General features: G+C 61.7%; 105 protein-coding genes, 2 tRNA genes and 1 pseudogene (2 of these 108 running past the window's edge). 67 read left to right on the forward strand and 41 right to left on the reverse strand.

The features are described 5' to 3' along the window. From pip to CLU91_RS17315, 3 genes are all read left to right on the forward strand, one after another. Positions 1-344, forward strand: the final stretch of a protein-coding gene (gene pip, locus CLU91_RS17305; RefSeq protein ID WP_100875148.1) for a prolyl aminopeptidase. 613 nt of this gene lie to the left of the window's left edge; only the last 344 of its 957 coding nucleotides appear in the window; its start codon lies off the left edge, out of view; its stop codon occupies positions 342-344. 112 nt (positions 345-456) lie between these two features. Next, positions 457-897: a DUF2721 domain-containing protein gene (locus CLU91_RS17310; RefSeq protein ID WP_100875149.1), complete on the forward strand. Its 441-nt coding sequence runs from the start codon at positions 457-459 to the stop codon at positions 895-897. Between the two features lie 41 nt (positions 898-938). Beyond that, on the forward strand, positions 939-1394 hold the full coding sequence (locus CLU91_RS17315) for a hypothetical protein (protein WP_100875150.1): 456 nt from the start codon (positions 939-941) through the stop codon (positions 1392-1394). Here the strand turns inward: CLU91_RS17315 and CLU91_RS17320 are convergent, their stop codons facing one another. Next, positions 1395-1976 carry an SRPBCC family protein gene (locus CLU91_RS17320; protein ID WP_232730784.1) on the reverse strand — a complete coding sequence of 194 codons (582 nt, stop codon included), beginning with the start codon at positions 1974-1976 and terminating at the stop codon, positions 1395-1397. 159 nt (positions 1977-2135) lie between these two features. Between CLU91_RS17320 and CLU91_RS17325 the strand changes: the two genes are divergently transcribed. After that, entirely contained in the window at positions 2136-4181 is a 2046-nt protein-coding gene (locus CLU91_RS17325; protein ID WP_100875151.1) for an NADPH-dependent 2,4-dienoyl-CoA reductase, read from the forward strand. 79 nt (positions 4182-4260) lie between these two features. Here CLU91_RS17325 and ybaL read toward each other — a convergent pair whose 3' ends face one another. The 3 genes from ybaL to CLU91_RS17340 all read right to left on the reverse strand — a co-directional run bounded on the left by ybaL (position 4261) and on the right by CLU91_RS17340 (position 8927). After that, entirely contained in the window at positions 4261-5970 is a 1710-nt protein-coding gene (gene ybaL, locus CLU91_RS17330; RefSeq protein WP_100875152.1) for a YbaL family putative K(+) efflux transporter, read from the reverse strand. Positions 5971-6181: 211 nt separating this feature from the next. Next, on the reverse strand, positions 6182-7303 hold the full coding sequence (locus tag CLU91_RS17335; RefSeq protein WP_100875153.1) for a beta-ketoacyl-ACP synthase III: 1122 nt from the start codon (positions 7301-7303) through the stop codon (positions 6182-6184). Positions 7304-7484: 181 nt separating this feature from the next. Continuing rightward, entirely contained in the window at positions 7485-8927 is a 1443-nt protein-coding gene (locus CLU91_RS17340; RefSeq protein WP_100875154.1) for a S41 family peptidase, read from the reverse strand. Between the two features lie 499 nt (positions 8928-9426). Here CLU91_RS17340 and CLU91_RS17345 point away from each other — a divergent pair, with 499 nt between their 5' ends. Together CLU91_RS17345 and CLU91_RS17350 are read left to right on the forward strand one after the other, a co-directional pair. Next, on the forward strand, positions 9427-11502 hold the full coding sequence (locus tag CLU91_RS17345; RefSeq protein ID WP_100875155.1) for a M13 family metallopeptidase: 2076 nt from the start codon (positions 9427-9429) through the stop codon (positions 11500-11502). 188 nt (positions 11503-11690) lie between these two features. Next, the gene (locus tag CLU91_RS17350; protein WP_100875156.1) at positions 11691-13766 is read left to right on the forward strand and encodes a M13 family metallopeptidase; all 2076 of its coding nucleotides are present in this window, start codon (positions 11691-11693) and stop codon (positions 13764-13766) included. 138 nt (positions 13767-13904) lie between these two features. Here the strand turns inward: CLU91_RS17350 and CLU91_RS17355 are convergent, their stop codons facing one another. Then, positions 13905-14465 carry a c-type cytochrome gene (locus CLU91_RS17355; RefSeq protein WP_100875157.1) on the reverse strand — a complete coding sequence of 187 codons (561 nt, stop codon included), beginning with the start codon at positions 14463-14465 and terminating at the stop codon, positions 13905-13907. A 200-nt stretch (positions 14466-14665) separates the two neighbouring features. On the opposite strand from CLU91_RS17355, the gene CLU91_RS17360 reads away from it, so the two are divergent. Next, positions 14666-14741: transfer RNA gene (locus tag CLU91_RS17360), tRNA-Arg, on the forward strand. A 975-nt stretch (positions 14742-15716) separates the two neighbouring features. On the opposite strand, the gene CLU91_RS17365 is transcribed toward CLU91_RS17360, so the two are convergent. The 5 genes from CLU91_RS17365 to CLU91_RS27925 all read right to left on the reverse strand — a co-directional run bounded on the left by CLU91_RS17365 (position 15717) and on the right by CLU91_RS27925 (position 18976). Beyond that, on the reverse strand, positions 15717-16430 hold the full coding sequence (locus CLU91_RS17365) for a hypothetical protein (RefSeq protein ID WP_157814719.1): 714 nt from the start codon (positions 16428-16430) through the stop codon (positions 15717-15719). Between the two features lie 203 nt (positions 16431-16633). After that, positions 16634-17683, reverse strand: a complete 1050-nt coding sequence (locus CLU91_RS17370; protein ID WP_100875159.1) for a M50 family metallopeptidase — start codon at positions 17681-17683, stop codon at positions 16634-16636. Next, positions 17667-18575, reverse strand: coding sequence for a hypothetical protein (locus tag CLU91_RS17375; RefSeq protein WP_157814720.1), 909 nt, complete (start codon positions 18573-18575; stop codon positions 17667-17669). The genes CLU91_RS17370 and CLU91_RS17375 overlap by 17 nt, the downstream gene beginning before the upstream one ends. A 78-nt stretch (positions 18576-18653) precedes the next feature. Then, positions 18654-18791 (reverse strand): hypothetical protein, encoded by a 138-nt coding sequence (locus tag CLU91_RS27920; protein ID WP_157814721.1) that lies wholly within the window; start codon positions 18789-18791, stop codon positions 18654-18656. Between the two features lie 29 nt (positions 18792-18820). Further along, positions 18821-18976 carry a hypothetical protein gene (locus tag CLU91_RS27925; protein ID WP_157814722.1) on the reverse strand — a complete coding sequence of 52 codons (156 nt, stop codon included), beginning with the start codon at positions 18974-18976 and terminating at the stop codon, positions 18821-18823. Between the two features lie 1036 nt (positions 18977-20012). Between CLU91_RS27925 and CLU91_RS17380 the strand changes: the two genes are divergently transcribed. The 17 genes from CLU91_RS17380 (at position 20013) to CLU91_RS17460 (ending at position 42688) form a co-directional block, all read left to right on the forward strand. After that, on the forward strand, positions 20013-22670 hold the full coding sequence (locus CLU91_RS17380; protein WP_100875161.1) for a TonB-dependent receptor: 2658 nt from the start codon (positions 20013-20015) through the stop codon (positions 22668-22670). 108 nt (positions 22671-22778) lie between these two features. Continuing rightward, entirely contained in the window at positions 22779-24131 is a 1353-nt protein-coding gene (locus CLU91_RS17385) for an MFS transporter (RefSeq protein ID WP_099401175.1), read from the forward strand. Between the two features lie 24 nt (positions 24132-24155). Further along, the gene (locus CLU91_RS17390) at positions 24156-25103 is read left to right on the forward strand and encodes a glycoside hydrolase family 43 protein (RefSeq protein WP_100875162.1); all 948 of its coding nucleotides are present in this window, start codon (positions 24156-24158) and stop codon (positions 25101-25103) included. A 17-nt stretch (positions 25104-25120) separates the two neighbouring features. Then, the gene (locus tag CLU91_RS17395) at positions 25121-26191 is read left to right on the forward strand and encodes an aldose epimerase family protein (RefSeq protein ID WP_100875163.1); all 1071 of its coding nucleotides are present in this window, start codon (positions 25121-25123) and stop codon (positions 26189-26191) included. Positions 26192-26448: 257 nt separating this feature from the next. After that, entirely contained in the window at positions 26449-28191 is a 1743-nt protein-coding gene (locus CLU91_RS17400; RefSeq protein ID WP_100875164.1) for an IlvD/Edd family dehydratase, read from the forward strand. A gap of 12 nt (positions 28192-28203) precedes the next feature. Continuing rightward, positions 28204-29196, forward strand: a complete 993-nt coding sequence (araD1, locus tag CLU91_RS17405; RefSeq protein WP_100875165.1) for an AraD1 family protein — start codon at positions 28204-28206, stop codon at positions 29194-29196. Further along, positions 29193-30770 carry an aldehyde dehydrogenase (NADP(+)) gene (locus tag CLU91_RS17410; protein WP_100875166.1) on the forward strand — a complete coding sequence of 526 codons (1578 nt, stop codon included), beginning with the start codon at positions 29193-29195 and terminating at the stop codon, positions 30768-30770. Before araD1 ends, CLU91_RS17410 begins: the two co-directional genes overlap by 4 nt. Positions 30771-30804: 34 nt before the next feature. Continuing rightward, positions 30805-31572 (forward strand): SDR family NAD(P)-dependent oxidoreductase, encoded by a 768-nt coding sequence (locus tag CLU91_RS17415; protein WP_100875167.1) that lies wholly within the window; start codon positions 30805-30807, stop codon positions 31570-31572. Between the two features lie 155 nt (positions 31573-31727). Then, positions 31728-33272, forward strand: a complete 1545-nt coding sequence (locus CLU91_RS17420; RefSeq protein ID WP_100875168.1) for an alpha-N-arabinofuranosidase — start codon at positions 31728-31730, stop codon at positions 33270-33272. A 94-nt stretch (positions 33273-33366) separates the two neighbouring features. After that, positions 33367-34911 (forward strand): glycoside hydrolase family 43 protein, encoded by a 1545-nt coding sequence (locus CLU91_RS17425; RefSeq protein ID WP_198521352.1) that lies wholly within the window; start codon positions 33367-33369, stop codon positions 34909-34911. Between the two features lie 16 nt (positions 34912-34927). Next, positions 34928-35962 (forward strand): arabinan endo-1,5-alpha-L-arabinosidase, encoded by a 1035-nt coding sequence (locus CLU91_RS17430; protein ID WP_100875170.1) that lies wholly within the window; start codon positions 34928-34930, stop codon positions 35960-35962. A 160-nt stretch (positions 35963-36122) separates the two neighbouring features. Further along, positions 36123-37085, forward strand: coding sequence for an ABC transporter substrate-binding protein (locus CLU91_RS17435; protein ID WP_100875171.1), 963 nt, complete (start codon positions 36123-36125; stop codon positions 37083-37085). A 9-nt stretch (positions 37086-37094) separates the two neighbouring features. After that, complete coding sequence (locus tag CLU91_RS17440; RefSeq protein ID WP_232730785.1) at positions 37095-38636, forward strand: sugar ABC transporter ATP-binding protein; 1542 nt, start codon at positions 37095-37097, stop codon at positions 38634-38636. Beyond that, positions 38633-39703, forward strand: a complete 1071-nt coding sequence (locus CLU91_RS17445) for an ABC transporter permease (protein WP_100875172.1) — start codon at positions 38633-38635, stop codon at positions 39701-39703. The genes CLU91_RS17440 and CLU91_RS17445 overlap by 4 nt, the downstream gene beginning before the upstream one ends. Further along, on the forward strand, positions 39700-40674 hold the full coding sequence (yjfF, locus tag CLU91_RS17450) for a galactofuranose ABC transporter, permease protein YjfF (protein ID WP_100875173.1): 975 nt from the start codon (positions 39700-39702) through the stop codon (positions 40672-40674). The genes CLU91_RS17445 and yjfF overlap by 4 nt, the downstream gene beginning before the upstream one ends. A 4-nt stretch (positions 40675-40678) precedes the next feature. After that, on the forward strand, positions 40679-41653 hold the full coding sequence (locus CLU91_RS17455) for a glycoside hydrolase family 43 protein (protein WP_100875174.1): 975 nt from the start codon (positions 40679-40681) through the stop codon (positions 41651-41653). Positions 41654-41746: 93 nt separating this feature from the next. After that, on the forward strand, positions 41747-42688 hold the full coding sequence (locus CLU91_RS17460; protein ID WP_035823672.1) for a LysR family transcriptional regulator: 942 nt from the start codon (positions 41747-41749) through the stop codon (positions 42686-42688). Positions 42689-42750: 62 nt separating this feature from the next. Here CLU91_RS17460 and CLU91_RS17465 read toward each other — a convergent pair whose 3' ends face one another. The 4 genes from CLU91_RS17465 to CLU91_RS17480 all read right to left on the reverse strand — a co-directional run bounded on the left by CLU91_RS17465 (position 42751) and on the right by CLU91_RS17480 (position 47146). Then, positions 42751-44016: a DUF6445 family protein gene (locus tag CLU91_RS17465; RefSeq protein ID WP_100875175.1), complete on the reverse strand. Its 1266-nt coding sequence runs from the start codon at positions 44014-44016 to the stop codon at positions 42751-42753. 46 nt (positions 44017-44062) lie between these two features. Next, positions 44063-44794 (reverse strand): hypothetical protein, encoded by a 732-nt coding sequence (locus CLU91_RS17470; RefSeq protein WP_100875176.1) that lies wholly within the window; start codon positions 44792-44794, stop codon positions 44063-44065. 47 nt (positions 44795-44841) lie between these two features. Further along, positions 44842-45663 carry a hypothetical protein gene (locus CLU91_RS17475; RefSeq protein WP_100875177.1) on the reverse strand — a complete coding sequence of 274 codons (822 nt, stop codon included), beginning with the start codon at positions 45661-45663 and terminating at the stop codon, positions 44842-44844. Positions 45664-45748: 85 nt separating this feature from the next. Beyond that, positions 45749-47146: a caspase family protein gene (locus CLU91_RS17480; protein ID WP_100875178.1), complete on the reverse strand. Its 1398-nt coding sequence runs from the start codon at positions 47144-47146 to the stop codon at positions 45749-45751. Between the two features lie 72 nt (positions 47147-47218). Here CLU91_RS17480 and CLU91_RS17485 point away from each other — a divergent pair, with 72 nt between their 5' ends. The 13 genes from CLU91_RS17485 to CLU91_RS17545 all read left to right on the forward strand — a co-directional run bounded on the left by CLU91_RS17485 (position 47219) and on the right by CLU91_RS17545 (position 60437). Continuing rightward, positions 47219-48097, forward strand: a complete 879-nt coding sequence (locus CLU91_RS17485; RefSeq protein WP_157814723.1) for a hypothetical protein — start codon at positions 47219-47221, stop codon at positions 48095-48097. Next, positions 48094-49131, forward strand: coding sequence for a hypothetical protein (locus tag CLU91_RS17490; RefSeq protein ID WP_100875180.1), 1038 nt, complete (start codon positions 48094-48096; stop codon positions 49129-49131). Before CLU91_RS17485 ends, CLU91_RS17490 begins: the two co-directional genes overlap by 4 nt. Positions 49132-49158: 27 nt before the next feature. Continuing rightward, on the forward strand, positions 49159-50022 hold the full coding sequence (locus tag CLU91_RS17495) for a hypothetical protein (protein WP_157814724.1): 864 nt from the start codon (positions 49159-49161) through the stop codon (positions 50020-50022). A gap of 1 nt (position 50023) precedes the next feature. Continuing rightward, positions 50024-51664 carry a hypothetical protein gene (locus tag CLU91_RS17500; RefSeq protein WP_232730786.1) on the forward strand — a complete coding sequence of 547 codons (1641 nt, stop codon included), beginning with the start codon at positions 50024-50026 and terminating at the stop codon, positions 51662-51664. After that, positions 51639-52550, forward strand: a complete 912-nt coding sequence (locus CLU91_RS17505) for a glycerophosphodiester phosphodiesterase (RefSeq protein ID WP_100875182.1) — start codon at positions 51639-51641, stop codon at positions 52548-52550. The genes CLU91_RS17500 and CLU91_RS17505 overlap by 26 nt, the downstream gene beginning before the upstream one ends. Positions 52551-52574: 24 nt before the next feature. After that, entirely contained in the window at positions 52575-53162 is a 588-nt protein-coding gene (locus CLU91_RS17510; RefSeq protein ID WP_100875183.1) for a hypothetical protein, read from the forward strand. Between the two features lie 125 nt (positions 53163-53287). Then, complete coding sequence (locus CLU91_RS17515) at positions 53288-54313, forward strand: LacI family DNA-binding transcriptional regulator (protein ID WP_100875184.1); 1026 nt, start codon at positions 53288-53290, stop codon at positions 54311-54313. Continuing rightward, complete coding sequence (locus CLU91_RS17520; protein WP_100875185.1) at positions 54313-55800, forward strand: sugar ABC transporter ATP-binding protein; 1488 nt, start codon at positions 54313-54315, stop codon at positions 55798-55800. The genes CLU91_RS17515 and CLU91_RS17520 overlap by 1 nt, the downstream gene beginning before the upstream one ends. Beyond that, positions 55781-56788 carry an ABC transporter permease gene (locus tag CLU91_RS17525; RefSeq protein ID WP_100875186.1) on the forward strand — a complete coding sequence of 336 codons (1008 nt, stop codon included), beginning with the start codon at positions 55781-55783 and terminating at the stop codon, positions 56786-56788. Before CLU91_RS17520 ends, CLU91_RS17525 begins: the two co-directional genes overlap by 20 nt. A gap of 61 nt (positions 56789-56849) precedes the next feature. After that, complete coding sequence (locus CLU91_RS17530) at positions 56850-57812, forward strand: substrate-binding domain-containing protein (protein WP_100875187.1); 963 nt, start codon at positions 56850-56852, stop codon at positions 57810-57812. 93 nt (positions 57813-57905) lie between these two features. Beyond that, complete coding sequence (locus tag CLU91_RS17535; RefSeq protein ID WP_100875188.1) at positions 57906-58958, forward strand: sugar phosphate isomerase/epimerase family protein; 1053 nt, start codon at positions 57906-57908, stop codon at positions 58956-58958. Positions 58959-58967: 9 nt separating this feature from the next. Beyond that, entirely contained in the window at positions 58968-60119 is a 1152-nt protein-coding gene (locus tag CLU91_RS17540; RefSeq protein WP_232730787.1) for a Gfo/Idh/MocA family protein, read from the forward strand. Positions 60120-60128: 9 nt separating this feature from the next. Next, the gene (locus tag CLU91_RS17545; protein ID WP_100875190.1) at positions 60129-60437 is read left to right on the forward strand and encodes a 2Fe-2S iron-sulfur cluster-binding protein; all 309 of its coding nucleotides are present in this window, start codon (positions 60129-60131) and stop codon (positions 60435-60437) included. 1 nt (position 60438) lies between these two features. On the opposite strand, the gene CLU91_RS17550 is transcribed toward CLU91_RS17545, so the two are convergent. Further along, a complete protein-coding gene (locus CLU91_RS17550) occupies positions 60439-60750 on the reverse strand; it encodes a hypothetical protein (RefSeq protein ID WP_035823702.1) in 312 nt (103 codons plus the stop codon). A gap of 92 nt (positions 60751-60842) precedes the next feature. Between CLU91_RS17550 and CLU91_RS17555 the strand changes: the two genes are divergently transcribed. Both CLU91_RS17555 and CLU91_RS17560 read left to right on the forward strand, forming a co-directional pair. Then, positions 60843-61112, forward strand: coding sequence for a MoaD/ThiS family protein (locus CLU91_RS17555; protein WP_100875191.1), 270 nt, complete (start codon positions 60843-60845; stop codon positions 61110-61112). A 1-nt stretch (position 61113) separates the two neighbouring features. After that, positions 61114-62211, forward strand: coding sequence for a WD40/YVTN/BNR-like repeat-containing protein (locus tag CLU91_RS17560; protein WP_100875192.1), 1098 nt, complete (start codon positions 61114-61116; stop codon positions 62209-62211). On the opposite strand, the gene CLU91_RS17565 is transcribed toward CLU91_RS17560, so the two are convergent. Further along, complete coding sequence (locus CLU91_RS17565) at positions 62184-62807, reverse strand: TetR/AcrR family transcriptional regulator (protein ID WP_099761035.1); 624 nt, start codon at positions 62805-62807, stop codon at positions 62184-62186. The two genes, CLU91_RS17560 and CLU91_RS17565, sit on opposite strands and share 28 nt — an antisense overlap. Positions 62808-62958: 151 nt before the next feature. Here CLU91_RS17565 and CLU91_RS17570 point away from each other — a divergent pair, with 151 nt between their 5' ends. Then, positions 62959-64002 (forward strand): MBL fold metallo-hydrolase, encoded by a 1044-nt coding sequence (locus CLU91_RS17570; protein WP_100876788.1) that lies wholly within the window; start codon positions 62959-62961, stop codon positions 64000-64002. Positions 64003-64009: 7 nt separating this feature from the next. On the opposite strand, the gene CLU91_RS17575 is transcribed toward CLU91_RS17570, so the two are convergent. Further along, complete coding sequence (locus CLU91_RS17575; RefSeq protein ID WP_157814725.1) at positions 64010-64342, reverse strand: hypothetical protein; 333 nt, start codon at positions 64340-64342, stop codon at positions 64010-64012. 438 nt (positions 64343-64780) lie between these two features. On the opposite strand from CLU91_RS17575, the gene CLU91_RS17580 reads away from it, so the two are divergent. Beyond that, the gene (locus tag CLU91_RS17580; RefSeq protein ID WP_100875194.1) at positions 64781-65803 is read left to right on the forward strand and encodes a substrate-binding domain-containing protein; all 1023 of its coding nucleotides are present in this window, start codon (positions 64781-64783) and stop codon (positions 65801-65803) included. 26 nt (positions 65804-65829) lie between these two features. On the opposite strand, the gene CLU91_RS17585 is transcribed toward CLU91_RS17580, so the two are convergent. The 4 genes from CLU91_RS17585 to CLU91_RS17600 all read right to left on the reverse strand — a co-directional run bounded on the left by CLU91_RS17585 (position 65830) and on the right by CLU91_RS17600 (position 72989). After that, complete coding sequence (locus CLU91_RS17585; protein ID WP_100875195.1) at positions 65830-66810, reverse strand: hypothetical protein; 981 nt, start codon at positions 66808-66810, stop codon at positions 65830-65832. A 194-nt stretch (positions 66811-67004) separates the two neighbouring features. After that, on the reverse strand, positions 67005-70601 hold the full coding sequence (locus CLU91_RS17590; protein WP_100875196.1) for an indolepyruvate ferredoxin oxidoreductase family protein: 3597 nt from the start codon (positions 70599-70601) through the stop codon (positions 67005-67007). Positions 70602-70843: 242 nt separating this feature from the next. Further along, positions 70844-71986, reverse strand: a complete 1143-nt coding sequence (locus CLU91_RS17595; RefSeq protein ID WP_157814726.1) for a hypothetical protein — start codon at positions 71984-71986, stop codon at positions 70844-70846. Between the two features lie 73 nt (positions 71987-72059). After that, on the reverse strand, positions 72060-72989 hold the full coding sequence (locus CLU91_RS17600; RefSeq protein WP_100875198.1) for a LysR substrate-binding domain-containing protein: 930 nt from the start codon (positions 72987-72989) through the stop codon (positions 72060-72062). Between the two features lie 148 nt (positions 72990-73137). Here CLU91_RS17600 and CLU91_RS17605 point away from each other — a divergent pair, with 148 nt between their 5' ends. Beyond that, positions 73138-74367: an HD-GYP domain-containing protein gene (locus CLU91_RS17605; RefSeq protein ID WP_100875199.1), complete on the forward strand. Its 1230-nt coding sequence runs from the start codon at positions 73138-73140 to the stop codon at positions 74365-74367. Here the strand turns inward: CLU91_RS17605 and CLU91_RS17610 are convergent. Next, the gene (locus tag CLU91_RS17610) at positions 74364-75410 is read right to left on the reverse strand and encodes a GGDEF domain-containing protein (RefSeq protein WP_100875200.1); all 1047 of its coding nucleotides are present in this window, start codon (positions 75408-75410) and stop codon (positions 74364-74366) included. The genes CLU91_RS17605 and CLU91_RS17610 overlap by 4 nt on opposite strands. A 481-nt stretch (positions 75411-75891) precedes the next feature. On the opposite strand from CLU91_RS17610, the gene CLU91_RS17615 reads away from it, so the two are divergent. The 14 genes from CLU91_RS17615 to CLU91_RS17680 all read left to right on the forward strand — a co-directional run bounded on the left by CLU91_RS17615 (position 75892) and on the right by CLU91_RS17680 (position 88908). Continuing rightward, entirely contained in the window at positions 75892-76074 is a 183-nt protein-coding gene (locus CLU91_RS17615; RefSeq protein WP_100876789.1) for a Flp family type IVb pilin, read from the forward strand. Between the two features lie 53 nt (positions 76075-76127). Continuing rightward, positions 76128-76661: an A24 family peptidase gene (locus CLU91_RS17620; RefSeq protein ID WP_100875201.1), complete on the forward strand. Its 534-nt coding sequence runs from the start codon at positions 76128-76130 to the stop codon at positions 76659-76661. Between the two features lie 93 nt (positions 76662-76754). Continuing rightward, positions 76755-78128, forward strand: coding sequence for an ATPase (locus CLU91_RS17625; RefSeq protein WP_100875202.1), 1374 nt, complete (start codon positions 76755-76757; stop codon positions 78126-78128). Continuing rightward, positions 78125-78985: a Flp pilus assembly protein CpaB gene (gene cpaB, locus CLU91_RS17630; RefSeq protein ID WP_100875203.1), complete on the forward strand. Its 861-nt coding sequence runs from the start codon at positions 78125-78127 to the stop codon at positions 78983-78985. Before CLU91_RS17625 ends, cpaB begins: the two co-directional genes overlap by 4 nt. An 18-nt stretch (positions 78986-79003) precedes the next feature. After that, positions 79004-80440: a type II and III secretion system protein family protein gene (locus CLU91_RS17635; protein WP_100875204.1), complete on the forward strand. Its 1437-nt coding sequence runs from the start codon at positions 79004-79006 to the stop codon at positions 80438-80440. Between the two features lie 16 nt (positions 80441-80456). Then, on the forward strand, positions 80457-80759 hold the full coding sequence (locus CLU91_RS17640; protein WP_100875205.1) for a hypothetical protein: 303 nt from the start codon (positions 80457-80459) through the stop codon (positions 80757-80759). Beyond that, positions 80749-82188, forward strand: a complete 1440-nt coding sequence (locus CLU91_RS17645) for a pilus assembly protein TadG-related protein (RefSeq protein WP_100875206.1) — start codon at positions 80749-80751, stop codon at positions 82186-82188. The genes CLU91_RS17640 and CLU91_RS17645 overlap by 11 nt, the downstream gene beginning before the upstream one ends. Continuing rightward, positions 82185-82673, forward strand: coding sequence for a TadE/TadG family type IV pilus assembly protein (locus CLU91_RS17650; RefSeq protein ID WP_100875207.1), 489 nt, complete (start codon positions 82185-82187; stop codon positions 82671-82673). Before CLU91_RS17645 ends, CLU91_RS17650 begins: the two co-directional genes overlap by 4 nt. After that, positions 82663-83271 (forward strand): TadE/TadG family type IV pilus assembly protein, encoded by a 609-nt coding sequence (locus CLU91_RS17655; RefSeq protein ID WP_100875208.1) that lies wholly within the window; start codon positions 82663-82665, stop codon positions 83269-83271. Before CLU91_RS17650 ends, CLU91_RS17655 begins: the two co-directional genes overlap by 11 nt. 56 nt (positions 83272-83327) lie before the next feature. Then, on the forward strand, positions 83328-84497 hold the full coding sequence (locus CLU91_RS17660) for an AAA family ATPase (RefSeq protein ID WP_099761020.1): 1170 nt from the start codon (positions 83328-83330) through the stop codon (positions 84495-84497). A 50-nt stretch (positions 84498-84547) separates the two neighbouring features. After that, positions 84548-85894, forward strand: coding sequence for a CpaF family protein (locus CLU91_RS17665; protein WP_100876790.1), 1347 nt, complete (start codon positions 84548-84550; stop codon positions 85892-85894). A gap of 8 nt (positions 85895-85902) precedes the next feature. Beyond that, positions 85903-86880: a type II secretion system F family protein gene (locus tag CLU91_RS17670; protein WP_100875209.1), complete on the forward strand. Its 978-nt coding sequence runs from the start codon at positions 85903-85905 to the stop codon at positions 86878-86880. A gap of 13 nt (positions 86881-86893) precedes the next feature. Continuing rightward, the gene (locus CLU91_RS17675; protein ID WP_100875210.1) at positions 86894-87832 is read left to right on the forward strand and encodes a type II secretion system F family protein; all 939 of its coding nucleotides are present in this window, start codon (positions 86894-86896) and stop codon (positions 87830-87832) included. A gap of 11 nt (positions 87833-87843) precedes the next feature. Further along, complete coding sequence (locus CLU91_RS17680; protein ID WP_100875211.1) at positions 87844-88908, forward strand: LytR C-terminal domain-containing protein; 1065 nt, start codon at positions 87844-87846, stop codon at positions 88906-88908. A gap of 54 nt (positions 88909-88962) precedes the next feature. Here the strand turns inward: CLU91_RS17680 and CLU91_RS17685 are convergent, their stop codons facing one another. Together CLU91_RS17685 and CLU91_RS17690 are read right to left on the reverse strand one after the other, a co-directional pair. Next, the gene (locus CLU91_RS17685; RefSeq protein ID WP_100875212.1) at positions 88963-89961 is read right to left on the reverse strand and encodes an EDSAP-1 family PEP-CTERM protein; all 999 of its coding nucleotides are present in this window, start codon (positions 89959-89961) and stop codon (positions 88963-88965) included. Positions 89962-90173: 212 nt separating this feature from the next. After that, entirely contained in the window at positions 90174-90548 is a 375-nt protein-coding gene (locus tag CLU91_RS17690; protein WP_071079861.1) for a hypothetical protein, read from the reverse strand. A 160-nt stretch (positions 90549-90708) separates the two neighbouring features. On the opposite strand from CLU91_RS17690, the gene CLU91_RS17695 reads away from it, so the two are divergent. Beyond that, positions 90709-91020, forward strand: coding sequence for a hypothetical protein (locus tag CLU91_RS17695; RefSeq protein ID WP_100875213.1), 312 nt, complete (start codon positions 90709-90711; stop codon positions 91018-91020). A gap of 14 nt (positions 91021-91034) precedes the next feature. On the opposite strand, the gene CLU91_RS17700 is transcribed toward CLU91_RS17695, so the two are convergent. The 12 genes and pseudogenes from CLU91_RS17700 to petA form a co-directional block, all read right to left on the reverse strand. Then, positions 91035-91241, reverse strand: a complete 207-nt coding sequence (locus CLU91_RS17700) for a dodecin (protein WP_034753599.1) — start codon at positions 91239-91241, stop codon at positions 91035-91037. A 148-nt stretch (positions 91242-91389) separates the two neighbouring features. Continuing rightward, on the reverse strand, positions 91390-92598 hold the full coding sequence (locus CLU91_RS17705; protein WP_100875214.1) for a hypothetical protein: 1209 nt from the start codon (positions 92596-92598) through the stop codon (positions 91390-91392). 15 nt (positions 92599-92613) lie between these two features. Further along, positions 92614-94494, reverse strand: coding sequence for a methyl-accepting chemotaxis protein (locus CLU91_RS17710; RefSeq protein WP_100875215.1), 1881 nt, complete (start codon positions 94492-94494; stop codon positions 92614-92616). A gap of 467 nt (positions 94495-94961) precedes the next feature. Next, positions 94962-96308, reverse strand: a complete 1347-nt coding sequence (locus CLU91_RS17715; RefSeq protein WP_100875216.1) for a type II toxin-antitoxin system HipA family toxin — start codon at positions 96306-96308, stop codon at positions 94962-94964. A gap of 2 nt (positions 96309-96310) precedes the next feature. Then, positions 96311-96574, reverse strand: coding sequence for a helix-turn-helix domain-containing protein (locus tag CLU91_RS17720; protein WP_100875217.1), 264 nt, complete (start codon positions 96572-96574; stop codon positions 96311-96313). Between the two features lie 175 nt (positions 96575-96749). Next, a pseudogene (locus tag CLU91_RS17725) lies at positions 96750-96875 on the reverse strand (transposase); the annotation flags it as partial. Between the two features lie 426 nt (positions 96876-97301). Beyond that, positions 97302-97377, reverse strand: a tRNA-Thr gene (locus tag CLU91_RS17735). Between the two features lie 26 nt (positions 97378-97403). Beyond that, entirely contained in the window at positions 97404-97916 is a 513-nt protein-coding gene (locus CLU91_RS17740; protein WP_100875218.1) for a ClpXP protease specificity-enhancing factor, read from the reverse strand. Between the two features lie 120 nt (positions 97917-98036). Next, on the reverse strand, positions 98037-98648 hold the full coding sequence (locus tag CLU91_RS17745) for a glutathione S-transferase N-terminal domain-containing protein (RefSeq protein WP_010394154.1): 612 nt from the start codon (positions 98646-98648) through the stop codon (positions 98037-98039). A 120-nt stretch (positions 98649-98768) separates the two neighbouring features. Further along, entirely contained in the window at positions 98769-99533 is a 765-nt protein-coding gene (locus CLU91_RS17750) for a cytochrome c1 (RefSeq protein ID WP_070223750.1), read from the reverse strand. Between the two features lie 36 nt (positions 99534-99569). Beyond that, positions 99570-100982, reverse strand: coding sequence for a cytochrome b (locus CLU91_RS17755; RefSeq protein ID WP_100875219.1), 1413 nt, complete (start codon positions 100980-100982; stop codon positions 99570-99572). 2 nt (positions 100983-100984) lie between these two features. Then, positions 100985-101593: a ubiquinol-cytochrome c reductase iron-sulfur subunit gene (gene petA / locus CLU91_RS17760; protein WP_099761011.1), complete on the reverse strand. Its 609-nt coding sequence runs from the start codon at positions 101591-101593 to the stop codon at positions 100985-100987. Positions 101594-102004: 411 nt separating this feature from the next. Here petA and mscL point away from each other — a divergent pair, with 411 nt between their 5' ends. Genes mscL through CLU91_RS17780 form a run of 4 tightly spaced genes read left to right on the forward strand, consistent with a single transcriptional unit; the run spans position 102005 to position 104725 of the window. Then, the gene (mscL, locus tag CLU91_RS17765; RefSeq protein WP_100875220.1) at positions 102005-102454 is read left to right on the forward strand and encodes a large conductance mechanosensitive channel protein MscL; all 450 of its coding nucleotides are present in this window, start codon (positions 102005-102007) and stop codon (positions 102452-102454) included. Between the two features lie 39 nt (positions 102455-102493). Further along, complete coding sequence (locus CLU91_RS17770; RefSeq protein ID WP_100875221.1) at positions 102494-103651, forward strand: Do family serine endopeptidase; 1158 nt, start codon at positions 102494-102496, stop codon at positions 103649-103651. Positions 103652-103672: 21 nt separating this feature from the next. Then, positions 103673-104365 (forward strand): DUF2461 domain-containing protein, encoded by a 693-nt coding sequence (locus CLU91_RS17775; RefSeq protein ID WP_100875222.1) that lies wholly within the window; start codon positions 103673-103675, stop codon positions 104363-104365. Between the two features lie 15 nt (positions 104366-104380). Beyond that, on the forward strand, positions 104381-104725 hold the full coding sequence (locus CLU91_RS17780) for a hypothetical protein (protein ID WP_232730788.1): 345 nt from the start codon (positions 104381-104383) through the stop codon (positions 104723-104725). Between the two features lie 13 nt (positions 104726-104738). Here CLU91_RS17780 and CLU91_RS17785 read toward each other — a convergent pair whose 3' ends face one another. From CLU91_RS17785 to CLU91_RS17805, 5 genes are all read right to left on the reverse strand, one after another. Continuing rightward, positions 104739-105791: an NAD(P)H-dependent glycerol-3-phosphate dehydrogenase gene (locus CLU91_RS17785; protein ID WP_100875223.1), complete on the reverse strand. Its 1053-nt coding sequence runs from the start codon at positions 105789-105791 to the stop codon at positions 104739-104741. Between the two features lie 36 nt (positions 105792-105827). Then, the gene (locus CLU91_RS17790) at positions 105828-106289 is read right to left on the reverse strand and encodes an SH3 domain-containing protein (protein ID WP_100875224.1); all 462 of its coding nucleotides are present in this window, start codon (positions 106287-106289) and stop codon (positions 105828-105830) included. 83 nt (positions 106290-106372) lie between these two features. Further along, positions 106373-106849, reverse strand: a complete 477-nt coding sequence (gene secB / locus CLU91_RS17795) for a protein-export chaperone SecB (protein WP_076565035.1) — start codon at positions 106847-106849, stop codon at positions 106373-106375. A gap of 160 nt (positions 106850-107009) precedes the next feature. Continuing rightward, positions 107010-107276 carry a glutaredoxin 3 gene (gene grxC / locus CLU91_RS17800; protein WP_034783579.1) on the reverse strand — a complete coding sequence of 89 codons (267 nt, stop codon included), beginning with the start codon at positions 107274-107276 and terminating at the stop codon, positions 107010-107012. A gap of 25 nt (positions 107277-107301) precedes the next feature. Next, on the reverse strand, positions 107302-107718 hold the full coding sequence (locus CLU91_RS17805; RefSeq protein ID WP_071079850.1) for a rhodanese-like domain-containing protein: 417 nt from the start codon (positions 107716-107718) through the stop codon (positions 107302-107304). 106 nt (positions 107719-107824) lie between these two features. On the opposite strand from CLU91_RS17805, the gene gpmA reads away from it, so the two are divergent. The 6 genes from gpmA to gspH all read left to right on the forward strand — a co-directional run. After that, positions 107825-108571, forward strand: coding sequence for a 2,3-diphosphoglycerate-dependent phosphoglycerate mutase (gene gpmA / locus CLU91_RS17810; RefSeq protein ID WP_035823826.1), 747 nt, complete (start codon positions 107825-107827; stop codon positions 108569-108571). Between the two features lie 76 nt (positions 108572-108647). Next, a complete protein-coding gene (locus CLU91_RS17815; protein ID WP_100875225.1) occupies positions 108648-110108 on the forward strand; it encodes a murein hydrolase activator EnvC family protein in 1461 nt (486 codons plus the stop codon). Positions 110109-110142: 34 nt separating this feature from the next. After that, positions 110143-111636, forward strand: a complete 1494-nt coding sequence (locus CLU91_RS17820; protein WP_100875226.1) for a S41 family peptidase — start codon at positions 110143-110145, stop codon at positions 111634-111636. Between the two features lie 8 nt (positions 111637-111644). Continuing rightward, positions 111645-112406: a HesA/MoeB/ThiF family protein gene (locus tag CLU91_RS17825; protein ID WP_100875227.1), complete on the forward strand. Its 762-nt coding sequence runs from the start codon at positions 111645-111647 to the stop codon at positions 112404-112406. A 93-nt stretch (positions 112407-112499) separates the two neighbouring features. Next, the gene (gspG, locus tag CLU91_RS17830) at positions 112500-112952 is read left to right on the forward strand and encodes a type II secretion system major pseudopilin GspG (RefSeq protein WP_100875228.1); all 453 of its coding nucleotides are present in this window, start codon (positions 112500-112502) and stop codon (positions 112950-112952) included. A 12-nt stretch (positions 112953-112964) separates the two neighbouring features. Beyond that, positions 112965-113236: the 5' portion of a type II secretion system minor pseudopilin GspH gene (gspH, locus tag CLU91_RS17835; RefSeq protein ID WP_100875229.1), read on the forward strand. It continues 223 nt past the right edge of the window; only the first 272 of its 495 coding nucleotides appear in the window; its start codon is at positions 112965-112967; the stop codon falls past the right edge of the window.

Genomic DNA, 113236 nt, shown 5'->3' on the forward strand with positions numbered 1-113236 from the left:
GGCGCCGCGTGTACCTGATGCCGCAGCCGGAAGACGCGCCGAACGATGCGCTCGACCTTGGCGTGGGCAGGCTCGAATCGCATTACATGGCCAACCTGGGCTTTTTCGAGGAAGACCAGCTGATCCGCAACATGGGGCGCATCGCGCACTTGCCGGCCGTCATCGTGCAGGGACGCTACGACGCCATCTGCCCGCCGCTGTCGGCCTACCGTTTGCAGCAGGCCTGGCCCGGTTCCCAGCTGGAGATGATACCGGACGCGGGCCATGGCGCGCTGGAGCACGGCATCGCTTCGGCGCTGGTGCGCGCCACCGAGCGCTTCGTGCCGGGGCGCGGCTTCGCATGACATTACAACATGCCGGTTGGCAAAGCGGCCAGCCGGCGTGCGCCACCTGCTACACTACGGCCTGTGCTGGCACCAGGGTCGGGCGCCGGTGTGAACCCACGACTTTTTATCCATGAACATACAGATCGGCGACATCGGCCATATCATTCAGCTGGCGATTGCGCCGGTTTTCCTGCTGACCGGCATCGGCACCATGCTGGTGGTGCTGACCAATCGCCTGGGCCGCATCATCGATCGCACGCGCGTGCTGGAAGACCGGCTCGACATCGGTTACAACGATTTCTATATGGATGAGCTAGATACGCTCTATACGCGTACCCATCTGATTAATTACTCGATTTCGCTGAGCACGGCCTGCGGTTTCTTCGTCTGCGTCATCATCGCCATGCTGTTTTTGGGCGATATTCTGAACCTGACCCTCGATAAATACATCGCGGCCTTCTTTGTGCTGGCCGTGATTTGCCTGATCGGCTGTTTTATTTATTTACTGCGCGAAATTCACCTGGCCGCCAAAGCCCAGCGCATCCGGCGCCATATCCGCCCGCCCCATTAAGCGCGCGCCGGTTTACCCTACTATTGAAGAACGAGTCAAGCATGCACGATTACAAACGTCCCCCCACCCTGCACCGCTACGGCCAGCGCAGCGAACTCGAGCTGGCGCTGAGCCTGGGCCAGTTCCGCCTGATGCCAGCGGGCAATTGTTTGACCCTGAGCTTTTCGCAAGTGTGGGACAAGCACCTGTTCGACCTGTTTGCCCCGGCCGACGCCTGTTTGATCATCCATAACACGGAAGAATTCGGCGAACGCCTGCACCGCGCCGTGCAGCGCACCCTGCCCAGCTGGGCAGGCATCGATGGCCTGGTCGAGTATGGCCAGCGCGCGGCCCTGGGCGCCGCCTTCACCAAGACGCGCGCCGAAGCGCCCGAGCAGGAATGGCTGTTCGCCTGGCGCTCGATGCAGCCGCAAGCGAGCCTGAACCCCGTCACGGTAAAACTGGGCAGCCTGGAAAACTTCGCGGAAATCCGCGACCGCGACACGTATCTGGCGTAGTTAGCCCGCTTTGTCGGCGTGCTGGCTGTCGATGCGGGCTAAGACGGCTGCCATCATGCGCTCGATATCGCCGCGTATCATGGTCGTGCCCAGCATGCCGGGCACATAGAAGCCCGGCATCAGCCGGCTGGAAAAGACGATGCGCGTGCCGCCCGTCTCGGGTACGGGAAACAGATTCCAGCGTGCTTCGTAATGCCGCATGTCGCCCGAGATCAGGGCGATGTCGATGGAGGTCAACGGCGTCTCCGTGGCCCGCACCACGAGGTGGATGGCGTGGTTCATGAACAGGAAGCGCGCCATGCCCTGCTGCTCGATGATGATTTCATTGCCGTTGCGCGACAGCACGCGGCAGGAACTGAGGTCGGGCACGAATTCGCTCATGCGCTCGTACGTGGTCAGGGTCTTCCACACGGACGCCGGCGGCGCCTGCACGCTGCCGCTGGCATCGACTTCATACATGCGCTGCCCGTCGACCTCGATGCGCTTGACGTCGACCTTCAGCTTGTCCAGGCGCTGTGCCTGTGCCAGCGCGGTCGCGGGGACGGCGCACAGCATCAGCAGGCAGAGGAAGAGTCGCGTCATGCACCTAGCCTACGGGAAACTAGCGCGCGGCACAAGCTGTACCCATCGCCAGCGGGCGCGCGCGGCGATTTAGAACTCCCGGTCTAGAGAAAGTCGCTGCGGCGATCGGCAATGCTTGCTACCGTACGGCCTGCAACCACTTCTACCGGACCGATCACCATGACTGCCTATCCACATCTGCTGGCCCCGCTCGACCTGGGTTTTACCTCCTTGCGCAACCGCGTCATCATGGGGTCCATGCATACGGGCCTGGAAGACCGGTTCTATCATTATGGCAAGCTGGCCGCGTTCTACCGCGAACGGGCGCGCGGCGGCGTGGGGCTGATCGTCACGGGCGGCATCTCGCCGAACCGCCAGGGCTGGCTGCTGCCATTCGGCGGCACCCTCAATTTCCTCGGCGACGTGCCGAACCACCGCAAGGTGACGCGCGCCGTGCACGAAGAGGGCGGCAAGATCGTCATGCAGATCCTGCATGCGGGCCGCTATGGCTATCAGCCCTTCGTCGTGTCGGCATCGGCAAAAAAATCGCCGATCTCCCCGTTCCGCCCCCGTCCCTTAAGCGAGCGCGGCATCGAGCGCACCATCTGCGACTACGTGCGCTGCGCGCGCCTGGCGCAAAAGGCGGGCTATGACGGCATCGAAGTGATGGGCAGCGAAGGATATTTGTTGAACCAGTTCCTGTGCGCGCGCACGAATCTGCGCCAGGACCGCTGGGGCGGCACGATCGAGAACCGCATGCGCCTGCCCGTGGAGATCGTGCGCCGCATCCGCGCCGCCGTCGGCCCCAACTTCATCATCATGTACCGCCACTCGCTGCTCGACCTGGTCGAGGGCGGCAATACCTGGGATGACGTGGTGACGGTGGCCAAGGCGCTGGAACAGGCGGGCGTGACCATTCTCAATACCGGCTTCGGCTGGCATGAGGCCCGGGTGCCCACCATCGTCACCTCGGTGCCGCGCGCCGCCTTTGCCAGCGTGGCGGGCCGGCTGCGCCGCGAAGTCACCATTCCCGTGGTGGCGTCGAACCGCATCAACATGCCGCACGAAGCGAACGCCATCCTGGAACGGGGCGACTGCGACCTCGTGTCGATGGCGCGCCCCTTCCTGGCCGACCCTGATTTTGTCGCCAAGGCCGCCTCGGGCCGCGCCGACGAAATCAACACCTGCATCGGCTGCAACCAGGCCTGCCTGGACCACACCTTTGCCAACAAGCGCGCCAGCTGCCTGGTCAACCCGCGCGCCTGCCATGAAACGGAACTTGTTTACGCGAAAAAGGCCGTGCCGCGCCGGGTGGCCGTCGTCGGCGCCGGGCCGGCGGGCTTGTCCGCCGCCTGCGTGGCCGCCGAATGCGGGCACGAGGTGACCCTGTTCGACAGCAGCGACAGCGTGGGCGGCCAGTTCAAGGTGGCGATGCAGATACCGGGCAAGGAAGAATTCACGGAAACCATCCGCTATTTTGCGCGTCGGCTGGCGCTGCTGGACGTCAAGCTGCGCCTGGGCCAGCGCGTGACGCGCGAGCAATTGCTGGCCGGCGGCTATGACGACGTCATCGTCGCTACCGGCATCAAGGTGCGCCTGCCGGCCATTCCCGGCATCGACCACCCGAAAGTGCTGTCGTATCTGGATGTGCTGCAAGCCAAGAAGCCGGTGGGCGCGCGCGTGGCCATCATCGGCGCGGGCGGCATCGGCTTCGACGTGGGCGAGTATTTGCTGCACGACCCGGCGCACCCGCTGCCGCAATCCGTGGCGACGTGGGCGGGCGAGTGGGGCGTGGACTTGAATGCGGCCACCGGTGGCGGCCTGGTGCCGCCCGCAGCCCCCCATCCCGTGCGGCAAATCTTCCTGTTGCAGCGCAAGACCTCGAAAGTGGGTGCGGGGCTGGGCAAGACGTCGGGCTGGGTGCACCGCGCGGCGCTGGCGAGAAACGGCGTGGCCATGCTGGCCGGCGTGAGCTACGACAAGATCGACGCGCAGGGCTTGCACATCACCGTGGGCGGCGAGCAGCGCCTGCTGGCGGTGGACAACGTGGTCATCTGCGCGGGCCAGGACAGCTTGACGGAACTCATGCCGGAAACGGACAAGGATGGCAAGCCCCTGCAGGCGGGCGGCCCGCGCTTCCACAAGATAGGCGGCGCCGCGCTGGCGGCGGAACTCGACGCCAAGCGGGCGATACGGGAAGGGGCGGAGCTGGCGGCGAGTTTATAACCCGGAGAAAAACTGGGGTCGGACCCTCAGGGTCCGACCCCGGCATTTGCATGGGCTGGAGGTTCGGCATCAAAGAACCTTAATGGCCATGCCCCTTCTTCGCCGTCTCAAAACTCTGCAGCACGTGTTCGGCCATGCCATTGGCCAGCTCGTGCTCGCCGATAAACACCTTGCCCGCGTTTTCCGCGCGCAGCAATTCCGCCTCTTCCTCGCTGTGCGTGCGCACCACCGTCAGGATGGCGGGGTTCAGCGCGCGCGCCGTCTCGATCATGGCGCGTACGTGGAAGGTATCGGGCGTGGCGATGACGAGCATGGTGGCGTGCGTGATGTGCGCCTGGATCAATACGGCCGGTTCGCCCGCATTGCCGGCCACGGCCGGAATGCCCTGCTTGCGCAGCTGGTCGACGATTTCGCGGTTTTCCTCGGCGACGACAAAATGAATGCCGCGTTCCATCAGGGCGGCGGCGATGCGCCGGCCCACGCGGCCATAGCCGACCAGCACGATCTGGCCCGACAGTTTTTCCTGCGGCACCGTCATCGGCAGCTCGGCCAGCGGGTCGGTGGTGCGTTCGAACTTGCGCGCAAAATCGCTGTTGTTCATCACGCGCAGCAGCGGCTTGGCCATGCTGAACACGAGCGGGTTGAGGGCAATCGACAAAATGGCGCCGGCCAGGATCAGGCTTTGCCCTTCCTGCGGCATCAGGCCCAGGGACAGGCCCAGCGCGGCCAGGATGAACGAGAATTCACCGATCTGCGCCAGGCTGGCCGAGACGATGATGGCCGTTTTTGGCGGATAGCGCAGGGCCATCACCAGCAAAAAGGCGGCAATCGACTTGCCGAAGATAATGATGGCGCACACGGCCAGCACTTGCAGGGGCTTGTCGATGAGGATGTTCGGTTCGAACAGCATGCCGACGGAAACGAAGAACAGCACGGCAAACGCGTCGCGCAGGGGCAGGGACTCTTCCGCGGCGCGGTGGCTCAGTTCGGATTCGCGCAGCACCATGCCGGCAAAAAAGGCGCCCAGTGCGAACGACACGCCGAACAGTTTGGTAGAAGCGTAGGCGATGCCGACGGCGGCGGCGATCACGCACAGGGTAAACAGCTCACGCGAACCGGTGCGCGCCACTTGCCACAAAATCCATGGGAACAGCTTGCGGCCCACCACCAGCATGAAGACGATGAAACCGGCCACTTGTCCCAGGGTCACGGCCAGGGTTTGCCACAGGCTGGTGGCCTCGGCATCCGGCGCGACCTTGCCACCGAGCACACCGGCGAACGCCGGCAGCAGCACGAGCACCAGCACGGTGACGAGGTCTTCCACCACCAGCCAGCCGACGGCGATGCGGCCATTGAGCGAGTCGAGGATGCCCCGCTCTTCCAGCGCGCGCAGCAGCACCACGGTACTGGCCACGGACAGGGCCAGGCCAAAGACCAGCCCGCCACCGAGGGTCCAGCCCCACCAGTGGGCCAGGCCCATGCCCATCGCCGTGGCGACGCCGATCTGCAGGATGGCGCCGGGCAGCGCAATCTTGCGCACGTCCCACAAGTCTTCGATGGAAAAGTGCAGGCCGACACCGAACATCATCAGCATCACCCCGATTTCCGCCAATTGTCCCGCTATTTCCGCATCCGCCACAAAACCGGGCGTGGCCGGTCCGATGATGATGCCGGCGGCCAGATAGCCGACCAGTGCCGGCAGTTTCAGGCGCGCGGCGATGAAGCCGAAGATGAGGCCGAACCCGAGGGCGGCGGCGATGGTGGTGATCAGGCTAATGTCATGGGGCATGCGTGTGGGGTTCCTTATGGGGGACGTGCGGGTAGAAAAAGATGTTGCTCAGCGACCAAGTATAAACGCATCAAAGCCCCTGCCGGAAAATTTCCTGCGGCTTTATGACAAAAAACCTGTGCTATATCTTCGTCCAGGTGGCCACGAACGCATGTTATCCACCTCGAACATCGCCTAATTCAAGGAATCAAACGATGTTACACCCATGCGCTCAGAGCTTGCGCACGACCACGCAGCCGATGGAATAGCCGGCGCCGAACGAGCAGATGACGCCCGTGCTGCCCGCCGCCATGTCATCCTGATATTTGTGGAAGGCGATGATGGAACCGGCCGACGAGGTGTTGGCGTAGGTGTCGAGGATCACGGGCGCTTCGTTGGCCTCGGCATCGCGGCCCAGGATCAGGCGCGCGATCAGCAAATTCATGTTCAGGTTGGCCTGGTGCAGCCAGTAGCGGGAGACTTGCGCCACTTCCACGCCGGCCTTGGCGAGGGTCGCCTTGATCATTTCGGCGGCCATCGGGCACACTTCCTTGAAGACCTTGCGGCCTTGCTGGCGGAACAGTTTATCCGCCTGGCCCACGCCGGACTCGTCAAAACGGTTGAGGAAGCCGAAATTGTTGCGGATGGCATTCGAGAAGCGCGTTTTGAGTTCCGTGCCGATGATCTCGAACTGGTGCTGCGACACGGCCGTGTCCTTGGCTTCGACGATGATGGCGGTGCAGGCGTCGCCGAAAATGAAATGGCTGTCGCGGTCGCGCCAGTTCAGGTGGCCGCTGGTGATTTCGGGATTCAACACCAGCACGGCGCGCGCCTGGCCGCTTTGCACGGCGGCCACGGCTTGCTGGATGCCGAAGGTGGCCGACGAGCACGCCACGTTCATGTCAAAACCATAACCGTCGATGCCGAGCGCATCCTGCACCTCCACGGCCATGGCCGGGTAGGCGCGCTGCATGTTGCTGCAAGCGACCAGTACCATGTCGATATCGGCCGGCGTGCGGCCGGCGCGGGCCAGCGCGTCGTGCGCGGCGGCCACGGCCATTTCCGCCTGCAAGGACAGTTCGTCATCGCCCCGCTCCGCGATGCGCGAGACCATGCGTGCCGGGTCGAGAATGCCTTCTTTTTCCATCACGAAGCGCGACTTGATGCCGGACGCCTTTTCGATGAAGGCCACGCTCGACAGATCCAGCGCCGTCACCGTGCCCGCGGCGATCGCGTCAGCGTTGTCGGCATTGAATTTTTCCGCGTAGGCATTGAAGCAGGTGACCAGCTCTTCGTTGGAGATCGAAAATGGCGGCGTGTACAGTCCGGTACCGCTGATGACGACTTGTTTCATGGTTAAACTTTCAAATTTGGCAATCGACGTGGCGCCGATAAGTGAAGCAAATTTTACACAAACGGGCTCGACTGTAGAGAGTTTCGTGTTGCGGGGCAGGGCGATGTGTGGCGGAAGATTGATTTTTGTCGCGTGGACGTGCTGGGTGGGGTCAGACCTGGCGGGTCTGACCCCAAATTGCTTACTTCTTCTGTTCTTTCTTGACGTCGGCTTGCACCACCACCGGTTCGGCCTTGGCCAGTTGCACCGGCAAGCCCTTCAGGTGATTCAGCGCCTGGTGCAATTGAAAATCGTCCTTGCTGCCAAATTCCAGCGGCTTGCGGGTCTTTTCCAGCGCGATGAGGCGCAATTGCTCTTCCATCTCGTCGTTGACGGGGGCCGCCTTGGTGCTTTCCTTGTCGCGGTCGTTGCTCAGGTGCTTGGTCAGGTCCGCTTCGCGAATGCGCAAGCCGTTGAGGCCGTCGCCGTCCGCATTTTCATCGACCAGCAGGTCGGGCACGATGCCCTTGGCCTGGATCGAGCGGCCATTCGGCGTGTAGTAGCGGGCCGTCGTCAGCTTGACGGCCGTGTCGGCCGTCAATTGACGGATGGTTTGCACGGAACCCTTGCCGAAGGTTTGCGTGCCGATGATGGTGGCGCGCTGGTAATCCTGCAGGGCGCCGGCGACGATTTCCGAGGCCGAAGCCGAGCCCGTGTTGACGAGCACCACCAGCGGCACTTTCTTGATGGCGGCCGGCAATTTCGCCAGCGCGTCGCCTTCCGAGCGGAAGCTATAGTATTCGGCGCGGCCGTAGAACACCTGTTTTGAATCGGGCAACTGGCCGTTGGTCGAGACGATGGCAGCGTCCTTCGGCAGGAAGGCGGCCGAGACGCCGATGGCGCCCTGCAGCACGCCGCCCGGATCGTTGCGCAGGTCCAGCACCATGCCCTTGATGTGCGGGTCCTGTTTGTACAGCGCCGTGATCTGTGCTGCCATGTCGTCGACGGTCGGTTCCTGGAATTGCGACACGCGCAGCCAGGCGTAGCCGGGCTCGACCATCTTCGCCTTCACGCTTTTCTGGTGGATTTCCTCGCGCGTGATGGTGAAGGCCAGCGGCTGTGGTTCATCCTTGCGGGCAATCGTCAGCGACACCTTGGTGCCCGGTTCGCCGCGCATGCGCTTGACGTTGTCGTCGAGGCTGACGCCCTTCACGGGCTGGCCATCGAGGCGGGTAATCAAGTCGCCGGCCTTGATGCCGGCGCGGTAGGCGGGCGAGTCCTCGATGGGCGAGACGATCTTGATGTAGCCGTCTTCGCTGAGGCCAATTTCAATGCCCAGGCCGACGAACTTGCCTTCGGAGCCTTCGCGCAGTTCGGCGTAGGCTTTCTTGTCGAGGTAGGCGGAATGGGGGTCGAGCGAGGCGACCATGCCGGAAATGGCGTCTTCCAGCAGTTTCTTGTCTTCGACGGGTTCGACGTAATCGGACTTGATCAGGCCAAACACATCGGCCAGCTGGCGCAACTCTTCCAGTGGCAGGGGCGGCTCGACGTTTTTTTGCGCCATGGCGGAAAATTGCAGCGACACGGCGACGCCGGCCACCACGCCCAGGCCGATCAAGCCGGTATTTTTGAGTTTGCCCATCATTGCACCTTTGCAGCTAGCGTGTCTTGCACAAGCGCCAGTCCCCGTGGAGCGGCGCTTTGTTGAAAGTATAGACCTGAATCTCTGCCGGCGTGGGCCGGCCGTGGAAAAAGCGTGCCTGGAGCCAGTCTACGCGCGAAAACGGGGCTGCCAGCTTGCCATATGTTGCAGTTTTGTATGCGATGTATGGTGAGTCTTGAGGGGAGTAAGCATTTGTAAGAGTCGAAAAAAAGCATGTGCGGCGGCCCTATAGTGGACTCGCATTCTCGACCCGAAGTGGTTTTGCCTGCGTCTGCGGACGCAGGTTTTTTTTTATCCGGAGCCAGCATGATATTGCATGGGAGGCGCGGGCGTGAGCATGGGCAACTGAGGGGCGATTCCGGGGGCAAGGATGGCCAAATGGCATGCTCGCGTGCTACATTCCTGCAGCGCCTGGCGCGGTGGGCTATCCGCCCGCAGCTATCTGCCCGGTCTTTTTTGACATGCCCCATAAGGACAATCCGTGAATCGCTATCTCTTGAGCAGTCTGACCCTGACCCTGTTGGCTGCGTTTGCCCATGCCGCCGAACCCGTATCCGCCGCTGCCGCCCCGACCGTAGCTCCCAGCGTCGCACCTGCCGCCGCTGGCGTCGTTTCCGGCATCGACGTGCAGTACATCGACCCTGCCGTGCGCGTGCAGGACGACTTTTTCACCCATTTGAATGGCAAGTGGCTGGCCACGGCCGAGATTCCTGCCGACAAGTCGAGCTGGGGTTCGTTCGCCAAGCTGCGCGATGACACGACGCCGCAATTGCGCGGCATTATCGAAGCGACGCAACAGGACAAGCACAAGAAGGCCGGTTCCGAAGCACAGAAAATCGGCGACCTGTACGCCAGCTACATGGATGAAGCCAAACTCGATGCGCTGGGCACGAAGCCGCTGGCCGGCGAATTGAACCGCATTCGCTCGCTGCGCGACAAGAAGGGCGTGCCCGCCCTGATCGCCCACCTGAGCCAGGCGCGCGTGTCGACCCCGTACGCCGTGTATGTGGGCCAGGATGCCCGCGCCTCCACCAAATACGCCGTGTATGTGAGCCAAAGCGGCCTGGGCATGCCTGACCGCGATTACTACCTGGAAGCCAAGCAGGCTGGCGTGAAAGAAAAATACCAGGCGCACGTGGAAAAAATGCTGGCCATGGCCGGCGACAAGAATGCCGCCGCCCGCGCCAAGGCTGTCGTTGCGCTGGAAACGGCCCTGGCCGAAGTGCAATGGACCAAGGTTGAGAACCGCGACCCCGTGAAACGCTACAACAAGACCGACATCAACAAGCTCAACGACCTGACCCCCGGCTACGACCTGAAGTCCAGCCTGGCTGCCTTGGGCATCGCCAACAAGGTCGATTACGTCATCGTCAACCAGCCCAGCTACCTGGCCGGCTACAACAAGGTACTGGCCGCAAGCGACCTGGACACCGTGAAAGCCTACTTCGAATGGCAGTTGCTGAACAGCTATGCCAGCTATCTGTCGAAAAACTTCGTCGACGAGAACTTTGCCTTCTATGGCACGGTACTCAGTGGCGTGACGCAGAACCAGCCGCGCTGGAAGCGTGGCGTGGGCGCCGTCGAAGGCGTGCTGGGCGAAGCCGTCGGCAAACTGTACGTGGCGCAATATTTCCCGGCAGAGCGCAAGGCGCACATGCAGGAACTGGTGAAAAACGTGCTGGCCGCCTACAAGGACAGCATCGACACGCTGGACTGGATGAGCCCGGAGACCAAGAAAGAAGCGCAAGCCAAGCTGGCCAAGTTCACGCCGAAGATCGCGTATCCGAACAAATGGCGCGATTACACGAAGCTGCAAATCGTTCAGGGCGACCTGGTGGGCAACATCATGCGCGCGGCCAATTTCGCTTCGGCGCGCCAGGTGGCCAAGCTGGGCAAACCGATCGACCGCGAAGAGTGGGGCATGACGCCGCAGACGGTGAACGCCTATTACAGCTCGACGATGAATGAAATCGTCTTCCCCGCATCCATCCTGCAACCGCCGTTCTTCGACGCCAATGCGGACGACGCCGTCAACTATGGCGCCATCGGCGCCGTCATCGGCCATGAAATCAGCCACGGCTTCGACGACAAGGGCAGCCAGTCCGATGGCGATGGCAACCTGCGCGACTGGTGGACCCCGGCCGACCGCAAGAACTTCGCGGCCAAGGCCGATGCGCTGACCAAGCAGTACGATGGCTACAGCCCATTGCCGGGCTACAACGTCAACGGCGCCCTGACCCTGGGCGAGAACATCGCCGACAACTCGGGCGTGGCGATCGCCTATAAAGCCTACAAGATTTCGCTGGGCGGCAAGCCGGCGCCCGTGCTCGATGGCTTGACGGGCGACCAGCGCTTCTACATGGGCTTTGGCCAGGTGTGGCGCAGCAAGATGCGCGAAGCGCAGCAGATCGTGCAGATCAAGACTGACCCGCATTCGCCGGGCCAGTACCGCGCGAATGGCACCATGGTCAACCAGCCAGGTTTTTATGAAGCGTTTGGCGTGAAACCGGGTGACAAGATGTACGTGGCTCCGGAAAACCGCGTGATCATCTGGTAAGCGGCTGCGCGTCATAGCGGAAAACGTATTACTGTAGCAACAAGAAAGACCACCTCGCGTGGTCTTTTTTGCATTCCTGCCAAAGTTTTTTCTGTCGTTTCGGCCGGTATGCTACAGTCAAAAACCGGGCCAGAAGCCCTGGGCCTTCTGACCCTTATATTTCACACAATACAATATAGAGGACAACCGTGAATCGTTATTTGTTAAGTGCATTGACCCTGAGTTTGCTGGCCGGCGTGTCCGGCATGGCTGGTGCCGCTGATACGGCCAAGAAAGCCGCTGCGGCTCCCGCCACGGCCGTCGCCGCTGCCGCGCTGACGTCCGGCATCGCCGTCGAATACGTCGACCCTGCCGTGCGCGCGCAGGACGACCTGTTCCAGCACCTGAACGGCAAATGGCTGGCGGAAACCGTCATTCCTGCCGACAAGTCGAGCTGGGGCAGCTTTGCCAAGCTGGCCGACGATACGCAAACGCAGCTGCGCGGCATCGTCGAAGGCGCCGCCGCCGACAAGGCCCGCGCGGCCGGCTCGAATGCCCAGAAAATCGGTGATTTCTATAATAGCTTCATGGATGAAGCCAAGCTGGAAAGCCTGGGCCTGACGCCCTTGAACGCCGAGCTGGCGAAGATCGCCGCGCTGCAGGACAAGGCGGAGTTGCCGGCCGTCATCGCCCACTTCAGCAAGCTGGGCGTGACTTCGCCTTACGACTTCGGCATCCACCAGGACGCCAAGGATTCCACCAAATACGTGGCCGACATCGTGCAAAGCGGCCTGGGCCTGCCTGACCGCGACTACTACTTGGAAGCGGGCAAGGCCGATACGCGCGCCAAATACCTGGCCCACGTGGAAAAAATGCTGAGCCTGGCCGGCGATGCGAATGCTGCTGCCAACGCCAAGGCTATCCTCGCGCTGGAAACGGATCTGGCCAAGGCGCAATGGAGCAATGTGCAGAACCGCGATCCCGTCAAGACCTACAACAAGGTCGAGCTGGCGAAACTGGCGGAAGTGGCGCCAGGCTACGACTGGGCCCGCTACCTGAAGGACACGGGCATCGCCGGCAAGGTCAATTACGTGATCGTCAGCCAGCCCAGCTACCTGAAAGGCTTTGCCGAGATCGCCAACAAGACACCGCTGGCGACATGGAAAGCGTACTTCCAGTGGCACTTGCTGCACGCCAACGCCGGCTACCTGCCGAAAGCGTATGTCGATGAAAACTTTGCGTTTTATGGCACCACCCTGACGGGCGTGACGGAAATGCGTCCGCGCTGGAAGCGTGGCGTGGGCGCCGTCGAAGGCGCGCTGGGCGAAGCCGTGGGCCAGCTGTACGTGGAGCAATATTTCCCCGCCGAGCGCAAGGTACGCATGGAAGCGCTGGTGAAAAACCTGATGACGGCCTACAAGCAAAGCATCGACAAGCTCGACTGGATGAGTCCTGTCACCAAGAAACAGGCGCAAATCAAACTGGCCAAGTTCACCACCAAGATCGGCTATCCGAACAAATGGCGCGATTACTCGGGCCTGACGGTGGCGCCGGACGACTTGATCGGCAACATCCAGCGTTCGCACTTGCTCAATTACAACCGCGAATTGAACAAGCTGGGCCAGCCCATCGACCGCGACGAGTGGGGCATGACGCCGCAGACCGTGAACGCCTATTACAACCCGGAACTGAACGAAATCGTCTTCCCGGCCGCCATCCTGCAAGCGCCGTTCTTCGACGCCAACGCGGACGACGCCGTCAACTATGGCGCCATCGGCGGCGTGATCGGTCATGAAATCAGCCATGGCTTTGACGACCAGGGTGCCCAGTACGACGGCGACGGCAACCTGCGCGACTGGTGGACCAAGGCTGACCATAAAAACTTCGCCAAGAAAACCAAGCAACTGGTGGCGCAGTACAACAGCTTCAGCCCGGTGAAAGGCCACTTCGTCAACGGCGAGCTGACCCTGGGCGAGAACATCGCCGACAATTCCGGCGTGGCGATCGCGTACAAAGCGTATAAATTGTCGCTCAATGGCAAGAAAGCCCCCGTCATCGACGGTTTCACGGGCGAACAGCGTTTCTATGCGGGCTTTGCCCAAGTCTGGCGCATGAAGATGCGTGAAGCGCAGCAACTGGTCTTGCTGAAAACGGACCCGCACTCGCCAGGCCAGTTCCGCGCCAACGGCACCATGCGCAACCAGCCCGGCTTCTATCAAGCCTTCGACGTGAAACCGGGCGACAAGATGTATCTGCCACCGAAAGACCGCGTCATCATGTGGTAAGACGCTTGTCCCAGGCATTAGTTGCCAGCCGCCCCGCGCAAGCCGGGCGGCTTTTTTACGCCGTGTGATCTGGCGCAAACTGCTGGCGAAAAAAAAACCGCCCATCCGGGCGGTTCCTGGTTCAGCGCGCTGGCTGAATTACTTGGCAGGCTCGGCTGCCGGAGCGGTGCCGTCGGCGGCAGCGGCCGGTGCCGGCACTTCCGGTTCCTTGAACTTGCCGCCCGACGCGTTGGCGATGTAGACGACGGCGCGCGCCACTTCCACATCGTCGAGGTCAGGATTGCCGCCCTTGGCCGGCATCGCGCGCAAGCCTTCGATGGCGTGTTTCAGGACCGTATCGTAACCCTGCGCCAGGCGTGCCGACCAGCTGCCCGCATCGCCAAATTTCGGTGCACCGGCCACGCCGGCGCCATGGCAAGCCACGCAGGTGGCCGTGTAGACGGCTTCGCCGCTTTGCAGCACCTTCGGACCACTGGCATCCTTGAAGGTAAAGCCGGCGTTGGCCACCGGGCTCAGGCGCTCGGCAATGGCTTCCGGCGCCTGGCTGTCCGTACCGGCACCCGTCAGTTTTTGCGCCGTGACGAACTGCACCAGCAGGATGATGCCGATGACGGTGACGAGGAAGAAGCCAGCTACGGCGGCAAGCAATTGTTTAGGCGTTTTGATCGCTGATTGTTGTTCGTTATGTGCGTCGCTCATGATGTCCTTAGTCCAGATTTGAAACTGATGGCCGTGTAAGGTAGCATTTTTACATGCTTGTATGTAAACCTTTATGAAACCCACAATTATAGGCACAAAAATTGAGCAGTGACATGCAATTGCCAGCGATACGACAGTTTCCGTAGACGTAGGTAAAGAAAAACGGTATCCTTCGCATCACTTCAGAAATTCCCCCCTACGCGGCTGTAGCTCAGTGGATAGAGTATTGGCCTCCGAAGCCAAGGGTCGTGGGTTCGATCCCCGCCAGCCGCACCAAATTTTCTAATAAAATCAATGATTTAAATGAATTTTATTGGATGCTAATACCTCGGACTCGCCATTGGGAAAAACTTTGGGGAATTTTCCCTAAGAATCCCCTGATTTTGCGATCTCGATATTGGCCAATTTTTCCTGTACGTGACTCCTACCACTACGGAGTTCTGTCATGGCAAAAGATCAAAACGGTCGTCTTGATAAGCAAATCTACTAGTGACGTCCTCAGCATGCTGGAGGTGATAAATTCGTCGCGATGGGATCAAGATAGACCTTGCCTTCCGGCAGAGGCAGCGTCCGTTTAGCATCAGGACCCGGCCGACGGCTCCACGGCATAATCCATTCTCGCAGCACCTCAATTCCGCCTCCGAGATGGTCTGCTCGCCGGACACCGTGCGCAAAAATAAGTAACCCCCTCCATAACCGGCGCTCTGCGGTGTTGCCCACGGCTAGCAGTGCTCGCACTGCGTGCCTTGCATGGCATCCGGCTCTGTTCTTCATAAATTCACAATAATTTCCTGAGGATTACTTAGGATGACGTGTTTCGTTTTTGGTTGTGCACTGATTGTGTGGAATGCGCTGTAATGAATGGGACCGGGGATGCACGAGCTGGAATGGTTTTTTCCTGACTCGGCGAGTTTTGGCAACGTGCGCTATGTTTGCGGCGCTGATCGTTTTCGCCTGCGGCTGGCATCCAGCCAGGGAGGACGCTGTCGCGTCCTCGCCGGCTTCTGGATGGCAGCGCGGAGTCCATCGATAGTATCGGTGACGTGCAAATAACGGGTTGCCATGAGCCAGTGGATGGCTTGATGATGGTGCGGTTCGTCGAGGCCGCAACGTCCAGCTATCGTCCTATTATTTGCAGTGTCAGGCGGCCAAGTCGGGGGCGGGGATGTCAGCCCTGCTGCTGATCCGTTCGCTGCTTATGCGGAGGCTATTCCATGCGATTGATTGCCTTGCCTATCCAGAAATAAATTACTACAGAAACAGAACTTGTGCATTATCTGGAATGTCAATGCGGAGGTTGTCGTCATACTTCGCATCGCTAGCAAACGACTGACAATAGACCTGATGTCCACTATCGTCAGTATTTTTTTCACTGGTTACCAACGCAGTGACGACGACATCTCCATTCATCAACTTGACTGGTGCACCAGCTTCACTACTGCACACGCCGACGGAATTAACCTTCATCGCGAAAGGTTTCTGATACCAAGGCGTGAATTTGTCAATCGCATTCGTGGCATCAATTATCGATTGGCGAACTTTTCCGATAGTCCAGGCATTATTGGCGATTGCGGGCAACACGGTGATGCGGACATTCAGCTCACCTTTTTGTTTGTTAATCGAATAGCTTCCATTTTGTTCAGCCACTTCATCGTTGACAGGAACTACAAAAATACCCTTGGTCACTTTGATCGGAGTCGAACTTTGTTCACCGTCGAGCCACAGCTGAATATCGTTTATTTGCACGCCTGGCTTGGCCGGAGTGAACATCAGGCCCATAGCTACTCGCCCTGACGTAGCAATTTGCACTTTTTTCGCCAAAGCATATGATTCTTTATATGATACAAATCGTACGCGGATGCTTTTGACTTCCACGGTCTGTACTGATTCAGTTTCTTGTGCATAGACAACACTATTGCCTAAAAGAAGAGCCGAGAAGGCATAGCCAATAAATAACTTACGCATAGTTTCAATATCATTTCATAAAGTGAAGAGAAAATTTTAAGTAATCCTCGGGAAATCAGTGTGAATTTATGACGAACAGAACCGGATGTTGTGCAAGGCGTTCGCTGCGATGCAGTGCGAGCACTGCTAGCAGTGAGCAACGCCGCAGAGCGCCGGTTATGGAAGTCAGAAATCACAATAATTTATTGGGGGGTTACTTAGCATCAGGAAGTATGATCGCTGGTTCTAGCGCCCAACAAATTTTTAAATAATGAGTAACTGAACATTAATACCGACATCATGGCAAATACACAAAATATAAAGAGTACAATGCTTCGTACGGGGGAACTGGCCATCATACTGGTACTCAGCATATATTGGGAAAAAATAGCTCGTAAGGCTGATGGCACTGTATTGATAAACAAGATCATGAGTGCCAGTCCATAGATTATTTCTAGAGGGTCCTTTGTATTTAATAGACGCGGCCGAAATTTTCGGCCAATCAGATCGACCAGTACCCAATAACCGTCATAAAATGGAAGCGGTAGAAGATTGAATAATGCGAGGAAAATTCCTAAACATGCGCCAGCCTGAATACCTGAGATATTGGTACTCGCCAAGATAAAAAACGAAATCAGGAGTTGAAATATGGCTCCGGCAAGAGAAATGCAAATTTTTCCAGTGCGGTTGGCCAAGCAATGGCTAGTGACATCCACAGTCATGGCGGGGATACCCCAGATTAATCGAAAATGCACTCGACCGACTGTTCCGGTGTAGTAGCACGCTGCAGTTGCATGACCAAGTTCGTGAACGATAGTTGTCAGTAGCAGGGTGAATACGGCCAACGCAATTTGCGTTGCGGGTGCAGTTTGTACCAAAGCGGCAATACTGAGTACTTTAAATGCTTGGTGAGAGTGCTGGTAGAGTAACAATGACATCAAGCACATTATTATCAATCCGGCAGCAGAACCCATGTGACGCAAGGGATACGCTAGCACATAGGACAATTGACGGCGCTCTGCGCCGCGTGTGGCTTTGTGCCCGCTAAGTGCGGCTAGATCGGTTGGCGCGAGAATATTTCCATTTACCAAAGTCGAGAGCGCCTCGGGCGATAGTTCACTACTGGCGATGAAATCATGTTTTGCATAGGCCTGCGTGAGCTTTGTCAAATCCATTGCCGGTAAGCCGCCGACCAGGAGGTGACGGTCGCCGCGCACTACCATCAGCTTACCGTTCTTGCTAGCCAACTGATCTACTTCAAAGCGAAACCACATGGCTTACCTTCCTGCCGATGACAGATTGTATGCAGTCCTTAAGCGATACGTTGGTTTCATCCGTGACAGGTAAGGACCAAGCTTTCATGTCATGTGCATGTAGCATGTATCGGCCGGTTTTCCCTTGCCAGACAATTGCGACGTCTGATGGTTGAGCCGGCTCAAAATACATATGCATTTGAAATAGGCGCTCGTATTGTTGAGGACTATTGCGAACCGCATCGGCAAACACAGCAAAGCATTTTTCTTGGTTCAGATCACCATAGTTGGTAATGATAATCGACTGCTCACCCACCATCGAGAGTATAAAATGCTTAGGCACCGCTAGGCGATCGATCATCCGAAACAACGCATCTTTGGCTTTGATCTCGCCACCGATAAATGGGAAGGAGACATTGCATTCGTGGGTCTGCCCCCAAGGAACGTCGATTTCAACAAAGACAGGGTAGCCATCAGCTAGTGCACGTTTAAGTTGACGCAGCATGCCAAAACCACCGTCGATGAACTGGATAGCTATATTGGTTTCTCGTGCGCGCTGATGCAGAATCGTTTTCAGGCTGTCACTCTCGCTGCCGATTAGTACATAAATGGTTCGATCTTTTGCCCGCCTCGCTATAGCGTGCACTACATGTGGATAAGATCCGTAGTGACATGACATGAAGAATTGTCCGCCGACATCGTCCGGTAGGCCAGCGTCGTACACTGGAAGATCGATGGAGCCGATAGATGCTAAAGAATGCAAGGAAAATGCACGTTGATAGTTGGTCCATTGCTCGGAAATATAGCGAGAATGGTCTGCTGGATAACCCATGCGTGATAAATTGGCGATAGTCGCCGCTTGACTAGTAGGAGTCATATATGAAAGGTGTAAATACGCATGCTTCTGGCACATCAAAAAATTTTGCCGGCATCAATCAGAAGCCGGCAAAATTATTAATTGATGATAAATGATATTGCTACTTCGACTTGATTAACTCGCGTCGAAATTGAAGATGCAACAAGCGACCTGATTCACCGCATTTTCGCGCTGCTCAATCTCTTCCAAGGTGATAGCGATAATTTCAATGGCTTGATCTTTTTTGATAACTACTTGTTCTGATTGATTCATTATTACTCCACTAAATTATGATTAATTTTTTAAAAAGCCACGTTTACAATGCAGCAATAAATCGTGTCGTTGGCCGATGCATTTTCACGCGCCTCGATTTCTTGCAGAGTAATTTCACCAACCGGCGCATCCGTATCATTACGGCGTGTGGTCATCGATAAAGCGATCTGAACATCTTGATTCACGAATTTCTCCAAAAAAATATTACATGTTGTGATTTTCGAGGAAGTTAAACGACGTTTCCAACCCTTGTTACGAGATTTAACTTTAACAGAAAATTGCACCTGACTATCAATTGTATATTCACGGAAATTATTTAGGTAGGTGAATCAAGAAGTTTCCACTTCTTAAGCTATTGATTTTTCATGTTTTTTGTAGAAATGAAGATGATGTTGGTAAAGTAATTATTTTTCTGAGTGATGGAAAAGCAACATTGTGACAATTCGTGGATTTTTTTTCGTGAAAGCCTGATATGTATTGTCTCGATGGCAATCGTCCCACCACCACCATCTTGAGCGAGCCGTTATGCAGAACGAGTGTACAGCGGCTACTGCCTATTGGCGCATGCTAAGTAACCCACTAAATTATTGTAATTTCTGACTTCCGTAACCGGCGCTCTGCGGCGTTGCCCACTGCTAGCAGTGGGCGCCTTGCATAGCAGCCGGTTCTGTTCGTCATCACTTCACAAGAATTTCCTGAGGATTATATTGATTCTCCATCAAGCCTTCGCGAGACGGTCTTTTTTTTCCTAGGGCATTTAATTGCGTTTGAACAGTGGCGATTCTTTTTTACAATCACGCCATAAACGTCCTGTTTGGAGCCTCCTGTATCTTTCGACTCGCAGTCATCACTCTCGTCAGCACGGGTTTCTGGCTAAGGAACCATGTTGAGCCTGAAAATCAAGAGGTAGCTGCAAGAAAGCTAACCGCTGCCCGTTTTCCTGGGCATGCAACTATTACTTCAGCAAGCCTGACAAGGTCTGTATCGCTGCTTGCCAGAGATGCCACTTTTTTGTGCGTCGCAGACCCGAAAACACCTCTGACGCCCCTGCCGTTGTCACTTTACAACCTTCAAAGTCCCTCCACCACCGATATCAAAATTGATATCAAAACAGTGGAAAAATTGATTGGAGAGATTATCGCCCAGCCCCTAAGATAAACGCCGAGCATGCGAACGACATGCAAGCGACATAAAAAATATCAATACAATATCTGGAGATTCATGATGCGCCACGCCACCGGCCCGCTCGCGGCTACTTCCCCTCGTTCATTTACTTTGAAGGCAGCCGTTGCGGCACTGGCCGGTATTGGCTTGCTGAGCACGGCTTCGGTGTGGGCGCAGGAGGCGGTGGCGGCCGAGGCCAGTGCCGAGCCGGCGGCGGAAGTGTCGGTCGTGACCGTCAGCGGCGTGCGCCGTTCGGCGCAGAATTCGCAGCAGATCAAGATGCGCTCGGACCAGGTCATCGATTCCATCGTGGCCGACGACATCGGCAAATTCCCTGACAACAACGTGGCCGAGACGCTGGCGCGCATTTCCGGCATCCAGATCCGTCGCGATTCCGGTGAGGCGAGCGCCGTCATGATCCGCGGCTTGCGCGATGTCACGACCCTGCTCAATGGCCGCGAACTGTTCACCACCACGGGCCGCTACGTCAACCTGGCCGACATTCCCGCCACCATGCTGCAGCGCGTGGACGTCTATAAATCGCAGGGCGCGGGCCAGGTTGAAGGCGGCGTGGCTGGCATCATCGACGTGCGCACGAATCGTCCGTTCGATTTCAAGGAGTTTACCGCCAGCGTGAATACGCGCGCCGTCTACAGCGACAAATCGAAAGCCACCGACCCGAACATCAGCGGCATGCTGTCGAACCGCTGGAAGACGGGCATCGGCGAAGTGGGCGCGCTGTTGGGCTTGTCGCAGCAGCAGCACCGCTACCATGAAGAGCGCGCATTCAATACGGCGCCCGTGGATAAAAGTTTCCTGTTGCCTGGCTTGACGGGGCCGGATCAGGTGGGCTTGCTGCCGATCAAGGGCGACCGCCGCCGCACGACCGCCAATGCCGTGCTGCAATGGCGCCCGAACGCCGACGTCGAGCTGTACGCGGAAGGCATGGCCACGCGCTTCCTGCTCGACGCCGAGTCCGATTACTTTGTCGGCTTGCCATGGTGGGGCACGGCCGTGTCGGCAACAAAAATTCCTGGCACCAACCAGCTGCAAACGCTCACGTCCACCAACGTCAACACCATCATGTCGACGCAGGCGAACAAGAACCAGACGAAGACGCATCAGTTTGCCGTGGGTGGCTTGTGGGATATCAATCCGGAATGGCGTTTCACGTCGGAAGTGGCCAGCACCAAAAGCAGCTATGCCTGGCGCAACCCGATTCTCGATGCCATTACCGTCGTGCCGAATGCCCGCATCAATACCAACCAGAACGGCACCTTGCACGTCGACTACACGGGCGTCGATGTGCAAGACCCGTCGAATTACTATCTGAAGGGCTTTTTCGACCGCTACGGCCGGGATCAGGGCAGCTCGAACGACGTGCGCGCCGACCTGGCCTACACGCCGAGTGCGGGCGGCATCTTCAAGGAAATCAGCGTCGGCTTGCGCGGCGTCAAACGCGAAGCCGAATCGATCAAGAGCTTCGAGGGCAATGCGGAAGCACCGGACGTGTCCGGCGCCGCGTTTCCGTTCAGTCGCCAGAGCGTGACCTCGATTCCCGGCTTGAATTGTATGTCGGAACCGATGTCCAGCGGCGGCCCCGACTATGGTTTGAAGCAGTGGTACACGCCGTGCGCCAGCTTCCTGCTCAATAACACGGGCACGATCCGCCAAGCCGTCACGGGCAGCAGCACCGCGCGCGCCATGGACCCGGGCTCCTTCTTCAAGGATACGGAAAAGACGTATTCCCTCTATACCAAGGCGAAGGTCGCCTTCAAGCTGGGTGCCTACCCCGTCGACGGCACTCTGGGCGTGCGCGTCGTGCGCACCGAGCAAAGCTTGCAAGGCAACAGTTCGCAAGATGGCGTGTACACGCCCGTCATCAGCGACACGGCCAGCACCGATGTGCTGCCCAGCGTGGCCCTGAAAATCAAGCTGCGCTCTGATCTGGTCGGCCGCTTCGCTGCGGGCCGCACCATCAGCCGCCCCGGCTTTTCCCAGCTGAACCCGGGCGTGGCTCTGGTCAACTCGACGGAAACGGTGAAGGCGACGGGCGCGGGCGGCAATCCGAACTTGAAACCGGTAACGGGCGACAATGTCGATGCCGCGCTGGAATGGTATTTCGCGCCCGCCGGTTCCGTCACGGCCACCGTGTTCCACCACAAGTTCGATGGCTATATCCAGCAACGCATTTCCAGCGAAACCATCGCCGGCAAGACCTATGACGTGGACCGCCCGTACAACACGGCCGCCGGCAAGCTGCAAGGCCTGGAAATTGGCTACCAGCAATTTTATGACGGCTTGCCGGGCCTGTTGAGCGGCCTGGGCTTGCAAGCGAATGGCACCTATATGAGCGGCAAGACCAACGACGAGACGGGCAGCCATGCCATCACGGGCGTGTCGCGCTATGCCTACAACCTGGTCGTGCTGTACGAAAAAGACGCCTGGTCGGGCCGTTTGGCCTACAACTGGCGCTCGAAATTCATCGACAGCTACAACCAGGGCGGCCCCGGCCTGGACTTGAAAGTGGCGGCCACAGCCCAGCTCGACGGTTCGCTGTCGTACAAGATCAACGAGCAGTTCACGGTGACCCTCGACGGGAATAACTTGCTCGACACCAAGTTCAAGGATTACTGGAACACTGCGGGCGTGTATCCGCGCGATACGCGCCGCTATGACCGGACAGTTGGCGTATCACTGCGCTGGAAGATGTAAGTTGATCGCATCGTAAAAAATCAAGGGCGTTGCCATGGTTTCGGCCGGCAACGCCCGTGTCAGTTGGGCAGTCACGCACGATTCATCATAAAAGAATGGACGGAAAGCATGGAGACGCAAAAATTATCCACCGTTGAAAAGGTCGGCTTCGGCGCCGGCGACATGGCGCTCAATGTCGTCATCTCGTCGATGATGCTGATCATCACCTTTTTCTATACCGATATCTATGGCTTGAAAACCACCGACCTGGCCCTGCTGTTCGTGGCCGTGAAAGTGGTGGGCGCCATCGCCGACCTCGTCATGGGGCAGATTACCGACCGCTACAGCTTTGCCTCGGGCCGCTACCGCCCGTACCTGCTGTGGCTGGCCGTGCCCTTCGGCATCAGCGTGTTTTTCGTCTTCACCACGCCGGAGTGGGGCTATGACGCCAAGCTGATCTGGGCATATTCCACGTATATCCTGATGACCATCATGACGGCCGGCGTGGGCATTCCCTATATCTCGCTGATCAGCGGCCTGACCAGCGACCCGCACGAGCGCCTGTCAGCCAATGGCTACCGCTTGTTCTTCGCCAAGATCGGCGCCTTCATGGTGACCATCGTCGTGCCGATCCTGTCGCAGCGCTGGGGCGGCGGCAACCCGGCCGTCGGCTACCAGGCGGCCATGGCCGTGATGGCGGTGATGGGCGTGGCCCTGTTCCTGTTCTGCTATTTCACCACCACCGAGCGCGTCGTCCACGTGGTGGAGAAGCAATCGCTGCTGGCGCAATTGAAAGTGCTGCTGCAGAACGACCAGTGGCTGGTGCTGTGCGGCGTGTGCGTCACGGGCACGGTCGGCTATGTCGTACGCGGCTCCGTCGCCATTTATTACGCGAAATATTACTTGGGTGGCAGCACGGAAACGGTGGCCGCTTTTCTGACCACTGGCGTGGTAGCCGCCATCCTGGCGATGATCGCCTCGACCTGGATCACCAAGTTTTATTGCAAGGTCAAATTGTTCCGCTACACGCAGATCGGTGTCGCGCTGATCAGCCTGGCGATCTATTTCTTCGTCACACCGAGCGACACCGTGCTGGCCTTCGCCCTGTATTTCCTGCTCTCCTTCGTGGTCGACTTGCATGCGCCCGTGTTCTGGTCGGCCATCGCCGAGACCATCGACTATGGCCAAGTGAAAACGGGCAAGCGCGTCTCCGGCTTCGCCTTTGGCGGCATTTCCGTCTGCCAGAAGGCGGGCATGGCGGTGGCCGGCTTTTTGGTCGGCATGCTGCTGTCGTATTTCGACTACCAGCCCAACCATGAGCAAACGCAATTCGCCCTGAACGGCATCGCCCTGATGCTGTCGGTCATCCCCGGCTTCTTCCACTTGCTGATGGGCTTGCTGATGTTCAAATACCGCATCAGCGATACGTACTACAGCGGCGTGAAGTCGGAAATGCACAAGCGCGGCTACGTGGCTGCGTAAGAATAATTGAATGGAGCAAGCAACATGGCAGACGTCTTGAAACCGCTGATCGAACAGCGCGCCGACCCGCATATCTACCGTCACAGCGACGGATACTATTACTTTACGGCTTCCGTGCCCCAGTACGACCGCATCGAACTGCGCCGCGCCGACAGCATCGCCGGCTTGGCCGGCGCGCCAACGGTCGACGTGTGGCACAAGCCGGAAACGGGGCCGTACAGCGAGCTGGTGTGGGCGCCGGAATTGCACTTCAACCAGGGCGCCTGGTATGTGTATTTTGCCGCCGCGCCGAGCCGCGAGATCAAACATAAACTGTTTCAGCACCGCATGTATGCGATCCGTAACACGAATGCGAATCCGCTCGAAGGCGAGTGGGAATTCATGGGCCAGATCGATACGGGCATCGACACCTTCTGCCTGGACGCCACCACGTTCGAGCACGATGGCGTGCTGTATTACCTGTGGGCGCAGAAAGATGTGGCCATCGAAGGCAATTCCAACCTGTACATCGCGCCGATGGCCACGCCGTGGCAGCTGGCCGGCCCGCCCGTGATGCTGAGTAGACCTGAGTTCGACTGGGAAATCCGCGGCTTCTGGGTCAACGAGGGGCCATCCGTATTGAAACGCAATGGCAAGATCTTCATCAGCTATTCGGCCAGCGCCACCGATGAAAACTACGCGATGGGCTTGCTGTGGGCCGACGAGTCCGCCGACTTGCTCGATCCGGCGGCGTGGAGCAAGTCGCCTGAGCCCGTGTTTGCCACCTGCTACGAGCACGGCATCTACGGCCCCGGCCATAACAGTTTCACGACGGCCGGCGACGGCGATGGCGTATTGCTGGTGTACCATGCCCGCACCTACACGGAAATTGTTGGCGATCCTTTGTGGAACCCGGACCGCCACACGTTTGTCAAACCGCTGCGCTGGGATGCGCAAGGCATGCCCGTGTTTGGCCGTTCATCGACCCTGTAAAACCTGGATCCGACGCCATGACCCCAGTTGATTCTGTTTCAGTGACGCAAGCGCCGTTCGGCATCCTGCCCGATGGCCAGCCCGTCAGCGTATTTACCCTGACGAACCGCCAGGGCATGCAAGTCAAAGTGCTCGACTTTGGCGCCATCATCAGCGAAATCCACGTGCCGGACCGCGACGGCCACTTTGCCGACGTGGTGCTGGGATTTGATCGCATCGAGCCGTATCTGCACAACGGCGCTTTCCTGGGCGCCGTCATCGGCCGCTACGGCAACCGCATCGCCGAAGGACGTTTCAGCCTCGACGGCAAGGATTACCAGCTGGCCGTCAACAACCCGCCCAATCACTTGCATGGCGGCAACCAAGGCTTTCACCAGGTCATGTGGCAGGCCGAGCCGTTCACCAGCGACGATGCCGTCGGCATCACGTTCACGCGCAGCAGCCCCGACGGGGAAGACGGTTATCCGGGCAAGCTCGACGTCACCGTCGTGTACGAACTGGACAATGATAATGCGCTGAGCCTGCGCTACCACGCGGTGACGGACCAGGCCACGCCGATCAACTTGACCAACCACAGCTATTTCAATCTGGCGGGGCAGGGCACTATCCTCGGCCACGAGGTGACGATCAACGCGGACCGCTACCTGCCCGTCGATGCAGGGTCGATACCCACGGGCGAACTGGCGGACGTGTCCGGCACGCCGTTCGACTTGCGCCAGAGCACCGTCATCGGCGATAACATTGATCTGCCGCATGAACAGCTGCGCATCGGCCGCGGTTACGACCATAACTTTGTGCTCAATAAACAGGCAGATCACGGGCTGAATCTGGCCGCCAGCGTGCGCGATCCGCAATCGGGCAGGGTGATGCAGGTGTACACGCAGGAGCCGGGTATCCAGTTTTATTCGGGCAATTTCCTCGACGGTAGCCAGCCCGGCAAGTTGCGCGCCAACAGTTATCGCAGCGCGCTATGCCTGGAAACCCAGCATTTCCCCGATGCGCCGAACCAGTCGCATTTCCCGAACACCATCTTGCGCCCGGGCCAGGTGTATCAGACGGAAACGGTCTATCGGTTTTCCGCAGAATAATCATCGCAGCTCCTTGGGGTCTGACCCGGCGGGGGAATATGCCCGATGGGCAGATTCCGATCCCGAAGGGATAGACCAGCCCACGCCCTGCCGCCACGCGCGCGCAGGGCGTTTTCATTGGTGCTGATGGATATCGTTTTCGATATCGGAACGCATTAAAAATTGATTGGAAAGGCATGGCAGGATTCTTTAGTATTCCAACATCGCTGCCCGGGCCGACGACATTAGATCCGGCATGGCACAACCAGGAGAATGGCATGTCTGAGACAAAAAAGAAGGTAGCCCTGCGCTCGGCCGAGTGGTTCGGCTCGCAGGACAAGAATGGCTTCATGTACCGCAGCTGGATGAAAAACCAGGGCATACCTGACCACGAATTTCATGGCAAGCCCATCATCGGCATCTGCAATACCTGGTCCGAACTGACCCCTTGCAACGCGCATTTCCGCCAGTTGGCCGAACACGTCAAGCGCGGCATCCTGGAAGCGGGCGGTTTCCCAGTTGAATTCCCCGTCTTCTCGAACGGCGAGTCGAATCTGCGCCCGACGGCCATGCTGACGCGCAACTTGGCGTCGATGGACGTGGAAGAATCGATCCGCGGCAATCCGATGGATGCCGTCGTGCTGCTGGTCGGCTGCGACAAGACGACGCCGGCGCTGCTGATGGGCGCGGCCAGCGTCGACATTCCCACCATCGTCGTCAGCGGCGGCCCCATGCTGAACGGCAAACTCAATGGCAAGGACATCGGTTCCGGCACGGCCGTATGGCAGTTGCACGAGCAGATGAAGGCCGGTTCCATCACCTTGCACCAGTTCATGTCGGCCGAATCGGGCATGTCGCGCTCGGCCGGTACCTGCAACACCATGGGCACGGCCTCGACGATGGCCAGCATGGCCGAAGCGCTGGGCACGTCCCTGCCGCACAACGCAGCCATTCCCGCCGTCGATTCGCGCCGCTACGTGCTGGCGCACATGTCGGGCATCCGCATCGTCGAAATGGTGCACGAAGACCTGCGCCTGTCGAAAGTGCTGACGCGCGAAGCGTTTGAAAACGCCATCAAGGTCAACGCCGCCATCGGCGGTTCGACCAACGCCGTGATCCACCTGAAAGCGATTGCTGGCCGCATCGGCGTGCCCCTGGAATTGGAAGACTGGACCAAGGTAGGCCGCGGCACGCCGACCATCGTCGACTTGCTGCCGTCGGGCCGTTTCCTGATGGAAGAGTTTTACTATGCGGGCGGCTTGCCGGCCGTGATACGCCGCTTGGGCGAGGGCGATCTGCTGCCGCACAAGAATGCGCTGACCGTCAACGGCAAGTCGCTGTGGGACAACTGCGTCGAAGCGCCGATCTACAACGACGAGGTGGTGCGTACCCTGGACAATCCCTTGCTGGCCGATGGCGGTATCTGCGTGCTGCGCGGCAACCTGGCGCCACGCGGTGCCGTGCTGAAACCGTCGGCCGCCTCGCCGCATCTGATGCAGCACCGCGGCAAGGCCGTCGTGTTCGAGGACTTTGAACATTACAAGGCCCGCATCGTTGATCCGGACCTCGATGTCGACGCGAACTCCGTGCTGGTCATGAAGAACTGCGGTCCGAAAGGCTATCCCGGCATGGCGGAAGTGGGCAACATGGGCTTGCCGCCGAAACTGCTGGCGCAAGGCATCACGGACATGGTGCGCATCTCGGATGCGCGCATGAGCGGCACCGCCTACGGCACGGTCGTGCTGCACGTGGCACCGGAAGCGATGGCCGGCGGCCCGCTGGGCATCGTCAAGGATGGCGACATGATCGCCCTCGATTGCCACGCCGGCAGCCTGAACATCGACATCAGCGACGCGGAAATCGCCGAACGCCTGGCAGCTCGCGAACTGGGCAGCGCGCCCGGGCCGAAGAGCGGCTACCAGCAGCTGTACATCGAACACGTGTTGCAGGCCGACGAAGGCTGCGATTTCGACTTCCTGGTCGGCAATCGCGGTTCCGCCGTGCCGCGCCACTCACATTAAGCGGAGAATCCCATGCTGTTGCTGCAATTTACGAATGAACATGGCGGCCGCCTCGTCGGCCTGCTGCAAGACGACGCCATCCGCGTCATCGAAGGCTACAACACGACGTATGCGCTGGCGCAAGACGCCATCCGCAAAAGAGTGAGCCTGGTGGAGCTGGTCAACGCCACCGTCGGCAATACCACGCATTCCTTTGCCGACGTGGCCGCTGCCGGCCGCGTGCTGCCGCCGCTCGACCATGCCGACGAGGCGCATTGCTACGTGACGGGCACGGGCCTGACCCACCTGGGCAGCGCCGGCGCGCGCGACGCCATGCACAAGAAGATCGGCGGCGACGCGGAGTCGCTGAGCGACTCGATGAAAATGTTCCGCCTCGGCGTGGAAGGCGGCAAGCCCGCCGATGGCACGGCCGGCGCCCAGCCAGAGTGGTTCTATAAAGGCGACGGCTCCATCGTGCGCGCTGGCGGCCAGCCGCTGCGCATGCCGGACTTTGCCCTCGATGGCGGCGAAGAGCCGGAAATCGCGGGCCTGTACGTGATCGGCGACGACGGCCAGCCATATCGCGTTGGCTACGCCATCGGCAATGAATTCTCGGATCACGTGACGGAACGCCAGAACTATCTGTACCTGGCCCATTCGAAGCTGCGCATGTGCAGCGTGGGACCGGCACTGCTGGTGGGCGAATTGCCCGCGCATATCGCAGGTACTTCGCGCGTGCTGGACGGGGCCGGCAAGGTGCGCTGGGAAAAAGCGTTCGTCAGCGGCGAAGACAATATGTCGCACACGATTGCCAACCTGGAACACCATCACTTCAAGTATCCGCTGTTCAAGCGCCCTGGCGACGTGCACGTGCACTTCTTCGGCACGGCAACGTTAAGCTTTGCCGATGGCGTGAGCGTGGCGCCGGGCGAAACCTTTGAAATCGAAGCGCCGGCCTTTGGCCCTGCCTTGCGCAACCGCCTCGACGTCTTCCCAACCGAATTTGCGAAAGTGAGCACATTATGAGTTTCAATATCACCGGTGATGCATTGATCGGCGGCGTCGCCGTCAAGGGCAATGGCGGCTCCTTCGAAGCGTGGGACCCGGCCGCGCGCGCGCACATCGCGCCTGCCTTCCACATGGTTGACGTAGCGCAAATCGATGAGGCTTGCCGTCTGGCGCAAGCCGCCTTCGACCCGTTCCGCGCCACCACGGATGCGCAGCGCGCCGATTTTCTCGACACCATCGCCGCGCAAATCGGCGAACTGGGCGACGAGCTGATCGTGCGCGCCATGACGGAAAGCGGCTTGCCGCGCGCCCGCCTGGAAGGCGAACGTGGCCGCACGGTGGGTCAATTGAAACTGTTCGCCGGCTTGCTGCGAGAGGGATCGTGGACGGATGCGCGCATCGATTCGGCTTTGCCCGAGCGTGTGCCGCCGCGTCCTGACTTGCGCTTGCGCATGATCGGCCTGGGCCCCGTCGCCGTGTTTGCGGCCAGTAACTTCCCGCTGGCCTTCTCGGTGGCCGGTGGCGATACGGCCTCGGCCCTGGCTGCCGGCTGCCCTGTCGTCCTGAAAGCCCACTCGGCCCATCCGGGCACGTCGGAACTGGTGGCGCGCGCGATCGTGAAAGCGATTGCCATCTGCAAGCTGCCGGCCGGCGTGTTCGCCTTGCTGACGGGCACGGGCAATGGCATCGGCCAGGCCCTGGTGGCCCATCCCGCCATCCAGGCCGTGGGCTTCACGGGTTCGCGTTCGGGCGGCATCGCCCTGATGAAGGTGGCGGCGGAACGTCCACAGCCAATTCCCGTGTATGCGGAAATGAGCAGCATCAACCCTGTGTTTGTGCTGCCGCAAGCCTTGGCCGCCCGTGGCGCGGCGATCGCCAGCGGCTTTGCCGCTTCGCTGACGATGGGCGTGGGCCAGTTCTGCACCAATCCCGGCCTCGTGCTGGGCCTGGAAGGTCCTGACTTTACGGCGTTTGCCGCCGCTGCCGCCGAAGCGCTGGCGCCGGCGCCGGCCGCCACCATGTTGACGGCCGGTATCGCCAGCAGCTATGCCAAGGGCGTTGCCGCCCTGGCGCAGCATGCCGATGTGACGCCGCTGGTGCAAAATGCGGGCGAGGTAGGCAAGGGCGCCGCCGCCCTGTTCGTCACGTCGGGCGAGGCGTTTTTGGCCAAGCACGATCTGCGCGACGAAGTCTTCGGCCCGGCCTCGCTGCTGGTCGCCTGCCGCGACATCGAGCAATTGCTGGCGATCACGGAAAGCCTGGAAGGCCAGCTGACGGCCACCTTGCAAATCGATGCCGGCGACGTGGCAGATGCGCGCCGTTTGCTGCCCGTGCTGGAACGCCGCGTGGGCCGCATCCTGGCCAACGGTTTCCCGACGGGCGTGGAAGTGTCGACGGCCATGGTGCACGGCGGACCGTTCCCTGCCACGTCGGACGGCCGCAGCACCTCGGTCGGCACGGCGGCCATCAACCGCTTCCTGCGTCCCGTGTCGTACCAGAACCTGCCGCAAGACTTGCTGCCGGAGTCGCTGCACGACGATAATCCGCTGGGGATCTGGCGCCGTCACGATGGCGTGCTGGGTAAACTTTAATCATAAAAAATAAAAATACACAGGTGGAGACAAGATGAAGCAGTTGGCGAAATATGGCAGCTTGCAGGGCAAGCGCGTGTTCATCACGGGTGGCGGCAGCGGCATCGGCGAATCTTTGGTGGCGGAGTTTGCCGCCCAGGGCGCGCTGGTGGCGTTTGTCGATATTGCGGTGGAAGCGAGCGAGGCCCTGTGCCGCCGCCTGGCCGAAGCGGGCCTGACGGCGCCATTGTTCCGCCATTGCGACATCACGGATATTCCCTCGCTGCAAGCCATCATGGCCGAACTGGCCGACAAGCTGGGCGACTTCGATATCCTCGTCAACAATGCCGCCAACGACCAGCGCCACCAGGCGCAGGACGTCACGCTGGAATACTGGAACGAGCGCATTGCCATCAATCAGCGCCCGATGTTCTTCACCTGCCAGGCCGTTTTCGAGGGCATGAAGCGCAAGGGCGGCGGTTCCATCATCAACGTCAGCTCGATTTCCTGGCACATGAAGTCGGGCGGCTACCCTGTGTATGCCACCACCAAGGCGGCCGTCGTGGGCCTCACGCGGGGCCTGGCGCGCGATTATGGCGCCCACAATATCCGCGTCAATACCGTTACACCCGGTTGGGTCATGACGCAGCGCCAGATCGACCTGTGGGTCGACGACGCGGCGGAAGTGGAAATCAAGAAAAGCCAATGCTTGCCAAGCAAGCTGATGCCACAGGACATCGCCGCCATGGTGCTGTTCCTTGCATCGGACGATGGTGCGATGTGTTCCTCCCAGGAATTCATCGTCGATGCCGGCTGGATCTAAGCCTTAGCGCATCGTTCAATCCGCGCCGGGACTGACCGGCCCTCCAATTTTGAAATACCGCTCTTGCCGCCCCAACCCCGCGGCAGGAGAGGCATCGCCATTCCATCGCCGGGTTGATCCCGGCCCTTGCTTTTCACTAAAAAACAGGAGACAGCATGAAATTCATCCATACCAGCATCGTGGCCTTGAGCCTCGTCGCCGGCAGTGCCTTTGCCGCGCCCGTCAACGTCACCATCGACGTAGCCAAGCCCGGTTCCGTGATCAACAAGAACGTGTACGGCCAGTTCGCCGAGCATCTGGGTACCGGTATCTATGAAGGCATGTGGGTGGGGCCGGAGTCGCCGATCCCGAATACCAAGGGCTGGCGCAATGACGTGCTGGGCGCGCTGAAACAGTTGCACGTACCGCTGGTGCGCTGGCCGGGCGGCTGTTTTGCCGATGAATACCACTGGAAGGACGGCATCGGCGCGCGCGCCCAGCGTCCGACCAAGGTCAACACCAACTGGGGCGGCGTGGAAGAGTCGAACGCCGTCGGCACGCATGAATTCTTCGATCTGGCCGAGCTGCTGGGCGCGCAGACCTACATCAACGGCAATCTGGGCTCCGGCACTCCGCAGGAAATGTCCGAATGGCTTGAATACATGACCTCGGACAGCAAATCGACCCTGGCCGAGCTGCGCCGCAAGAATGGCCGCGCCCAGCCGTATAAAGTCGATTACTTTGGCATCGGCAACGAAGCGTGGGGTTGCGGCGGCAATATGCGCCCGCAGTACTATGCCGACCTGTACAAGCACTATCACACCTTCATGAAGACGCCGGAAAGCGCGCGCCCGAAATTCATCGCCAGCGGCGGCAATGACGACGACATCAGCTGGTCCAGCACCCTGAGCCGCGAAATCAAGCCGAACATGATGGACGCCATCAGTTTCCACTACTACACGGTGCCGACCGGCGTGTGGGAAAAGAAGGGCGCCGCCACGGGCTTTGGCGAAAATGAATGGATCTCGACACTGAGCCGCACCCTGCGCATCGATAGCTTGATCAAGAACAATCTCGCCGCCATCGACAAGAACGATCCATCGAAAAAGACGGGTTTGTACGTCGATGAATGGGGCACCTGGTACGACGTCGAGCCGGGCACCAACACGGGCTTTTTGTTCCAGCAAAACAGCTTGCGCGACGCGCTCGTCGCGGCCTTGAACTTCAATATTTTCCACGCCCACGCGGACCGTGTGCGCATGACGAATATCGCGCAAATGGTCAACGTGCTGCAGGCGATGATCATCACGGACAAGGACAAATATTTCCTGACGCCCACGTATCATGCATTTGAAATGTATGTGCCCTTCCAGGACGCCACCTCGCTGCCGGTCGCCATCAGTGGCAATGGCAAGTACAGCCTGGGCAAGGTCAGCATTCCGGAAGTGAGCGCATCGGCCGCGCGCGGCAAGGATGGCAAGGTGTATCTGTCGCTGGTGAATACGAACCCGCACAAGGCCGTCGACGTGAGCGTGGCGCTGGCCGGCAAGCAAGTGGCCAGCGTGACGGGCCGCGTGCTGACTGCCGGCAAGATGGATGCCGTCAACAGCTTTGCGCAACCGCAAGCCGTGCAGCCGGTGGCGTTCAATGCCAAGGCGCAAGGCGGCAAGCTGACCGTGTCGGTGCCGGCCAAGGCCGTGGTGGTCGTCGCCGTCGAATAAGCCGCCAGCTTCCCGCTGTCTACTCTGTGCCGGCGCGGGAGCTTTCCCGCGCCGGCCAGCCGCATCGTGCTGCACGTTGTAGAGAAAGTATTTCATGAACAGAAGAGAAGCTGTACTGGCGCTCGGTAGCGCCATGGCTCTGGCCGCCTGTGGCGGGGGCGGTTCCGATAGTGTTCCCGTCGTGTCCGTCACGCCGCCCGTGGTGCCGCCCGTCGTGCCTCCTGTGGTGGTGCCGCCTGTCGTCACGCCGCCCGTACAAGGCGCCATCACCTTTAGCAATGCCTCCGTGCATGACCCGTCCGTCATCAAGGTGGCCGATACTTATTATGTCTTCGGTTCGCACCTGGCGGCCGCCAAGTCCACGGACCTGATGAACTGGACGAAGATTGCCGACGGCGTCAACGCCGGCAATCCCCTGTTCAACAATGTCGTCAGTGCTTTGGCCGACACCTTTGCCTGGTCGCAAGTGACCGGGCTGTGGGCGCCCGATGTCATTCAGCTCGACAATGGCAAGTTCGCCATGTACTACAACAGCTGCAAGGGCGACTCGCCCCGTTCCGCCATGGGCCTGGCCCTGGCCGACAAGGTGGACGGCCCCTATGTGAACCAGCAGATTTTCCTCAAGTCCGGCATGTGGGGCCAGCTCAGCGAAGATGGCGTGACCATCTACGACGCGCTGACGCAGCCGAACGTCGTCGACCCGAACACCTTCCGCGACGCTACGGGCAAGCTGTGGATGATCTACGGCTCGTATTCGGGCGGCATCTTCATCCTGGCCATGGACCCTGCCACGGGCTTGCCCGTCGCAGGGCAGGGCTATGGCAAGCACGTGATTGGCGGCAACCATAGCCGCATCGAGGGCGCCTACGTGCTGTACAGCCCGCAAAGCCAGTATTACTATTTGTTCACCTCGTTTGGCGGCCTGGACGCGAACGGCGCTTACAATATGCGCGTGGCCCGCTCGCGCGCGCCGGACGGCCCTTACGTGGATGCCCGGGGTAACGATATGCGCCAGGTCAAGTCGAACCCCGCCTTGCCGCTGTTCGACGACGCCACCATCGCGCCTTTCGGCCAGAAGCTGATGGGCAACCATCAATTCGCGCTGGCAACAGGCGAGACGGGCACGCCGCCGGGATATGTGTCGCCAGGACACAATTCAGCGGTGTACGATGCCGCCACGCAGCAGTATTTCCTCCTCTTCCACACGCGCTTCCCGAACATGGGCGAGCTGCACGAGATCCGCGTGCACGAGCTGTTCATCAACGCCGATGGCTGGCTGGTGGCGGCACCGTTCCGTTATGTGCCGCTGAGCAAGAGCGTGACGCCGCTGGCGGCGCAGGTGGTGAGCCTTGACGTGGCGGGCAGCTATCAATTGATCAACCACGGCAAGGATATTTCCACAGCACTCAAGCTGTCGCAAAGCGTCACATTGCTGGCTGACGGCACGATCTCGGGGGCGCAAACGGGCACGTGGCAGCACCAGGGAAACAATTTGGTCGCCATCACCCTGGCCTCCGGGGGGCTGTTCAATGGCGTGCTGTCGCGCCAGTGGCATGCGAATGCGCAAGCCTTCGTCGTCACGTTCACGGCGCAGTCCATCGATGGCGTGTCGCTGTGGGGCGCCCGCAGGGACAATTAAAAGTTAAAGGAAAACCATGATGCAAACGCTCAAGCGCGGCCTGGCCGCTGTTACCGCCACCCTGATGGCGCTGTCCTGCCATGCCGCGCAAGTGAGCGTGCACGACCCCGTGATGGCCAAGGAGGGCGACACCTATTATTTGTACAGCACGGGCCCCGGCATTACCTTTTATAGTTCGAAAAACATGCGCGACTGGCAGCCGGAAGGGCGCGTCTTCGCGGGGCAGCCGACGTGGGCAAAAACAGCAGCCCCCAGCTTTGACGACCATATCTGGGCGCCCGACGTGCAATTTCACGACGGCAAATATTATCTGTACTACTCCGTGTCCGGCTTCGGCAAGAACACGTCCGGCATCGGCGTGACCGTCAACACCACCTTGAATCCCCGCTCGCCCGACTACCGCTGGGTCGACCAGGGCATGCTGTTGCAATCGGTGCCCGAGCGCGACGAGTGGAACGCCATCGATTCGAACATCGTCACCGATGCCCAGGGCACGCCGTGGATGTCGTTCGGCTCGTTCTGGAACGGCATCAAGCTGGTGAAGCTCAACAAAGACTGGACCCGCATCGCGGAACCGCAAGAGTGGCACTCGCTGGCGCGCCGCGTGCCCTTGCCGCCACGGGCAGGCGAATTCAAGCCCGCGCCCGAGGAAATCGAGGCGCCCTTCATCTTCCAGCGCGGTAGCGATTACTTTCTCTTCGTCTCCTGGGGCTTGTGCTGCCAGAAGGAAAAAAGCACCTATCACCTGGCCGTGGGCCGCTCAAAAAGCGTGACGGGTCCCTACCTGGACAAGCACGGGCGCGACATGGCGCAGGGCGGCGGCACGGTGCTGCTGCTGGGCGACAAGGATTGGCAAGGTCTCGGCCACAACAGCGCCTACACCTTCGATGGCAAGGATTACCTGGTGCTGCATGCGTATGAGACGGCGGACAATTATTTGCAGAAGCTCAAGATCCTGCCCATGACGTGGGACCAGGATGGCTGGCCGCACGTCGATGCGCGCGACTTGAACCGCTATCAAAGCCGCGAATTGCCGGCAGCCAAACGGTAAGCGGACCAGGGGATGGGCGGCAAGAGATACGCAAATCGGTATCGCAAGCGAAAAAGAATTGATTGGATGGCTATGTTGCTTTCTCCTACCATGGGTTCATAAAAAACCGCCCATCCGGCATCCGGCTGTGATGGTATTCCAAAAAAAACTGGAGACAAGAATGAAATTGACACGCCGCACACTCCTCGCCAGCGCCATGTTGTTGGCACTGTCCGCAACCTCTTCCGCCTTCGCCGCCAAGCCCCTCGTCATGGGCTTTTCGCAGGTAGGCGCCGAAAGCGAATGGCGCACCGCCAATACCGTCTCCATCAAGGATGCGGCCAAGAAAGATGGCGTCACCCTGAAATTTGCCGATGCGCAGCAAAAGCAGGAAAACCAGGTCAAGGCGCTGCGCTCGTTCATCGCGCAAAAAGTCGACGTGATCGCCTTCTCGCCGGTCGTTGAGTCCGGCTGGGATACCGTCTTGCGTGAAGCCAAGGCTGCCAAGATTCCCGTCATCCTGACGGACCGCGCCGTCAACGTGGCCGACAAATCGCTGTACGTGACCTTCATCGGTTCCGATTTCGTGGAAGAGGGCCGCCGCGCCGGCCAATGGCTGCTCGAGCACGCCAAGAAAACCCCGGACGCCACCCTGAACATCGTCGAGCTGCAAGGCACGGTCGGCTCCGCACCTGCCATCGACCGCAAGGAAGGTTTCCAGGAAGTCATCGGCAAGAACCCGAAGCTGAAGATCATCCGTTCGCAAACGGGCGACTTTACGCGCGCCAAGGGCAAGGAAGTGATGGAAGCGTTCCTGAAGGCCGAAGGCAAGAAGATCAACGTGCTGTACGCGCACAATGACGACATGGCCATCGGCGCCATCCAGGCCATCGAAGAAGCGGGCATGAAACCGGGCAAGGACATCATCATCATCTCGATCGATGGCGTCAAAGGCGCGTTCGAAGCCATGATCGCCGGCAAGCTGAACGTCACCGTGGAATGCAGCCCGCTGCTGGGCCCGCAACTGATGTCGATTGCCCGCGACGTCGTGGCCGGCAAGCCTGTGCCAGCGCGCATCACGACGGTGGAAGGCGTGTTCCCTGCCGAGGTGGCCGCCAAGGAATTCCCGAACCGTAAGTACTAAGCCTGCCGCATGATGAACACGCAAGCGCATCAAACTGCCGCGCCAGCTCCCTTGCTGGAGTTGCGCGGCATCAGCAAGTCCTTTCCCGGCGTTAAAGCCCTCAGCGATGTTGCCCTGCGCCTGTATCCGGGCGAAGTGCACACCCTGATGGGGCAGAACGGCGCCGGGAAATCGACCCTGATCAAGGTGCTGACGGGCGTCTACACGCCCGACAGCGGCCAGATTCTGCTCGATGGCAAGCCCATCGCCCCCGCATCCACGTCGGACGCGCAGTTGCTCGGTATCAGCACCGTGTACCAGGAAGTCAACCTGTGCCCGAACCTGTCGGTGGCGGAAAACATTTTTATCGGCCGCTACCCGCGCCGCTTTGGCGTCATCGACTGGCGCTCCATGCAGCAGCAGGCGCGTGCCTTGCTGCAGCAATTGCAGATCGATATCGATGTCACGGCGCAATTGTCCAGCTTTCCGCTGGCCATCCAGCAAATGGTGGCCATCTCGCGCGCGCTGAACATTTCGGCGCGCGTGCTGATCCTCGACGAACCCACGTCCAGCCTCGATGAGGCGGAAGTCAATCTGCTGTTTTCCGTGCTGCGCCGTTTGCGCGAACAGGGCATGGCGATTCTGTTTGTGACCCACTTCCTCGACCAGACCTACGCCATTTCCGACCGCATCACCGTCATGCGCAATGGCGAGCGCGAGGGAGAATACGCGTGCAGCGAACTGTCGCGCCTGGCGCTGGTCAATAAAATGATCGGCGTGGCGGCAGATACGCAGGAACAAGCGCTGGATCTGGCGCACGAAGCGGGCGCTGCCAGCTTTGGTCCGACTGTGCTCGAAGCGCAGGGACTGGGCCGCAAGGGCGCCTTGCTGCCCATGGATTTCCACATCCGCCAAGGTGAATTGCTGGGCCTGGCCGGCTTGCTCGGTTCCGGCCGCACGGAACTGGCGCGCTTGCTGTTCGGCGCAGACAAGGCCGATTCCGGCAGCATCGTCATGCAAGGCAAGATACGCCAGTTCAACGTGCCGCGCGAGGCGATTGCCCAGGACATCGGTTTTTGCTCGGAAGACCGCAAGCACGAGGGCGCGATTTTGTCGCTGTCCGTGCGCGAAAACATCATTCTGGCCTTGCAGGCCCGCACGGGCTTGCTGCGCGCCATTCCGTTCAAACGCCAGCAGGCGCTGGCCGACGAATATGTGAAGGCGCTCGGTATCAAGACGGCCAGCATCGAAACGCCGATCGGCAGCCTGTCGGGCGGCAATCAACAAAAGGCCTTGCTGGCGCGCTGGCTCGTGACGTCGCCCGCCATGCTGATTCTGGACGAACCGACGCGCGGCATCGACGTGCGCGCCAAGCAGGAAATCATGACGTATGTGAGCAAACTCTGCCGCAAGGGCATGGCCATCCTGTTCATCTCGTCCGAATTGCCGGAAGTGCTGCGCTGCAGCGACCGTATTCTGGTCATGCGCGACCGCAAGGCCTGCGGCGACTATGCGCGCGGCGAGCTGGACGATAGCTCCGTGCTGCAAGTGATCGCCGGAGACGCCACATGAGTTTATCCACACCCTCCAGCGTGCCCTTGGCGCGCCCGGCTTCTTTTACGGGGAATACCGTCTTGCACCACCCTTTGAGCCGCCCCCTGGCCGCGCTGCTGTTGCTGCTGCTGGTCGACTTCTTCGCCATCCCCGGCTTTTTCCACCTGGAGATCCGCGACGGCCACCTGTATGGCAGCGTGATCGACATCGTCAACCGCGCGGCGCCCTTGATGCTGGCGGCGCTGGGCATGACCCTGGTCATCGCCACGCGCGGCATCGACATTTCCGTGGGCGCCGTCGTGGCCCTGTCCGGCACCGTGGCCGCCATGCTGATCGGCGGCACCATGGTGATGGACAACGGCGTGCCGACCTATGTCAGCAATATCCCGATGGGCTGGGCCCTGGCGGCCGCCCTGGGCGCGGCTTTGTTGTGCGGCGCCTGGAATGGCGTGCTGGTGGCGGGCCTGGGCTTGCAGCCCATCGTCGCGACCTTGATACTGATGGTGGCGGGGCGCGGCCTGGCGCAATTGCTGACGGATGGCCAGATCGTCACCGTCTACTATCAGCCTTACTTTTTCATCGGCAGCGGCTACCTGTTCGGCTTGCCGTTTTCGCTGTTCCTCGTCGCTGCCGTGTTCATCATCACGGCCGTGCTGATGCGAAAAACGGCGCTGGGCCTGTTCATCCAGGCCGTCGGCATCAACCCCGTCGCCGCGCGCCTGGCGGGCATCAAGACGGCCACCCTGATCTTTTTCGTCTACGTGTTTTGCGCCGCCTGCGCGGGCCTGTCGGGCCTGATGATCAGCTCGAACATCAAGAGCGCCGACGCCAACAATGCGGGCTTGATGCTGGAACTGGACGCCATCCTGGCCGTCACGCTGGGCGGTACGTCCTTGGCTGGCGGCAAGTTCAGCCTTGTCGGCAGCATGATAGGCGCGCTCATCATCCAGACCCTGACCTATACGATCTATTCGCTGGGCGTGCCCCCGGAAGTGAACATGGTCGTCAAGTCGGTCGTCGTCTTCCTCGTCTGCCTGTCGCAATCGTCGGAATTCAAGCAATTGCTGCATCGGAGAAAAGCATGAAGGGTTTGCTGCACACCCCGTATTTCACCTCGCTCGTCACGGTCTTGCTGCTGGTGGTGATGCTGGGCCTGGGCGGCGCCGCCTATCCGGGCCTGCTGTCGACGCAAGTGATCTTCAACCTGTTGATCGACAACGCCTTTTTGCTGGTCATCGCCGTCGGCATGACTTTTGTCATCGTTTCCGGCGGCATCGACTTATCGGTCGGTTCCGTGCTGGCCCTGTCGACCATGATCGCCGCCTGGCTGCTCAACGTGGCGCACTGGCCGCCGCTGCTGGTGATCGTCACCGTGCTGGCGCTGGGCACGGTGTTTGGTGCCAGCATGGGGGCGCTGATCCATTATTTCAAATTGCAACCGTTCATCGTCACCCTGGCCGGCATGTTTCTGGCGCGCGGACTGTGCTATCTGATCAGCATCAATTCCATCACCATCGATGACCCGCTGTTCGTCGCCATGTCGCAGACGCAATTGCAGTTTCTCGGCGGTTTCGTTTCACCGGGCGTCGTGATCGCCGTGGTCACGTTGCTGCTGGCCATCTGGCTGGCGCATGCGACACCATTTGGCCGCGCCGTGTATGCGATTGGCGGCAATGAACAGTCGGCCCTGATGATGGGGCTGCCCGTGGGCCGCACCAAGGTGTTCATTTACGCCTTCAGCGCCTTTTGCGCCGCGCTGGGCGGCGTGCTGTTTTCGTTTTACATGCTGTCCGGCTATGGCTTGCATGCGCAAGGCACGGAACTGGACGCGATTGCCGCTGTCGTCATCGGCGGCACCTTGCTCAGCGGCGGCTACGGCTATGTGGCGGGCGCTTTGTCCGGCGTGCTCGTGCTCGGCACCATCCAGACCCTGATCGCCTTCGACGGCACGCTCAGCTCGTGGTGGACCAAGATCGTCATCGGCGGCCTGCTGTTTGTCTTTTGCGTCGTGCAAAGACTGATGGCCATGGGCCAGAAGAATACCAATCGGAGTTAATACCATGTTTCACAAGAATAAACTTGCCGCAGCCATCGGCATGGCGGCGGCGCTCGCCTGTATTGCAGTCAACGCGCCGGCGGCCAACCCCATCGTGAAAAACATCTACACGGGCGATCCGGCCGCGCTGGTCGACAATGGCAGGGTGTATTTGTACGTCGGCCACGATGAAGCAAGCGCTACCGATACGGATTATCGGATGAACGAGTGGCGCGTGTATTCCTCGTGCGACATGGCCAACTGGACGGATCACGGCTCGCCCGTGCGTTACTCTACGTTTGCGTGGGCCGGCAAGGATGCCTGGGCCGGCGACATCGTCAAGCGCGGCAATAAATACTATTTCTATTCGACTGTCGACCACAAGACCATCCCCGGCAAGGCCATCGGCGTGGCCATGTCCGACAGCCCGACCGGGCCGTTTGTCGACGCGCGCGGCAGCGCCCTGATCACGAACGACATGACGAAGCAGACGGCGATCCCGTGGGACGATATCGACCCGGTCGTCTTCATCGATACGGATGGCCAGGCCTACATTTACTGGGGCAACACGGTCTTGAAATACGCCAGGCTCAAAGCCAACATGACGGAACTCGATGGCCCGATTCTGACCTTCGGCATGGATGCGTTCACGGAAGCGGCGTATATGCACAAGCATGCCGGCACGTATTATCTGTCGTACTCGCGCAACTTCCCTGAAGAAACGGCGTATTCGACGGGGCCAACGCCCACCGGTCCCTGGCATTTCCGCGGCGCCATCATGGACAAGAATGCCGTCGTGAAAACCATTCACCAAGCCATCATTGAATTTAACGGCAAGTCCTACATCTTCTATCACAACGACAAGTTGCCCGGCGGCGGAGAATACCGGCGTTCCGTGGCCGTGGAAGAGCTGAAATACAAGCCGGACGGCACCATCGAATTCATCCATCAAACGGCTGGCCCGGCACCCAACCCCAGCGCCGCCTGCAAGGCATTGTGAATGCAGCTTGACGACGCTCAAAAAGGAGACACACCGATATCTGGAATATCGATATTGAGTTAAAACTGATATCGATCATGATATGATTTATTCATGGATACCCTCAACCCCAACTGGTTCTTGCGAGCCCGCCTGAAGACGCGGCAATTGCTGCTGTTGATCGCCCTTGACGAGCAGCGCAACATCCACCGCGCGGCGGAAGAATTGCACATGACGCAGCCGGCCGCGTCCAAGCAAATCAAGGACCTGGAAGAGATGCTCGACGTGCGCCTGTTCGACAGGCTGCCGCGCGGCATGGAGCCGACCATCTACGGCGAAACGATGATACGCCACGCGCGCATGGCCCTGACGAGCTTGTCGCTGGCGCATGACGACATCGTCGCGCTCAAATCAGGCTTGACGGGCCAGGTGGAAGTGGGCGTCATCATGACGCCGGCCATGGCCTTGCTGCCGCGCGCGATTGCCCGCATCAAGCAGCAGGCGCCGCTGATGCGCATCGGCGTGCACCTGGAGCACAGCAATACCCTGATGGACATGCTGCAGCATGGCACGCTCGATTTCATGATCGGGCGCATCCTGGAAAAGGAAAGCAGCGCGGGCCTGATCTACGAGGAATTGACGGAAGAGCCGGCCAGCGCCGTGGCGCGCAATGGCCATCCGCTGCTGTCGCGCAAGAATCTGCAATTGAAGGACCTGGCGGGCCAGCCGTGGATCTTGCCGCCGCAAGGCAGCATCCTGCGCCACCGCTTCGACATGATGTTCCGCCGCGCCAGCCTGGAGCCGCCCGTCGACGTGGTCGACACGACCGCCTTGCTGCTGATCACGTCCTTGCTGCAGCAAACGGATTCCCTGCACGTGATGCCGACGGAAGTGGCGCACTACTATGAATCGTTGAACGTGCTGAGCATTTTGCCCATCGAGCTGCCGTGCAAGATGGATGCGTTTGGCATCATCCGCCAGCAGGATCATCTGCTGTCGCCGGGGGCGGATATGCTGTTGAAAGCTGTGCGGGCGACGGCGGCGGACATGTATTAAACCCAACGGCAAATGCTGGGGTCGTACCCTCAGGGTACGACCCCGGATCTTGCTTTTGGGGTTCAATCCGGCACTTCAAAGAAAAACAGCTGCACCAATCGTCCATTTTCCGGCGTGTCGCCAAACACATTGCTGATCGAGTGAAAGTAATGGCCCTTGTACACGATCAACCGGTTGTGGCGCATCGGCACTTCCAGCAGCGCTTGCCAACTGTCGCGCTGTTCCTGTAAATCGTTGAATTTCTGCACTTTGCTGTTCGGCAGCCAGCGTTTCTGGAAATCCTTGAAGCTGGCGTAGCCGCCCGCTTTCACGTCCGCCTCGGGTAGTCTCCGGTACCAGCCGCTGGGCTGATGGCGCCAGAAGGTGGTGCCGCCCTGGCACTGCTCGGGCGGGTTCAGATACAGCACGCCCGCATAGAAATTGAAATTGTTGCCCGTCTCATTGTCCACGTGGATGTCCGTGCGCGCCATCGCGTCCGCATAGCTGAGGCGATACGAGCCGTTGTCGGGAGAGATAAAACGGATGGGGCGGCCCAGCGCCGTGGCGATGCGCGCCATGATGGCCTGGCTGGGCTGGCCCGCCGTCTGGCTGCCCGGATAATTCTGTCCCGCATAGCGCTGCTGCTCGAACGGCAAGTTGAGCGCCTGCGCGCGCCAAGCGGCGGGGTCGGGCAGGAAATCGTCGAGGATGTGCAAATCCGTTTCGCGCAAAAAATCCTGCAGCGCTGGCGCGACGTTGATCGGTGTCAGCGTTTCTACTTGTTCCGCTTGCGGACTGGCAAAGCCGATGCGGCACGTGTGCGCCAGCGCCGGATGCAGCGCCAGGGCTTGCGCATAGCGGGCCAAGGCCAGTTCCTGCTGTCCCGTGCGGTAATACAGCTCGGCCAGGCCCTGCAGGGTTTGCCAGCGCTGCGGACGCAGGGCGTGGGCGCGTTCCAGCTCGGCGATGGTGTCCGCCAGCCGCTGTTTGCCCAGCAGCAATTCCGCATGACTGATGGCGAAATCGTGCTCGTGTGGCGCCAGCCGCGCCGCCGTGGCGTAGCTGGCCAGCGCCGCCTCGTTGTCCGTACCGCGCAGCACATTGCCGAGGTTGTAGTGGAACAGGGCGTTGTCGGGCTGCTGCTTGAGCGACAGTTTGATGAGGCCCAGGCCGATGGCGCCCTGGCCCAGTTCCAGCATCGCCAGGCCCTGGAAATGCTGCGCTTCGGCCAGGGCCGGGTTCAGTTTATAGGCTGCCTGGTAAGCGTTGATCGCCTCGATCAGCTTGCCTTGCTGCTGCAGCCCTTGCCCGTTTGCCAGATGTTGTTCCGCCAGTGTCTGTTCGCCCATGTCACTATCCCGATGCAATGTGGCGAACAGTGTAACCGAGGCTGTTCTACAGCGCCTGGTTGACGGGAATTTCTTCCCCGTTCAGCTTGATCGCCACCTTGACGATCTGCGCCTTGACCTGGTTGCTGGCCATGTCCGCTTCCTGGGCGTAGGCATACACGACGATGGCGAAGTCCTTGTAGCCGCTGCGCGCCGCCTCGATCTTGCGCGCCGCCTCCTGGTCCACTTTCAGCAAGGAATAACCGTCGCCATTCGTGAACGCCAGCTTGTAGTCGCCGTTGTCGTACATGTAGTAATACGTGCCCGCGTCGGCGAACTTGGCGGGGAAGGCGGCCTTGTCCATGGCGTACGGCGACAGCGCGCCCTGGCCGTTGATCTGGTAGCGCAGGTAGCGCTTCGTTTTGGCCTCATTGACCTTGGCGTCGATCTGCGGTTTCAGCGCGTCGAGCACTTCCTGCTTGCGGAAGGCGTCATTGCTGCCCGCATATTCGCGCGAAATGCGCTGTGCCACGGCCGCATAGTCGGGCGGCACGCCGGACAGGGCGATGTAGCTGTACATCAGCTGGTTGCCGCTGGTGATGTCGACATAGCTGGACGTTGGCGTGGCAGCGTCCGCTTGCGGCAGGCTGGCGGCTGCCGCCTTGACTTGCGCCTTGGCCGCCAGATCGGCCGTGCTGGTGGCGACGGGGGCAGGGGAGGTCGGGGCGGCGGTGTCGGTTTTGCCGCAGGCGGACAGGATCAGGGCGATGGCGAACAGGGATGGCAGGGTGCGTTTCATGGTGGTTCCTTGAGTGTGAGTTGAACGGAGCGTGGCGGGACGGGGAGTTAGCCGATGGTCTTGCGCTTGTATTCGCCATAGCCGTAGGCGGCCAGGACGATGGCAGACGCCAGCAGCAGGTAGGTGCCGACGCCGAACGACATGCTGCGCCAGACCTGGGACAGCATTTCATCGGCCATGCGGCTGGCGATTTCATTGTTGCGTCCGCCCAGCATGCTTTGCACGCCGGCGGTCGAGGCGCTGACCGAGTCGCGCACGGTCATGGTCAGCCTGGCGGTGTAGATCAGCAGGAAGAGCAGCGGGGCGGCCTTGCCGAGGGCGGCCTTGGCGTTGTGGATGAAGAGGCTGGCAAAGCAGGCGCCGATCGCCAGCAGGAAGAAGAAGCGGCCCGAGGTAAAGCTGCTCCGGGTTCCTTGCGACAGGCGTTCCAGATTGTCGATGGGCATGCCGAGCATTTCCCAGAAGCTGAAACTGCTGTTGCCATACAGGCGCATATCCAGCACATTGAACAGGAAGGCGCCTGCCAGCAGGGCGCCGATGCTGGCGAGTACCGGCAGGCCCAGCATGGAGACGGCCTTGCTCCACAGTTGCTGGCCCTTGGCGCGCGCCAGTTTTGCCGCGATGGCCATGTCTTCCTGCGCCAATTGCTGGGTAGAAACGACGTGCAGGGTCTCGATGGTGCCGCTGGCGTCGAGGCAGACGTCAACCACGGCATTCAGGACGGGCGCCGTGTCCGAGCGCCAGTGCTTGCTGACGTCAAACGGATATTGCACGCCCTCGATGCTGACGGTGCCGAGGCCGCTGGGCTGGTAGGTCATGATGCGGCCGCGTTGGCCGGTGGTGCTTGCTGCTGGGATCGAAGTTTGCATGGGATTTCCCTGGTCACTGTCATGCTCTATTGCATGTACCCACGGATAACGGGGGCAGTTCAGGGAAATCTAAAATTATTTTGAATTATTTTTTTGGTGGCTGCATCATGTCCTTGGCGGCGCCCTGGTAATCCTTCATCAAGCCCATGAAGGCATCCTGCAAATGCCGGGCCGCATCCTGCGGCGGCGCGCCCGTGCGCCGCGCCAGGTCGAATTTATACGCATGGGCGGGGCTGTAGCCGGCCTGCGAAGCGGCGTCCAGCAGCACGCCGGCGCGTTTCAAAGAGGCCGGGTCACCCTTGACCATCAGCAATTCTGCCAGATAGGTCTGGGCAATGGGAAAATCTTTCGCGGCCGCCTTTTCCAGCCACTGCATGCCCGCCTTCGGCTGTTTGATGCCCGCATCGCCGCCGCCGATGCCATAGCCGAGGGCCGTCAGCGCCACCAGATCGCCGCCGCGCGCGCGCTTTTCCAGTTGCTGGCGGGGAAACGGGCGGGCCGCGATCTGCATGCGGATTTCATAGTTGATGTCTTGCAGCACATTGCCTGGCCACACCTTGGCGCCCGGTGCGGCCGGCTTTTCCACCGCTGGCGCTGGCGCCGGGACCGGTGCGCGCACACCGCCCTGGCCTTGCGCGCCGGCCAGCACGCCTGGCGTTGCCTGGCTGACGCCCTTGCCGCTGCCCATGTTCAGCACCAGGCGCGCCGACGTTTCGCCAAACGACACGCGGGGCTTTTGCACGTCGTGCGTCATGGCGGCCACCCGTGCCGCCACTTGCGAGAACACGTCGCCCATCGGCAAACCGGGCGCATCGAGCGCGTCGAGCAGGGCGCTCGTGTACGGGCTGTTGCGCGAATCGGGCGACCAGAAATCGCGCGCCAGAGCGCCGGGACCGGCCGAATAGGCGATCACCACGCCGCGTGGCGCTTGCGTGTCGGCAAAGCCGTGGCTGGCCGCATTGCCGCCGCCAGGAAGCACCACGGCGCCGCCGCGCGTATATTCCTGGCGGCAAGCGTCGAGGATCAGCACGGCGCCGCGCGCGCCCGTGCGCTGCAAATCGCCTGCCAGGCTGGAGACGGACACGCCCTGGGCGGCGATGGCAGCCGCACTGAGCGCATTCATGTTGGCGCCCAGCGGCAGCACATAGTTCGCTTCGCCCGCCTGCGCGCCGTGGCCCGCGTAAAACACGAGGGCGATATCGGCGCCGCGCGCCTGCGTGGAAAACTCGGCCGACGCCTTTTGCAGCTGCTGCGCATTGATGTCCGTGCGCAACAGCACTTCAAAGCCCAGGCGGCGCAGGCGCTCGGCCATAGCGCGCGCATCGTTCACGGGATTCAATAGAGGCTGCGGATAGGCCGCATTGCCGATCACCAGGGCGATGCGCTTGCCGGGGCCGCTGGCGGCGTTGCCTACGGCCGCTTGCACGACGTTAGCGCAGAGTAGAAAGATGAAGCTCAAAAACAGGGGAATCAGGCGATGCATCGGCGTCTCTGGAATTGTCGTGAAAGTAACAAAAGTTAGCGATTTTTACTGTGATATGAGAAAATTGCTTAAATGCATTTTACCTTACTGACAAGTTTCTCTTGTCTGGCCAGCGTATTGCTTGTTTGCCTGTGCGCCGCCGCCGGCCAGTGGCGCGCGCCACCCCAACACACGATCGGACCGGCTGTGCAATCGGAACAATTTGAACGGATTCATGCTTTCTGGACCCGCCGCCAGCAACTGACACAAGGCGAACTGGGCGAGTTTTACCAGCGCGTCATCGCTGCGCTGACCCCATGCCGCCCGCGCGAGGCGGCATCGCTCGGTGATTCCCTGGCCGATTTGCGCCACCAGTTCTTCATCGAAAAAGTCCTGCACGGCGACAGCGACGCGGCGCCCCACCACGTCGGTGCTTTGTTCCTGTACTTCAAGCGCTTCATCATCGACCAGCTGCGCAAGCAGCGTAATGACGAAGATGCTGATGCGCAAGAGGGCTGCGACTTGCCGGCGCCCGACGCGTATGCCGAACCGCTGCGCGACTACCAGCTGACGCCGCAGCAGGTGCGCGAAGCGGCCGACAGTTTTATTACCACCTTGCCGCGTGACTTGATCTTGCTGCTGCGCCATTGCGGCTGCGGCGGCATGCCCGTCAAGGAACTGACCGAGCAGATCGCCTCCGCGCATTACCACGGCGGAAAATTAGGCCTGGTGCACAGGCAGAAGGGTGAGGCGGACAGCGCCGGTCGCCAGATCGTCGAACCGGCCCACCGCGCCACCTTGCTGGGCAGCTGGGTCTTGACCCTGCTCAAGCTGCGCGTGGGCGATGTCTTGACCGCGCGCGATATGCAGGCGGCGCAAATAGTTTTGGATATCTTGTGCCTGGCCGCGTTATCCCTGCACACGGACCCCGCGTCCACCCACCCGAACCCTGATGAAAGGCCACCGGCATGACTGCATTGACGCCCTCGCTGGCCATCGTTGCCGCGCGCCTGCCATCGCCCCCGTCGTCCGCCGAATTGCTGGACGCGGATGTGAGCGGCACTACCCCTGACTGGCGCGGCATTGCCGTGCCAGAACACTTGCTGCAGCGTTTCGAGCGCCGCAGCGATGCGGCGCCCTTGGCCGCGCGGCCCATCGCGGGCGGGCAGATTCATTTGCTGGCGCGCCGTCCCGGCTTTGGCGCCGTGCTGCTCGACGCCTGGGACAGCTCGCGGCAGCGCTGGCGCGGCTGGCTCGTCACGCCGGACGCATCGTATGCGGATGCCTGCGGCCTCGTGGTCGAAGAGCGCGACGCGCCCGCCGACCCGCGCGCGGGCCTGGTGCTGTGCGATATGCCCGTGAGCCTGGCCGTGACGGACCTGGGCGCCTGCCTGGGCGTGTTCAGCCAGGAGCGCCTGCAGGCGGCGCGCTGGCTGGAGCGGCATGGCCGCGCGAATGCCGCTACGGCGGCGCCCGGCCTGATCGCCCGCGTGGCCTTGCCCGGCGACGATTACGCCTTGACGGGCACGCCGCTGTCGAGCGAACTGGGCAAGGATGGCCGCGTGGCGTACCGGCAATTGCTGCGCCAGGGGCTGCAGCAGTTGCAGATCGCCTCGGCCGATGCCGCTGCGCCACAGACGGCGGTGCCGATCACCACGCCGATGCGGGCGGCCAATGCAAACCGCTGGCTGAAGCTCGTCACGGCCGTGGCCGCCAGCGTGATGGTGGTGCAATCGGCGTGGCTGTTCCTGCCGAAAGATCAGGCCGTGGTCGGCAATGCGGAGTTCCGCAACGGCGGCAGCGGCGTCGAGACGGGTGTGCGCACGCGCGTGCTGTTCCGCGCCGAGGCTAGCGAGGCGGAAATCCGCACGTGGCTGCAGCGCGAGCAGCTGGAAATCGTCGCCGGACCGGACACCCTGGGCGCCTTCACCGTGCTGTCGCGCAACCGCCAGAAAGTCTTGCCGCCACCGGGTCCGGGCAATCCGCTGGCCGTCATCAATCCCTGACCCAGAAATAAGAGAAAGTTATCAAGCATGACAATGTATAAGAGTTTTGCATCCGCGCACTGGCGCAAGTTGATCGCCGGCGTGGCCGCCGGTGTCCTGTTGACGGGCTGCGCCATGACGCCGAACGGCCGTGGCGGCGTGTTGATGGGGCTCGATACGGCTGAGCTGTTCGGCACGCCGATTTCCACCTTCCGCCTGCGCGATGGCACGGAAGGTACTTTGCGCAAGGATCCGCAGGGCAAGTATTCGATCAAGCTGTCGCAGGCGTTTCGCGTCGTGCCGCTGGCCAATGCGATTACGGCGCGCGTGGCGAGGGTGGAAAACGTGGGCGAGCGCACCGTGGTGATCGTGGAAACCCAGGAGCGCGGCTGCGCCTACCGCTATGAAGTGCTGGCCTTCCAGGGCACGGACGTGCTGCAGTGGACGGTCGGCAATTGCAAGGACCGCCCCCGCGTGGACCTGGCGGCCGATGGAAAATCGCTGAATATCGACTTTCCCAACTACAACCGCCTGTCGCGCATGATCTACACGGACAACCGCCTGCTCAACGCCAGCGTGGCCGTGCCGCCCGGCGTCGATACGCGCGCCCAGCCGTTTGCCGACGATGCCTTGCGCGGCACGGGTCCCGCCATCGTCACCGTGCCTGGGAGCGGCAACGATAGCGGCCGCGTGATCCCGGCCCCGCCGGCAGCCGCTCCGGCGCCTGCCGCCGCGCCGAAAACGGGCAGCCGCGCCAGCGCCAGGGCACGCCGCCAGGAACCATCCGCCAGGTCGGCAACGCCCGCCGCCATCAGCCTGCCCGCGCCGCGTGCCGCAGCGGCTGCCCCTGCGGCGCCGATGATCTTCCAGGCCGAAGAGATCAAGCCCGTCGTCATCGATTTGAGGAAATAAGATGGCCGCGAGTTTGCGCAGTCTGCAAATCCGGCAGACCTTGATCCTGATCGTCCTGACGATCATTTACCTGTGCTTCGAGCTGGGCTTCAATGCCCGCTTGCTCGACGTGGTGGGCGGCGACGTCAAGCCGCACGACGTGGAAGGCGTGGAATTCTATGGCCGCAGCCTGTCGGGCATCGCCGCCGCGCTGGTGGTGCTGCAGCTGATGTGGCGCCGCCGCCTGAAGAACAATGGCAGCGGCCCCAGCTGGAAAAAGATCCTCTTTTGCTGCGTCGCCACGGCGGCGGTCGTGTTCGGCATTTTGAAGACCACGGTCACGGTGCTGGTCGAAACGCGCGATGCGCAATTTCGCCGCCTGGCCTTCAACACGACATTGATGCAGCGCTCGCTGGTGGGCGGCAGCCTGCAATTGCAGGGCCTGGTCGATGATGCCACCCTGTTCGCCAAGCCCGAAGGCAAGGCTTTTCTGGCGCTGTTTCCCTTCCTGGCCGTCTCGGTGGGCCACCTCGATGAGCGCATGGAGCCGGCCAAGGAGCAGTTGATCAATTTTAATGTCCGCAAGATCGCCGGCGGCGCGGCCGGTTACTATGACAAGTATCAGAAGGCGATTGGCGAAGTGCACGACAAGTGGAAATTGTATTCGGGAATGATTCCCGACGACGATGCGGGCTTGCGCCAGCAGCAGGAAACGGCGTGGAACGATTACCGGCAAAGCCTGTCGCGCCATGGCTGGCAGCCGCATTCCGTGCCGGCGCGGCGCAAGGCGGCCGTCGTCAACAATGTGCGCAAGAAAGTGCCGGTGTCGGCCAACTGGCATCCGGCCGACCAGTTGAGCTTCCGCGCCGCCGTCAAGCGCCGCTATGCGTCGGAAGCGGCCAGCAAAGGCTTGAGCATCAAGGGCGAGCGCATTCCGCCTGGCTTGTCCTTCCCCGCCTTCGTCGCGCGCCCCGGTATCCAGGCCGTGTTGCGCGACGGGCCGGACGGCGGCGATGGCAGCGAAGCGAGCAAGGGCTTGCGTTTGCCGAAAGGCGCCGTGGTGCAGGAGGCGTATGCGAGTCCCGCCGAGTTCAGCCGCCTGTTCGACCAGTTCGCCGCGCGCCAGACGGCGGAAAAACTGGTGGAATACCGTGCCAGCCGCAGTGACTTCGAAGTGGGCGGCAAGTATTTTGAAGAGGGCAAGGAAGCGGCGCGCGCGGCCATCGTGCCGCCCGTCGCCCTGTTTTTCTCCTTGTTGGGTGCCATCGGCCACTTCTCGAAACTGCTGTACCTGATCGCCACGGTGGGCTTGCTGGTGCTGGCGGCGCGCCGCGGCGAGCAGGCGGGCGCCGATGGCCAGCTGAGCCGCCGCTCCGCCTGGATCGCCACGGGCGTGCTGGCCGGCGCTTTCCTCGGCACTTGGGGTATCTTGTCCCTGCTCGACAACAACGTCACGAAGAGCGACTTGTTCCGCCAGATGCTGGACTGGAACCGCCAGGCCGCCGACGACAGCACGCGCTGGCAAATTGCCGGCAAGGGTTTGCTGGCCAATATCACGCACGTCGTGGCGGTGGGGCAGGGCTATAGCTACCCCGTCAACGAAGCGATCCGCATCAATATTTTGCAGGGAATCGAATATGGTTATCACCCGCAACAAAAATAAGGCGGCTGCCCTGGCCTTGCTGCTTTCCATGTTCAGCACGGCCGCGCAGGCGGACTGCCTGGGCATGAAGGTGCACGCCCACCGTGGCGCCGGCAATGCGCCGGAAAACTCGCTGAGCGCGCTGCGCAACACGTATTTCGGCACCTGGGACGGCGTCGAGACGGATTTGCAACTGCTGGGCGACGGCAGCTGGGTGGTGCACCACGATCTGCTGACGGGCAGAGTCGTCGACACGGGCTCGCCCCGTACCGTGAAGCAGTTGACGGCCGACGACTGGCGCGCCGCCAGCATGAAGAACCGTGGCGTGGCCACGCCGGAAACGCCGCCGTTCGTCAGCGATGTTGCCGACCTGGCCACCGCTTTCCCGGCCAAAACCCTGAATGCGGAAATCAAGGACGTCGTGTCCTCGTGCGCGCCGATCGCCACTCTGGTGGGGCAGTTGCGCGCGAATATCAAGCACGGCAACTGGTTCTTGACGTCGGGCGTGCCGAACAACCTCGCTTGCGCGCGCCGTGCCGATCCGCAGGGTTACCTGGGTTTGCTCGTGTTTGACGCGCGCAATGCGCAGGCGGCCGGCGCGAACCGGATCAGCCGCTATATCGCGAAAAATGCCCGCCCACCCAAGCTGGACAAGCCGTGGCTGCAGCGCGTGCAGCAGCAGATCGGCATGCCAACGGGCGTGCACGTCGATGCGCGCAGCCTGGACGCCAATCCGAACCTGCTGGCCGACGCGGCCGGCCTGAACATGCCCGTCTTCGTGTATGCCGTCGATGGCGACTCGGCCCTGGCCGCCTCGCTGTTGCGGGCGCAGCAGCGCAGCCACCGCCTGCCCAGCGGCGTCATCCTTGACGGCAATCCCGAAACGTTTTGCGCGATGATGAAGTAAGCGCTTTCACCGAGAGACCACGCCATGACCCTGCCAAACATCGCCCCCGCCGCAGCGCTAGCCCGTAGCGCCATTGGCGCCATGTTCTTTTCCCTGTTTGGCGGCCTGTGGGTGGCCGCCTGGTGCGTGCAGACGTATGGCGCGCATCCCTTGAGGTTGCTGCCGGTTGCCGCAATCACCGTCTTGCTGTTCATGCTGGCGTGGCGCCAGTTCCGCCGCCACAGGGCCGCGCATGCGGCGGCGGAACAATCGCCGCAGGCCAAACGCGTGGGCCGGCTGTTCAATATCGTGAACGCCGGGCAATGGATCGCCATCTTCATCGTCGGCAATATCTTGAAAAACATGGGCTTGCAGGCGTGGTTCATTCCTGCCGTCATCTTGATCGTGGGCTTGCATTTCTTTCCGCTGGCCTGGCTGTTCAAGGCGCGGCGCCACCTGGCCATCGGCATGGCGCTGTGCGTGTGGGCCATCGGCTATCCGCTGACCCTGCGCCATGGCCCCATCCATCCAGTCGGCTGCCTCGGTGCCGGCCTGATCCTGTGGGTGGCGGCCCTGTCCGCCGTGCGCGCCGGTTTTGCCGTGCAGCAGAACGCCTTGCAGCCCCAGAAATAGCTTACCGACGGTCCGCGCAGGGCCGCTTTTTGCACAGTTTTTGCGCACCGCAGCATCAATAATGTTTGCATCGCGCGCGACACTGGCCTATAAATGTAATCGATTACATTTATGTGAAAAACCCCATGCCGCCAGCCGTCCCGTCTTCTTTGCCGACAGAAACCGTCTCCATCAGCGCCGTCGCCGCGCATGCGGGGGTGTCGGTGGCTACCGTCTCGCGCGTGATGAACGAGCAGGCCGGGGTGCGGGCGCCCACGCGCGACAAGGTGCTCGCTTCCGTGGCCGCGCTCGGCTACCGCATGAACCACCTGGCACGCAGCCTGCGCACGGCCGAGAGCCGCATGCTCTTGACCATGGTGCCCGACGTGGGCAACCCGTTTTATGCGCAGATCGTGCGCGGCATCGATACGGTGGCGCGCGAACACGGTTACTTTGTGCTGCTGTGCGATACGGGCGCCGACGCGGGCCGCGAACGCTCGTATTTCGACTTGCTGCGCATGCACCGCGCCGACGGCGCCATTTGCCTCGACCCGGACACGGTGCAGCATGCCTTGTCGCATGAATCCGTCAGCCTGCCATGGGTGGCGTGCTGCGAATTTGACCCCGCCGTGGCCGTGCCCTATGTCGGCATCGACAATCACCGCGCCGCCTCCGACGCCGTCGCGCATCTGCTGTCGCGCGGCCATACGCGCATCGGCCTGATCAACTCCGATGAACGCTATCTGTATGCGCGGCAACGCCAGCAAGGCTATCTGGACACCCTGGCTGCCGCCGGCCTGCCCGTGCAGCCGCAGTGGGTGCACACAGTGCAAAGCCTCGATTACGAAGCGGGCACGGCCGCCACCTTGCGCATGATGGCGCAGCCCGACGCGCCGACGGCCATCTTTGCCGTCTCCGACACCCTGGCCATTGGCGTGCTGAGCGCGCTGCGCCAACTGAACAAGCGCGTGCCCGAAGACGTGGCCGTGATCGGCTTCGACGATATCGCCATCGCCGCGCAGATCAATCCGGGCTTGACCACGATTGCCCAGCCGATGCGCGAACTGGGCGAGACGGCGGCGCGATTATTGCTGCAGCGTTTGGCGAACCCGGCAGCCAGCGTGCCCGGTGTGCTGCTGCAACACCAATTAATTTTGCGAGGGAGTGCATAGTGAGCGTTGCCGTCGGTTTCGAGGGGGTCTGCAAGGATTTCGGCCCCGTGCGCGTCTTGCATGGCGTCAGTTTTACCTTGTCGCCCGGGCGCGTGTATGGCTTGCTGGGTGAAAATGGCGCCGGCAAGTCGACCCTGATGAAAATCCTCGCCGGCTACGAGGCTGTGAGCGAAGGGCAGTTGCTGATCGATGGCCAGCCCCAGCGCTTTGGCAGTTCGCGCGCGGCGGAGAGCGCCGGCATCGTGCTGATCCACCAGGAATTCAATCTGGCCGAGCACCTGACGGTGGCGCAAAACATGTTTTTAGGCCACGAAAAGACGCGCGGCTGGCTGCTGGACGAGGCCGCCATGGGCGAAGAAGCGTCGCGCTACCTGAAACAGGTGGGCCTGGACGTCTCGCCCGACACGAAAATCCGCGACCTGATCGTGGCTGAAAAGCAACTGGTGGAAATCGCCAAGGCCCTGTCGCGCCGCGCCCGCTTTTTGATCATGGATGAGCCGACCGCCACCCTGACGTCGTCGGAGACGCAGCGTTTGTTTGCCGTGATGGCGCAGCTGAAAGCGGATGGCGTCACCATCCTCTACATTTCCCACAAGCTCGATGAAGTCGAGCGCAACACGGACGAGGTCATCGTCATGCGCGACGGGCGTTTCGTCACGCGCGAGCCGACGGCCAGCCTCACGCGCCAGCAAATGGCGAACCTGATGGTGGGGCGCGAATTGTCCGACATGTTCCCGGCCAAAGTGGCGCTGGCGAAAGACGCTCCTGTGCTGTTGAAGGTCGATGGCTTGTGCGTGCCCGGCTGGTCGAAAGAGCTGTCGTTCGAGGTGCGCGCCGGCGAAGTGCTGGGCTTTGCGGGCCTGGTGGGCGCGGGGCGCACGGAATCGTTCGAGGCGCTGCTGGGCTTGCGTCCGCGCAGCGCGGGTGTGATCCATCTCAATGGCCAGCCCGTGGATATCCGTACCCCCAGGCAAGCCATGCAGCACGGCATGACGTATTTGAGCGAAGACCGCAAGGGAAAAGGTCTGCATGTGAACCTGGGCTTGCGCGAAAACCTCACGATGATGACGATGGAGCGCTATGCGCGGCCGTGGCTCGATGTGGCCGGGGAAAAAGCGGCGCTGGTCAAGGCCGTCGAGGATTTCAATATTCGCACGGGCGACCTCGACAGCCGCGCGCGCATGCTGTCGGGCGGCAACCAGCAAAAGCTGGCGCTGGCGAAATACCTGCATTCCGACCCGCGTGTCGTCGTGCTCGACGAGCCGAGCCGTGGCGTGGACGTGGGCGCCAAGCGCGACATTTACTTTTTGATCCACCGCCTGGCCGCCGAAGGGCGCGCCGTGATCGTGATTTCATCGGAACTGATCGAATTGATTGGCCTGTGCCACCGGGTCGCCGTGATGCGCGCCGGCACCTTGCAAGCCACCCTGTCTGCTGACCACCTGACTGAAGAGGAGTTGATTGCCCATGCAACCGGCACGCACTGACACCACCGTATCCCCGCTTGCTAGCTTCGGCGCGCGCATCAAAGGCTTTGGCCCCGTGCTGGGCCTGTTATCGCTGTGCATCGCGGGCACCTTGCTCAACGGCGACTTCGCCACTGTCGACAATCTGATGAACGTGCTCACGCGCACGGCCTTCATCGGCATCATCGCCGTGGGCATGACCTTCGTCATCATTTCCGGCGGCATCGACCTGTCCGTTGGCTCGATGGCGGCGCTGATCGCCGGCTGCATGATCTATTTCATGAATGCGCTGGCGCAAGGGGCGGGCGGCGACCTGGCGCCGATCACCATGCTGGTGCTGGGCATCGCCATGGCGCTGGTGCTGGGCGCGGGCTTTGGCTTGATGCATGGCTTGTTGATCAGCAAGGGCAATATCGAACCGTTCATCGTTACCCTGGGCACGCTTGGCATCTTCCGCGCCGTGCTCACCTACCTGGCCGATGGCGGCGCGCTGACCCTGGACGCCACCTTGTCCGAGCTGTACAGCCCCGTGTACTACACGAGCGTGCTGGGTGCGCCGATCCCGATCTGGATCTTCTTATTCGTCGCGGCGGCCGGCGCCATCATTTTGAACCGCACGACCTTTGGCCGCCATGTGCAGGCGATTGGTTCCAACGAGCAAGTGGCGCGCTATGCGGCCATCAATGTCGACAAGGTCAAGATTGCCACCTACATGCTGCTGGGCGTCTGCGTGGGCATCGCCACGGTGCTGTACGTGCCGCGCCTGGGTTCGGCCACGCCGACGACGGGCTTGCTGTGGGAACTCGAAGCCATCGCCGCCGTCGTCGTCGGCGGCACGGCGCTGAAGGGGGGAGAGGGGCGCATCGTCGGCACCGTGATCGGCGCCATCCTCTTGTCCGTGATCAGCAATATCCTGAATTTGACCAGCATCATCAGTGTCTACCTGAATGCCGCAGTGCAAGGCGTGGTGATCATCGCCGTCGCCTTCCTGCAGCGAGGCCGCAAATAAAAATACAGCGGCGTTCTGAAAGGGCAGCCAACGGGCGCCCACAACCTTGGAGGAGAGCAGCATGAAGAGCTTTAGACGGGTAGCAGGGATGGCAGTGCTGGTGATGCAGGCGTGGGCGATGGGGCCGGCGCAGGCGGCGGAGAAATTGGTGGTCGGCGTGGCGATTCCCACGGCCACGCACAGCTTTACTTCCGGCATCGTCTGGTGGGCGAACCAGGCCAAGGCGGAACTGGAAAAGGCCCATCCGGGGCTGAAAATCATCGTCAAGACGGCCGCCACGGCGCCCGAGCAGGCCAATCAGTTGCAGGACATGTTGACGGTGAACAAGATCAACACCCTGGTGATCTTCCCCATCGAGTCGGCCTCGCTGACGCAGCCCGTCTCGCAAGTGAAAAACAAGGGCGTGTATGTGACGGTGGTTGACCGTGGCTTGACGAACACGCAGTCGCAGGATGCCTACATCGCGGGCGACAACACGGCCTTTGGCAAGCTGCCGGCCGAGTATCTGGCGAAAAGCCTGAATGGCAAGGGCAATATCGTCGTACTGCGCGGCATGCCGACCACCCTCGACAACGAACGCTACGATGCATTCAGTGCCGTGATGAAAGACCATCCCGAGATCAAGGTGCTCGACGCCAAATATGGCAACTGGAACCGCGACGATGCCTTCAAGGTCATGCAGGATTACCTGACCCGCTTCAAGCACATCGACGCCGTCTGGGCCGCCGATGACGACATGGCCATCGGCGTGCAAAAAGCCATCGCGCAAGCCAAGCGTACGGACATCAAGCAAGTGTTCGGCGGCGCGGGCGCGAAGGGCGCGGTGAAAAAGATCATGGACGGTTCCGACCCGCTGATCGTGGCCGACGTATCGTACTCGCCGAAATTCATGTACGACGCCATCAAACTGACGACGGAAGCGCGCCTGAAAGGTGATAAATTGCCGGCCAATACGATCATCCCCTCGGTGCTGATCACGCGCGAGAACGCCAAGCAGTTTTACTTTCCGAACTCGCCTTTTTAAATTCTGGGGTCAGACCCCCTCGCCCGCTAGCAATGACCTGTGCGTTAGCGGCATTGAGGGTCTGACCCCGGCTTTATCTAACAGGACATTGACATGAAAACCATCCAGGGCCCGGCCATTTTCCTGGCCCAGTTTCTCGGCGACGAGCCGCCGTTCGACTCGCTCGAGCACTTGGCGCAATGGGCGGCCGGCCTCGGTTACAAGGGCTTGCAGCTGCCGACGGCGCCGCGCCTGTTCGACCTGGAACAGGCGGCGGCCAGTCAGCAGTATTGCGACGACGTGACAGCCTTGCTGGCGCGCTACGGTTTGCAGGTGACGGAATTGTCGACGCATTTGCAGGGCCAGCTGATCGCCGTGCATCCCGCCTACGACGCCCTGTTCGACGGTTTTGCGCCCGAGCACGTGCGTGGCGATCCGCTTGCCCGCACGGCCTGGGCCACGCAGCAACTGCTGTGGGCGGCCACCGCCTCGCAGCGCTTGGGCCTCAAGGCGCACGTGACGTTTTCCGGCGCGCTGGCCTGGCCGTATCTGTATCCATGGCCGCAGCGCCCGGCCGGCCTGGTGGAAACGGCATTTGCCGAACTGGCCAAGCGCTGGCTGCCCATCCTCGACGCGTTCGATGCGGCCGGCGTGGACCTGTGCTATGAGCTGCATCCGGGCGAGGATTTGCACGACGGTGTGACCTTCGAGCGCTTTCTGGCCGCCGTCAACGACCACCCGCGCGCGTCGATCTTGTACGACCCCAGCCACTTCGTGCTGCAGCAGCTCGACTATCTCGCCTTCATCGACATTTATCATGCGCGCATCAAGGCCTTCCATGTGAAAGATGCGGAATTCCGGCCGAACGGACGCCAGGGCGTGTATGGCGGCTATGCCGACTGGCAAGACCGGGCCGGGCGCTTCCGCTCGCTCGGCGACGGGCAGATCGACTTCAAGGCGATTTTCTCGAAGATGGCGCAGTACGACTTTCCTGGCTGGGCCGTGCTGGAATGGGAATGCTGCCTGAAGCACCCCGAAGATGGCGCGGCAGAGGGCGCGCGTTTCATCCGCGAACACATCATCCACGTGGCCGAACATGCGTTCGACGATTTCGCGGGCAGTACGGTGGATCAACATCAGATCAATCATTTGCTTGGCTTGAAATAAGGAAACGACATGCAGCGACGCTTACGGCTGGGCATGGTAGGGGGCGGGCAGGGCGCATTCATCGGCGCCGTGCACCGTATCGCGGCGCGCATCGACGACCAGTATGAACTGGTGGCGGGCGCCCTGTCGTCCGACCCGCAGCGCGTGCGCGACAGTGGCGCCGCGCTGCATTTGGCGCCGGACCGTTGCTACAGCGATTACCGCGCCATGGCGCAGGCGGAGGCCGCCAGGGCGGACGGCATCGAAGCCGTGGCCATCGTCACGCCGAATCACTTGCATGCGCCCGTCGCCACGGCGTTCATGGAAGCGGGCATCCACGTGATCTGCGACAAGCCGCTGGGGATTTCCTTGGCGGAAGGCCAGGCACTGGCGGCGCTGGCCGAGCAAAAAAACCTGCTGTTTGCGCTCACGCATACCTACAGCGGCTACCCGCTGCTGCGCCACGCGAAAGCCATGGTCGAGGCGGGCGAGATCGGCGCGCTGCGCCTCGTGCAGGTGGAATATTCGCAGGATTGGCTGGCCGACGCCATCGCGGCGGGTGGCATGAACGAGGGCAACTGGCATAACGACCCGCACAAGGCCGGTCCCGGCGGCACCCTGCTCGACGTGGGCTTGCACGCCTACCACCTGGCGCAGTTCGTCAGCGGACTGACGCCGCAGTCCGTGCTGGCGGAACTGTCGACCTTTGTACCGCACCGCACCTTGGACGACCACGTGCAGGTGATGCTGCGCTATGCGAATGGCGCCAAGGGCACCCTGTGGGCCAGCCAGGTGGCGACCGGTTGCGAAAACACGGTGCGCTTGCGCCTGTTCGGCAGCAAGGCGCAGCTGGACTTCGACCAGGAGAAACCAAATGAGCTGTGGTGTACGCCGCAGGGTGGCAACCGCCAACTGCTGCGTCCGGGCCGGGTCGACAGCGCTGCGGCGCGCCACGCCACGCGCGTGCCGGCCGGCCATCCTGAAGGCTACCTGGAAGCGTTCGCCCAGCTGTACCTGGATGCGGCTTTGCACATCCGCGCCTTGCAAGCGGGCTTGCCCGTGCCGGAGGCGGCCCGCTGGCTGCCGACGGTGATGGACGGCTTGGCGGGCCTGGCCTTTGCGGAAGCCGTGCTGCGCAGCCACGCGGCGGGCGCCAGCTGGACCACCTTGGCGGACTGTTAAACTGGGCGCATGAGCGCGCCCTTAACCATCACCACCTTTACCATCACCATTGTCCCCCAAGGCTGGCAATTCCCGGCCGAAGCGGGCACGACCATCTTGGCCGCCGCCGAGCTGGCCGGTATCCGCCTGCTCAGTTCCTGCCGCAACGGCACTTGCCGCACCTGCCTGTGTCACATGCCTGAAGGAAAGGTGCGCTATACGGTGGACTGGCCCGGCATCAGCCCCGATGAACGGCTCGACGGCTACATCCTGCCCTGCGTCGCCGTGGCGGAAAGCGACCTCACCATCCAGGCGCGGGCCGTGCGCACGGGCGCCTGAATCAGGAGGACTTGCCGCCCTTGAGCCGCTGCAGCAGCGCGTCCACGCTGTCGCTCACGGGCAAGCCGTGGCGGCGCAGCAGCTGCACGTGCAGCACCAGGTTTTCCAGCACCAGCTTGGCCGCCACGGCCAGCAGGGCCAGGTTGCGGTCTTCCGGGCTGAAACTTTCCATCGCGTCGGCCATCTCGCACAGGTGGTTGGCGATCAGCCCGCGCAATTCCTGCTCGTCGAAAGGCAGGTCGGCAAAATCGATGGGATCGGCCACTTCCACTTCCTGCATCAGCACCGCTAGTTCTTCCGGGGTAATCGTCATGCCTGGCCTCCTTGTGTGCTTGCCGCTATTCTAATTGTATTGGCCGTAAAGCGGACTAGAATGAGTCGAGGCCGACGACGTCGAAGGGCAGCATGGCGCATCTGCATTTTACGCAACAGCTGGCACGTTTCATCGACGTCCCCACCGTGGACGTCGATGTACCACGCCTGCGCGCCGCTCTCGATGCCGCGTTTGCGCAGCAGCCGCGCCTGCGCGGTTATGTGCTCGACGAGCAGGGCGCCCTGCGTCCCAACGTGGTGATCTTCATCGACGGTGCGCGTTGCCGCGAGCGGCGCGTGCTCGACGATGCCTTGCGGCCGGACAGTCAGGTGTATATCTTGCAGGCACTTTCCGGAGGTTGACATGAGCCAACGCGCGTATCTCGGCACCCGCAAGGGGCTGTTCCAGTTCGATGTCGATGCGGCCGGCGCCTGGCAGCTGGCGCTGGTGCAGTTTGCCGGCGACCCCGTCTCCATGCTGCTGCACGATGGCCGCGACGGCACCCTGTATGTCGCCCTGAACCTGGGGCACTTCGGCGCGAAGCTGCACCGCCTGGACAGGAGCAGTTCCACATGGCAAGAGATCGCCGTGCCCGCCTATCCCGCCAAGCCGGAAGACAGCAGCGATACGGTGGACTGGACCTTGCGGCAGATCTGGTCGCTGGCGGCCGGTGGCGCGGACCAGCCCGGCGTGCTGTGGGCGGGCACCCTGCCTGGCGGCCTGTTCCGCTCAAGCGACCGCGGCGACAGCTGGCAACTGGTGGAATCGTTGTGGAACGTGCCGCAGCGGGCGCAATGGTTTGGCGGCGGCTACGACGTGCCCGGCATCCACAGCATTTGCGTCGACCCGCGCGACTGCAACAAGGTGCTGGTCGGCGTGTCCTGCGGCGGCGTGTGGCAAACGCGCGATGGCGGCGCCAGCTGGGCCTTGAGCGCGACGGGCATGCGCGCCGACTACATGCCGCCCGAGCTCGATGAAAACGAGGCCGTGCAAGATCCGCACCGCATCGTGCGCAGCACCGGCACGCCGGACGCGCTGTGGTGCCAGCACCATAACGGCATCTGGCGCTCGCAGGACGCCGGCTGGCACTGGCAGGAAGTGACGACGGCGCCGCTGTCGCATTTCGGCTTTGCCGTCGCCGTGCATCCGCGCGATGGCGATACGGCCTGGTTCGTGCCCGCGCAGGCGGACGTGCTGCGCATTCCCATCGATGGCGCGCTGGCCGTCACGCGCACGCGCGATGGCGGAAAAACGTTCGAGGTGTTGCGCGCGGGATTGCCGCAGCAGCATTGCTACGACCTCATCTACCGCCATGGGCTGGCGCTGGCCGACGATGGGCGCAGTTTGGTGATGGCGTCGACGACGGGCGGCGCCTGGTATTCGAGCGACGGGGGCGAGCATTGGCAGACCATCTCTGCCCACTTGCCGCCTGTTTATGCCGTCTGTTTTGCCACGCTGTAGTAGCACAGGAAGATATCGACGGCCAGTTCCGCCACTTCGCGCCGGCGTGCCGGGCCCAGCAGAGGCTCACCCATGGTGATCTGCGGCCAGAATGCAAAGGTTTTTAGTGGCGACATCAGCAGGTGCGCCACTTCCACCGTCTCGCCCGCCTTGATGCGCCCATCTTGCTGCGCCGCGCGGATCCAGAGATACAGGCCCGTTTCCTTTTCATTCAGGCGCGCCACCATCGCTTGCGCGCGCGCGGGCGAGTGGATGGTTTCTCCGAAGATCACGCGCGCCAGGTCGATGAATGCCGGGTCGCACAGCAAGCCCATTTTCTGCTCGACCAGGGCCAGCACCTGCGGGCGCAGCGGCTGGTCCGCAAGATAGGGCACGGCGGGCTGGGCCACGCTGCTTTCCCACATGCGTTGCAGGATTTCCGCGAACAGTTCGTCCTTGCTGGGGAAATGGTTGTACACGGTGCGCTTGGAAACGGCGGCCGTGGCGGCGATCCTGTCCATGCTGGTCGCGTCAAAACCGTGCTCGCGGAACTCGGCGATGGCGGCATCGACGATGGCGACGCGCTTGCGGTCGGTGAGGCGTTGCGGTGCGGCCATGGCGGGAAATCTCCTTTGAAAACAATATTTTACACCTCCTGGTTTACTTTGCCAGGAATAGGAACTACTCTGTGTAGTGTAATTTAATCCTTGTGTTTTATTGACCGGATCGCATATGTACCGCATCTTATTCTTGGGAGTCCTGATCATCATGAGTTCTTGCACCTTGCGCGCCGCGCCTGCTGCGCCTGTTGAATCTTTGCAACGCCACGATGGCAAGTTCCGCAATCCCGTGCAGATGCACAAGCTGGGCACGGCGGCCACGCTCAAGCTGATGTGGACCTTTCTCTTTGACAAGCCCGACAGTACGGTGCCGGCCGCGGCTGTGCCCGTGCAAGCCTTGACCCAGGCGCAATTGCTGGCCGCGCCCGACAACAGCCTGTTTCGCCTCGGTCACTCGACCCTGCTGCTGAAACTGAACAACGAATTCTTCCTCACCGACCCCGTGTTTTCCGAGCGCGCCTCGCCCGTGCAGTGGGCGGGACCGAAGCGTTTCCACCAGCCGCCCATCAGCATCGCTGACTTGCCGCCGATCAAGGCCATCATCCTGTCGCACAACCATTACGACCATCTCGACCATGCCGCCGTGCTGCAACTGGCCGCCAAGACCGAGCACTTTGTTGCGCCGCTGGGCGTGGGCGATACCTTGGTTGCCTGGGGCGTGCCGGCGGCCAAGGTGCGGCAATTCGACTGGTGGCAGGGCACCACGATTGCCGGCGTGAAACTCGTCGCCACCCCCTCGCAGCATTTCTCGGGGCGCGGCTTGTTTGATGGCAATCAAACCCTGTGGGCGTCGTGGGTCATCGACGCGCCGGACGTGCGCGTGTTTTTCAGCGGCGACTCTGGCTATTTCGACGGTTTCAAGCAGATCGGCGACAAGTACGGCCCGTTTGACGTGACCATGATCGAGACGGGGGCGTATGACAAGCTGTGGCCGGACGTGCACATGCAGCCGGAGGAAACCCTGCAAGCCCACCTGGACTTGCGCGGCAAGTGGCTCATGCCCGTGCATAACGGCACCTTTGACCTGGGGCTGCACGCCTGGCATGAACCGTTCGACCGCATCACGGGGCTGGCGGCCAAGCAGGGCGTGCACCTGGCCACGCCGCAGATGGGCGAGACGGTCGACCTGACGCAACCGCAGAAGGGGAATAAGTGGTGGCTGGCAATGCTGGAAGAGGAAATGGCCCGGTAAAGCTGGCTCAAGCCGTTACGCTGATCAGGCGGCCCAGGGTCTGGCCATAGCTGTTCAGCTGGGGCGTGCTTTTCGGCGTGGCGGGGAGCGCTTGCTGCGGTACGGCCAGCTTGATCGCCTGATCCAGTTGCGGCGCCTTCACGGTGGCAGGGGCATTGGCCTGGGCTTGCTGGCTGCTGCGCTGCGTCTGGCTCAGCGACTCCTGTTCCCGCGCCAGCGACTGGCGGCTTTGCGCCAGTTGCTCCCTGTCGCGCTCTACCTGGTTCTGGCCTTGCTCGACCCGGCGTTGCGCCGTGGCCAGCGAGGCTTGCAGATTGTTGACGGACGTTAGCGTGACCACATTGTTCACCTTTGAAAGTATGTCCAGGTGTGCGCAGAAGAGGAAGAATGCAGGCCGGGGGGGCGCGACATGTCTGCAGGTAATCTTCACCTGAATCAAGAGTAGGACAAATTCTCGCATAGTTCCAGCTAATTATGTTTTCTTGATAATTTATCGTGCGCGCCCTGTGTTGCTGAACTGGCATGCCGACGCAGGCGACGCTATGCTCAAAGTGAGTGCACGCTTCCCTTGCTTGCCCTTTCCTCTCTGCCACGGCCGATGTCCCGCTGCGAAGATGGCAGGACTGGTCACAGTTAAAATGTTGCTTTTTAAATAGTCAATATGTTGTTGTTTTTTTTACCATGGTAACGCACGGTAATACGCGGGCTGCTTGGCGCTCTGGGCTATAATGGACGGTCAGAGTTGGTTTTTTTTGCCATACAGACAGGTCGTTAACACATGAATCTCAAGAGCCTCGCAATTGCCCTCGGCATGTCGAAAACGACAGTCAGCAGGGCGTTGAACGGCTATCCCGAAGTCAATTCCCGCACCCGTGAAATCGTCCTGGCCGCCGCCAAGAAAGTCGGCTACCGGCCCAACCCGCTGGCGCGCAGCCTGGCTGTCGGCCGCACCAATGTGCTGGGCATGATCTATCCCCTGCTGCCCAGCGACCTGGGTGACAGCGTCTTTCTTTCCGTGGTGAATGGCATGTCGGACGCCGTGGAAGCGTCGAAGATGAGTCTCATCATCGCCCCCGTGTCGCCGCAGAATGAACAGCCCTCGTATGAAACCATGGTGCGCGGGCACCAGGTCGATGGCCTGGTGGTGGGCCGCACCAAGGTGGTCGATCAGCGCATCGCCTACCTGACAAAAGTCGGCTTTCCCTTTGTGGCGAATGGCCGCACGCGCATCGACGCGCCGTACGCGTATTTTGACTACGACAACGATACGGGCATCGACCTGGCCGTGTCCTTCCTGGCGGCGCACGGCCACCAGCGCATCGCCCTGCTGAGCGCGCCGCTGGACTTGCATTTTGCTTATGAGCGCAAGGAAAGCTTTATCCGCTGTATGGCGCAGGCGGGCATGCCGGTCGATCCCGCCTATTTGCTCGACAATACTTTTGACCGCCGCAGCGGCTACCAGGCCATGCAGCAATTGCTGGCCTGCTCGCCCCGTCCCACGGCCGTCATCGTCGACAACCATTTGTCCGGCGTGGGCGTGGTGCGCGCGCTGATGGATGCGGGCATCGAGATCGGCAAGGAAATCTCCGTCATCGTCTGGGGCAATGTGGAAGACACTTTGATCGGCATCAACGTCACCACCATCGACCAGCCCGACCTGCGCCGCGCCGGCGCCAAGATGGTTGAAATGCTGCAATCGCTGCTGGCTGGCACGCCGCCGGAACGGCTGCAGGAAATCTGGCAGCCGGTGCTGTTGCCGGGGGCGACGGTGGGGCGCTGCGCGGACGCGTCAGATACGTAAGGCGCGGCAAGAGAGGCGCTGCATATTTATTTTCCAGGCGTGTTCGCCGTGTTCGCCGTATTCGCCCGTATCAGCAATCGGCTCTTCGTGAAGTCAATGACGAGCGTTTTGTCTGCGAACGGACTTAAGCCGAGCAGGCCGAATTCGGGCCTGCTAGCAAAAATGGCAACATTATCCTTGGTGCAGTAACTGGCCACGGCGCCCTCCGGTAGCGTGAAGAGGCCCACGCGGATATTCCGCGTGATGGGAGCTTGAAAGCACGTCAGCGGTTTGCCCCAGGCGTTGGCGGTCATCACATGCGCGCCTTCCAGGCTCGTCCGGCCTACTGCCTGCAGCCAGTCACTTTCCCGGAAGATGCCGAGTGCCATGCTTGCACTGCCCGTGTCAAACAGCAGGTTTTGCGTGCCAGTCGCGAATCCCTCGGCTTTGACCATGGGCACGAAGCCATCATGCGCCGCTGTTATTTCAAGATCCACGATCGTGTCATTGGGTTTCGCTTCAGTCCCGTTCTTGCCAATGCGAAAGCGCTGTTGGGAAAGATCCAGGCTGATGGCCTGACCTTGTAATACATCATTTCCCAGCGTTCCAATGAGCGTCGTTGCCTTGCATGTGGCCATGGGCCCGGTTCCAGCCGTTGCTGGCGACTGCGGCAAGAACGGTGCGGGCAACTTGAAGGTGCCGATTTGAAGCGTATAGGAAGCAGTCGCAAGCTGGGCATGAGGGGGAGCAAGCTTCAAGGATTGGTAAAGTATGCTTCGTCCCGCCCCTGTATCAAATTGCATCAAGCAGCGTTGATCGTCCAGGCGAACAGGCAATAGTATTGCCCCCAGAACGGTGCCATCTTGCAACACGGTCTTGCTGAAGGTAAATGATTGCCACTTATCTTCTTTGGCCGCACTCGCAGAGCAGAAAGCCAGCAAACTGAGGCACAGTATTGCTTTCACGGCACCCTCCTTTGCCGCGACAATACGGCAGGCGGGCGCTCTGTACGAATCGATGAAATCCAATTGTTTGTCCTATGGCGTTGCGTCGGGATAGGCGAGCGTCTTCGTTCACATGGCACTTGCGCGCATGAATCTTACATAAAATGTATCTTTATTACAATGGAACGGCAACGATTACTCGCCCTGAACGTAAAAACGCCGCCACCGGCAACATCCCGGTAGCGGCGCAGGGCACCACGCGCTGCATGCAGCAGGGTTTACGCCGCGCTCTTGCTACCCTGTGCCAGCACTGCCAGCAATCTCGCCTTATCCTTGCGGTAAGTATCGACGGCCGCTTCCTTGACGTGGCCGAAGCCGCGGATTTTCTCGGGCAAGGACGCCAGTTCCACGCAGGTGGCCAGCTTGTCCGCCGTCAGGTTGACCAGCAGTCCGGCCAGCAGTTCGCGGTATTCGACGATCAGCGCGCGTTCCATCTTGCGCTCGGCTGTGTAGCCGAAGACGTCGAAGCTGCCGCCCCGTAGCCCCTTGGCTTTGGCCAGCAGCTGGAAGGCGCGCCACATCCAGGAACCGAACTCCGCTTTCACGAGGTGACCCTTGGCATCTTTCTTGGCAAACAGCGGTGGCGCCAGGTTGAATTTGACGGAGAAATTCCCTTCGAACTGCTGCTGCAATTGCTCCACGAAACGGCCATCCGTGTACAGGCGCGCCACTTCGTATTCATCCTTGTAGGCGAGCAATTTGAAATAGCTTTTCGCCACGGCCATCGACAGCTTCTGGCCCAGTCCCAGGGTGTTTTCGCGGTCGCGCACCTGTTTCACCAGGGTCGCATAACCATCCGCATACGCGGCATTTTGATACGCGGTGAGGAATTCCACGCGCTTCTTGATCACGCTATCGAGGCTTTGCGGCATCTGCACGAGGATCGCCTGCGACGGCGTGGCGATCTGCGTCACCTTGCGCACGTCGACGGCGGCGCGGCGGCCCCACAGGAAACTCTTCTTGTTCGACTCGATGCCCACGCCATTGAGTTCGATGGCGCGCAGCAAGGCCGCTTCCGTCAACGGGATGCGGCCCTTTTGCCAGGCGTAGCCGAGCATGAACAGGTTGGCGGCAATCGAGTCGCCCATCAGCGCGGTGGCTAATTTTGTGGCGTCGATGAAGTCGGCCGCGTCGGCGCCGCCCACGGATTCCTCGATCAGCTGGCGCACTTCGGCCGTCGGATATTGCCAGTCCGCATTCTGCGCAAACGTGCCCGGCGGCTGCTCGTGCAGGTTGACGACGGCCAGGCTGCGGCCCGGGCGCATTTTCGACACGGCATCCTGCGCGCCGGCCGTCAGCATGTCGCAGCCTAAAATCAGGTCCGCTTCGCCGGTGGCGATGCGCTGCGCGCGGATATGCGCGGGCGACCTGGCGATTTTCACGTGCGAGGTGACGGAACCGTTCTTTTGCGACATGCCCGTCATGTCCAGCACGGACGCGCCCTTGCCTTCCAGGTGCGCCGCCATGCCCATCAGGGCGCCGACGGTGATGACGCCCGTGCCGCCGATGCCGTTGATGAGGATGTTGTACGGCGCGTCGCAGGCGGGCAGCACCGGATCCTGCAGCGGGCCGAAGTTGTCTGTCTCGCCCGCTTTGCTCGCGCCCGTCTTGGTCTTCTTCAGGCTGCCGCCTTCGACGGTGACGAAGCTGGGGCAAAAGCCCTTGGCGCACGAGTAATCCTTGTTGCACGAGGATTGGTCGATGGTGCGCTTGCGGCCAAATTCCGTTTCCTTCGGCAGGATCGACACGCAGTTCGACTGCACGCCGCAATCGCCGCAGCCTTCGCAGACGGCGTCGTTGATGACCATGCGTTTGGCCACGTCCGGATACTCGCCCTTTTTGCGGCGCCGGCGTTTCTCGGCCGCGCAGGTCTGGTCGTAGATCAGCACGGACACGCCTTGTACTTCGCGCAATTCGCGCTGCACGGCATCCATATCCTTGCGGTCATGCAAGGTCAGGTGGGCGGGCAGGTTGCTGCGGTCGCTGTAGCGGCTCAAATCTTCCGTGACCAGCGCGATGCGGGCGATGCCTTCGGCTGCCACTTGCTGCGCCATCATCGGCACGGTGATGAGGCCGTCCACGGGCTGGCCGCCCGTCATGGCGACGGCGTCGTTGTACAGAATCTTGTAGGTAATGTTGACCTTGGCCGCCTGCGCGGCGCGGATGGCCAGGTAGCCCGAATGGAAATACGTGCCGTCGCCGAGGTTCTGGAATACGTGCGGCAATTCCGAGAAAGCGGCCTGCCCGATCCACGGCGCGCCTTCGCCCCCCATGTGCGTGGTCAGCTTGTTCATTTCCGGGTAGATCGACGTGGCCATCACGTGGCAGCCGATGCCGGCCAGCGCCAGGCTGCCGTCGGGTACCTTGGTCGAGGTGTTGTGCGGGCAGCCGGAGCAGTAAAAGGCGGGGCGGAACGGCGTATTCACGGCTTTCTTTAATACCGCATCCTTGGCGTCGAGGAAACTGAGTCGAGCCTTGATCAGGTCGCAGGTGACGGGATCGGAAATCAGGCGCGCGATGCGGCTGGCGATGACACGCGCCACTTGCGAGACGGAAAAATCCGCCTTCGAGGTGAGCAGCCATTCGCCGCGCGGCGCCACCCATTCGCCCTTTTCATCGAACTTGCCGATCACGCGCGGGCGCACGTCGTCGCGCCAGTTGTACAACTGTTCCTTCAGCTGGTATTCGACGATCTGGCGTTTTTCTTCGACGACGAGGATTTCATCGAGGCCTTGTGCGAATTCGCGCACGCTGTCCGGCTCCAGCGGCCACGGCATCGCGACCTTGAACAGCCGCATGCCCACGTCGGCCGCCATTTGCTCATCGATGCCCAGCTCTTCCAGCGCTTCCAGGACGTCCAGGTAGGACTTGCCGGAAGCGATGATGCCCAGCTTGGCGTTCGGGCTGGCTATGGTGGTGTGGTTGAGCTTGTTCTCGCGCGCGTAGGCCAGCGCCGCATAGATCTTGTAGTCCTGCATCAGCGCTTCCTGGTTGCGCGCCTGCTGGCCCAGTGGGATGCTCGACAGACGCGCGTTCAGGCCGCCTTCGGGCATGATGAAGTCCTGCGGGATTTTGACTTCCACGCGGAACGGGTCGGCGTCGATGGAGGCCGACGATTCGACCGTGTCGGCCAGGGCCTTGAAGGCTACCGTGCAGCCGGAAAAGCGCGACATGGCCCAGCCGTGGATGCCGAGGTCCAGGTATTCCTGCACATTGCACGGATACAGCACGGGGATCATCGAGGCGGAAAACAAATGGTCGGACTGGTGCGGCAGGGTCGACGAATACGCGCCATGGTCGTCGCCGGCCACCAGCAGCACGCCACCCAGTTTCGACGTTCCCGCATGGTTCATGTGCTTGAAGACATCGCCGCAGCGGTCCACACCCGGGCCCTTGCCGTACCACATGGCGAACACGCCGTCGTACTTGGCCGGGCCGATCAGGTCGACTTGCTGCGAACCCCAGACGGCCGTGGCGGCCAGGTCTTCATTGACGCCGGGCACGAACTGCACGTGGTGCGCTTCCAGCTGCTTTTTCGCTTTCCACAGGTTCTCGTCCAGGCCGCCCAGGGGCGAACCGCGGTAGCCGGAGATGAAGCCGGCCGTGTTCAGTCCCGCAGCCTGGTCGCGCAGGCGCTGCATCATGGGCAGGCGCACGAGGGCCTGGATGCCGGACAGGAAGATGGCACCGGAAGTGGCCGTGTATTTGTCGTCGAGGCTGACGCTGGTCAAACGGGAAGGTTCAAGCGGGGTAGATGGCGCGGCACCGGCGTTTCTAACGAACGCTGCAGAGCCGTTTTCCGTGGTCACGGACATGGCTGTCTCCAAAAGGGTGTTTCAGATAACGGCTGTACAAGGGGCGCACCCGGTAAGGCGCGCGCTGTGCAGACGGGATGGCCGCGTATGGGCGGCACATAACTATTTTAAATTTAAAATAGTTAATGGGGTCAGTGTAGAACGACTGAGGGGAAGGGGCAAATACGCTTTGACGATGGGGGTATAAGAAAAAATGATGGCCTGCCTTGCGCCGCAAGACAGGCCATGCATGCAGGGCACGCTTAGGGTTGCGTCCATTGCAGCTTGCGTGCGCGCAAGGGATAGGCCACTGGCGTCAACTCTGGCAGCAGGGCATTGAGCGAGTCTTGCGCCAGTTCCAGGGCTTTTTGGGGGCTGATTTCATTGATAGCGATAGTGCTGAAGATAGCGTTATCAAAGCTCAGGTAAACGGGAGGCCCATTTTCCTTGATATCGAAGGTCTTGCGGTCTTTGTAGAAGGCGATTTCGTACGTGCCCGGCGGCAGTTCCAGCGCCACATGGGTCCTGGAGTCATTATAGTAAGAGGTTTTTTTCGCGCGGCCCTGCAGATGGCTGGCCTCGATATTATAGAATTTCCTGCCACTGTCGAATTTCTCGCTATCCACTGTTTCTTGCGGCATGCGGTTAAAGAAGATCAGATTGGCTTTTTTGTTGAGTGCCGTGCCCGCCTGCCCTGGCACATTCGACGGCTCGAGGGCGGTCGTACGGCGCATGCCTTGTTCCTCGGCTTGTTGCACGGTTTTGCGCTCAATGATCGCGTTCAGCGTAATGGAGACGTGCAGTGGCCCTATACGATTTGCCTCTTTGACATCGTAGCTGAGTCCCTTCATCGCGGCGCGTGTCGTTTCGATGGAATGCCAGATCGTTTTGGCTGCAACCCGGTCGTATACCACCGTTTCAATGAGCATGACGAGGCTGGAGTAGCAGCCAAAGCTATTGCATTTTCCTAGCGTGGTATCTGCATATTTCCAGTCCACCAGAGCCACGTAGCGCCGCCCCGTCGTGCCGGCAGGCAGTCCCTGCACGGTGTCGAGGATGGATGGCTGCTTGAACGCGGGCGGCATGGGGACGAAGGCGAATTCTTCTTTCGGATCCTTGGCAGCGTCGACATAGGCACGGCAAGCCCAGCTTTTGAACAGGGACGTGTTGTCCGACGAGACGATGGTGCCCCAGGTACTTTCATGGGTCTTGGGCGTGCAACTTTCCGGCGCAATAAATACCACCACCTCGACTTCTTTTCTTTCGATGGGCTGCGCAACGTCGCTGAGCAGTACTTCGCGCAGGGGAAATTCGGATTGAGGGCGGGCGGCTTGGGCGCCTTGCATCAAGAGCAGCAGGGCGGTGCCTGCCGCCAGGCAGCGCAAGGAAGTGGTAAGCAAAGACATGATGATGATGGTGAAATGAACAGACCATCATTTTATTTCTTTTGAGAAATTATTGCTGGAAAAATAATGCTCGTTACAGCACGTGCGCGCCCACCCAGCGCCCGCTGCCGCACAGCTCGGCGGCCACTTGCAGCACGAGGTGCTTCACGGCGTTGCCCGCGTTCGTCAGCGGTATGTTTTTTGACGCGCACAGGGCCACCGTGCGCGACAGCACGGGGCTGTGGATGGCATAGCTGCGCATGGCGCCGCTGTCGAGTTCGGCCAGCAGGGGAGCGGCCGGCAGGATGGTGGCGCCCATGCCGGCCAGGATGGCCGATTTCAGAATGGCGATCGAGTTGATCTCGATCACGTTCACCGTCTCCAGGCCCAGTTCGCGCGCGCGGCTGTCGATGCGCGGGCGCACGCCATGCTGCAGACCCGGCAGGATCAGGGTGGCGCTCAACGCTTGCGGGAACGACACGGCATGGCCGGCGGGCGCGAACGGCGAATCGCTGCGGCAGATAAAACGCATTTCTTCTTCCACCAGGGGGCTGCAGGCAAACGGCGTGAGCTGGCCATCGTCGAACAGCACGGCCAGGTTGATGCGGCCCGATCTGAGCTGTTCATTGAGGTTGCCCGTGATTTCTTCCGTCAGTTGCAGGGTGATCTCGGGATAGCGTTCGCGCGCGGCCAGCAGCAGAGGCAGGGCCAGCGCGCCCGATATGCTGTGCGGCAAGCCCAGGGTGACATTGCCGGACGGGCGCGTGGCGCTTTGCGTCACGGCCGAGCGGGCATCGGCCACCTGTTTCAGGATCGCTTGCGCGTGTTCGTAAAACACCTTGCCCGCGTCCGTGCTGAGCACGCCCTGGGCCGAGCGGTGCAGCAGCTGTACCCCAAGTTCTTCTTCCAGCTGGCGCAGCTGCTGCGTCAGGGCCGGCTGCGCCACATGCAGGATCAGGGCCGCGCGCGACAGCGAGCCGTGGTCAGCGATGGCAACAAAGTAGCGTAATTGGCGCAGTTCCATGGGTCCCAAGAGCGGTGCGTTGAGTGTGCGGTGATCGGAAAAACAGCATGTTGCGCCGCAGCGCCGAACGCGGCCAGCAGAATAACAATTTTGTTATACTCATTCTAGCGCCTTCGGTGCTCCAGACGCGTACTTGTGGGATGACAGCATGCTCAAGAAAGTTGATTCGTCTCAATTAAAAGTGGGCATGTATGTCCATGACCTCAGCTGCGACTGGATGACCCATCCGTTCGTGCGCAACCGTTTCCTGTTGCGCAGCGACGATGAAATCCGCAAGATCGTGCAAGCCGGCATCCACGACGTGGTGATCGACAGCGGCAAGGGCCTCGATGTGCAGGATGCGCCCACCGTGGCGCAGGCGCGGGCCGAGACGGAACGCGAACTGGTGCAGATCGCCGCGGCGGCGCCGCAGGTGGTCACGCGCGTGTCGCTGGGCATGGAACTGGCGCGCGCCACGCAGGTGCGGCGGCAGGCATCGAGCCTGGTGCGCACGGTGATGGCCGATGTACGCCTGGGCAAGGCCGTCGAGATCGACCGCGTGCAGCACACGGTGCAAGATATTACCGAATCGATTCTGCGCAATCCCGGCGCCCTCGTCGGCTTGCTGCGCATCAAGAACAAGGACGACTACACCTTCCTGCACTCCGTCAGCGTGTGCGCGCTGCTGGTGGCGTTTTGCCGCTCGCGGGGCGTCGATGGCGCCACCACGCACCAGGCCGGCCTGGGTGGCTTGCTGCACGACACGGGCAAGGCGCTGGTGCCCGACAGCGTGCTGAACAAACCCGGCCCCCTGACGCCGGATGAATTTTCCCTGATCAAGCGCCATCCGCGCGATGGCTACGATATCCTGTGCCGCTCGCCCGAGCTGGGCGCCATTCCCCTCGACATCGCCTTGCACCACCATGAGCGGCGCGACGGCAGCGGCTATCCGGACCAGCTGGCCGGCGACGCCATCAGCGAGCTGGCGCAGATGGCCGCCATCGTCGACGTGTATGACGCGCTGACGTCCGACCGCAGCTACCACAAGGGCATCGCCGCCGCCGAAGCCCTGCGCAAGATTTATGAGTGGAGCAAATTCCATTTCAACCCCGTGTTCGCGCAGGATTTCATGCGCTGCGTGGGCATTTATCCGGTGGGTACGATGGTGATGCTGGAATCGGGCCGCCTGGCCGTCGTCGTCGAAGCGCACGAGAGCAATCTGCTGGCGCCGAAGGTGAATGTGTTTTTCAGTACGAAGAGCAATGCCTACATCAAGCCCGAGACGGTCGACCTGTCGCGCGGCTTCGGCTTCGGCGGCGGCGACAAGATCGTCGGCCATGAGTCGGCTGCCAAGTGGCAGGTCGATCCCATGCGCTTTTTATCGCTGGCGGATGCCTAGAAGAATTCCGCCGTATCGTTCGAGGCGATGGTCGTTAATAAGCCTTTTGCCACCAGCTCGTCATAGTGGCACGCCAGGTTGCGGCCATGGCTTTTCGCGTAGTACAGGGCCTGGTCGGCGCGGCCGAGAATGATGACGGGCGCCTCATAGGCGTTGATGCTGACGAAGCCCACGCTGACGGTGACTCTGCCCACTTGCGGGAAGTCGTGCGCTTCGACATTGGTGCGGAAGCGGTCGATGATCTTCTGCGCATTGTCCAGGGTGATCGAGCGCAGCAGCACGACGAATTCCTCGCCGCCGAAGCGGAAGATGCGGTCTTGCGAGCGGAACGACGATTGCAGCTGGTTGGCGATCAGGATCAGCACTTCATCGCCATACAGGTGGCCAAATTTATCGTTGACCAGTTTGAAATGATCGACGTCGATCACGGCCAGCCATTGCCGTTCCGTGTCCGTATGGTGGCGCCGTTCTTCATCGATAGGACGCGGCCTCTCCGCTTCCGGGTCGCCGCGGCTTTGCAGGATCTTCGCCAGCTGGTCGTCGAAGGTCTTGCGGTTCAACAAGCCGGTGAGCGAATCGCGTTCGCTGTAGTCGAGCAGGTTCTGGAAATTGCGGTACACGCTGACGATGCCGCCGATCACCTGGATGGTGGCGCCCGTGTAGGGCGTGGGGTTGGTGATTTCCAGGCAGGTGGTGACCTGGTCGCCGATCCAGATGGGCAGCCACAGCAGGTGGCGGCCGTCGGTGCACAGGGTATCGGCGCTCGCTTCATGGCGCTTGATGCAGGCGGCCAGGGCCGGATAGTCGGACAGCGGTTCGCCAGGCAGCGACGGGTCGGGATTGTCTTCCATGCGGGCCACGCTGCCCGCCACGATGATGGCCCGCGACCGCACGAACACCTGGCCACGCACGCTGGTCAGTGCCAGCACACGGGTTTGCGACGCGGCAGCGAGCTCCTGAACCGCCGAGATCACGGAGATGTCGAGCATCGTGTGGTCGCGGTGCCCGGTCATGTCCACCATGTGTTTCAGTAGGGAATCCATTGTCGTTCTCTGGAAAGTAGTCACACAAGTGTCGTCATAGCAGCATTGCATCAAGCAAGAGCATGTTCGCGTCCGTCTACAAGAAGCCAAGATTTATTTGGTGGCATGACGCTCTTTACCGCAGGGCGAGAGGCCTTTCCAAAGAAGAGCTAAGCAGGATAATGTCTTTTTGCCTAATAGGCAATTAACGTATGCAATATTTCATGTAAATACATGATATTCATGCACTGCGTTGCAAAAAACTTGCCTTGACGAAGACTTTCAATCTTGATCGCAACAATTGTTTGCGTCCGCCGTCATTTCAACAAGGTTTGATAATTTCCATATGGAAACTTGTGGCGCGTCAATTTGCCAAATGATGGACGCTTTATAGTCAATGCAATGGCGCAGAAATTTACGGCCGGAAACATATTAGCAGGAATGGGCAATGTTTCACACCCGATTGCGCCAGGGACTTGTGATTCACTTTTGGGAGCTTGTCATGCATACCTTCCTGTCGGCAGTACAGCAGTTTGTCCAAGATGAGGACGGGATTACGGCAATCGAGTACGGCTTGATTGCGGCCTTGATGGCGACCGCCATCACGGCCGGATTCTTGCTGATCAAGACCAACTTGCTGAACGTCCTCACCGAAATTTCGTCGAACCTGGTGTTGACGCCCTAAGCGGGTGCCCGCTGCTGGCCGGCCGGCAGCGGGTTTTTTTCGGGAGGTATGCCATGCCTGCAACTGCCTTGTGCGACCTGCTGTTGTTGTGTTTTGTGATGGGGGCCGCCGTCAGTGATTTGATCCAACGCAAGATTCCGAATTGGCTGGTGCTGTCCGGCATCCTCGCCGCGCTGGCCTTGCACCTGTGGCTGTGGCCGCAAAGCGTGCCATCGTTGTGGCTGGGTGGCATGGCGATGGGTTTCTTCCTGTTTCTACCTTTATATGCGCTGCGCGGCATGGCCGCCGGCGACGTCAAGTTGATCGCCATGGTGGGCGCCTTTGCCGGCCCGTGGCCCGTGCTGCAGATCTGTTTCGCCACCTTTGTGCTGGGCGGCCTGATGGCCGTGCTGATGATCACGTACCAGGGCAAGTGGCGCGCCTGCCTGGGCAATCTGCGCCAGCTGCTGTGGCCGATGATCGCGCGCATGGCCGGCATACCCCTGGTGCCTAACGCACTGGGCAGCGGCGCCAGCGTGGGCAACATGCCGTACGGCCTGGCCATTGCCTTGGGCTGTCTGGTGGTGCAAGGGCGACATTATTTCTGATTGTTATTTATTGCTCTGAATCAATGGGCGCCAGTCCCCGCTGGCTAGAATGAATTCTGTTCAATGCAGTCTTAACCGGCTTGGAGACACAGGATGACCGAGGTCGACTATTCCATGAGCACCGAGAGTGCGCCGCGCCCCGCCGACGCGAACCTGATGCCGCCCTTGCCGCCGCAGCCGAAGAGCTTGCGCGAAACGGGCCTGGAGCGGCCGCTGGTGGTTGAACTGATCGCCAAGCTGATGTTTGTGAGCGGCAAGACGCACCTGTCCGCCATGACGACGCGCTTGCGCCTGTCGATCAATGTCTTGCGCGAAGTGCTCGATTTCATGGTGGCCGAGCAGATGGCCGAGGTGGCCTGGCGCGGCGAATCCGAGATCGACGTGCAGTATCAGCTGACGGGCGCCGGCAAGCAGCGCGCCAGCGCCTTCCTTGAGCGCTGCGCATATATCGGCGCCGCGCCCGTCACACTGGAAGCGTACCGCGCCATGGTGGCGCGCCAGTCGTGGCTGGTACAGGAACAGCGCGTCGGCAGCGACGACCTGGCCGCCGTGCTGGGCAGCGCCCATGCGGGACCGGGCGTGCTCGACGTGGTCGGCGCTGCCCTGCATTCGGGGCGCTCGCTGCTGCTGTACGGTCCGCCCGGCAGCGGCAAGTCGACCCTGGCGCTGCAACTGGGCCAATTGTTGCACGGCCTCGTCGCCGTGCCGTACGCCATCGTCATCGGCCAGGACATCATTCAATTGTACGATCCGGCGCAGCACCTGCCGCCCGCGCCGCAGCATGTCAGCCATGCGCGCCAGGCGCTGGAGCGGCGCAGCACGGATATCCGCTGGGTGTTGTGCCAGCGTCCCGTGATTCACGTGGGCGCCGAGCTCGACGCGGGCATGCTGGAGCTGCGCCATGACGCCAGCGGCGGCTGCTACCAGGCGCCGCCCCATGTGCGGGCGAATAACGGCATGCTGATCATTGACGACCTGGGCTGCCAGCGCCTGGGTGCGCAAGAATTGCTGACGCGGCTGATGCAGCCGCTGGCACGCGGCAGCGACCAGCTGGGTCTGCCCGGCGGGGTGCAGATCAGCGTGCCGTTCGACAATGCCCTGGTGCTGGCCACGAACGTGGCGCCGGGCGAGCTGTTCGATCCTGCCTTGCTGCGCCGCATCGGCTACAAGGTGCAGGTGGGCCCGCTGGCCGAGAACGCCTATCGTGCCCTGTTCCGCCAGCAATGCCGTCTGGCCGGCATGGCCATCGACGAGCTGGCCCTGAATCACCTGCTGCAGCTGCATGGCGCGCAGGGACGGCCCTTGCTGGCCAGCTATCCTGCTGAATTGCTGGCGCGCATAGGCGACTTTGCCGGTTTTGCCGGCTGCGAAGCGCGCCTGACGGTGGCCGCCCTGGAACAGGCCTGGAGCAGCCTGTTTGCCAGTTGCGACATGCCGGCCGCCAGCCTGTGCGAGCGTATCGCATGAAGAACCGGCGCGCCCTCCTGATGATGGGTCTGGCTGTGGTGCTGGGCTTGCTGGCCGTGTTGCTGGCCTCGCACTGGCTGCTGCGCCAGACGCCGGCCGGCAAGGGCAAGATCGTCGTCGCCGGCAGCGATGTCAACCTGGGCCAGCGCCTGACGCCCGAGATGCTGCGCCTGGCCGAGTGGCCGGCGGAAAGCTTGCCGCAAGGCGCGCTGCAAGACCCGGCGCCACTGGCGGGACGGGTGCTGAAAACGAGCGTGCTGCGCGGCGAACCGCTGAGCGAAGCCAAGCTGGCACCGGTGGGCACCCTGGGCGGCCTGTCGGCCCTGATCACGGAAGGGCGGCGCGCCATCACCGTGCGCGTCAACGACGTGATCGGCGTGGCCGGCTTTGCCTTGCCGGGCAACTATGTCGACATCATCGTGAGTACCCAGCAAGATACCGGCGACCGCGCGTTTCCGCAAAGCCGCAACATTTCCAAGATCGTGCTCGAACGCATCCTGGTGCTGGCCGTGGCGCAGGAAGTGGGGCGCGATGAGACCAAGCCGCGCGTGGTCAATGCGGTGACCCTGGAAGTGACGCCGGACCAGGCGGAAAACCTGGACCTGGCGCGCAGCGTGGGCAGCCTGTCGCTGGTGCTGCGCAACCAGGTCGACCCGCAGCCGGGCGTGACGGCGGGCGCCACCAAGCTGACCTTGCTGGGCGGGCCGCATGAAGCCGAGCCTGCTCCCGCTCCTGCCGCTGTCCCCGTGCTTGCCGTGGCGCCGCGTCCGGTGCGTGTGGCGAAGGCAGCGCCGGAAGCGGCGCGCCAGTGCAGCGGCGTCATCGACGGGACGCGCCAGTCGCGCGAATGTTTTTAGCCAACCATGGACACGCTCATGAACCGCGCTCTGCTGACACTATGCTGCCTGCTGTTGCCGCTTGCCGGCGCGGCGGCCGATCCTGGCCCGCGCTGCGGCGGCGAAGCGGCGACACCCGGCAAGCTGCAGCTACAGGTGGGCAAGTCGAGCATGCTGCGCCTGCCTGAGGCCGTGCAACAGCGCAGCGTCGGCAATCCCGCCGTGCTGCAAGCCATGCTGGTCGCCCCCGATACCTTATATGTGGTCGGTGTCGACGTGGGCAGCACGAATATGATCATCCAGGGCAAGAGTGGCGTGTGCAGCGTGGTGAACGTCAGCGTCAGCATGGACCCGGCCGGCTTGCAAGCGACCCTGGCGGCCCTGATGCCGGAAGAAAAAGCCATCCGCGTGACGGCCGTGGCCGATACCCTGGTGCTGTCGGGCACGGTGCAGGATGCGGGCGCCGTGCTGCGCGCCGTCGAGCTGGCGCACGCTTATGTGCGTCGTGCAACATCGCCGCTGGCGCTGCCCAAGCCCGCCGATGGCGCCGCCATGCCGGCGGCGGCCACGGCGTCCGCTGGCGGCACGGGTGGCGCGAACAGCCGCGTCATCAACATGCTCGACGTCAGTGCGCCGCAGCAAGTGATGCTGGCCGTGCAGATCGCCGAAGTGTCGAAGTCGCTGCTGGAACGGCTGGAAGTGGGCGCCACCCTGCGTTTTGCATCCGGCAGCTGGGCCACCACCTTGCTGTCGAATTTCTTGAGCGGCACGGCCAATGGTTTGCTCGACGTGCGCAAGTCGAATGGCCGCCAGCAACTGACCATCGAGGCGCAGAAACAGGATGGCCTGGTGCGCATCCTGGCCGAGCCGACGGTGATGGCGATCAGCGGTCAGGAAGGCAGTTTTCTGGCGGGCGGCAAGATCTTCATTCCCGTCGGCCAGGACAACAACAAGATCACGCTGGAAGAACGCGAGTATGGCGTCGGCCTGCGCTTCACGCCGACCGTGCTGTCGGGCGGGCGCATCAATTTGAAGGTGGCGCCGGAAGTGTCGGAACTGTCGCGCGAAGGAGTCGGCATTTCCGCCGCCGGCGTCAGCGGCCGTTCGATCCTGCCCGTCATCACCACGCGGCGCGCTTCAACCACGGTGCAGTTGTACGACGGCCAGAGCTACGCAATCGGCGGCCTCATCAAGAACAACCAGGTGAGCAACATCACGGGCGTGCCCTGGCTCAGCGAAGTGCCCATCCTCGGCGCGCTGTTTCGCAGCACGGATTTCCAGCATGACCGCACGGAATTGCTGTTCGTCATTACCGCGCACCTGGTCAAACCGTTGCCGGCGGACGCCGTACTGCCGACGGCGCAGCTGGCGCCCCCTTCGCGCACGGACTTGATGTTGGGCGGCAAGATGGAAGGCACGCTGGCGCCGCCGTCCGTGCCGCCACCGCGCGCGGCCAACGGTTTCGAGCTGAAATGAGACGGGGAGAGATGCCATGCCGAACTCGCTTTTGATGTCGCTGCGGCGCCTGGCGGCGCTGCTGCTGGTGCTGCAGCTGGCCGCCTGCGCGCACGGCAGCACGCCGCAGCTGGACCGGCGCTTCGGCGACGCCGTGCGCCTGGCCATGGCGCAGCAGGTGCGCGATCCGGCCAGCGCCGGCAATCGCACGCCGGCCGATGGCCTCGATGGCCCCAGCGCGCACGCCGTCATGCAGCGCTACCGCGCCTCGTTTGCCGAACCGAACAGCCAGGCGCCGCAGCCGGTGCAATTCATGCTGGGAGGCGGCAATGGCAAATAGACGCGAGCGCCAGCGCGGGGCGATGCTGATCGCCTTTTCCATCCTGCTCATCGTGGTACTGGGCTTTATTGGCCTGGCAATCGATGTGGGGCAGGTCATCGGCCGCAAGACGGAATTGCAGAACCTGGCCGACAACGCGGCGCTGGCGGCGGCGCCGGAACTGGTGGGCACGGCCGCCGGACTGGCCAATGCCGTGGAGAAAGCCAAGCTCAGCGCAGCCGGGCAGAGCGCATATCGGCGCCGCACGCAGGGCGCCATTCTGTCCGACGAGAGCATCCGCTTTGCCAGCGCCTTTGACGCGCCGGCCAGTGCGTGGCAGGTGGGGGCGGCGGCCGATCCCGCCACGGCCCTGTTCGTGCGCGTCGATACGCGCGACAACACGCCGTCGCTGGGCACGGTGGCGACGGCCTTCCTGGGTGCCTGGTCGCCGGCGCTGCGCACGCTCGACACGGGCGCGCGCGCCGTGGCGGGCCGCACCAGCCTGCGTCTGACGCCGCTGGCCATCTGCGCATTGTCGTCGGCGCCGGCCAGCCTGCGCACGAATGCGGGGCCGCCCGAGCGCAAGGAAGCGCTGGAATACGGCTTTCGCCGCGGCGTCGCGTATGACCTGTTCCATCTTAATCCGCATGGGGCCGCGCCCGAGCACTTCGTGCTCAACCCGCTCGGTCCGCTGGGCGCGCTCGGCCCGTCGGCGCAGGTGAGCGACGCCGCCGTGGCGCCGTTCATCTGCAGCGGCAGTGTGCTGCACACGGCCATCGGCGGCGCGGCCATCCATGCGCACCGTCCGTTCCCCACCGGCTTGTGGCCGGCATTCAACGCCCGCTTCAACCAGTATGCGGGCAGCGGCTGCCATCCGCTGACGGCGCCGCCCGACGTGAACATCCGCGTCTTTCCCAACGCGGCGGCGAACTGGTGGATGAATATGCCGTCCGCTTCCAGCGCCGCCTCCAGCGGCGGCAATCCCCTGCTGTCCGTGGCCGACCTGCCGCCAGCTGCCGCCGGGGTGCCTGCCTCCATTTCCGCTGCCAGCTATGGTCCCTTGTGGTCGTTCGCCAAGGCGGTGCAATACGCCAGTCCCAAGCCACCCGGCGATTTTGTCGCCTTTCCCAACAGCGCCTGGAACAGCCTGTATCCAGGCTTGCCCGGCGCGCCTGCCAGCAACAGCTTTTATCCCGCCAGCGGCACGCCCTATCTGGCGCTCGCCTTCCAGACCGCGCCCGTGGGCAACACGGGCGTGGCGCAGCGGCGCGTGCTCAACATCGCCTTGCTGGCGTGTCCCTTGCCGGCCGGCAGCGATGTGCTGGCCAATGTGCTGGCCATCGGTCGCTTTTTCATGACGGCGCCGGCCAGCAGCGCCATGCTCAGCGCCGAATTTGCCGGCGTGGTGCCGGAGCAGGCGCTGGCCGGCCCGGCGGAGCTGCTGCAATGAAGGCGCCATGCCGCAAGTCGTGGCCACGCCGCCAGGACGGCGTGGCCGCCATCGAGCTGGCGCTGATCTTGCTGTTTTTCATGGGCTTGCTGCCCGTGGTGCTGCTGTTCGGCCGCGTGCTGCTGGCTTATACGACCATGCAAAAAAGCGCGCACGATGCGGCGCGCTATATGGCTACCCTGCCGCTGCCGCAGATGGGCAACATCGGCACGGCAAACCAGGGCGTGGCGTTTTCCCGGCAGATGGTGCTCGATGCAATGGTGGAAACCTGGCCGCAAATGGAGACCAGCAGGATCAGCGTGGAATGCGTGTATACCGACGATTCCTATGCCTGCGGCAGCTTTGCCAGCAAGCCGCAGCAGGTGCGCGTCAAGTTCGCGACCAACATGCCGATCGACTTTCTGCCCGACCTGTTGAGCAAGTGGCTGCCGCAGATGACATCGATACCGTTGCGTGCCAACGCGACCTTGCGCTATGAAAATTGACCTGCACAGGGGGCGCCGGCGCCAGGGCGGCGTGTTCGCCGTCGAATTCGCCATGCTGGCGCTGCTGTTCTTTCTCTTCCTGTTCGCCATGCTGGAAGTGGCGCGCGCCGTGTATCTGTGGAATATGGTGCATGAGATCACCCGGCGCGCCGCACGCGGCGCGGCCGTCACCGATTTCAGCAATGCAAGCGCGCTGCAGGCCGTGCGCGCGCACGCCGTGCTGCGCGCCACGCCGGGCGTGCTGCCGCTGGGTGGTGGCATCAGCGATGCGTATGTGCGCATCGATTATCTGTCGCAGTCGAGCAGCGGCGCCGCGCTGGCGGCCGTGCCTGTGACGGTAATGCCGGGCTGTCCGCAACGCAACCGCATCAATTGCCTGGACGATCCGCATGGCGCCAGCTGCATCCGCCTCGTGCGCGCGCGCCTGTGCGTGCCGGGCGATGGGGCGCGCTGCGAGCGCGTGCCCTACCGGCCCGTCCTGCCGTTGCTGGGGATGATGTTTCCCTCCGGCGCCGCGGCCGTGCGTTTGCCCAGCGGAACCACCATGGCGGTGGCCGAGTCGCTGGGCTATCCGGACAACCCGAATTTCTGTCCCTGAACGCCGCCAGACGGTGGCAGCCGACTGTGTTGACCTGAAAGAAGCGAGGAAGTGCGATGAAAGCCTTGATGATTAGCCGTGACGCCAGCTTGCACGAAGAAATCGCCGCGCAAGGTGCGGCCCGCATGCCCGTGCTGCGGCTGCTGGAGCGGCGCAGCGGCCTGCGCGACGCCGTCGAGCGCATGCTGCCCGAAGCGCCCGAGCTGGTGATCGTCGACGCCAGCGGCCTTGACGCCGAGGAGGCGGACTTGCTGGAGCGCCTGGCGCGCCAGTATCCGCTGGCCGTGCTGATGCTGCTCACGCGCGGCCAGCAGCAGGATGTGCTGATCCGCGCCATGCGCGCCGGCATGCGCGAAGTGCTGCAGCTGCCGCTGGTGCACAAGGCCTTTCACGAGGCGATGGACCGGGTCGATATCCAGGCCGGCGTGACGCAGATGCGTGACGGCAAGGTGCTCGCCTTCATTTCGTGCAAGGGCGGCAGCGGCGCCACTTTTCTGTCGACGAATTTTTCCTACGCGCTGGCCAGCCTGGCCGGCTGCAAGGTGCTGCTGATCGACCTGCACGGCCAGTTCGGCGACGCCACTTTGTATGTCTCGGACCAGAAGCCGGCCATGACGCTGTCCGATATCTGCGCGCAGATCGCGCGCATGGATGGCGCCTTTCTCGCCTCGTGCCTGGTGCACGTGACGCCGAACTTCGGCGTGCTGGCGGCGGCCGACGACCCCGCGCACAAGGTCGACATGCAGCCCGAGCACATGGACCGCATCCTGGCCGTGGCGCGCCAGCATTACGACTACATCGTGCTCGACGTGGGGCGCCAGATCGATGCGCTGTCGCTGCGCGCGCTCGACAACGCCGACGCCATCTACCCGGTGCTGCAGCTGGCCCTGCCCGACATCCGCGACGGGCGCCGTTTGCTCGACATCTTCCGCTCGCTCGGCTATCCGGGCGAGCGCCTGCGCCTGATCGTCAACCGCTATGAAAAGGGCGGGCGCTTGCGCCTGGCGGACCTGGAGCAGGCGCTGGGCGCGGAAGTGGTGCACACGGTGCCCAACGATTACATCGCCGCCACGGACTCCGTCAACCAGGGCATTCCGCTGCTGCAGCTGTCGCGCACCAGCGCCGTGGCGCGCAGCCTGGCCGAACTGGTGGAACTGGTGACGGCGCGCCGCGTGACGGAAAGCCGCGGCCTGTTCGACCGGTTATTCAGCCGCAGCGAGGCCTAGGACAGCAATCGATGTCAAGGCTCCCGCCGGGAGCCATCATGGGAGCCGAGATGACTTTACGCGAACGCCTGGCGGCAAATGAAACGGTGCGCCCCGCCACGAATGGACAAGGGGCGCTGGCGCTGCACGCCTATCAGGAACTCAAAAAAACCATGCACCAGACGATACTCGACCGTATTGACCTGGAACGGTTAAAGCGCCTGACGGCAGAGCAGTTCAAGCACGAGCTGGCGCTGCTGGTGCAGCGCGTGATCGAGGAAGAGCGCATCGTGCTGAACCAGCATGAGCGGCATAGCCTGGTGCTCGACATCCAGCACGAGATGCTGGGCTTTGGCCCGCTCGAACCCTTGCTGGCCGACGCCAGCGTATCCGACATCCTCGTCAATACCTGCGACAAGGTGTATGTCGAGCGGGGCGGGCGGTTGCAGCTGACGGACGTGACCTTCCACGACAATGCGCACCTGATGAAGATCATCGAAAAGATCGTCTCGCGCGTGGGACGGCGCGTCGACGAATCGAGTCCGATGGTCGACGCGCGCCTGCCGGACGGTTCCCGTGTCAACGCCATCATTCCGCCGCTCGCCGTCGATGGCCCGATTTTATCGATCCGGCGCTTTGCCGTGCAGCCTTTGACGATCGCCAACCTGCTCGACTACAAGAGCCTGACGCCGCCCATGGTGCAGGTGCTGCAGGCGCTGGGCCAGGCCAAGGTCAACATCCTGATCTCGGGCGGCACGGGCAGCGGCAAGACGACCTTGCTCAACGTGCTGTCCGGCTTCATTCCCGGCAGCGAGCGCATCGTCACCATCGAGGATGCGGCCGAACTGGCGCTGCGCCAGCCGCACGTGGTGCGCCTGGAAACGCGCCCGCCGAACATCGAGGGCAAGGGCGAAGTGAGCCAGCGCGCGCTGGTGCGCAATGCGCTGCGCATGCGCCCCGACCGCATCATCCTGGGCGAGGTGCGCGGCGCCGAGGCGCTCGACATGCTGCAGGCGATGAACACGGGCCATGAGGGTTCGCTGGCGACCATCCACTCGAACACGGCGCGCGACGCGCTGGCGCGGCTGGAAAACATGGTCGGCATGGCCAGCGTGAACCTGACGCCGCGCGCCACGCGCCAGCAGATCTGTTCGGCCGTGACGGTGGTGATGCAGGTGTCGCGCCTGACGGACGGCGCGCGCAAGCTGGTCAGCCTGCAGGAGGTGACGGGGATGGAGGGCGACATCATCGCCATGCATGAAATCTTCCGCTTCGAGCAGACGGGCGTCGATGCCGACGGCAAGGTGCTCGGTCACTTTTGCGCCACGGGTGTGCGGCCCCGCTTCACGGAACGCCTGCGCATGTTTGGCGCGCCGGTGCCCGATAGTGTTTTTGATCCGGACCGCATCTACGAATAGGAGGCAGCATGGACCTGGTCTTTTACGGCTTTGCCGTGCTGCTGTTTGCCGCCTGCATCCTGATGGTGGAAGGCGCCTGGCTGTGGTGGTCGGGCACGCATGGCAGCGCGGCGCGGCGCATCAACCGGCGCTTGCGGCTGATGGCGGCGCGCGGCGAGGCGGGCGGCGAGCGGGTCTCCATCCTCAAGCAGCGCCGCTATGCGCGTGCACCCGGTCTCGAGCGCTGGCTGCGGCGCCTGCCGCAGGCGGCAAAGCTCGACCACCTGCTGCTGCAATCGGGCTTGTCCTGGTCGGTGGCGCAATTCATCGGCGTCACGGGGGCATTGTTGCTGGCGGCCTTGCTGCTGTTGGCGGCTTGGTCCATGCCTTTTCCCGGCACCTTGCTGCTGCTGGCCAGCGCCGTGAGCGGACCGTGCCTGTTCGTGCTGCGCGCGCGCGCGGCGCGGTTGAAAAAGATCGAGGCGCAATTGCCGGAAGCGGCCGATTTCCTGGCCCGCGCGCTGCGCGCCGGACACTCGTTTTCGAACGTGCTGCAAATGGTGGGCGATGAACTCAATGAGCCGATCAGCGGCGAATTCAAGATGGCGCATGAAGAGATCAATTACGGCGTGCCGATGAACGAGGCGCTGCAAAACCTGGCCGCGCGCATTCCGCTGACGGACTTGCGCTATCTCGTCATCGCCGTGCTGGTGCAGCGCGAATCGGGCGGCAATCTGGCCGAAGTGCTGGTCAGCATCGCGCGCATCATCCGCGCCCGTTTGAAACTGCTGGGACAGGTGCGCGTGCTGTCGGCCGAGGGGCGCATGTCGGCCTGGGTGCTGGGACTGATGCCGGTGGTGATGATCGGCGTCATGGCGCTGGTCAACCCGCAGTACATCCGCCTGCTGTGGACCGATCCCAGCGGCATCAAATTGCTGTGGTACGCGGCCGGCATGGTGGCGCTGGGTGTAGTCTGGATGCGCAACGTCATCCGTATCAGGATATAAAACAGGAGGTCGCATGAGCGGTGCACAACTGCTGTTTCTCGTGATCGTCTTTGCCGTGGTGGTGGCGCTGGCGCTGCTGGCGTGGCTGATCTTCTTTCCCGGCACATTGCGCCAGCGCCTGTTCGGCGCCACGGCGCCGGCGGCCAGCGATGTGGTGGCCGACTCTGGCTGGGTGGAGCGGGTGGCGCGGGTGGCGCAGCCGTTCAGCAAGCTGTCGCTGCCGGAAGAGGGCTGGGAGCGCTCGCCGCTGCGCACGCGCTTCATGAACGCGGGCTGGCGGCAAGCGAGCGCACCGGCCCTGTATTTTGCGGCGAAGACCGTGCTGGCCCTGCTGTTTCCCACCGTGCTGGGGCTGTACGCGGCCAGCGCCATGGCGGCGCAGCTGCGCAGCGTGCTATTGCTGCTGCTGTGCGTCAGCGCCACCGTCGGCTATTACCTGCCAAACCTGGTGCTGGCCAGCACGGCCAAGCGGCGCCAGCGCGACATTTTTGAAAACCTCCCAGATGCGCTCGACTTGCTGACCGTCTGCGTGGAAGCGGGCCTGAGCCTGGAGCGCGCACTGGTCAAGGTATCGGGCGAGATCCACATCAAAAGCGTGGTGCTGGCGCAGGAATTGCAACTGGTGCTGATGGAAATGCGCGCCGGCTTTTCCAAGGAAAAGGCGCTGCGCAACCTGGCCTTGCGCAGCGGCGTGGAAGATGTCGATACCCTGGTCGCCATGCTGATCCAATCGGAACGCTTCGGCACCAGCATGGGCGATTCACTGCGCGTGCATTCGGAAAACCTGCGTGGCAAGCGCAGCCTGCTGGCCGAGGAGGCGGCGGCGAAGATCGCCCTCAAACTGCTGTTCCCGCTGATATTTTGCGTCTTTCCCACCCTCATGCTGGTGCTCATGGGGCCGGCCGTGATCGAAGTGTATCGCGTGCTCGTGCCGGCCATGGCCAGCCGCTGAAAGGAGTCACCATGCGCTTGACGCTCTCCCGCCTGGCCGTCGCCTGTGCCTGCCTTGGCCTGACTGCCTGTACCACGCAACTGGCGCATGCACCGCTGCCGCAGTGGCCTGACGCCGATGCCGCCTATGCGGCGGGGCGCCAGTACTTTGACGCGGGCGACCTGCCTGCCGCGCAAGCGGCGTATGAGCAAGCCTTGCACGCCGCGCCGCGCCACGTGAATGCGCGCAACGGCCTGGCCGTGCTGCATGCGCAGCGCGGTGAACACGATGCGGCGATCGCCCATTGGCTGGCCTTGACGCAGGAGGCGGGCACGCCGCAGCCGCGGCAGGCCTATCTGTTCAGCAATCTCGGCCATGCCTATTATTTAAGCGGACGCGATGCGCAAGCGTTGCCTGTGCTGGAACAGGCCTGTCTGCTCGACCCGCTCAATGCGCTGGCCTGGCAGCACCTGGCGCAGGTACTCGAACGGCTGGGACAGCACGCGCGCGCCGCCCTCATGCGGCGCCAGGCGGCCAGCTTGCAGGAACACGACTTGCGGCGCGACATGGCCTTGTTGCGCGCCGAGGCGCCGCCGAAGCTTGTGCCCGTACCCGAGTCGTTGCCGGAGGCACCCGCCATGGCGCGCGTGGAGATCACGCAGAGCGATGGCATGGCCCAGCTGCAGCGCGTGCCGGCAGCGGCGCGCAGCGTACCCGTCGCAGTGCCCGAGCGGCCCATGCCGGCGGCGGCCGCGCCGCGCCCGCGCCTGGAAATTGTGAATGGCAACGGCGTGCCGGGCATGGCCGCCGCGCTGGCGCGCAGCCTGGCCGGCGGTCCCGTGCAAGTGGTGCGCCTGACCAATGAAACCAGCTTCCAGGTGGCGCGCACGCACGTCGAATACCGGCCCGCGCAAGAGCAGGCGGCGCGCCAGCTGGCCCGCCAGCTTGGGATGCAGGTGCAGAGCCAGGCCGCCGACTGCCCTGCCAGCGAGCTGCGCCTGGTACTGGGGCGCGACCTGAGCGACCCCGCCATGCTGCACCGCTATTATCTGCAGCAGTTGCAACTGGCGCGCCAGGCACTGGCACGGCTCGGTTAGCAGGTTTTTTGTCGGCATAAAACACGCGGCGCCTTTGCGGGCGCCGCGTGTTTTTCATGCGGCAGCTTGCTTCGGCTGGCGGCGCGTAAAAGCCAGGGCGGCCAGTCCCGTGCCCAGCAGGAACAGGGTGCCTGGCTCCGGTACTTGCAAGGGATCGATGACGACGATGTCGGTGCGCGTGGACTTGGAAAAGTTCAAGGTATAGCTGCCGGCGGGCAGGGCGAAATTCGAGGTCAGGGCAAACATCGCAAAGCCGTTCGTGAAGGCGCGCCCGGTGGCCGGGTCGTTGGTGCCGGCCGTCATGTTCAGGCTGAACGGATCCATGCTGCCGGCCGTATGGTTGCCATTGACGTCGCTGCCATTGTTGGCGTCGCCATCGGGCGCGAACTGGAAGAGTACGCCATCGGCATTCGCGTTCGACAGGCAGCCGGCGGGACTGGCGGCATTGCACGAGATATTGAAGATATCCATGATCGACACGTTCGACTTGTCGCCCATGGTCGTCACGCTGGTGCGCAAGTCGCGCCGCCCCATGAAGCTGAAGGTGATGAAGCCGGCGCTCGACAGGGTCAGGTTGACGGAACCGGTGAGCGTGTCGCCGGCCGTGGAGGACGCTGCTCCCACCGTGTCGCGCTGGGCTTCGGAGACGGCACGCACCGTGGCGCCGCCATTGAGCATATTGCCGAAGGCGTGCGCATCGCCGCGCGCGAATTCCAGGGTGGAACTGGGACTGGGGGCGTAGTGATTCTGCGGCAAGCCGCTGCAGCCGCCCCCCGAACACACTTGCAGCACGTCGGCGTTGGCGGTCGGCCCCGTATTGACGGCGCGCGGATTGACGGCTGCGCCACCTTCGAAGAAGGCGCTGTCGCTGGCATTGCGGTTGGCGCCGGCCAGCGACAAGCTGCCGGCACTGGTGGTGATGCGGAAATTGTTCAACTCATTGACGGCCAGGCCGTACGCGCCGGCCTGCGCCTGGCCGCTGGCCAGCAGGCTTGCCGCCGCCAGTGCGCCCAGCCAGCCGAGGGTCTTGTTTCGTGTGTGATCGACGTTCATCGCAGCCTCTTATCGTGGTCAGTCTCGGGAAATCCGGGGGGACAAGGAATCCAGAATGACTTGCCTGGATTCATCTCGTAGACAGGGATAAGCAGCTTGCGTGCCACTTAAAAAAAGTATATTGAATCAAGTACTTGCCTAAAGCGGGCTGAACTGGATGAGGTCAACTGTAAGAAAGGCCGACGCCGCTTGACGGGCGGCGTCGGCCAGCCTCAGGTACCGCGGTGATAGCCCAGGTGGCCACCCGAATTGCTTGCGCAACCGCAACCGATGCGCGCCACTTCCTCGCCTTCCGTCAATTTCCAGTTGGTAATGGTCGTGTGCTGCCAGTCGATGTCGCTTTTCTTGACAGGTTTGACCGTCAAGGTGCGTTGTTCCACATCCGTGTATTCCATCAGCTCCTCGTCGTCGGCGATGTCGAAATGGCGGTGGATCAGGGAAATGCCGAAGCGGTCGAGTGCGCCATAGCGCTGCAGCACGTCGCGCAATTCGCGAAAGCAGGCCAGATCCGCGGGCAGCAGCGGGTCGACGGCGGAAATATCGGCAACGGGTTGCCATTGCATGGCATGGATGTTCAGGCTGTGCATGATAGGCTCCTGTGCCCCGTGATGAGTGGCCCAGGCTGCCGGAGGGGCGCCGGCACGCCTGGCGAAATACCCATCGTGGCCGCAAAGCTGGTGCGGCGCTTGCGCCAGATCAAAGGTGCGCACATCGCATCTCGTCCGACATTGCCCGGTAAAATAGGCCATGGCAAACAAAACTCCCACCTTTCCCGGCGCGCGCACGGGCCGCGGCCAGGTCCTGGCAGTGCTGCTGTCCAACCGCGACCAGTCCGGCGCCGAACCGCTGCAAGGCCGCGTCTCTCTGGCCGCCATCGTGAAGGCGCTGAAACGCAAATACCACTGGCCCATCGAGACGCACAGTTTTCCCGCGAATACGCAAGATGGCCGCGCCAGCTGGGCAACGGTATATAGCTTGCCGGAAAAGGTGATCGAGGCCGCGCTGGAGGCCGGCGGCCGCGAGTGGCTGGAAAGCCGGGGAGCGGGCGGGCGGCGGTGAGTTGCCGCCTTACCCTATTCGAGCCGGAAGCCGACCTTCAGCGTGACCTGGAAGTGCGCCACCTTGCCATCGACGATATGGCCGCGCGATTCCGTCACTTCATACCAGTCCATATGCTTGACCGTGAGCGCCGCCTTGGCAATGGCATCGCGTATGGCCTGATCGCTGCTCTCGGTCGATGTGCCGACCAGCTCGATGAGCTTGTAAGTGTGTGCGGACATGATGTTTCCCCAGGTAGGCAAGCCAGACATCGGAAAGTTGTTCTTCGCCAGCAAGTGCCCATAGTGCGCCTAAATGCGGCAGACGTCATTGCGCGGTGCAGCAATGCAATGGCCATGGACCCTTGGCCACGTCAGCAAGATTGCCCGCTCAGAAATAATACCCCGCCTGTAAATTGATCCTGCGCGTGTAGCCATCGTGCCGAAGGGAGGTCGACGCCAGCCCGCCTGCGTCCGGCGACAGATACGGGTGATGCTTGCCCAGCATGAAGTCGGCGTAGAACACCCATTTCCCCGATGAAAAACTCAGTCCGCTAACGTTCTGCACCGAACTTTTGTAGTTGCCGACACGTTTGCGCAGGATGCTGTAGTCGTTATACAGCTTGAATCCGCCAAGCGGGCCCAGTGTGCCAGGGATGTCGTAGCTGAGGTTGGCGATATAGATATCGCCCTTGGCTGCCACCGGGTAGGGATAACCGAATGCGCCCAGGATGACGAAGCTGTTCGGGTCGAGCCCGCCGTAGGTCTGGGTCACGCCGTGGCTGGTGCCATAGCTGTAGCGCAAGGCTTCCAGCATGACATTCCAGGGCCCCATGCCGCCCCGGTAGTGCAGCGCCACCGCATTGCGGCGGGTATCGCGCCCTTCGCTGCGGGTGTCGTTACGTATCGTGCCGGTCAAGGCGGACAAGCCTACTTCATGCTGGCCTGAACTGCCGACGTGGGCAACGACGCGGCCCGTGAAGGTATTGCGTTCGTGGTCGCGCTGGCCGGTGGCAAACCCCTGCCGGTCGTCATCGGGCACGATATTGTACGAGTAGCGGTTCGAAGCCCCGGCGGTATTGCCGCCGCCGCCATAGGAACCCCCGTCACGCGGATAAAAGCCCAGCTGCCACTCGACGGGGCCGGGTGGGCTGGCGTAGGTCACGCCGAGATCGTACTTGTCCTCGAAACCGGTGTAGAAGGCCATCGACTCGTAAAAATTATTCGACGCAAACGGCTGCAGCCCGAACGGATTTTTCACCAGGCCCGCTTGCACGGTGCTCTTGTCGGCCAGGCGCACACCGACCCAGCCGTGATGCAGGAAGTGCTGCCAATAGCCACCCTGCCCCTTCGGGTACCGGTTGTAGCGGTATTGCGCCGAGCCGATCAGCGTGCCGTCGTCAAAATTGACGTCCAGCCGTGCCGTGTCGAGTCCGACGAAGCCGCTTCGATAGTCGTCCTGCCAGCTCTTGTAGACATAATTGAAACGGATCGCCCCGCCGACGGTCCACGGCGATCCGGCCACTTCCTCGGCCGATACGGCGTTGCACAGCAAGATCAACGCTGCCGCCAGGACGGCGCCACGATAGTTTGCAGACATGGTCAATCTCCCGTGTTAGTGCAGGCGCAGCGCATCGCGCGACCCGGCCTGCGGTACCCGCCCCGATGACGGCAAGGCACTGCCTTCCATCTGCGGCAGCTTGAAGCCTGCGACCACCTCGGCCAGCGCGCTGGCCTGCTGCTGCAGCGATTGCGCAGCGGCGGCGGCTTGCTCGACCAGGGCGGCATTCTGCTGGGTGTTTTCATCCATTTGCGTCACCGCCGTCCCCACTTCGGTGATGCCACTGCTCTGTTCATGGCTGGCACTGCTGATCTGCTTGACGATACCGGCCAGCTGGCGAATGCTGTCGACCACCTCGCGCATGGTCACGCCCGCACTTTCCACCTGCCGGCTGCCTGCGTCGACCTGCGTCACGGAATCGCCGATCAACGCCTTGATTTCCTTGGCCGCTTCGGCCGAGCGGCCGGCGAGCAAGCGCACTTCCGACGCCACGACAGCAAAACCGCGGCCCATTTCTCCGGCCCGCGCCGCTTCCACGGCGGCATTGAGCGCCAGGATATTGGTTTGGAAGGCGATCCCGTCGATGGTGCCGATGATGTCGACGATCTTGCGCGAGGCAATATTGATGTCGCCCATGGTCTGCACCACCTGTTGCACCACCTCGCCGCCACGCCCGGCCACCTGCGTGGCGCTGGTGGCCAGCTGGTCAGCCTGCATGGCGTTTTCGGCGTTCTGCTGGACAGTCGCCATCAGTTGCTCCATGGCGGCAGAGGTTTCTTCCAGCGCGCTGGCTTGCGACTCGGTGCGCATCGACAGGTCATTGTTGCCAGAGGCAATCTCGCCCGATGCTGTCCGTACCGTATCGGACGCTTCGCGGATTTGTAGCAGCACAGTGGCGATCTTGTCGGCGAAACGGTTGAAGGCGCTGGCAATTTGCGTCAGCTCGTCGCGGCCGGACGTATCCATGCGTCGCGTCAGGTCACCTTCCCCCGAAGCAATGTCTTCCAGCGCGTCGCGCACCAGTATCATGCGGCGCAGCTGGCGGCTGACGAACAGCGACATCAAACCGCCGGCAGCAAGCAGGCACAGCACCGTGAGCACGACCGTCACGCGCAGCATCGACCTCAGCGACGCGGTAGCGAGGTCGCGGTCAACCGCCGTCAGCAGTATCCATGGCGTCCCCTCGACCTTGGCGGCATACACCATCTGCGGGGCGCCATCGATCATCACTTCGGCATGGTTATTGCCCGCGACCAGGCGCGCCATCAGCGCGGCGTCGAGGCCGGCTGCCAGGTCGGTGACCGGCTTGAGCGTCAATTCCTTGCGCGCATGCGCCAGGATGGTGTTGTTCGTGCCGTCGACGAGCACGGCAAAACTCTTTTCCGTGGGGTGGATGGCGTTGACTTTCCTGACCACTGAGGTCAGCTTCGCGTCAGCACTGACCACGCCGGCGAGCGCACCGCCAGCCTGCGCGAAAACGGGTTCCACGAAGCTCACGTACAGTTCGCCGGTACCGGCATCGGCATAAGGGGACGTGATGGCGGGGCCACCTGTCGACGCCGCCAGCTTGTACCAGGGGCGCGCCGTGCCATCGAAGTCCGGTGGCACCGTCCATCCGCTGTAGTGAGCACGCTTGTCGCTCAAGGCAAAGCCCACCGAATCCAATGCTCCGGCCTGCCGGGCCGTATCGAGTGCGGGTTGCGGATCCGGCTGGGCCACCGCCACCTTCAATGCGCCCGCAATGCGCTGCTTGTCCTGCACCCACTCGGTCAGCTCACGGGCATACAGGCGCGTGACATCGTTGATCTGCTTGTCCAGCGAAGAGAGGACATTGGTACGCACGCTCACGAAGGTCACAGTCGAGAGGAGAACCAGCGCCACCGCGGCGATGGCAATGGCGATACCGATAAGGCGCGCACGCAGGGTGTGGAACATGGCAACTCCAAAATGGACAAGGGACGCATCGAACAGGAAAAGGCCACGTTTTCGTGCGAGCACGAAGCCTAGATTGAGCTATGCCGGCAATAAACACAGTTAAACTCAGTGCAGCCTATTGCGTCAAGTCAACTAGTTTCATCTCATGGCAACTATCGCAAGAATGTGGTAAAAATGAAAATCTCCGTTTCTTGCCGGCTTCCATTTTCCGCATGGACGCGCGCCGTGGCAGTGCGGTGGTTTCCGCTTTCCTGGATCCGCCGCGTCAACGTAGCCATGTACACGATCGGTGCCAGCTGTGCATTGATCCTGCTGAGTGCAGTTCGAGGTGGAGGCGTTTTTAAAAGAGGAATAACGGAATAGCTGGCGAGAGAGGCTGCTGATTTTCCTCATGTTTAACCGGGGTAAAAATACTGGCCATTTTCGTGTTAGTGCCCGTTGCGGCCTTGCTATCCGCGAGGCACTGGTCAGGCTGGCGGCATCCGTTGAAGGGCGGCCCCGGCATCAAGCAGGCCGCCCAGAATGTTGTCGGCCACCTTTTCCGAAAACCCCACAGGCAGTTCGCCGCGGACCTTGTCTACGATGGCGGGTGTGCGGGCAATGAAATCGAGCAGGAGCGGTTCGGCGTGCGCGCCATAGCCGACCGCTTTTGCAGTGCTGTTGAAGTGTCGCCGCTGTATGCCATGCGCGAGGTAATGCCGGTTGCTTCCGAGTAGCGCCATCGCCATCTTGAGTTTGCGTTCGGCCCACTGGTTGGGGCCAGGGCCGATCCCAGGATAGCCGGACATCACATCATAGATGGGCGTCAGCTTGAACCGGCCGGCGCCCGCCAGTAGCTGGATACTGAAGTTCTTGGCGTGGCCATCGGGGGCGCGCAGCATCCAGAACAGAAGTTGAGAGGCCATCAGCGTGTGCATGTCGGCAGCGCTCTGCTGCGATTGCTGCAGCAGGGTAAACATCTGTTTTAACCCCGGCCCACCGTCATTTTCGTATTTCAGCAGCGGTGATGTTCCCGTCGCCTGGCAAAAATCCTCTTGAACCAGCCGGAACAGCTGCTTGCCATCGGCTGATCGCACGCGGTCAAAACGCTCGACGACGAGCACCCGTTGCGCGCCGAAGGTCGCAATCTGGGCATTTGCCGTGGGCAGCCCGTACTCCTTGAACAGCCGCAGGCATAGCCACTCGTTATCGACCGACGTGGTGAAGTCGGCTTTTTTCCCGCCTACCATCCCGATCGGGAGCTTGAAGATGTGCGTTGTGGGCGTCGCGCCACGCGGCTTCATCCATTTCCCATCCCACCACAAGAAAGCATCTTTCTCTTGCGCGCCAGCGAGCGAAATGCGGAAATCATCGTCGGCATCATCTGTGGCGCCGTGCCGCTCCGAGCTGACCACCTCGAGCAGGTGCCGCTCGATGTCTTCCTCGTCAAGTGCGATGCCATCGACCTGGGCCAGTCCTTCCGGTTTGCCGCCTTCGGGCAGCAGCTGCAAGGCGCCGACGCAGTCCCGGCCGATAGCCGCGAGCAGGTCGAACGGTTTGAGAGAGCCTGTCTTGAACCGGGTCGCAACGCGTTTGCGAATGATGTCACTGTCCGGCAGCAAGCCCTCAAAGTAGTTGGCAACACTGGCACCCTTGAGTGGTTCATTGCGTAGATTGAACGGCAGCGACAGCGAGATCGGGCGCCCCAGCCTTGAGCTTTGCCAGGACGCATCGTACTGGAGTTCGGAGTCGCCGTTGGCCTTGACCGTCCAGCGTCCTACATAGTCGCCATTTGCCCAAAGATGGAGCGTCTGGCTGTGTGAGCGGCGGCCCATGATTACCACTCGGCCGAATCGCTTGTGGCGGACGTATCGCGCTCGCCCAACTGCAGCTCCAGCTCGAGTGCGGAGCACCAGCTGAGTAACTGCTTGACACTGATTTCGTCAGGATGACTCTCCAGGTAGGAGATGCGGTTCTGGCTCAAGCCGACACGCGTGCCTACAGTCGCCTGAGTGATCTTGTGCCGTTTGCGGGTCGATGCGAGCAACTGGCCGAGCTGCGACGCCGTGAGGAGACGGTGAGTGGTGGGCGAGAAGGACATGTGTGGTATCCGTTATTCAGATATATTGATATTATCTGGAATGCAGATAAAGGCAAGGTATCTGAATAACGGATGTGTCAGAAATAGCTGAGGGACAGATAAAGCGGGGAAGAGATAACGAACAGTTGGCCGGAAGATGCTGCAGATTCTCTTCGTGTTTCACCGAGGTAGGTGTCCACGCATAGATGCTGTGGATGCTGACGCCAAGCCTTTCAGCGACCTCGGCTGCCGGGTGCCCGCGATCAACAACCTGCTTGACCGCAACGACTTTAAATTCTTCGGTATACCGCTTCCCGCTCATGATTTCTCCTTTGCCTAAATTAAGGCTCAGGAGTGTCTACAATGGTCGTGGCGATTCAGTACAACACCAGATGGCAGGTTCTCAATCTTGGCAGGGCTTCACGCCGCTTGACCTCGAGCGGCGGACACATGTCGACACTGCATGTGCTGCTTACCACCTGGGAGAAAACCGCAGACATTGCGGGTATGGGCGTCCGCCGAAAATGGGCCTCTGCGGCCGGTTCGGGTGAACGGCCGGCTGGCCTGGCCGGTAGAGGCTATCCGGCGCATTCTTGGTGCTTGAGAGAAGGGTGTCGCACCTGTGCATGGTGCGACAGGCAGCTGGTTGGTCCGGCTTGATTGATCAAGCCGGGTTACACATGGGTTACATGGCATCCAGAAAGCAAAAAGCCCAATCCTGAGGATTGGGCTAAGTGCTTGAATTTATTGGTGCCGACTGCCGGTTTCGAACTGGCCACCTGATGATTACAAATCAACTGCTCTACCAAATGAGCTAAGTCGGCAAAAACTGCGCGTTGCGAATTATACGCTATTTAATGCGTGTCAGGGTCGGGCGGCCGCCTTTTTTTGGTGGCTCGTCGTCGCCTTGTGTGGCGTTGTCGCGTTGTTCGGGGGAGCTGGTCGGCACGGACGACAGGGTCGGGGCGCTGGAGACCGGGGCCAGCGCGGGCGGCGGCACGTCGGCGGAGGCCGGGCTGTCGGTCGGCTGCGCGTCGGGGTCATCGTTGCCCAGCACCGGCTCGAAGGCCATGCCCTGGCCGTTTTCGTTGGCGTAGATGGCCATCACGTTGTCAACCGGTACGTAGATTTCGCGCGAGACGCCGCCAAAGCGGGCGTGGAAGCGGACGGCGTCGTTGTCCATCTTCAGGCCGCTGGTGGCGCCGAAGCTGATGTTGAGCACGATCTCGCCCTTTTTCACGTATTCCATCGGTACCGTGGTGCGCGAATCGACTTTGACCGCGAGATAAGGCGTGTAGCCGCTGTCGGTGCACCACTCGTAGATGGCGCGCAGCATATAAGGTTTGGTTGAGATTTCAGACATGGTAGGCACTGTGAGGCGGGAGCGCCCCCCATCAAGCATGAGGCGGGCGCACCGGTAATTCAAAAGACTGGCTGCTGACGCAAGATATTCCCGGCAGGCGCTGCCTGCCGGGAATATCTTTTAGCGGCGCATCACTTTCTCGGATGGCGTCAGTGCTTCGATATAGGCTGGACGCGAGAAGATGCGTTCGGCGTATTTCATCAGCGGTGCGGCCGTCTTCGACAGTTCGATGCCGTAGTGGTCCAGGCGCCACAGCAGCGGCGCAACAGCCACGTCGAGCATCGAGAATTCGTCGCCCAGCATGTACTTGTTTTTCAGGAACAGTGGCGCCAGGGTCGTCAGGCGGTCGCGGATTTCCGCGCGTGCCTTGTCGTGGGCCTTGTCGTTGCTCTTGGCGCGTTCGCTTTCCAGCACGTGCACGTGCACGAACAGTTCTTTTTCGAAATTGAACAGCATCAGGCGTGCGCGGGCACGCATCAGCGGATCGGCCGGCATCAGTTGCGGATGCGGGAAGCGCTCATCGATGTACTCGTTGATGATGTTCGATTCATACAGGATCAGTTCGCGCTCGACCAGGATAGGCACCTGGCCGTACGGGTTCATGGTCGAAATATCTTCCGGCTTGTTGAACAGGTCGACGTCGCGCACTTCGAAGTCCATGCCTTTTTCAAACAGGACCAGGCGGCAGCGTTGCGAAAATGGGCAGGTTGTACCCGAATAGAGAACCATCATTTTTTATAGTTCCTTAGAAACAAAGGGGGTGAAGCCGCGAACGGCTCACCCCAGGTCGCTTGTCCACTCATGCGGACAACGCAGAAACAGGCATAAACCGGCCTAAGGCCGGCGCCTCACTTATTTGACTTCCTTCCAGAACGACGCGTTAAGGCGCCATGCCAGCAGAGCAAATACCGACAGGAACAGCAGCACCCACACGCCCAGGCGCTTGCGTGTTTGCTGTGCCGGTTCGGCCATCCACTCCATGTAGCCGACCAGGTCGGCTACCGCATTGTCATACTCGATCTTGTTCAACGTACCTGGCTTGACCTGCTCGAAGCCGGTAAATTTGTGGATCTTCTTGCCAGCTTCGTGCGGATCATTCTCTTCCACGAACTTGGCAGTCTGGACACCTTGCAATTCCCATAATACATGCGGCATGGCAACATTCGGCACGACCATGTTGTTCCAGCCGGTCGGACGAGTGTCGTCTTTATAGAACGTACGCAGGTAAGTATACAGGTAGTCGCCGCCTGTGCCAGCGGAAGATGATTTCGCGCGCGAAATTACCGACAAATCCGGCGGTACGACGCCAAAGAAGGCCTTGGCGTCCTGTGGTGCCAGGCTAGTCGTCATCAAGTCGCCGACTTTATCGCCGGAGAACAACAGGTTCTGCTTGATCTGGTCTTCCGTCAAGCCCAGGTCGCGCAGGCGGTTGTAGCGCATCGACACGGCGGCGTGGCAATTCAAGCAATAATTGACGAACAATTTGGCGCCATGTTGCAGCGCCGCCATGTTGGTCTGGCGGTCAGGAGCCTTGTCCAGCGGAAAGCCGCCTTCGCTGGCGAGAGCCATGGCGGGCACGAGGGCCAGGATGGCGAGCAGTTTTTTTGCAATCTTCATATGATGTATGTCCTTTGAGCGTGGCGTGAGAGCGGCTTAGTGCGGGTGAAACGTCACACGCGACGGCACGGTCTTGAACTTGCCCATGGCACTCCACCATGGCATCAGCAGGAAGAAGCTGAAGTAAATCAGGGTGCACACTTGCGACACGATGGTTTTCGCATCCGTTGGCGCCTGGGTGCCGAGGTAGCCCAGCACCAGGAACGACAGGCCGAAGATGGCGTACACATATTTGTGCCAGGTCGGACGGTAGCGGATCGATTTCACGGGCGAATGATCGAGCCATGGCAGGAAGGCCAGGATCACGACGGAACCGCCGAAGAACACCACGCCCCAGAATTTCGCGTCCAGCACCTGCGGCAGCATGCCGATGATGGCGACGATGGCGATGCCGGCAACGATGGACTTGACCGTCGTCGACAGGCGCGACTTGAGCCAGATGAATACCACGTAGGCCGCCACGGCGCCCATCAGCACGTACATGAAGTCGGCCGTGGTGGCGCGCAGTACCGAGTAGAACGGCGTGAAGTACCAGGTTGGCGCGATGTGCAGCGGGGTTTTCAGCGAATCGCCTGGCAGGAAGTTGTTGTATTCCAGGAAGTAGCCGCCCATTTCCGGCGCGAAGAACACGACGGCGCTGAAAATGACGAGGAAGATCGAGACGCCGAACAAGTCATGCACGGTGTAGTACGGATGCGATGGAATCGAATCGAGCGGGTGGCCATCGGCGCCCAGGTTTTCCTTCACTTCGATGCCGTCCGGGTTGCTGGAGCCGACTTCATGCAGGGCGATCAAGTGCGCAGCAACCAGGCCCAGCAGGACCAGCGGGATGGCGATCACGTGGAAGGCGAAGAAGCGGTTCAGGGTCGCGTCGGAAACAACGTAGTCGCCGCGGATCCACAACGACAGGTCAGGGCCGATGAACGGGATGGCGCCAAACAGGTTGACGATCACTTGGGCGCCCCAGTACGACATCTGGCCCCATGGCAGCAGGTAACCGAAGAACGCTTCGGCCATCAGGCACAGGAAGATGGCGAAACCGAACAGCCAGATCAGTTCACGTGGCTTGCGGTACGAGCCGTACAGCAGGGCGCGCGTCATGTGCAGGTAGACGATGATGAAGAAGGCCGAGGCGCCCGTCGAGTGCATGTAGCGCACCAGCCAGCCCCACGGTACTTCGCGCATGATGTACTCGACGGAATTGAAGGCCAGGGCCGCATCCGGTTTGTAGTGCATGGTCAGGAAGATGCCGGTGACGATCTGCAAGACCAGCACCAGCATGGCCAGCGAGCCGAAGATGTACCAGAAATTGAAGTTTTTCGGGGCGTAGTACTTGCCCCATTGGTCGTTCCACAGCTTGGTCAGGGGAAAGCGGTCATCGACCCAGCCCAGCGCTTTTTCGGCGACGGGCGCGTCTGCCGGGAATTTCGTTTCTTTAAAAGCAGCCATGATCAAGCCTCGCCTTTCTCGTCTTTACCTATCAGCAATTTGGTGTCGCTCAGGTACATATGGCGCGGCACTTGCAGGTTGTCCGGCGCCGGCTTGTTCTTGAACACGCGGCCTGCCATGTCGAAAGTGGAGCCGTGGCAAGGGCACAGGAAGCCGCCTTCCCAGTCATCGGGCAGCGACGGTTGCGGGCCGGGGGCAAATTTCGAGGAAGGAGAGCAGCCCAGATGGGTGCAGATGCCGACGGCGACGAGAATTTCAGGCTTGATCGAGCGCGCTTCGTTCATGCAGTAGTCAGGCGTGAATTCGGCGGGGTTGCGTTGCGAATTGGCATCGGCGACTTTGCCATCGGTCTTTTTCAGCGACGCGATCATTTCCGGCGTGCGCTTGAGGATCCAGACCGGCTTGCCGCGCCATTCGACGGTGCGCATTTCGCCGGGTTGCAAGGTGGTGATGTCTACTTCGACCGGCGCGCCAGCCGCTTTCGCGCGCTCCGACGGCTGGAAGGTGCTTACCAAGGCTCCCGCGGTTGCCAATCCAACTACACTGCCCGCCGCGCACGTGGCGACGAGCAAGCCGCGACGGCCTGAATCGACCTGCTTTTCGTTACTCATGCAAACCCCAATCAGTCAAAATGCGAATCTTTATTATGAGTGGCAGCCGCGAAAAACCCGTCGCCGAAGCTCTTTCCCACTGATTGCCGCAACCCGCGTCTTTGCGCGGTAAAGTGGCAACATCCCTGCGGAACTTCGGACTATGGCGCAGCCCATGCCAGTTTCTTGTTGATTATCCGGAAGTGAAAATCCACTTCTGGCAACCGCAAATTATAAGTGAAGCAAACAACGAATAGAACAAAAACGTTGCTTGTACCATAATTTATATACTTTTGCAGGAGGTGGCTAGTTCTTTCGAACTAGATGCACCCGGCTGTGCACGAATTGGTCTCGCCGACAACCACAAGTTGGTGGCACTGGGAATCAATAGTATGATCGGCATGTTTTTATATCTATCAGAAGGAGAAATTCATGGCAATGATGAAGGAATTTAAAGAATTTGCAATGAAAGGCAACGTCGTCGATCTGGCGGTCGGTGTCATCATCGGCGGCGCCTTCGGCAAGATTGTCGATTCCCTGGTGCAAGACGTGATCATGCCGCCCATCGGCCGCATTTTCGGCGGCCTCGATTTCGCCAATTACTACCTGCCCCTGAACGGTCAAGCGACGACGATGACCCTGGTGGAAGCGAAAAAGGCGGGCGCCGTGCTGGCCTATGGTAACTTTTTGACCATTTTGCTCAACTTTATCATCCTTGCCTTCATCATCTTCCAGATGGTACGCCTGATGAACAAGGCCCGCCGCAGCGAACCGGTCGCGCCGGCACCGGCACCGGCCACGCCGGAAGACATCGTGCTGCTGCGTGAAATCCGCGACTCCCTGCAGCAGAACGCACGCAACGGCGGCGATCTGGCAAAATAAGCCGTTCCGGCACCGGCCGGCTGACCTGGGCAGAAAACTATGCGACGATTCTGGTTATTGTTTGCGCAAACCGTGACGATCGCGTTGGCGCTGTATTTTGTGTACGGCGCACTGCGCCCGGCCAGCCGGGTACAGCAGCTGGGCTCTCCCGCCAAGCCGGTGCCCGTGGTGGAAACGGCGTCCAGCAGCCTGGCGCCCGGTTCCTACCGCGACGCGGCGGCGCGCGCCATGCCCGCCGTCGTCAACATCCTCACCCTGCAAGTGCCCAAGCGCGGCGCCCATCCGCTGGCGCGCGATCCTTTCTTTAAACGTTTCTTCGGCGACCGCGATCCGGACGACGGCGACGACGACTTGAAAAACAGCCTTGGCTCCGGTGTCATCGTCAGCCATGAAGGCTATGTGCTGACCAACAACCATGTGGTCGAAGGCGCCGACGAAATCGAAGTGGTGCTCACCGATGGCCGCAAGGCGCCCGCCAAGGTGGTGGGCCTGGACCCGGAAACGGACCTGGCCGTCATCAAGATCAACCTCGACAAGTTGCCCGTCATCGTGCTGGGCCAGTCGGAACAGGCGCGCGTGGGCGACGTGGTGCTAGCCATCGGCAACCCGTTCGGCGTGGGCCAGACGGTAACCATGGGCATCATCTCCGCCCTGGGCCGCAACAACCTGCACATCAACAGTTTTGAAAACTTCATCCAGACGGATGCGGCCATCAACTTCGGCAACTCGGGCGGCGCCCTGGTCGATACGCGCGGCAATCTGATCGGCATCAATACGGCGATTTACTCGCAAAGCGGCGGCTCCGTCGGCATCGGCTTCGCCATTCCCGTCTCGACGGCCAAGACGGTGATGGAAGCCATCATCAAGGATGGCCACGTGGTGCGCGGCTGGATCGGCGTGGAAACACAGGACATCACGCCCGAGCTGGCGCAAAGTTTCGGCCTGCAGCGTACCAGCGGCGCCATCATCGCCGGCGTGGTGCGCAACGGCCCGGCCGACAAGGCGGGTATCGTGCCCGGCGACATCCTGCTGACGGTGCAAGGCAAGCCCGTGGGCGACACGACGGAAATGCTGAACCTCATCGCGCAACTGCCGCCCGGCGAAAAAGCTAAAATGACGGTGCTGCGCAAGAATCGCGAAGCGGCACTCGACGTGATGGTGGGCAAGCGCCCCATCCCGAAAGAGCTTTCCAAATAGTTGCTTATCGGAATTTGACACATGCATGTGCGTGATTTGACCCAATTTTTACGTGAACTGAGCGACAACAACAACCGTCCCTGGTTTGTGATGAACAAGCCCCGCTACGACATCCTGCGCGAGGAATTCCTGGCGCTGGTCACCAGTCTGATCGGCGAGCTCGGCAAGTTCGACCCGGCCGTGAAATACTGCAATCCGAAGAAGGCCATGTTCCGCATCAACCGCGACGTGCGTTTCGCGCACGACAAAAGCCCGTATAAAACGCGTTTTTCGGCCGCCATCGCGCCGAACGACATGCGCCGCCCCAGTAAGGCGGGCGGTCCCACGTATTATCTGCAGATCGATGGCCAAGGGAATTTACTGTTCGGCGCCGGCGAATACATGCCGCCACCTGGCCGCTTGAAGGCGCTGCGCGAGCATATGCTCAACGATGCGCCAGGTTTTTCCAAAGTGCTGAAAAATAAGCGCTTGAAGGCCCGTTTCGGCACCATCCAGAACGAGGGCAAGCTGCAGCGCCCGCCCAAGGGGTTTGACGCGGACGCCGAACATATCGAATTCATCAAGCTCAAAAGCTTTTTTGTCTGGACCGAAGTGCCGCTGCCCGTTAACGAACCGGAAAAACTGCTGCCGACCCTGGCGCAAGGCTTGCAGGATGCGTGGCCGCTGGTCGAGTGGATGCGCGGCGCGAAAGAGCCGGAGGAAGTCCCCGAGTAATGACTGAAGGAGCACATGATGGCGCTGGAGCACGCGAGTTCAGGACAGGTGATCGAGGTGCTGCGCAGGGACGGCGGCGACCTGTCGCAGTTTTCCGCCATTGCGCTGGCCAAAACGGATGAACTGGAATTGATCCGCATGTGCATGCCCAAGGGCAAGACCATGCCCGAGCATCATGTGCTCGGCGAGATCACCTTGCTGTGCCTGCAAGGGCAGGTGGCGGTGGAGGCGCATGGCGGCGTGCAGGTGCTGGGACCGGGTCAGATGCTGTACCTGCTCGGCGGCCAGGCGCACGCCCTGGAAGCGCGCGAAGACAGTTTATTATTGCTCACCATACTCATGCACAAGGCGGGGCGCTAGTTTTCCGGGTGCTTCAAGCTGCCTCGGCGCGCGGATCGCGCGACAGCAGCTGCTGCACCATCACGTGCGGTACATCGCCATCGAACAGCACGCCGGCCACGGCATTCGTGATCGGCATGTCGACGCCCATGCGGCGCGCCAGTTCGCGCACGGCCTTGGCGCAGGGCACGCCTTCGGCCACGTGACCGAGTTCGGCCACGATGGTCTCCAGCGCCTTGCCTTGCGCCAGGCCCAGGCCGACTCTGCGGTTGCGCGACAGGTCGCCCGTGCACGTCAGAATCAAGTCGCCCATGCCCGTCAGTCCCATGAACGTTTCCGTCTGGCCACCGAGGGCCGTGCCCAGGCGTGTGATTTCCGCCAGGCCACGTGTGATCAGCGCGGCGCGCGCATTCAAGCCCAAACCCAGGCCGTCGGCCACGCCGGTGGCAATGGCCAGCACGTTTTTCACGGCGCCGCCCACTTCCACACCTACCAGGTCGTCGCTCGCATACACGCGGATGGTGCCGCCATGCAAGGCCGAGACGACGGCGCTGCGCAAGGCGGCACTGTGCGAGGCGATGGTCAGCGCGCACGGCAAGCCGCGCGCCACTTCCTGCGCGAACGAAGGACCGGACAGGGCGCCGCCGGGGACCGTGTCGCCCAGCACTTCCTGCACGATCTGGTGCGGCAGCAAGCCCGTGCCGCCTTCAAAGCCTTTGCACAGCCACACCAGGTTGGCGATGGCCTTGTTTTTCAACTGATCTTTCAACTGGTGCAGCATGGGCCGCAAGCCCGCCACGGGACAGGCGGCGATCAAGAGGCCGTGTTCGCCAGCGGCGTGCGCGACGGCGGCGTCGAAATCGGCACTGATGCGCAGTTGCGGCGGCAATGGGAAACCGGGCAAATAGCTGTTTTCGCCGCTGGCGGCCATGGCGGCCATGGCCTCGCCGTTGCGGCCCCACAGCAGCACGTCGTGGCGGCCGGCCAGGGCCATGGCCACGGCCGTGCCCCAGGCGCCGGCGCCCAGCACGGTGATCTTGCGGGCGGCGGGAATGCTATCGGGAGTGACTTCAGGAGAAACTTGCATGCAACCTCAACGGGGCAGGGGAAACGGACGCGGTGCTTACAGGCCCCACACTTCGCTGGTCTTGACGTAGCCGCTCTGGCCATCCTTGTGGCGCACCTTGACCCAGCCGGAGCTCGGCTGCTCGCTCATTTCCAGCAGCACGCCCTTGTCGACGAGGAGGATGGCGGAGGCGGTGTCATCGGGGCTGGCGCGAACCTTGAGGTTCGCGGCGCGCGCCACGACGTTGCGCTTGGCCGACAGGCCCTTGGCTTCGGTCCAGGCCATTTCGCCGCTGGCGTCGCGTACCTTGACCCATTCGCCGTAGCTGAGCACGACTTCCAGCGGCATGCCGCGTGGCGCCACGTACAGCTTGCCGCCCTTGGCGGACGGCGCGTCGTACAGGATCACGGGGGCGGCGCCCACCGTTTTGAAATCGACGGCGTGACTGGCGGCGGTGGCCAGCAGCAGCACGGTGCCGGCGATCCAGCGGAACTTGCTCAAGAGCGCACTTTTCAACATGATATTTTTGAACCTTAACGAAACACGGCGGCCAGGCCGCCGTGTCAGGCCAGCCTTGACGGCCGGCGGGTCTTGCCTGAAGCTTAGTGCGTCGTCGCGTCGCCTGCTGGTGCAGCGGCGGCAGCGTCAGCAATAGCTTGCAGACGTTGTTGGTAGAACACTTCGAAGTTGATCTCGGCCAGGTGCACTGGCGGGAAGCCGGCACGGGTGATCACGTCGGCGATGTTGGCGCGCAGGTAAGGGTAGATGATGTTCGGGCAGCCGATTCCCAGCAGCGGATCGAGTTGATCGGCAGGAATGTTGCGTGCTTCGAAAATACCGGCTTGCTTGCCTTCAACCAGGAAAGCGACTTTTTCGCCGACTTTGGCGGTGACGGTGATGGTCACGGTGGCTTCGAAGATGCCGTCGGCCAGAGGCGCAGCGCCCACGTCCAGTGCCACTTCGATGGCTGGCGCTTCTTGTTCCAGGAAAATAGCTGGGGAATTTGGTTGTTCCAGCGACATGTCTTTCAGGTAGACGCGTTGGATTTGGAAGACTGGTTGCAGATTTTCGTCAGACATGGAACGCTTTCGTTGTAAGGGACAAGAACGGCACACCGTTCAAATATGGTGCTTGCGGTATTCAAACCGCGCCGGGTAGGCGCGGCCAGATCAGGTGCGAGGGCAATTGTATCAAAACAATACGACAAAAAACCAAGCAATTTCTCGAACCCGCTTTATATCAGGCTGCCGTGCCATTTAACAAGGGGTCCAGCTTGCCGGCTTGATCGAGCGCATACAAATCGTCGAAACCGCCCACGTGGGTATCGCCCACATAGATCTGCGGCACCGTGCGGCGGCCCGTGCGTTCCATCATCTTGATGCGCTCTTCCGGGTCGAGGTCGACGCGGATCTTTTGCACGGTCACGCCCTTGGCTTCCAACAGGCGCTCGGCGCGCACGCAATACGGGCACACGGCGGTGCTATACACAATTACAGGTACGGTCATGTCGATTCCTTCAGTTAAGGCTGGCTTATTTCGCCAGCGACAAGGTTTTCAACGGCAAACCTTGCTTTTTCCATTCGTCGATACCGCCTTCCAGGCTCGTTGCCTCGGCGAAACCGGCTTTGCCCAGCAGGCCGACGGCCGTTGCCGAACGCGAACCTTTCTGGCAAACCACTACAATGGGGCGCGTTTTGAATTTTTCCAGCTCGCCCAGGCGTTTTGCCAGTTCCGGCAGCGGCATATTTTTTGCGTCAGGCAAGTGGCCCGTGGCGAATTCTTCCGCGCTGCGCACGTCGACGATGATGGTCTTGCCACGGTTGATCAGTTGCGTGACTTCCAGCACGGTCGCGCGTTTGCCGCGCATCGACAGCAGTGGCCAGAGGAGGGCGCCGCCGGAAATAATGACGATGGCAAACAGAAAAATGTGGTCGATAATGAATTTCACGTAGGGTCCAATGGTTTAAGTCAATCCGCGCATTATAAAATAGAAGCTGGACGAGGTCTTTTTACGTTTTGCTTTTTTGATTTGAACCCCTTGAGAAGATAGAACTATGTACAAAATCGTTTTCATGCGTCACGGCGAATCCACCTGGAATCTCGATAACCGCTTCACCGGCTGGACCGACGTCGATCTGACGGAAAAGGGCGTCAACGAAGCCAGGGCCGCCGGCCAGATCCTCAAGCAGGAAGGTTTTACGTTCGACGTGGCCTACACTTCCGTCCTGAAGCGCGCCATCCGCACCCTGTGGCTGGCGCTCGACGAGATGGACATGATGTATTTGCCGATCAAGAACGACTGGCGCCTGAACGAACGCCACTACGGCGCCCTGCAAGGCCTGGACAAGGGCGAGACTGCCGCCAAGTATGGCGACGAGCAGGTACTGGTGTGGCGCCGCAGCTACGACACGCCACCGCCGCCGCTGGAAGCGAACGATGACCGCGCCTCGTTCAACGATCCGCGCTATGCCGGCTTGCCGCAAGCGTCGATTCCGCTGACCGAATGCCTGAAAGACACCGTGGCGCGCGTGATGCCGGCCTGGGATGAAGAAATCGCCCCGGCCATCCGCGCCGGCAAGAAGATCATCATTTCGGCCCACGGCAACAGCCTGCGCGCGCTGATCAAGATGCTCGATGGCATCAGCGACAGCGATATCGTCGGCCTGAACATTCCGAACGGCCAGCCGCTCGTGTATGAACTGGACGCCGACCTGAAACCGATCCGTCACTACTACCTGGGCGACCCGGCAGCGATTGCGGCAGCGCAAGCGGCCGTGGCGAACCAAGGGAAGGCCAAGTAACTTGTTGTCTTTCTTCCGCGGCACAGCAATCGCCCCCTCTGCTGAACGATCCCTGCCGGCGTGGCGCGCCGGTGCCATGCTGTGCGCAGCGCTGCTGTTGTCGAGCGGTGCCGCACAGGGTGCCAAGCCCACCGAACGCAGCAAGCAGAAAGCGGCCGCGGAAGCACAACGTGCTGGATTGCAACAAAAGCTGACGGCGCTCAAGCGCGACATCAGCCGCACGGAAAGCGCCAAGGACGACGCGGCCGATACCCTGGCCGAGTCGGAAGAGGCCATTTCCAACGCCAACCGCGCCCTGCGCGACCTGGCGCAGGAGCAAAGCGCGACGGGCGTGAAACTCAATGCGCTGGGGCAAGAACACCAGCAATTGACGGCCACCGTCGAAAAACAAAAAGCGCAGCTGTCCAAATTGCTGCGTGAACAATATGTTGCCGGCAACGAAGACCGCATCAAGCTGCTCTTGTCGGGCGATAACCCGAACCGCATCAACCGCGACTTGCAACTGATGGCGTATGTGTCGCAGGCGCAGGCGCGCTTGCTGGAAGCCTTGCGCGCCAACTTGCTGGCCGTGGAGAAAAACCAGGCCGACGTGCAGAACGCCAAGGATGAGCTGGAAGAAATCGCGCAGGAAGAGCGCGACCAGAAGGCCTTGCTGGTGCAAGAGAAGGCGCGCCGCGCCGCCTTGCTGACGAGCTTGTCGCAGCGCCTGGTGGCGCAGCGCAAGGAAGTGGGCAATGTCGAGCGCGACGAACAGCGCATGGGCAACCTGGTCGACAAGCTGGCGAAACTGATCGAAGAGCAGGCCGCCGCCGCCGCGGCTGAAAAGAAACGCCAGCAATTGCTGGCCGAGCAGCGCGCCGCCGCCAAAGCGGCCGCCGACGCCAGGATCGCGGCGGAAAAACGCGAACGCTTGCTGGCCGCGCGCGCCAAGGCCGCCCAGGCGCAGGCCGAACGCGAACGCCTGGCGAAAGAGCAACAAAACAAATCGGGCAAGATCAAGCCGCAAACACCGCCGCCGCCCGTGAAACTGGAACCGATCGACGACGACGAGCCGCCGCAGGTGGCCAAGGTGGCGACTAAGCCGGAGCCGAAGCCGGAACCGGAACCGGAGCGCCCAAGCCTGGGCCCGGCCGCGCCGGCCGGCGCCTTTGCCAGCATGAAAGGGCAGCTGCGCGCGCCCGTGGCCGGCAAGATCGCCGCCCGCTTCGGCAGCAAGCGCGGTGACGGCCCCAGCTGGAAGGGCGTGTTCATCCGCACAGGCGAGGGCAGCGAGATCCACGCCATCGCCGGCGGCCGTGTCGTGTTTTCCGACTGGCTGCGCGGTTTCGGCAATTTGATCATCGTCGACCATGGCGGCCAGTACATGAGTATTTATGGCAATAACCAATCCTTGCTGAAACGGGTGGGCGACGCCGTCAAGGGCGGCGACGCCATTGCCAGCGCGGGCAACAGCGGCGGCAACGAGGAATCAGGGCTATACTTTGAATTGCGTCATCAGGGCCGCGCCTTCGATCCAGCCACCTGGGTGAAGTTTTAAGTTCCCCAGCGAATTTGTAGATTGCGAAGAATACATGGGTATCAAAGTCAAAAGTATCGGCCTGATCGGTCTGGGCGTCCTGGCCGGCATCGGCATGTCGCTGCAGTTCCCGGCCGTGGCGCAGAAAATCACGAATGCCCCGCTGCCGCTCGACGAGCTGCGCCAGCTGTCCGACGTCTTCGGCCTGATCAAGTCCGATTATGTCGAGAAGGTGGAAGACAAGAAACTCCTGACGGAAGCCATTTCCGGCATGGTCTCGTCGCTGGACCCGCACTCCGTCTACCTCGATAAAAATGCCTTCAAGGAAATGCGCGAAAGCGTGCAGGGCAAGTTTGTCGGCATCGGCATCGAAGTGAGCATGGAAGACGGCTACGTGAAAGTCGTCTCGCCCATCGAGGACAGCCCGGCCGCCAAGGCCGGCATCCTGGCGGGCGACCTGATCACCCGCCTCGACAATATCCCGCTGAAAGGCTTGCAGCTGGAAGACGTCATCAAGAAGATGCGCGGACAGCCCGGCAGCAAGCTGGTGCTGACGATGTCGCGCAAGGGCGAAAGCAAGCCGCTGGTGTTCCCCATCGTGCGCGAGGAAATCCGCGTGCAAAGCGTGAAGGCCAAGATGGTCGCGCCCGGCTACGCCTGGCTGCGCATCGCTCAGTTCCAGGAACCGACCGTCGATGACATGGTCAAAAAGATCAACGCGCTGTATGCGCAAGACCCCAAGCTCAAGGGCCTGGTGCTGGACTTGCGCAACGATCCCGGCGGCGTCGTGCCGGGTGCCATTGGCGTGGCGACAGCATTTCTTCCGGGTAATTCCGTGATCGTCTCGACCAAGGGCCAGTTGCCCGAATCGAAACAGGTGTTTTATGGACGCCGCGAATTCTATGCGCCGCCCGGCGCCAAGGCCGACCCGCTGGCCAAGCTGCCGGCCGCGCTGAAAACCGTGCCGCTGGTGGTGCTGGTCAATGCCGGCTCCGCTTCCGCGTCGGAAATCGTCGCCGGCGCCTTGCAGGATTACCAGCGCGCCACCGTCATCGGCACGCAAACGTTCGGCAAGGGTTCCGTGCAAACCTTGCGCCAGATCACGGCCGATACGGCCGTCAAGCTGACGACGGCCCGTTACTACACGCCCAAAGGCCGGGCCATCCAGGCGCGCGGCATCGTGCCCGACTTGCTGGTCGATGAAACGGCCGAAGGCGATGGCTGGAACAGCTTGCGCATCCGCGAGGCGGACCTGGAAAAACACTTGAGCAGCAACGACGGCAAGCCGGAAGCGGCCAAGCCGACGATGGAAGGCATGCAGGATCAACTGGAAGAAGAGCAGCGCCTGATCGCCACGGCGAAAAAGCGCAAGCCGCTCGAATACGGCGCCAAGGATGATTTCCAGCTGCAACAAGCCCTGAACCACTTCCAGGGACTGCCGGTGCAGCTGGCCAAGGTGGACGCCAAGGTTGACAAGATCGGCGCCAAGCCGGAAATTGCTTCCGACATCAAGGCCGACGATAAAAAGATTCCTGTACAAAAACCGTAGTCGCCGCCATGAACGACGATCAATTGCTGCGCTACTCGCGCCATATCCTGCTGGATCAGATCGGCATCGAAGGCCAGCAAGCCTTGCTCGACGCGCATGTGTTGGTGATTGGCGCGGGCGGGCTGGGCTCGCCGGCCGCCATGTATCTGGCCGCCAGCGGCGTCGGCAAGCTGACCCTGGTCGATGACGATACGGTCGACCTGACCAATCTGCAGCGCCAGATCGCCCACACCACGGCCCGCGTGGGCCAGCCGAAAGTGCTGTCGGCACGCGAAACCTTGGCCGGCATCAATCCCGAGATCGACATCGTCGCCTTGCAAGAGCGCCTCGATGGCGCGCGCCTGGCCGAACTGGTCTTATCCAGCACGGTGGTGCTCGATTGCACCGACAACTTCGCCACGCGCCACGCCGTCAACCGCGCCTGCGTGGCGGGCAAGGTACCGCTGGTGTCGGGCGCCGTGATCCGTTTCGACGGGCAAGTGAGCGTGTTCGACCCGCGCACGGGCACCCAGCCCTGTTATTCCTGCCTGTTTCCGCAGGAACAGCAGTTCACGGACGAGGCGTGCTCGACCATGGGCGTGTTTGCGCCGCTGGTGGGCGTGGTGGGCGCCATGCAGGCGGCCGAGGCGCTGAAACTGATCATGGGTACGGGTGAATCGCTGGCCGGACGGCTGCTGCTGCTCGACGGTTTGCACATGGAATGGAGCAGCATGCGCGTCGCGCGCGACCCCGGCTGCGCCGTTTGCGGTGCAGTGGTCTTGCCGCTCTGAGTAGGCCCGCACAAATTTTTCCCCATATGACAGGCTTTGTCATATTTCCGCTTTATACTCTGCACTCATTACTTACCTTCTTCTCTCTTTCTTATGCAAAACGCAGCAAACCATCCGATACGCCAGCGCCGCGCGCGCGGCTTCACTTTGATCGAAATCATGGTCGTGGTGGTGATCATGGGCATCCTCGCGTCCCAGGTGGTGCCTATGCTGATCTCCCGCATTGGCGAATCGAAAGTGGCGTCGGCGAAAGTCAACATCGCCACCGTGATGCAGCAGCTCAAGCTGTACCGCCTGGACAACCAGCGCTACCCGACCACCGAGCAGGGCCTGCGTGCCTTGGTCGAGAAACCGACCACGGGACCGGCCGCGAATGGCTGGAAGGCGGGCGGCTATGTGGACAAAATGCCGAAAGATCCATGGGGCAACCCGTACCAGTACCTGTCGCCAGGCTTGAAAGGCGAAGTCGACATCATTTCGCTGGGCGCCGACGGACAGCCTGGCGGTAGCGGCGACGACGCCGATATCGGCTCCTGGGAACTGTAAGTTTTCCATTGCATGTCTGCCATGACCACCGGTCGCGCTGTTCACCGGCAATGCGCCAGCGGCTTCACGCTGATCGAATTGCTGGTGGTGATGGTCATCATCGGGGTGACCCTGGGCCTGGTGTCGCTGAACGCCATGCCGGATGGCCAGCAAGCGCTGCAAAAGGAAGCCGAGCGCATCGCCCTGCTGCTGCAACTGGCGCGCGATGAAGCCATCGTGCGCAGCCGGCAAGTGGCGTTCGAGGCGGACGAAAATCAATACCGTTTCCTGGTCCTCAATGAAAA

It is taken from the genome of Janthinobacterium sp. 64 (assembly GCF_002813325.1).
Lineage (GTDB): Bacteria > Pseudomonadota > Gammaproteobacteria > Burkholderiales > Burkholderiaceae_D > Janthinobacterium.

Excerpts from the sequence above, each read along its gene's own strand:
- CLU91_RS17310 (WP_100875149.1), top strand. The coding sequence starts at position 457 with ATGAACATACAGATCGGCGACATCGGCCATATCATTCAGCTGGCGATT.
- CLU91_RS17315 (WP_100875150.1), top strand. The coding sequence starts at position 939 with ATGCACGATTACAAACGTCCCCCCACCCTGCACCGCTACGGCCAGCGC.
- CLU91_RS17320 (WP_232730784.1), bottom strand. The coding sequence starts at position 1,976 with ATGACGCGACTCTTCCTCTGCCTGCTGATGCTGTGCGCCGTCCCCGCG.
- CLU91_RS17325 (WP_100875151.1), top strand. The coding sequence starts at position 2,136 with ATGACTGCCTATCCACATCTGCTGGCCCCGCTCGACCTGGGTTTTACC.
- ybaL (WP_100875152.1), bottom strand. The coding sequence starts at position 5,970 with ATGCCCCATGACATTAGCCTGATCACCACCATCGCCGCCGCCCTCGGG.
- CLU91_RS17335 (WP_100875153.1), bottom strand. The coding sequence starts at position 7,303 with ATGAAACAAGTCGTCATCAGCGGTACCGGACTGTACACGCCGCCATTT.
- CLU91_RS17340 (WP_100875154.1), bottom strand. The coding sequence starts at position 8,927 with ATGATGGGCAAACTCAAAAATACCGGCTTGATCGGCCTGGGCGTGGTG.
- CLU91_RS17355 (WP_100875157.1), bottom strand. The coding sequence starts at position 14,465 with ATGAGCGACGCACATAACGAACAACAATCAGCGATCAAAACGCCTAAA.
- CLU91_RS17365 (WP_157814719.1), bottom strand. The coding sequence starts at position 16,430 with ATGCGTAAGTTATTTATTGGCTATGCCTTCTCGGCTCTTCTTTTAGGC.
- CLU91_RS17370 (WP_100875159.1), bottom strand. The coding sequence starts at position 17,683 with ATGTGGTTTCGCTTTGAAGTAGATCAGTTGGCTAGCAAGAACGGTAAG.
- CLU91_RS17375 (WP_157814720.1), bottom strand. The coding sequence starts at position 18,575 with ATGTGCCAGAAGCATGCGTATTTACACCTTTCATATATGACTCCTACT.
- CLU91_RS27920 (WP_157814721.1), bottom strand. The coding sequence starts at position 18,791 with ATGAATCAATCAGAACAAGTAGTTATCAAAAAAGATCAAGCCATTGAA.
- CLU91_RS17380 (WP_100875161.1), top strand. The coding sequence starts at position 20,013 with ATGATGCGCCACGCCACCGGCCCGCTCGCGGCTACTTCCCCTCGTTCA.
- CLU91_RS17385 (WP_099401175.1), top strand. The coding sequence starts at position 22,779 with ATGGAGACGCAAAAATTATCCACCGTTGAAAAGGTCGGCTTCGGCGCC.
- CLU91_RS17390 (WP_100875162.1), top strand. The coding sequence starts at position 24,156 with ATGGCAGACGTCTTGAAACCGCTGATCGAACAGCGCGCCGACCCGCAT.
- CLU91_RS17395 (WP_100875163.1), top strand. The coding sequence starts at position 25,121 with ATGACCCCAGTTGATTCTGTTTCAGTGACGCAAGCGCCGTTCGGCATC.
- CLU91_RS17400 (WP_100875164.1), top strand. The coding sequence starts at position 26,449 with ATGTCTGAGACAAAAAAGAAGGTAGCCCTGCGCTCGGCCGAGTGGTTC.
- araD1 (WP_100875165.1), top strand. The coding sequence starts at position 28,204 with ATGCTGTTGCTGCAATTTACGAATGAACATGGCGGCCGCCTCGTCGGC.
- CLU91_RS17410 (WP_100875166.1), top strand. The coding sequence starts at position 29,193 with ATGAGTTTCAATATCACCGGTGATGCATTGATCGGCGGCGTCGCCGTC.
- CLU91_RS17415 (WP_100875167.1), top strand. The coding sequence starts at position 30,805 with ATGAAGCAGTTGGCGAAATATGGCAGCTTGCAGGGCAAGCGCGTGTTC.
- CLU91_RS17420 (WP_100875168.1), top strand. The coding sequence starts at position 31,728 with ATGAAATTCATCCATACCAGCATCGTGGCCTTGAGCCTCGTCGCCGGC.
- CLU91_RS17425 (WP_198521352.1), top strand. The coding sequence starts at position 33,367 with ATGAACAGAAGAGAAGCTGTACTGGCGCTCGGTAGCGCCATGGCTCTG.
- CLU91_RS17430 (WP_100875170.1), top strand. The coding sequence starts at position 34,928 with ATGATGCAAACGCTCAAGCGCGGCCTGGCCGCTGTTACCGCCACCCTG.
- CLU91_RS17435 (WP_100875171.1), top strand. The coding sequence starts at position 36,123 with ATGAAATTGACACGCCGCACACTCCTCGCCAGCGCCATGTTGTTGGCA.
- CLU91_RS17440 (WP_232730785.1), top strand. The coding sequence starts at position 37,095 with ATGATGAACACGCAAGCGCATCAAACTGCCGCGCCAGCTCCCTTGCTG.
- CLU91_RS17445 (WP_100875172.1), top strand. The coding sequence starts at position 38,633 with ATGAGTTTATCCACACCCTCCAGCGTGCCCTTGGCGCGCCCGGCTTCT.
- yjfF (WP_100875173.1), top strand. The coding sequence starts at position 39,700 with ATGAAGGGTTTGCTGCACACCCCGTATTTCACCTCGCTCGTCACGGTC.
- CLU91_RS17455 (WP_100875174.1), top strand. The coding sequence starts at position 40,679 with ATGTTTCACAAGAATAAACTTGCCGCAGCCATCGGCATGGCGGCGGCG.
- CLU91_RS17460 (WP_035823672.1), top strand. The coding sequence starts at position 41,747 with ATGGATACCCTCAACCCCAACTGGTTCTTGCGAGCCCGCCTGAAGACG.
- CLU91_RS17465 (WP_100875175.1), bottom strand. The coding sequence starts at position 44,016 with ATGGGCGAACAGACACTGGCGGAACAACATCTGGCAAACGGGCAAGGG.
- CLU91_RS17470 (WP_100875176.1), bottom strand. The coding sequence starts at position 44,794 with ATGAAACGCACCCTGCCATCCCTGTTCGCCATCGCCCTGATCCTGTCC.
- CLU91_RS17475 (WP_100875177.1), bottom strand. The coding sequence starts at position 45,663 with ATGCAAACTTCGATCCCAGCAGCAAGCACCACCGGCCAACGCGGCCGC.
- CLU91_RS17480 (WP_100875178.1), bottom strand. The coding sequence starts at position 47,146 with ATGCATCGCCTGATTCCCCTGTTTTTGAGCTTCATCTTTCTACTCTGC.
- CLU91_RS17485 (WP_157814723.1), top strand. The coding sequence starts at position 47,219 with ATGCATTTTACCTTACTGACAAGTTTCTCTTGTCTGGCCAGCGTATTG.
- CLU91_RS17490 (WP_100875180.1), top strand. The coding sequence starts at position 48,094 with ATGACTGCATTGACGCCCTCGCTGGCCATCGTTGCCGCGCGCCTGCCA.
- CLU91_RS17495 (WP_157814724.1), top strand. The coding sequence starts at position 49,159 with ATGACAATGTATAAGAGTTTTGCATCCGCGCACTGGCGCAAGTTGATC.
- CLU91_RS17500 (WP_232730786.1), top strand. The coding sequence starts at position 50,024 with ATGGCCGCGAGTTTGCGCAGTCTGCAAATCCGGCAGACCTTGATCCTG.
- CLU91_RS17505 (WP_100875182.1), top strand. The coding sequence starts at position 51,639 with ATGGTTATCACCCGCAACAAAAATAAGGCGGCTGCCCTGGCCTTGCTG.
- CLU91_RS17510 (WP_100875183.1), top strand. The coding sequence starts at position 52,575 with ATGACCCTGCCAAACATCGCCCCCGCCGCAGCGCTAGCCCGTAGCGCC.
- CLU91_RS17515 (WP_100875184.1), top strand. The coding sequence starts at position 53,288 with ATGCCGCCAGCCGTCCCGTCTTCTTTGCCGACAGAAACCGTCTCCATC.
- CLU91_RS17525 (WP_100875186.1), top strand. The coding sequence starts at position 55,781 with ATGCAACCGGCACGCACTGACACCACCGTATCCCCGCTTGCTAGCTTC.
- CLU91_RS17530 (WP_100875187.1), top strand. The coding sequence starts at position 56,850 with ATGAAGAGCTTTAGACGGGTAGCAGGGATGGCAGTGCTGGTGATGCAG.
- CLU91_RS17535 (WP_100875188.1), top strand. The coding sequence starts at position 57,906 with ATGAAAACCATCCAGGGCCCGGCCATTTTCCTGGCCCAGTTTCTCGGC.
- CLU91_RS17540 (WP_232730787.1), top strand. The coding sequence starts at position 58,968 with ATGCAGCGACGCTTACGGCTGGGCATGGTAGGGGGCGGGCAGGGCGCA.
- CLU91_RS17545 (WP_100875190.1), top strand. The coding sequence starts at position 60,129 with ATGAGCGCGCCCTTAACCATCACCACCTTTACCATCACCATTGTCCCC.
- CLU91_RS17550 (WP_035823702.1), bottom strand. The coding sequence starts at position 60,750 with ATGACGATTACCCCGGAAGAACTAGCGGTGCTGATGCAGGAAGTGGAA.
- CLU91_RS17555 (WP_100875191.1), top strand. The coding sequence starts at position 60,843 with ATGGCGCATCTGCATTTTACGCAACAGCTGGCACGTTTCATCGACGTC.
- CLU91_RS17560 (WP_100875192.1), top strand. The coding sequence starts at position 61,114 with ATGAGCCAACGCGCGTATCTCGGCACCCGCAAGGGGCTGTTCCAGTTC.
- CLU91_RS17565 (WP_099761035.1), bottom strand. The coding sequence starts at position 62,807 with ATGGCCGCACCGCAACGCCTCACCGACCGCAAGCGCGTCGCCATCGTC.
- CLU91_RS17570 (WP_100876788.1), top strand. The coding sequence starts at position 62,959 with ATGAGTTCTTGCACCTTGCGCGCCGCGCCTGCTGCGCCTGTTGAATCT.
- CLU91_RS17580 (WP_100875194.1), top strand. The coding sequence starts at position 64,781 with ATGAATCTCAAGAGCCTCGCAATTGCCCTCGGCATGTCGAAAACGACA.
- CLU91_RS17590 (WP_100875196.1), bottom strand. The coding sequence starts at position 70,601 with ATGTCCGTGACCACGGAAAACGGCTCTGCAGCGTTCGTTAGAAACGCC.
- CLU91_RS17595 (WP_157814726.1), bottom strand. The coding sequence starts at position 71,986 with ATGTCTTTGCTTACCACTTCCTTGCGCTGCCTGGCGGCAGGCACCGCC.
- CLU91_RS17600 (WP_100875198.1), bottom strand. The coding sequence starts at position 72,989 with ATGGAACTGCGCCAATTACGCTACTTTGTTGCCATCGCTGACCACGGC.
- CLU91_RS17605 (WP_100875199.1), top strand. The coding sequence starts at position 73,138 with ATGCTCAAGAAAGTTGATTCGTCTCAATTAAAAGTGGGCATGTATGTC.
- CLU91_RS17610 (WP_100875200.1), bottom strand. The coding sequence starts at position 75,410 with ATGGATTCCCTACTGAAACACATGGTGGACATGACCGGGCACCGCGAC.
- CLU91_RS17615 (WP_100876789.1), top strand. The coding sequence starts at position 75,892 with ATGCATACCTTCCTGTCGGCAGTACAGCAGTTTGTCCAAGATGAGGAC.
- CLU91_RS17620 (WP_100875201.1), top strand. The coding sequence starts at position 76,128 with ATGCCTGCAACTGCCTTGTGCGACCTGCTGTTGTTGTGTTTTGTGATG.
- CLU91_RS17625 (WP_100875202.1), top strand. The coding sequence starts at position 76,755 with ATGACCGAGGTCGACTATTCCATGAGCACCGAGAGTGCGCCGCGCCCC.
- cpaB (WP_100875203.1), top strand. The coding sequence starts at position 78,125 with ATGAAGAACCGGCGCGCCCTCCTGATGATGGGTCTGGCTGTGGTGCTG.
- CLU91_RS17635 (WP_100875204.1), top strand. The coding sequence starts at position 79,004 with ATGAACCGCGCTCTGCTGACACTATGCTGCCTGCTGTTGCCGCTTGCC.
- CLU91_RS17640 (WP_100875205.1), top strand. The coding sequence starts at position 80,457 with ATGCCGAACTCGCTTTTGATGTCGCTGCGGCGCCTGGCGGCGCTGCTG.
- CLU91_RS17645 (WP_100875206.1), top strand. The coding sequence starts at position 80,749 with ATGGCAAATAGACGCGAGCGCCAGCGCGGGGCGATGCTGATCGCCTTT.
- CLU91_RS17650 (WP_100875207.1), top strand. The coding sequence starts at position 82,185 with ATGAAGGCGCCATGCCGCAAGTCGTGGCCACGCCGCCAGGACGGCGTG.
- CLU91_RS17655 (WP_100875208.1), top strand. The coding sequence starts at position 82,663 with ATGAAAATTGACCTGCACAGGGGGCGCCGGCGCCAGGGCGGCGTGTTC.
- CLU91_RS17660 (WP_099761020.1), top strand. The coding sequence starts at position 83,328 with ATGAAAGCCTTGATGATTAGCCGTGACGCCAGCTTGCACGAAGAAATC.
- CLU91_RS17665 (WP_100876790.1), top strand. The coding sequence starts at position 84,548 with ATGACTTTACGCGAACGCCTGGCGGCAAATGAAACGGTGCGCCCCGCC.
- CLU91_RS17670 (WP_100875209.1), top strand. The coding sequence starts at position 85,903 with ATGGACCTGGTCTTTTACGGCTTTGCCGTGCTGCTGTTTGCCGCCTGC.
- CLU91_RS17675 (WP_100875210.1), top strand. The coding sequence starts at position 86,894 with ATGAGCGGTGCACAACTGCTGTTTCTCGTGATCGTCTTTGCCGTGGTG.
- CLU91_RS17680 (WP_100875211.1), top strand. The coding sequence starts at position 87,844 with ATGCGCTTGACGCTCTCCCGCCTGGCCGTCGCCTGTGCCTGCCTTGGC.
- CLU91_RS17685 (WP_100875212.1), bottom strand. The coding sequence starts at position 89,961 with ATGAACGTCGATCACACACGAAACAAGACCCTCGGCTGGCTGGGCGCA.
- CLU91_RS17690 (WP_071079861.1), bottom strand. The coding sequence starts at position 90,548 with ATGCACAGCCTGAACATCCATGCCATGCAATGGCAACCCGTTGCCGAT.
- CLU91_RS17695 (WP_100875213.1), top strand. The coding sequence starts at position 90,709 with ATGGCAAACAAAACTCCCACCTTTCCCGGCGCGCGCACGGGCCGCGGC.
- CLU91_RS17700 (WP_034753599.1), bottom strand. The coding sequence starts at position 91,241 with ATGTCCGCACACACTTACAAGCTCATCGAGCTGGTCGGCACATCGACC.
- CLU91_RS17705 (WP_100875214.1), bottom strand. The coding sequence starts at position 92,598 with ATGTCTGCAAACTATCGTGGCGCCGTCCTGGCGGCAGCGTTGATCTTG.
- CLU91_RS17710 (WP_100875215.1), bottom strand. The coding sequence starts at position 94,494 with ATGTTCCACACCCTGCGTGCGCGCCTTATCGGTATCGCCATTGCCATC.
- CLU91_RS17715 (WP_100875216.1), bottom strand. The coding sequence starts at position 96,308 with ATGGGCCGCCGCTCACACAGCCAGACGCTCCATCTTTGGGCAAATGGC.
- CLU91_RS17720 (WP_100875217.1), bottom strand. The coding sequence starts at position 96,574 with ATGTCCTTCTCGCCCACCACTCACCGTCTCCTCACGGCGTCGCAGCTC.
- CLU91_RS17740 (WP_100875218.1), bottom strand. The coding sequence starts at position 97,916 with ATGTCTGAAATCTCAACCAAACCTTATATGCTGCGCGCCATCTACGAG.
- CLU91_RS17745 (WP_010394154.1), bottom strand. The coding sequence starts at position 98,648 with ATGATGGTTCTCTATTCGGGTACAACCTGCCCATTTTCGCAACGCTGC.
- CLU91_RS17750 (WP_070223750.1), bottom strand. The coding sequence starts at position 99,533 with ATGAAGATTGCAAAAAAACTGCTCGCCATCCTGGCCCTCGTGCCCGCC.
- CLU91_RS17755 (WP_100875219.1), bottom strand. The coding sequence starts at position 100,982 with ATGGCTGCTTTTAAAGAAACGAAATTCCCGGCAGACGCGCCCGTCGCC.
- petA (WP_099761011.1), bottom strand. The coding sequence starts at position 101,593 with ATGAGTAACGAAAAGCAGGTCGATTCAGGCCGTCGCGGCTTGCTCGTC.
- mscL (WP_100875220.1), top strand. The coding sequence starts at position 102,005 with ATGGCAATGATGAAGGAATTTAAAGAATTTGCAATGAAAGGCAACGTC.
- CLU91_RS17770 (WP_100875221.1), top strand. The coding sequence starts at position 102,494 with ATGCGACGATTCTGGTTATTGTTTGCGCAAACCGTGACGATCGCGTTG.
- CLU91_RS17775 (WP_100875222.1), top strand. The coding sequence starts at position 103,673 with ATGCATGTGCGTGATTTGACCCAATTTTTACGTGAACTGAGCGACAAC.
- CLU91_RS17780 (WP_232730788.1), top strand. The coding sequence starts at position 104,381 with ATGATGGCGCTGGAGCACGCGAGTTCAGGACAGGTGATCGAGGTGCTG.
- CLU91_RS17785 (WP_100875223.1), bottom strand. The coding sequence starts at position 105,791 with ATGCAAGTTTCTCCTGAAGTCACTCCCGATAGCATTCCCGCCGCCCGC.
- CLU91_RS17790 (WP_100875224.1), bottom strand. The coding sequence starts at position 106,289 with ATGTTGAAAAGTGCGCTCTTGAGCAAGTTCCGCTGGATCGCCGGCACC.
- secB (WP_076565035.1), bottom strand. The coding sequence starts at position 106,849 with ATGTCTGACGAAAATCTGCAACCAGTCTTCCAAATCCAACGCGTCTAC.
- grxC (WP_034783579.1), bottom strand. The coding sequence starts at position 107,276 with ATGACCGTACCTGTAATTGTGTATAGCACCGCCGTGTGCCCGTATTGC.
- gpmA (WP_035823826.1), top strand. The coding sequence starts at position 107,825 with ATGTACAAAATCGTTTTCATGCGTCACGGCGAATCCACCTGGAATCTC.
- CLU91_RS17815 (WP_100875225.1), top strand. The coding sequence starts at position 108,648 with ATGCTGTGCGCAGCGCTGCTGTTGTCGAGCGGTGCCGCACAGGGTGCC.
- CLU91_RS17820 (WP_100875226.1), top strand. The coding sequence starts at position 110,143 with ATGGGTATCAAAGTCAAAAGTATCGGCCTGATCGGTCTGGGCGTCCTG.
- CLU91_RS17825 (WP_100875227.1), top strand. The coding sequence starts at position 111,645 with ATGAACGACGATCAATTGCTGCGCTACTCGCGCCATATCCTGCTGGAT.
- gspG (WP_100875228.1), top strand. The coding sequence starts at position 112,500 with ATGCAAAACGCAGCAAACCATCCGATACGCCAGCGCCGCGCGCGCGGC.